General features: G+C 43.1%; 110 protein-coding genes, 1 tRNA gene and 5 pseudogenes (2 of these 116 cut by a window edge). 69 read left to right on the top strand and 47 right to left on the bottom strand.

What is annotated here, in order from left to right; genetic code table 11:
- The 6 genes from OCW38_RS08560 to OCW38_RS08535 form a co-directional block, all read left to right on the top strand.
- Positions 1-97 carry the 3' end of a permease gene (locus OCW38_RS08560; protein ID WP_016790587.1) on the top strand. 890 nt of this gene lie to the left of the window's left edge, so only the last 97 of its 987 coding nucleotides appear in the window; its start codon lies beyond the left edge, outside the window; the stop codon is at positions 95-97.
- 33 nt (positions 98-130) lie between these two features.
- On the top strand, positions 131-379 hold the full coding sequence (locus OCW38_RS08555; RefSeq protein ID WP_010441308.1) for a thioredoxin family protein: 249 nt from the start codon (positions 131-133) through the stop codon (positions 377-379).
- A gap of 84 nt (positions 380-463) precedes the next feature.
- Positions 464-979 carry a sigma-70 family RNA polymerase sigma factor gene (locus OCW38_RS08550; protein ID WP_016767281.1) on the top strand — a complete coding sequence of 172 codons (516 nt, stop codon included), beginning with the start codon at positions 464-466 and terminating at the stop codon, positions 977-979.
- Positions 980-1,329: 350 nt separating this feature from the next.
- Positions 1,330-1,668, top strand: coding sequence for a hypothetical protein (locus tag OCW38_RS08545; RefSeq protein WP_010441305.1), 339 nt, complete (start codon positions 1,330-1,332; stop codon positions 1,666-1,668).
- Positions 1,669-1,751: 83 nt separating this feature from the next.
- Positions 1,752-2,624: a patatin-like phospholipase family protein gene (locus OCW38_RS08540; protein ID WP_010441304.1), complete on the top strand. Its 873-nt coding sequence runs from the start codon at positions 1,752-1,754 to the stop codon at positions 2,622-2,624.
- 55 nt (positions 2,625-2,679) lie between these two features.
- Complete coding sequence (locus tag OCW38_RS08535; RefSeq protein WP_010441302.1) at positions 2,680-3,021, top strand: hypothetical protein; 342 nt, start codon at positions 2,680-2,682, stop codon at positions 3,019-3,021.
- A gap of 339 nt (positions 3,022-3,360) precedes the next feature.
- On the opposite strand, the gene OCW38_RS08530 is transcribed toward OCW38_RS08535, so the two are convergent.
- The 3 genes from OCW38_RS08530 to OCW38_RS08520 all read right to left on the bottom strand — a co-directional run bounded on the left by OCW38_RS08530 (position 3,361) and on the right by OCW38_RS08520 (position 6,432).
- Complete coding sequence (locus tag OCW38_RS08530) at positions 3,361-4,164, bottom strand: MetQ/NlpA family ABC transporter substrate-binding protein (RefSeq protein WP_016784540.1); 804 nt, start codon at positions 4,162-4,164, stop codon at positions 3,361-3,363.
- A gap of 331 nt (positions 4,165-4,495) precedes the next feature.
- Positions 4,496-5,611 (bottom strand): nickel/cobalt transporter, encoded by a 1,116-nt coding sequence (locus OCW38_RS08525; protein WP_016794037.1) that lies wholly within the window; start codon positions 5,609-5,611, stop codon positions 4,496-4,498.
- A gap of 98 nt (positions 5,612-5,709) precedes the next feature.
- Positions 5,710-6,432, bottom strand: coding sequence for a DUF1007 family protein (locus tag OCW38_RS08520; RefSeq protein WP_016788752.1), 723 nt, complete (start codon positions 6,430-6,432; stop codon positions 5,710-5,712).
- Positions 6,433-6,801: 369 nt separating this feature from the next.
- Between OCW38_RS08520 and OCW38_RS08515 the strand changes: the two genes are divergently transcribed.
- A complete protein-coding gene (locus tag OCW38_RS08515) occupies positions 6,802-7,233 on the top strand; it encodes a NifB/NifX family molybdenum-iron cluster-binding protein (RefSeq protein ID WP_010441294.1) in 432 nt (143 codons plus the stop codon).
- Positions 7,230-7,427, top strand: a complete 198-nt coding sequence (gene nqrM / locus OCW38_RS08510; protein ID WP_016767286.1) for a (Na+)-NQR maturation NqrM — start codon at positions 7,230-7,232, stop codon at positions 7,425-7,427. Before OCW38_RS08515 ends, nqrM begins: the two co-directional genes overlap by 4 nt.
- A gap of 145 nt (positions 7,428-7,572) precedes the next feature.
- Here the strand turns inward: nqrM and OCW38_RS08505 are convergent, their stop codons facing one another.
- On the bottom strand, positions 7,573-7,851 hold the full coding sequence (locus tag OCW38_RS08505; RefSeq protein WP_010441291.1) for a DUF134 domain-containing protein: 279 nt from the start codon (positions 7,849-7,851) through the stop codon (positions 7,573-7,575).
- A gap of 43 nt (positions 7,852-7,894) precedes the next feature.
- On the opposite strand from OCW38_RS08505, the gene OCW38_RS08500 reads away from it, so the two are divergent.
- On the top strand, positions 7,895-8,314 hold the full coding sequence (locus OCW38_RS08500) for a PaaI family thioesterase (RefSeq protein WP_010441290.1): 420 nt from the start codon (positions 7,895-7,897) through the stop codon (positions 8,312-8,314).
- Positions 8,315-8,332: 18 nt separating this feature from the next.
- Positions 8,333-8,597: pseudogene (locus tag OCW38_RS08495) on the top strand (ABC transporter substrate-binding protein); the annotation flags it as partial.
- Positions 8,598-8,640: 43 nt separating this feature from the next.
- On the opposite strand, the gene OCW38_RS08490 reads toward OCW38_RS08495, so the two are convergent.
- The 8 genes from OCW38_RS08490 to OCW38_RS08455 all read right to left on the bottom strand — a co-directional run bounded on the left by OCW38_RS08490 (position 8,641) and on the right by OCW38_RS08455 (position 16,431).
- On the bottom strand, positions 8,641-8,841 hold the full coding sequence (locus OCW38_RS08490) for a hypothetical protein (RefSeq protein ID WP_010441287.1): 201 nt from the start codon (positions 8,839-8,841) through the stop codon (positions 8,641-8,643).
- A gap of 502 nt (positions 8,842-9,343) precedes the next feature.
- Positions 9,344-11,047 carry an FAD-dependent oxidoreductase gene (locus OCW38_RS08485; protein ID WP_016784533.1) on the bottom strand — a complete coding sequence of 568 codons (1,704 nt, stop codon included), beginning with the start codon at positions 11,045-11,047 and terminating at the stop codon, positions 9,344-9,346.
- A gap of 425 nt (positions 11,048-11,472) precedes the next feature.
- Positions 11,473-12,375 carry a VirK/YbjX family protein gene (locus OCW38_RS08480; RefSeq protein ID WP_133126330.1) on the bottom strand — a complete coding sequence of 301 codons (903 nt, stop codon included), beginning with the start codon at positions 12,373-12,375 and terminating at the stop codon, positions 11,473-11,475.
- Between the two features lie 333 nt (positions 12,376-12,708).
- Positions 12,709-12,855 (bottom strand): hypothetical protein, encoded by a 147-nt coding sequence (locus OCW38_RS08475; protein WP_016767291.1) that lies wholly within the window; start codon positions 12,853-12,855, stop codon positions 12,709-12,711.
- A 40-nt stretch (positions 12,856-12,895) separates the two neighbouring features.
- Complete coding sequence (locus OCW38_RS08470) at positions 12,896-13,171, bottom strand: HU family DNA-binding protein (protein ID WP_010441280.1); 276 nt, start codon at positions 13,169-13,171, stop codon at positions 12,896-12,898.
- Between the two features lie 382 nt (positions 13,172-13,553).
- The gene (locus OCW38_RS08465) at positions 13,554-14,249 is read right to left on the bottom strand and encodes a VC0807 family protein (protein WP_016767293.1); all 696 of its coding nucleotides are present in this window, start codon (positions 14,247-14,249) and stop codon (positions 13,554-13,556) included.
- A 155-nt stretch (positions 14,250-14,404) separates the two neighbouring features.
- Complete coding sequence (locus OCW38_RS08460) at positions 14,405-15,649, bottom strand: NADH:flavin oxidoreductase/NADH oxidase family protein (RefSeq protein WP_010441270.1); 1,245 nt, start codon at positions 15,647-15,649, stop codon at positions 14,405-14,407.
- Between the two features lie 209 nt (positions 15,650-15,858).
- The gene (locus tag OCW38_RS08455; RefSeq protein ID WP_010441268.1) at positions 15,859-16,431 is read right to left on the bottom strand and encodes a YceI family protein; all 573 of its coding nucleotides are present in this window, start codon (positions 16,429-16,431) and stop codon (positions 15,859-15,861) included.
- A gap of 279 nt (positions 16,432-16,710) precedes the next feature.
- Here OCW38_RS08455 and OCW38_RS08450 point away from each other — a divergent pair, with 279 nt between their 5' ends.
- From OCW38_RS08450 to OCW38_RS08440, 3 genes and pseudogenes are all read left to right on the top strand, one after another.
- The gene (locus tag OCW38_RS08450) at positions 16,711-17,427 is read left to right on the top strand and encodes a DUF1826 domain-containing protein (RefSeq protein ID WP_102270559.1); all 717 of its coding nucleotides are present in this window, start codon (positions 16,711-16,713) and stop codon (positions 17,425-17,427) included.
- A 518-nt stretch (positions 17,428-17,945) separates the two neighbouring features.
- Positions 17,946-18,116: pseudogene (locus OCW38_RS08445) on the top strand (hypothetical protein); the annotation flags it as partial.
- A gap of 76 nt (positions 18,117-18,192) precedes the next feature.
- Positions 18,193-20,079, top strand: a complete 1,887-nt coding sequence (locus tag OCW38_RS08440) for a methyl-accepting chemotaxis protein (RefSeq protein ID WP_010441264.1) — start codon at positions 18,193-18,195, stop codon at positions 20,077-20,079.
- 104 nt (positions 20,080-20,183) lie between these two features.
- Here OCW38_RS08440 and OCW38_RS08435 read toward each other — a convergent pair whose 3' ends face one another.
- Entirely contained in the window at positions 20,184-20,585 is a 402-nt protein-coding gene (locus OCW38_RS08435; protein WP_010441262.1) for an ACT domain-containing protein, read from the bottom strand.
- Positions 20,586-20,716: 131 nt separating this feature from the next.
- Positions 20,717-21,610, bottom strand: coding sequence for a LysR family transcriptional regulator (locus OCW38_RS08430; protein ID WP_010441259.1), 894 nt, complete (start codon positions 21,608-21,610; stop codon positions 20,717-20,719).
- A 209-nt stretch (positions 21,611-21,819) separates the two neighbouring features.
- Here OCW38_RS08430 and OCW38_RS08425 point away from each other — a divergent pair, with 209 nt between their 5' ends.
- Both OCW38_RS08425 and OCW38_RS08420 read left to right on the top strand, forming a co-directional pair.
- On the top strand, positions 21,820-22,722 hold the full coding sequence (locus tag OCW38_RS08425; RefSeq protein WP_010441258.1) for a Vmh family MBL fold metallo-hydrolase: 903 nt from the start codon (positions 21,820-21,822) through the stop codon (positions 22,720-22,722).
- Positions 22,723-23,040: 318 nt separating this feature from the next.
- On the top strand, positions 23,041-23,256 hold the full coding sequence (locus OCW38_RS08420) for a hypothetical protein (protein WP_016784527.1): 216 nt from the start codon (positions 23,041-23,043) through the stop codon (positions 23,254-23,256).
- 133 nt (positions 23,257-23,389) lie between these two features.
- Here the strand turns inward: OCW38_RS08420 and OCW38_RS08415 are convergent, their stop codons facing one another.
- On the bottom strand, positions 23,390-24,520 hold the full coding sequence (locus tag OCW38_RS08415) for an ISAs1 family transposase (protein WP_261875708.1): 1,131 nt from the start codon (positions 24,518-24,520) through the stop codon (positions 23,390-23,392).
- Between the two features lie 408 nt (positions 24,521-24,928).
- Between OCW38_RS08415 and OCW38_RS08410 the strand changes: the two genes are divergently transcribed.
- Complete coding sequence (locus tag OCW38_RS08410; RefSeq protein WP_261893712.1) at positions 24,929-26,977, top strand: hybrid sensor histidine kinase/response regulator; 2,049 nt, start codon at positions 24,929-24,931, stop codon at positions 26,975-26,977.
- Positions 26,978-27,098: 121 nt separating this feature from the next.
- On the opposite strand, the gene cqsA is transcribed toward OCW38_RS08410, so the two are convergent.
- Both cqsA and OCW38_RS08400 read right to left on the bottom strand, forming a co-directional pair.
- Positions 27,099-28,280, bottom strand: coding sequence for an alpha-hydroxyketone-type quorum-sensing autoinducer synthase (gene cqsA, locus OCW38_RS08405; protein ID WP_016788746.1), 1,182 nt, complete (start codon positions 28,278-28,280; stop codon positions 27,099-27,101).
- A 208-nt stretch (positions 28,281-28,488) separates the two neighbouring features.
- Entirely contained in the window at positions 28,489-29,886 is a 1,398-nt protein-coding gene (locus OCW38_RS08400; RefSeq protein WP_016793554.1) for an aminotransferase-like domain-containing protein, read from the bottom strand.
- A 104-nt stretch (positions 29,887-29,990) separates the two neighbouring features.
- On the opposite strand from OCW38_RS08400, the gene OCW38_RS08395 reads away from it, so the two are divergent.
- Both OCW38_RS08395 and OCW38_RS08390 read left to right on the top strand, forming a co-directional pair.
- Positions 29,991-30,887 carry an EamA family transporter gene (locus OCW38_RS08395; protein ID WP_261893709.1) on the top strand — a complete coding sequence of 299 codons (897 nt, stop codon included), beginning with the start codon at positions 29,991-29,993 and terminating at the stop codon, positions 30,885-30,887.
- Positions 30,888-31,134: 247 nt separating this feature from the next.
- Positions 31,135-32,067, top strand: coding sequence for an aspartoacylase (locus OCW38_RS08390; RefSeq protein ID WP_102370783.1), 933 nt, complete (start codon positions 31,135-31,137; stop codon positions 32,065-32,067).
- Positions 32,068-32,195: 128 nt separating this feature from the next.
- Here the strand turns inward: OCW38_RS08390 and OCW38_RS08385 are convergent, their stop codons facing one another.
- The 4 genes from OCW38_RS08385 to OCW38_RS08370 form a co-directional block, all read right to left on the bottom strand.
- Positions 32,196-33,215, bottom strand: a complete 1,020-nt coding sequence (locus OCW38_RS08385; protein WP_010441249.1) for a CobW family GTP-binding protein — start codon at positions 33,213-33,215, stop codon at positions 32,196-32,198.
- The gene (locus OCW38_RS08380; RefSeq protein ID WP_102392902.1) at positions 33,205-33,765 is read right to left on the bottom strand and encodes an LbetaH domain-containing protein; all 561 of its coding nucleotides are present in this window, start codon (positions 33,763-33,765) and stop codon (positions 33,205-33,207) included. The genes OCW38_RS08385 and OCW38_RS08380 overlap by 11 nt, the downstream gene beginning before the upstream one ends.
- Positions 33,766-33,907: 142 nt before the next feature.
- The gene (locus OCW38_RS08375; RefSeq protein ID WP_261893703.1) at positions 33,908-35,278 is read right to left on the bottom strand and encodes a dihydroorotase; all 1,371 of its coding nucleotides are present in this window, start codon (positions 35,276-35,278) and stop codon (positions 33,908-33,910) included.
- A 60-nt stretch (positions 35,279-35,338) separates the two neighbouring features.
- Positions 35,339-35,836 (bottom strand): Fur family transcriptional regulator, encoded by a 498-nt coding sequence (locus OCW38_RS08370; protein ID WP_016786204.1) that lies wholly within the window; start codon positions 35,834-35,836, stop codon positions 35,339-35,341.
- 652 nt (positions 35,837-36,488) lie between these two features.
- Between OCW38_RS08370 and ihfA the strand changes: the two genes are divergently transcribed.
- Positions 36,489-36,785, top strand: coding sequence for an integration host factor subunit alpha (gene ihfA / locus OCW38_RS08365; RefSeq protein ID WP_004734853.1), 297 nt, complete (start codon positions 36,489-36,491; stop codon positions 36,783-36,785).
- Positions 36,786-37,045: 260 nt separating this feature from the next.
- On the opposite strand, the gene OCW38_RS08360 is transcribed toward ihfA, so the two are convergent.
- Positions 37,046-37,822: a RelA/SpoT domain-containing protein gene (locus OCW38_RS08360; protein WP_010441238.1), complete on the bottom strand. Its 777-nt coding sequence runs from the start codon at positions 37,820-37,822 to the stop codon at positions 37,046-37,048.
- Between the two features lie 324 nt (positions 37,823-38,146).
- Between OCW38_RS08360 and OCW38_RS08355 the strand changes: the two genes are divergently transcribed.
- Entirely contained in the window at positions 38,147-38,800 is a 654-nt protein-coding gene (locus tag OCW38_RS08355) for a thiopurine S-methyltransferase (RefSeq protein ID WP_010441236.1), read from the top strand.
- 130 nt (positions 38,801-38,930) lie between these two features.
- On the opposite strand, the gene purT is transcribed toward OCW38_RS08355, so the two are convergent.
- The 5 genes from purT to sbcB form a co-directional block, all read right to left on the bottom strand.
- Positions 38,931-40,106, bottom strand: coding sequence for a formate-dependent phosphoribosylglycinamide formyltransferase (gene purT / locus OCW38_RS08350; RefSeq protein ID WP_010441234.1), 1,176 nt, complete (start codon positions 40,104-40,106; stop codon positions 38,931-38,933).
- A gap of 166 nt (positions 40,107-40,272) precedes the next feature.
- Positions 40,273-41,160, bottom strand: a complete 888-nt coding sequence (cdd, locus tag OCW38_RS08345) for a cytidine deaminase (RefSeq protein WP_102461032.1) — start codon at positions 41,158-41,160, stop codon at positions 40,273-40,275.
- Between the two features lie 370 nt (positions 41,161-41,530).
- Positions 41,531-42,208: an LrgB family protein gene (locus OCW38_RS08340; protein ID WP_146531882.1), complete on the bottom strand. Its 678-nt coding sequence runs from the start codon at positions 42,206-42,208 to the stop codon at positions 41,531-41,533.
- 2 nt (positions 42,209-42,210) lie between these two features.
- On the bottom strand, positions 42,211-42,582 hold the full coding sequence (locus OCW38_RS08335) for a CidA/LrgA family protein (protein WP_010441228.1): 372 nt from the start codon (positions 42,580-42,582) through the stop codon (positions 42,211-42,213).
- A 25-nt stretch (positions 42,583-42,607) separates the two neighbouring features.
- Positions 42,608-44,032, bottom strand: coding sequence for an exodeoxyribonuclease I (gene sbcB / locus OCW38_RS08330; protein ID WP_010441226.1), 1,425 nt, complete (start codon positions 44,030-44,032; stop codon positions 42,608-42,610).
- A 969-nt stretch (positions 44,033-45,001) separates the two neighbouring features.
- Here sbcB and OCW38_RS08325 point away from each other — a divergent pair.
- The 4 genes from OCW38_RS08325 (at position 45,002) to OCW38_RS08310 (ending at position 49,219) form a co-directional block, all read left to right on the top strand.
- Positions 45,002-45,436 (top strand): DUF4402 domain-containing protein, encoded by a 435-nt coding sequence (locus tag OCW38_RS08325; RefSeq protein WP_010441224.1) that lies wholly within the window; start codon positions 45,002-45,004, stop codon positions 45,434-45,436.
- A gap of 53 nt (positions 45,437-45,489) precedes the next feature.
- Positions 45,490-45,927 carry a DUF4402 domain-containing protein gene (locus OCW38_RS08320; protein WP_261893696.1) on the top strand — a complete coding sequence of 146 codons (438 nt, stop codon included), beginning with the start codon at positions 45,490-45,492 and terminating at the stop codon, positions 45,925-45,927.
- Complete coding sequence (locus tag OCW38_RS08315) at positions 45,924-46,634, top strand: fimbrial biogenesis chaperone (protein WP_016792395.1); 711 nt, start codon at positions 45,924-45,926, stop codon at positions 46,632-46,634. Before OCW38_RS08320 ends, OCW38_RS08315 begins: the two co-directional genes overlap by 4 nt.
- Before the next feature lie 128 nt (positions 46,635-46,762).
- Positions 46,763-49,219 carry a carboxypeptidase-like regulatory domain-containing protein gene (locus tag OCW38_RS08310; RefSeq protein ID WP_261893693.1) on the top strand — a complete coding sequence of 819 codons (2,457 nt, stop codon included), beginning with the start codon at positions 46,763-46,765 and terminating at the stop codon, positions 49,217-49,219.
- A 15-nt stretch (positions 49,220-49,234) separates the two neighbouring features.
- Here the strand turns inward: OCW38_RS08310 and OCW38_RS08305 are convergent, their stop codons facing one another.
- A complete protein-coding gene (locus OCW38_RS08305) occupies positions 49,235-50,083 on the bottom strand; it encodes a sterol desaturase family protein (RefSeq protein WP_261893691.1) in 849 nt (282 codons plus the stop codon).
- A gap of 84 nt (positions 50,084-50,167) precedes the next feature.
- A complete protein-coding gene (locus tag OCW38_RS08300; protein ID WP_065099414.1) occupies positions 50,168-51,181 on the bottom strand; it encodes a DUF2804 domain-containing protein in 1,014 nt (337 codons plus the stop codon).
- A 169-nt stretch (positions 51,182-51,350) separates the two neighbouring features.
- Between OCW38_RS08300 and OCW38_RS08295 the strand changes: the two genes are divergently transcribed.
- Entirely contained in the window at positions 51,351-52,385 is a 1,035-nt protein-coding gene (locus tag OCW38_RS08295; RefSeq protein WP_016768022.1) for an AraC family transcriptional regulator, read from the top strand.
- Between the two features lie 4 nt (positions 52,386-52,389).
- Here OCW38_RS08295 and OCW38_RS08290 read toward each other — a convergent pair whose 3' ends face one another.
- Both OCW38_RS08290 and OCW38_RS08285 read right to left on the bottom strand, forming a co-directional pair.
- Positions 52,390-53,340 carry a chromosome partitioning protein ParA gene (locus OCW38_RS08290; RefSeq protein WP_261895657.1) on the bottom strand — a complete coding sequence of 317 codons (951 nt, stop codon included), beginning with the start codon at positions 53,338-53,340 and terminating at the stop codon, positions 52,390-52,392.
- Between the two features lie 39 nt (positions 53,341-53,379).
- Positions 53,380-54,714, bottom strand: coding sequence for a sphingomyelin phosphodiesterase (locus OCW38_RS08285; RefSeq protein WP_016768024.1), 1,335 nt, complete (start codon positions 54,712-54,714; stop codon positions 53,380-53,382).
- Between the two features lie 400 nt (positions 54,715-55,114).
- Here OCW38_RS08285 and OCW38_RS08280 point away from each other — a divergent pair, with 400 nt between their 5' ends.
- Complete coding sequence (locus OCW38_RS08280) at positions 55,115-55,636, top strand: DUF2058 domain-containing protein (RefSeq protein ID WP_010441213.1); 522 nt, start codon at positions 55,115-55,117, stop codon at positions 55,634-55,636.
- Positions 55,637-55,764: 128 nt separating this feature from the next.
- On the opposite strand, the gene OCW38_RS08275 is transcribed toward OCW38_RS08280, so the two are convergent.
- Positions 55,765-55,986, bottom strand: a complete 222-nt coding sequence (locus OCW38_RS08275; protein WP_010441212.1) for a hypothetical protein — start codon at positions 55,984-55,986, stop codon at positions 55,765-55,767.
- A gap of 307 nt (positions 55,987-56,293) precedes the next feature.
- The gene (locus OCW38_RS08270; protein WP_016799764.1) at positions 56,294-57,178 is read right to left on the bottom strand and encodes a LysR family transcriptional regulator; all 885 of its coding nucleotides are present in this window, start codon (positions 57,176-57,178) and stop codon (positions 56,294-56,296) included.
- A gap of 142 nt (positions 57,179-57,320) precedes the next feature.
- Between OCW38_RS08270 and OCW38_RS08265 the strand changes: the two genes are divergently transcribed.
- Together OCW38_RS08265 and OCW38_RS08260 are read left to right on the top strand one after the other, a co-directional pair.
- Complete coding sequence (locus OCW38_RS08265) at positions 57,321-58,331, top strand: aldo/keto reductase (protein ID WP_016799763.1); 1,011 nt, start codon at positions 57,321-57,323, stop codon at positions 58,329-58,331.
- A gap of 9 nt (positions 58,332-58,340) precedes the next feature.
- Positions 58,341-58,733 carry a GlcG/HbpS family heme-binding protein gene (locus tag OCW38_RS08260; RefSeq protein WP_016799762.1) on the top strand — a complete coding sequence of 131 codons (393 nt, stop codon included), beginning with the start codon at positions 58,341-58,343 and terminating at the stop codon, positions 58,731-58,733.
- A 110-nt stretch (positions 58,734-58,843) separates the two neighbouring features.
- Here the strand turns inward: OCW38_RS08260 and OCW38_RS08255 are convergent, their stop codons facing one another.
- Positions 58,844-60,217: an L-cystine transporter gene (locus OCW38_RS08255; RefSeq protein WP_010441208.1), complete on the bottom strand. Its 1,374-nt coding sequence runs from the start codon at positions 60,215-60,217 to the stop codon at positions 58,844-58,846.
- Positions 60,218-60,401: 184 nt separating this feature from the next.
- The gene (locus OCW38_RS08250; protein WP_261893684.1) at positions 60,402-61,097 is read right to left on the bottom strand and encodes an NAD-dependent epimerase/dehydratase family protein; all 696 of its coding nucleotides are present in this window, start codon (positions 61,095-61,097) and stop codon (positions 60,402-60,404) included.
- Between the two features lie 660 nt (positions 61,098-61,757).
- Here OCW38_RS08250 and OCW38_RS08245 point away from each other — a divergent pair.
- The 13 genes from OCW38_RS08245 to OCW38_RS08185 all read left to right on the top strand — a co-directional run bounded on the left by OCW38_RS08245 (position 61,758) and on the right by OCW38_RS08185 (position 74,341).
- On the top strand, positions 61,758-62,369 hold the full coding sequence (locus OCW38_RS08245; RefSeq protein WP_010441206.1) for a flavin reductase family protein: 612 nt from the start codon (positions 61,758-61,760) through the stop codon (positions 62,367-62,369).
- 71 nt (positions 62,370-62,440) lie between these two features.
- Complete coding sequence (cobT, locus tag OCW38_RS08240) at positions 62,441-63,469, top strand: nicotinate-nucleotide--dimethylbenzimidazole phosphoribosyltransferase (protein ID WP_016794025.1); 1,029 nt, start codon at positions 62,441-62,443, stop codon at positions 63,467-63,469.
- Positions 63,469-64,275, top strand: coding sequence for an adenosylcobinamide-GDP ribazoletransferase (locus tag OCW38_RS08235; protein WP_261893681.1), 807 nt, complete (start codon positions 63,469-63,471; stop codon positions 64,273-64,275). Before cobT ends, OCW38_RS08235 begins: the two co-directional genes overlap by 1 nt.
- Before the next feature lie 9 nt (positions 64,276-64,284).
- The gene (gene cobU / locus OCW38_RS08230; RefSeq protein ID WP_010441201.1) at positions 64,285-64,896 is read left to right on the top strand and encodes a bifunctional adenosylcobinamide kinase/adenosylcobinamide-phosphate guanylyltransferase; all 612 of its coding nucleotides are present in this window, start codon (positions 64,285-64,287) and stop codon (positions 64,894-64,896) included.
- A 9-nt stretch (positions 64,897-64,905) separates the two neighbouring features.
- On the top strand, positions 64,906-65,523 hold the full coding sequence (locus tag OCW38_RS08225) for a histidine phosphatase family protein (protein ID WP_016786189.1): 618 nt from the start codon (positions 64,906-64,908) through the stop codon (positions 65,521-65,523).
- 98 nt (positions 65,524-65,621) lie between these two features.
- Entirely contained in the window at positions 65,622-67,418 is a 1,797-nt protein-coding gene (locus OCW38_RS08220; protein WP_261893678.1) for a M3 family oligoendopeptidase, read from the top strand.
- A gap of 271 nt (positions 67,419-67,689) precedes the next feature.
- Complete coding sequence (locus OCW38_RS08215; protein WP_016768034.1) at positions 67,690-68,718, top strand: succinylglutamate desuccinylase; 1,029 nt, start codon at positions 67,690-67,692, stop codon at positions 68,716-68,718.
- Positions 68,719-68,851: 133 nt separating this feature from the next.
- Positions 68,852-69,847 (top strand): vitamin B12 ABC transporter permease BtuC, encoded by a 996-nt coding sequence (gene btuC / locus OCW38_RS08210; RefSeq protein WP_010441197.1) that lies wholly within the window; start codon positions 68,852-68,854, stop codon positions 69,845-69,847.
- A complete protein-coding gene (gene btuD / locus OCW38_RS08205; protein WP_261893675.1) occupies positions 69,834-70,592 on the top strand; it encodes a vitamin B12 ABC transporter ATP-binding protein BtuD in 759 nt (252 codons plus the stop codon). The genes btuC and btuD overlap by 14 nt, the downstream gene beginning before the upstream one ends.
- Before the next feature lie 55 nt (positions 70,593-70,647).
- On the top strand, positions 70,648-71,007 hold the full coding sequence (locus OCW38_RS08200) for a DUF6559 family protein (RefSeq protein ID WP_010441195.1): 360 nt from the start codon (positions 70,648-70,650) through the stop codon (positions 71,005-71,007).
- A gap of 394 nt (positions 71,008-71,401) precedes the next feature.
- Positions 71,402-72,856 carry a lytic polysaccharide monooxygenase gene (locus OCW38_RS08195; RefSeq protein WP_261893673.1) on the top strand — a complete coding sequence of 485 codons (1,455 nt, stop codon included), beginning with the start codon at positions 71,402-71,404 and terminating at the stop codon, positions 72,854-72,856.
- A gap of 196 nt (positions 72,857-73,052) precedes the next feature.
- Positions 73,053-73,604, top strand: coding sequence for an MAPEG family protein (locus OCW38_RS08190; RefSeq protein WP_010441193.1), 552 nt, complete (start codon positions 73,053-73,055; stop codon positions 73,602-73,604).
- Between the two features lie 248 nt (positions 73,605-73,852).
- A complete protein-coding gene (locus OCW38_RS08185) occupies positions 73,853-74,341 on the top strand; it encodes a GNAT family N-acetyltransferase (RefSeq protein ID WP_010441191.1) in 489 nt (162 codons plus the stop codon).
- A gap of 124 nt (positions 74,342-74,465) precedes the next feature.
- Here the strand turns inward: OCW38_RS08185 and OCW38_RS08180 are convergent, their stop codons facing one another.
- Positions 74,466-75,041, bottom strand: coding sequence for a nucleoside triphosphate pyrophosphohydrolase family protein (locus OCW38_RS08180; protein WP_010441189.1), 576 nt, complete (start codon positions 75,039-75,041; stop codon positions 74,466-74,468).
- 212 nt (positions 75,042-75,253) lie between these two features.
- Between OCW38_RS08180 and OCW38_RS08175 the strand changes: the two genes are divergently transcribed.
- Complete coding sequence (locus tag OCW38_RS08175) at positions 75,254-76,324, top strand: sensor domain-containing diguanylate cyclase (RefSeq protein ID WP_010441188.1); 1,071 nt, start codon at positions 75,254-75,256, stop codon at positions 76,322-76,324.
- 49 nt (positions 76,325-76,373) lie between these two features.
- Here the strand turns inward: OCW38_RS08175 and OCW38_RS08170 are convergent, their stop codons facing one another.
- Both OCW38_RS08170 and OCW38_RS08165 read right to left on the bottom strand, forming a co-directional pair.
- Positions 76,374-76,940, bottom strand: coding sequence for a DUF1415 domain-containing protein (locus OCW38_RS08170; protein WP_016784502.1), 567 nt, complete (start codon positions 76,938-76,940; stop codon positions 76,374-76,376).
- 85 nt (positions 76,941-77,025) lie between these two features.
- Entirely contained in the window at positions 77,026-78,225 is a 1,200-nt protein-coding gene (locus OCW38_RS08165) for an MFS transporter (RefSeq protein WP_102418519.1), read from the bottom strand.
- Positions 78,226-78,335: 110 nt separating this feature from the next.
- On the opposite strand from OCW38_RS08165, the gene OCW38_RS08160 reads away from it, so the two are divergent.
- On the top strand, positions 78,336-79,208 hold the full coding sequence (locus tag OCW38_RS08160) for a LysR family transcriptional regulator (protein ID WP_016794020.1): 873 nt from the start codon (positions 78,336-78,338) through the stop codon (positions 79,206-79,208).
- Between the two features lie 89 nt (positions 79,209-79,297).
- Here OCW38_RS08160 and OCW38_RS08155 read toward each other — a convergent pair whose 3' ends face one another.
- Positions 79,298-79,534: a glutaredoxin family protein gene (locus tag OCW38_RS08155; RefSeq protein WP_261893667.1), complete on the bottom strand. Its 237-nt coding sequence runs from the start codon at positions 79,532-79,534 to the stop codon at positions 79,298-79,300.
- A gap of 153 nt (positions 79,535-79,687) precedes the next feature.
- Here OCW38_RS08155 and OCW38_RS08150 point away from each other — a divergent pair, with 153 nt between their 5' ends.
- A complete protein-coding gene (locus OCW38_RS08150) occupies positions 79,688-80,185 on the top strand; it encodes a YgjP-like metallopeptidase domain-containing protein (RefSeq protein WP_016768041.1) in 498 nt (165 codons plus the stop codon).
- Positions 80,186-80,189: 4 nt separating this feature from the next.
- Entirely contained in the window at positions 80,190-81,473 is a 1,284-nt protein-coding gene (gene rlmF / locus OCW38_RS08145; RefSeq protein ID WP_261893665.1) for a 23S rRNA (adenine(1618)-N(6))-methyltransferase RlmF, read from the top strand.
- 121 nt (positions 81,474-81,594) lie between these two features.
- Here rlmF and pilW read toward each other — a convergent pair whose 3' ends face one another.
- Positions 81,595-82,362, bottom strand: a complete 768-nt coding sequence (pilW, locus tag OCW38_RS08140) for a type IV pilus biogenesis/stability protein PilW (RefSeq protein WP_016788725.1) — start codon at positions 82,360-82,362, stop codon at positions 81,595-81,597.
- 169 nt (positions 82,363-82,531) lie between these two features.
- Entirely contained in the window at positions 82,532-83,473 is a 942-nt protein-coding gene (gene metA / locus OCW38_RS08135) for a homoserine O-acetyltransferase MetA (protein WP_010441172.1), read from the bottom strand.
- 286 nt (positions 83,474-83,759) lie between these two features.
- Here metA and OCW38_RS08130 point away from each other — a divergent pair, with 286 nt between their 5' ends.
- Together OCW38_RS08130 and OCW38_RS08125 are read left to right on the top strand one after the other, a co-directional pair.
- On the top strand, positions 83,760-84,128 hold the full coding sequence (locus tag OCW38_RS08130) for an ATP-binding protein (protein WP_046208907.1): 369 nt from the start codon (positions 83,760-83,762) through the stop codon (positions 84,126-84,128).
- 84 nt (positions 84,129-84,212) lie between these two features.
- Entirely contained in the window at positions 84,213-84,635 is a 423-nt protein-coding gene (locus OCW38_RS08125; protein ID WP_010441170.1) for a DUF3859 domain-containing protein, read from the top strand.
- Between the two features lie 105 nt (positions 84,636-84,740).
- Here the strand turns inward: OCW38_RS08125 and OCW38_RS08120 are convergent, their stop codons facing one another.
- Positions 84,741-85,847 (bottom strand): M20/M25/M40 family metallo-hydrolase, encoded by a 1,107-nt coding sequence (locus OCW38_RS08120; RefSeq protein ID WP_261893661.1) that lies wholly within the window; start codon positions 85,845-85,847, stop codon positions 84,741-84,743.
- Between the two features lie 261 nt (positions 85,848-86,108).
- Here OCW38_RS08120 and OCW38_RS08115 point away from each other — a divergent pair.
- Positions 86,109-86,911, top strand: a pseudogene (locus OCW38_RS08115) (GGDEF domain-containing protein); the annotation flags it as partial.
- A gap of 199 nt (positions 86,912-87,110) precedes the next feature.
- On the opposite strand, the gene OCW38_RS08105 reads toward OCW38_RS08115, so the two are convergent.
- On the bottom strand, positions 87,111-87,296 hold the full coding sequence (locus OCW38_RS08105) for a hypothetical protein (RefSeq protein ID WP_010441167.1): 186 nt from the start codon (positions 87,294-87,296) through the stop codon (positions 87,111-87,113).
- 273 nt (positions 87,297-87,569) lie between these two features.
- On the opposite strand from OCW38_RS08105, the gene OCW38_RS08100 reads away from it, so the two are divergent.
- From OCW38_RS08100 to OCW38_RS08055, 10 genes are all read left to right on the top strand, one after another.
- Positions 87,570-88,238, top strand: coding sequence for a DUF2726 domain-containing protein (locus OCW38_RS08100; protein WP_010441166.1), 669 nt, complete (start codon positions 87,570-87,572; stop codon positions 88,236-88,238).
- A 265-nt stretch (positions 88,239-88,503) separates the two neighbouring features.
- Positions 88,504-88,580 (top strand) — tRNA-Val (locus tag OCW38_RS08095).
- Positions 88,581-88,753: 173 nt separating this feature from the next.
- Positions 88,754-89,995, top strand: a complete 1,242-nt coding sequence (locus OCW38_RS08090) for an integrase domain-containing protein (RefSeq protein WP_261893658.1) — start codon at positions 88,754-88,756, stop codon at positions 89,993-89,995.
- A gap of 175 nt (positions 89,996-90,170) precedes the next feature.
- Complete coding sequence (locus OCW38_RS08085; protein ID WP_102573182.1) at positions 90,171-90,362, top strand: helix-turn-helix transcriptional regulator; 192 nt, start codon at positions 90,171-90,173, stop codon at positions 90,360-90,362.
- A 243-nt stretch (positions 90,363-90,605) separates the two neighbouring features.
- Positions 90,606-90,923 carry a type II toxin-antitoxin system HigB family toxin gene (locus OCW38_RS08080; protein ID WP_261893655.1) on the top strand — a complete coding sequence of 106 codons (318 nt, stop codon included), beginning with the start codon at positions 90,606-90,608 and terminating at the stop codon, positions 90,921-90,923.
- A gap of 4 nt (positions 90,924-90,927) precedes the next feature.
- On the top strand, positions 90,928-91,350 hold the full coding sequence (locus OCW38_RS08075) for a helix-turn-helix domain-containing protein (RefSeq protein WP_017102429.1): 423 nt from the start codon (positions 90,928-90,930) through the stop codon (positions 91,348-91,350).
- Positions 91,351-91,466: 116 nt separating this feature from the next.
- Positions 91,467-92,873 carry an IS66 family transposase gene (gene tnpC / locus OCW38_RS08070; RefSeq protein ID WP_038224876.1) on the top strand — a complete coding sequence of 469 codons (1,407 nt, stop codon included), beginning with the start codon at positions 91,467-91,469 and terminating at the stop codon, positions 92,871-92,873.
- A 97-nt stretch (positions 92,874-92,970) separates the two neighbouring features.
- The gene (locus tag OCW38_RS08065; protein WP_017101642.1) at positions 92,971-93,177 is read left to right on the top strand and encodes an AlpA family transcriptional regulator; all 207 of its coding nucleotides are present in this window, start codon (positions 92,971-92,973) and stop codon (positions 93,175-93,177) included.
- Between the two features lie 182 nt (positions 93,178-93,359).
- Positions 93,360-94,241, top strand: a complete 882-nt coding sequence (locus tag OCW38_RS08060) for a radical SAM protein (RefSeq protein ID WP_261893649.1) — start codon at positions 93,360-93,362, stop codon at positions 94,239-94,241.
- A 29-nt stretch (positions 94,242-94,270) separates the two neighbouring features.
- Positions 94,271-95,044 (top strand): hypothetical protein, encoded by a 774-nt coding sequence (locus OCW38_RS08055; RefSeq protein ID WP_261893647.1) that lies wholly within the window; start codon positions 94,271-94,273, stop codon positions 95,042-95,044.
- Here the strand turns inward: OCW38_RS08055 and OCW38_RS08050 are convergent.
- Positions 94,965-98,027, bottom strand: a complete 3,063-nt coding sequence (locus tag OCW38_RS08050; RefSeq protein WP_261893645.1) for a glycosyltransferase family 2 protein — start codon at positions 98,025-98,027, stop codon at positions 94,965-94,967. The two genes, OCW38_RS08055 and OCW38_RS08050, sit on opposite strands and share 80 nt — an antisense overlap.
- Complete coding sequence (locus tag OCW38_RS08045) at positions 98,020-98,841, bottom strand: glycosyltransferase family 2 protein (RefSeq protein WP_102327573.1); 822 nt, start codon at positions 98,839-98,841, stop codon at positions 98,020-98,022. Before OCW38_RS08045 ends, OCW38_RS08050 begins: the two co-directional genes overlap by 8 nt.
- A gap of 135 nt (positions 98,842-98,976) precedes the next feature.
- Between OCW38_RS08045 and OCW38_RS08040 the strand changes: the two genes are divergently transcribed.
- Positions 98,977-100,017 carry an NAD-dependent epimerase/dehydratase family protein gene (locus OCW38_RS08040; RefSeq protein WP_102530613.1) on the top strand — a complete coding sequence of 347 codons (1,041 nt, stop codon included), beginning with the start codon at positions 98,977-98,979 and terminating at the stop codon, positions 100,015-100,017.
- Positions 100,018-100,072: 55 nt separating this feature from the next.
- Here the strand turns inward: OCW38_RS08040 and OCW38_RS08035 are convergent, their stop codons facing one another.
- Entirely contained in the window at positions 100,073-100,933 is an 861-nt protein-coding gene (locus OCW38_RS08035; RefSeq protein ID WP_017085795.1) for a helix-turn-helix transcriptional regulator, read from the bottom strand.
- Positions 100,934-101,080: 147 nt separating this feature from the next.
- Here OCW38_RS08035 and OCW38_RS08030 point away from each other — a divergent pair, with 147 nt between their 5' ends.
- The 8 genes and pseudogenes from OCW38_RS08030 to OCW38_RS07995 all read left to right on the top strand — a co-directional run.
- Positions 101,081-102,361, top strand: coding sequence for a hypothetical protein (locus OCW38_RS08030; RefSeq protein WP_017065576.1), 1,281 nt, complete (start codon positions 101,081-101,083; stop codon positions 102,359-102,361).
- Positions 102,348-102,911: a condensin complex protein MksE gene (locus OCW38_RS08025; RefSeq protein WP_016796435.1), complete on the top strand. Its 564-nt coding sequence runs from the start codon at positions 102,348-102,350 to the stop codon at positions 102,909-102,911. The genes OCW38_RS08030 and OCW38_RS08025 overlap by 14 nt, the downstream gene beginning before the upstream one ends.
- Positions 102,911-105,703: a coiled-coil domain-containing protein gene (locus OCW38_RS08020; RefSeq protein WP_261893639.1), complete on the top strand. Its 2,793-nt coding sequence runs from the start codon at positions 102,911-102,913 to the stop codon at positions 105,701-105,703. Before OCW38_RS08025 ends, OCW38_RS08020 begins: the two co-directional genes overlap by 1 nt.
- Positions 105,700-106,581 carry a DUF7281 domain-containing protein gene (locus tag OCW38_RS08015; RefSeq protein WP_261893637.1) on the top strand — a complete coding sequence of 294 codons (882 nt, stop codon included), beginning with the start codon at positions 105,700-105,702 and terminating at the stop codon, positions 106,579-106,581. The genes OCW38_RS08020 and OCW38_RS08015 overlap by 4 nt, the downstream gene beginning before the upstream one ends.
- A gap of 20 nt (positions 106,582-106,601) precedes the next feature.
- Positions 106,602-107,441 carry an HNH endonuclease gene (locus OCW38_RS08010; RefSeq protein WP_261893635.1) on the top strand — a complete coding sequence of 280 codons (840 nt, stop codon included), beginning with the start codon at positions 106,602-106,604 and terminating at the stop codon, positions 107,439-107,441.
- Positions 107,434-107,835: a (deoxy)nucleoside triphosphate pyrophosphohydrolase gene (locus tag OCW38_RS08005; RefSeq protein WP_261893633.1), complete on the top strand. Its 402-nt coding sequence runs from the start codon at positions 107,434-107,436 to the stop codon at positions 107,833-107,835. Before OCW38_RS08010 ends, OCW38_RS08005 begins: the two co-directional genes overlap by 8 nt.
- Positions 107,836-107,846: 11 nt before the next feature.
- Positions 107,847-109,760, top strand: coding sequence for a DUF2075 domain-containing protein (locus OCW38_RS08000; RefSeq protein ID WP_261893631.1), 1,914 nt, complete (start codon positions 107,847-107,849; stop codon positions 109,758-109,760).
- A 238-nt stretch (positions 109,761-109,998) separates the two neighbouring features.
- Positions 109,999-110,205 (top strand): annotated as a pseudogene (locus tag OCW38_RS07995) (DUF6361 family protein); the annotation flags it as partial.
- A gap of 148 nt (positions 110,206-110,353) precedes the next feature.
- On the opposite strand, the pseudogene OCW38_RS07990 reads toward OCW38_RS07995, so the two are convergent.
- A pseudogene (locus OCW38_RS07990) lies at positions 110,354-111,504 on the bottom strand (IS3 family transposase).
- Between OCW38_RS07990 and OCW38_RS07985 the strand changes: the two are divergent.
- Complete coding sequence (locus OCW38_RS07985; RefSeq protein WP_261895655.1) at positions 111,503-114,013, top strand: DEAD/DEAH box helicase family protein; 2,511 nt, start codon at positions 111,503-111,505, stop codon at positions 114,011-114,013. The pseudogene OCW38_RS07990 and the gene OCW38_RS07985 overlap by 2 nt on opposite strands.
- A gap of 48 nt (positions 114,014-114,061) precedes the next feature.
- A protein-coding gene (locus OCW38_RS07980) for an N-6 DNA methylase (RefSeq protein ID WP_261893628.1) crosses the window boundary here: on the top strand, positions 114,062-115,016 show its 5' end (the start). It continues 1,370 nt past the right edge of the window; only the first 955 of its 2,325 coding nucleotides appear in the window; its start codon is at positions 114,062-114,064; the stop codon falls past the right edge of the window.

The raw sequence follows: 115,016 nt of genomic DNA, 5'->3' as shown, positions 1-115,016 counted from the left end.
CAAACAAGTGATGCAATACCGATTGCTTGGTGTAATCGCGGGTTACTTGCTGGTGGCGATTTCCATCACCGGTTGGTTGTTTAATTTCTTCTATTAATCACAGCAGAGCAAATGCTCACAGGAGTCTGATATGAAAAGCATTCAAGTTTATGGTTCAGGTTGTAAGAACTGCGTCGTTACCGCAGAACGGTTTGCCGAGGTCGCACAAGAGTTAGGGCAGCAAATCAATATTGAAAAAGTCACCAGTTTGGAAGCCATTATGAAAGCTGGCATTATGAGCACACCGGGTATCGCGATTAATGGTGAGTTAAAACACACGGGGTCGGTGCCATCTGTTGATCTGGTTCGCGATTTACTCAAGGAAAATGTTGTAGCGTAAAAGTAAGGAAAGAGCGTCGCGCATACAGAGTTTTTTGAATGAGCATGCGCGACGGATTATCGAGGTTCAAGAATGAAATGTTTGATGAATGCGTGGAATCATGCGGAACCTAGCCTTTATGGTTGGCTACTAAAACAGACCCAAAATCCGCACGAAGCGGAAGACATCATGCAAGAAGTGTTTCTGAAGGCCATGGGAAATAGCGAGCGTTTCTGTACATTGCAGAACGGTAAATCATGGCTGTTTAAGATGACCAGAAACCACCTTGTTGATCAGCTGAGACGGAAAATATATTCGGTAGACATCGAAGAATTTGTGATGCCCACGGATATTTCCCCTGCGATGGTTCAGCTTCAACGCTGCCTTCCCCAGGTATTGGTCAAACTCACCGAGCAAGATCGTGATGTGATAGAACAATGTGACCTCAATGGTATGACACAAAAAGACTACGCAGAGAAACACCAGCTCAGCCTACCAGCCGTTAAGGCACGTTTACGTCGAGCCCGTATAGAACTCAAAACCATTTTGGTGAGTGAGTGTAAAGTGACTCAAGACCAATCGGGCGTTTGTTGCTTTAGGTCATTTCAAGCAGAGCCTTAAGTCTTTTCAAGTAGAGCGTTAAGTCCTTTCAAGCTGAACCTTAAATCCTTCTGGAAGTAATGTTTCCGCTTTAAACTAATTTATAGGCCATTACTTTAAGGAGCAATAAACGAAGGTTTAACAAGAAAACGTTCGGCTCTAAAGGCCCTTATAAAATTCATCGACTCAAGATTTCTTGTGTTCTTGGGGTAATTTGATAATGGATATCTGTTCCAGTTTTATTCTGAATATATTGGGCGACAAACAGGGAAAGGCCTTGTCGTTAGCAACCAAATCTCTACCACGTTCTGCGCCTGATAGTGATAGAATCCCCGCATTAGAATTATCGAGAATCTAGGTATTTATAAACAATGTTTATCCATCACGTTAATGGCATCGACTGGCTGGTGATTACAGCTTTTGAAGAACTGAAAACGATGTTTATCGAAGATGCTGGCCCAATCCCGGCTTACTTCTCTACCGCCAGTGAATTGAGCCTGATTGATCAAGCCAAGCGCAGCTATGGATTTTTGCCGACACTCCGCGGTGTAATCACCGATACCGGCACGTATCAAAGTAAAGATCTTGAAGAAGATTTGAACCCACAGCTTGCCTGTATCGTTGAAGGGCGTGGTCGGGTGTTTATCTATCACGGCGACTATGTGGCTTTTGTCGATGACGAGCAAACCTTTATCACTCGCATGGACTGAAAAGATTCACTCATTCGAGGCTAGCGAATCGGAAAATCAACGAGTGAACCAGTCTTGAATAAAAATATTAAAGGATTAGTACGATGGCAAAAACGATCTCATTGGTACTTGGCAGTGGTGGCGCAAGAGGCTTGGTTCACGTTGGCATCATCCGCTGGCTAATTGAGCACGGCTTTCAGATAAAATCCATCTCTGGCTGTTCAATTGGTGCACTTATCGGTGGTGTCTACGCGGCGGGTAAGTTGGATGAATTTGAAGAGTGGGTCACCAGTATCGACCAATCGGATATGGCTATGATGTTAGATTTTTCATGGCAATCAAGTGGTATCTTCAAAGGGGACAAGATCATCGACACACTGCGTAGGCTGATCGGCGAGATTTCAATTGAAGATCTGCCTATCCCTTATACCGCAGTTGCTGCCAACGTCGCTGATGAAAAAGAGGTTTGGTTGCAATCGGGTTCTTTGTTTGATGCTATTCGTGCTTCTATCTCTTTGCCATTGTTCTTCACGCCTCACGTCATCAATGGTGAAGTGCTGATCGATGGAGGAGTGCTCAATCCCGTACCGATTGCGCCTACCTTTAGTGATAAGACAGACTTTACTCTGGCTGTGAACTTAGGTGGTGAACCTGAGATGCTTCAACAGGAAGTGATACCGGTTTCTCTACCAACAAAACAGAGTAACCTACATGAGAAGGTTACTCTTTTTATCGATAATCTAGGTAGCAGTGTAAAAAGTAAAATGAGCTTCAATTTTGCTGCCTACGACATTGCCAACCAAGCGTTTGATGCGATGCAATCGACCATTGCTCGTCAAAAATTGGCCGCTTATCCCGCAGATATTACGCTTGAGATCCCACGTAATGCCTGTGGCACCTTAGAGTTTGATCGCTCACAAGAGATGATAGATAGAGGCTACCATTTGGCACAGGCTAATCTGGGTAACCGACTTTAATGGGCTGGTCGTTAATTTTTATGGTTAGGCAACAGGCTAACTAAGAGGGGGATTTATGCAAACTGAACTCCATGAGCTTATGGCAACAAAAGATGTCATCGTTCTCACAAGCTTAGAAGTACCAGCCGTATCTTGGCTGATCGATGGCTATCAAGAGAACGCTGATACCCAAATTATCGAGAACGCACATCAATTAGACACCGAAGCGATTGTGTCGCAATGTCGAAGCGGCCTTAGTGACGGTAAAAAGGTCATACTTACCGCGCAGTTTCGCAGCCAGCTACCTATTATCAATATCGCTTCACTGTGTAATGAGAAGCGCAAATTATTGATCAATATTGAGTTGTCCGGTTGGAATGAAGAAAAACGCCTTCCCCATTCTTATAGCAGTTTCTAGCTTGTAGCCGTTTTTAGTTAACTAGCAGTGTCTCTTTAATCAGAGCCGTTCAATACAACACTGATGCAAGTGGTTAAGCCAGTGAAGTAGGGTGTATTATCGTTTGATAGATAAAACTAAGGCCTCGCATGTGCGAGGCCTTTTTATTTCGGATCTTGCAATAAACCGATCTCTAACAAATTATTGGGAACGAACTAGGTTAGCAAGCCATAACGAGTTTAGGATTACGAATTAAAGTATTCAATAGCTTAGTTTCGTAATAACAGCCGATAAACTTAAGATCAGGACGTTGCTTAATTGCTTCACATACAACGCCAAATCTAAGGTTATTCTTTTAGCTTAATTTGCCGCTTCTATGGTGCCTTTGAAGGTGCTGTTCAAAAAGTCATTGATCTCTTGAGAGTGATAAATCGAAATGATCTTTTTATAGACTTCATTATTTTTGTCTTCTTCTCGCGCCGCAACAACCATCACAGCTAAAGGTGCGTCTTTCTTCTCTAAGTAGATACCTTGTTTCTTAGGATCTAACCCTGCAGACATCACGTAGTTCATAGTAATAGCTGCAGCATCTACATCGTCAAGAGAGCGGGGCAACTGTGCGGCATCAACTTCGACAAATCGAATATTCTTTGGATTGGAGACAATATCGGTTAGAGATGCATTGAATCCAACGTTTTCTCTCAGTGAAATAAGCCCTGCATCTTCTAATAGTAATAGTCCGCGTCCGCCATTGGTTGGATCGTTTGGAATCGCAATTCTTGCGTTGTCAGGAATAGAGTCAAGTGAAGTGTACTTGTTAGAGTAAACGCCCATACGCATCAAAATTGAACGTCCGATAGAAACCAACTTACTATCATGATTGTCGTTAAAGTTGTCGAGAAATGGCTGATGTTGGTAGCTATTAAGTTGGATACTTCCGTCATCCAATGCTGCGTTAGGGGTGATGTAGTCTGAGAATTCAACTAATTCGATGTTAATCCCTTGTTTCGCTGCTTCAATAGCGACGGCCTGTACAACTTGTGCGTGTGGACCTACTGTTGCACCAATCTTGATGACTGCCTCGTCTTTTTTTCCACATCCTGTCACACCTAATGTGAATGCCAATGCCAACAGGGATGCGATGATTTTTTTGTAGCTTTTCATGATAACTCCATTTAATTAACTAAAAGACATATGGGTGCCTAGACGTCTATATTATCTATTAATGCGATTGGGTCAATAGGTTTGTTAAAGGAGAAGTTAAATTGATGTTATTACTAGGTGGGGTATATAACTCCAAAATATTGGATCTGCTTTCGCAAGCGATTGTCTGATTACACTTAATCACAGTGACTAAAACTCGACGAGCTTTATCGTTAAGAGAAAAGATTTCTTTAACCGTTAGTGATAGATAAAAATAAGGCCTCACGTTTGCGAGGCCTTGTCGTATGAGGATTGTAGAATTCACTGGATATTAATTAAACGCTTCCACTAATTACATGGTGAAGACTGGCGACATGCCGCTGTCTTGTCCGTTCATTAATAGTAGTCCAATCACAATAAGTAATAGACCGCCAAATAGCTGCAAATAATGACCAGCGACTTTTAATGAGGCACTGCTATTCTTGTTACCTGCGGCTAAGTAGCGTTTCACCAAATGTTTGCCTGTTAGCGTCATCATTGCAATTAGTGAGGTTGTTAATGCCGTACCAACCGCCATTGCCAACGCACTAAGAACACCCATCCAATACAAGCCGACCATGTTAGCGAAAAGCAGAACCATAATAGCTCCAGTACACGGCCTTACCCCTATGGTGACAATGATTCCTGCATATTCACGGAGCGTTGAAGCTTTATTTATCGCGTCTGCATCGGCGACGTGCTGGTGGCCGCATCCGCAGTCGGCATGAGAGTGATCTGCGTGCGAGTGTTCTGCTGATTGTATTGTACGAATGGGGTTCAACATCGCGGAACCATCAGATACTGATGAGCGACGCGCCATTGGTGATTGGGTCGAGATCGGTGAACGAGCGGCTATAGGAGAAGGCATATCTGTTGCGAATGCGGTGATGGTCTTCACTTTCAACTTTGGTTTGCGCACCGTTGAGTAGATGTTTTTCAGAGCTTTCCAGCAGATCAATGTACCCACCACGGCCACTAAGGCAAAGCTCAATGAAACAAATAGGTTGGCTTTGTCGTTCACTACTCGCATTGAAGCATTAAAGCCCCACAACAAAACGCTGACTAATAAGACAGCGACCAGTGCTTGTAACAAAGCGGATACCACCGTAAGAATCAAGCTGGCTTTTGCTTTGGTTGGGTGAGTGGCTAAGTATGTTGAAACGATGACTTTGCCATGGCCAGGCCCCAAAGAGTGCAGCATTCCATAGATAAAGCTGAATCCAATCAGGTAACAGCCTGCTCCCCAAGGGTTTGACTTGGCTTGGTAGAGTAGGTCTGCAAGTTCTGAATTGACCTCTCTTTGCCATTGGATACTGGTGATAACGAGTGATGGCCACATCGACCATAGTTGATACGCGCCAACAGCAACAAATAATAATGCACCGATACCAATGAGGGCATGGTTGGCTTTGAATTGATTTTTCTTCATATAACAAGAACCTGAATTAGAGATTACTATTTTCGTTAATTTGGCAGGTTTAACTCGTTTGAGTTAAGACGTTTAATAGCTCAAACGAGTCGCTGCGGTTAGGAAGTGGGAAGCGCAGCACAATGAAGCTTGACCGATTGAGTAAACAGTTGGCCGAGCGTGTTATCTGGATCCGCATCGGTTGGCAAAGACATCGCATAGCTCATTTGTTCTGGAGTCGGGTTAGGCTCAACGAGTTCTAACTGACATTGTCTCGCGAGTTCTGGCGATAAGGTCACATCCCCCTTAGATAACCACGACATATCGACAAAGTAGCTAGGGTCAAAGATCAATACACGAAGTGTGTCTCTTGTCACCGGTTTTGGTTTGGCAAGCGGTAGGTCAAAAGTGAGCACCATTTTGGCTTTGTCACGTTCAAATTTGGCATGCTCTGCTACTTGATATTTGATTGGCTCTTCATTGTCATAGAAGTAGGTGAAGTAGTGCTCGTACATCATGTTTTCGATAACGGATGCTGCCAGGTTTTTGAACGTCTCTTCTTCTTTGTCTGGAGATACGTCTTCACCATCTAACATATACATCGACGTCATAGCATCAAACGACCATTCCATCGACAGGCCAGTTATTAGGCCATTCTCACCTTCGATGTGGGTCTTCATTTCAACCCAGGAGTGAGGGTGGGCATATAGGTTTGGAGCAAAAGATAGCAATGCAATGCCAAGAGGTAAGCATTTTAGAAAATGAAAACACATCGAAAAGCGGCTTACACAGCCCAAAGAGAGGCGATCGAATACATTGATTAGAGTAGAGAACAGTTTCATGAAGACAGACGGTTATTTGTTGTGATGTTATAATATAACAATTTAAGCATTTATTCACTTTGAAAGAGGATAAGAAGCACATTAAAAACAACACCTGTGACAACAATGGTTTATCTCAAAGGTAGAGCCATAGACCTTAGAGCGTTGGCGGGTAACGTCTTTCTCATAAACCTTTCTGTTTCTATGAATCTTTTCGTCTCAATAAACTTTTCTTTTCCAAGCTAGCTTGTAGCTCCGTCTACTCTATAGTTTTTGCTGAAAGTGCTATTTCTCTATTCTGTAAATCTAATTTTTCATACCATGGTTATTGGCATATGCCAATAATGAGGAATATACTGAATGCCTGATCACCAATAACAGGGAGTTACCATGTTATACGCAGTACCTTGTCTTAATCTCCATGTCGGCAATCATTTTGCTCGTTCACCACAGATAGCGATTGTGGATGACCAACGACAAATAAAGCAGGTTGTTTCTTTGGTTGAATCCGACTCATCTTGTAATAAAAAGAAGCAATGGATTTCAGTGATCCACTCTTACGGCGTGCAAGCAGTTGTTGTCCGTCACATAGGGAAAAGGATGCTGGCGCACTTGTTTAAGAACGATATTAAAGTGTTAGCCTCGACAGGAAAGGTTGAAATCGAAGCATTAGATTTTGATCACCTACAAGAAGTGACCGATCTAGATTACGGTCGAGAGCCTCGCAATCATGGGTGTGGTAAGAAAGAGCGTAGGAGAGACGGCGCAATTTTCATGTCACGACCCCACAAATTGGGGGCTATTCGAGGGTTCCGTAAATGACATTCCTACTAACATTATTAGGCTTTGTCGGAATCGTGGCGTTGATGGCGATCGGTGTGATTTTTTCACGCCAGCCAATCAAAGGCAGCTGCGGGGGGCTAGCGCAGATCGATATTGAGCGTGAATGCAATTGCAAAGAGGTGTGTGAGGAACATAGCCGTAAGCTGTATCAGATCTCAGAACCCTCAAGCTAGAGAGCTCAAACAAGCCGCCATATAGCTAAGTCAATAGATAAACAGATAAACAGATAAACAGCTAAATCAGATAGTTGGATCGCTCAGTGACGAGTTCGGTATCCAGCAGTGAGAGTGGGATCTAGAGTTAAGGCTAGGGTGTCAGTTAAGAGTTTTGAATGACTAACGCGTGGCCGTTGACGATGCATTTAGCAACCTTGGCTCGTGCACGTTTAATGATGTTACCGAACGTTTGGCGAGACACCTGCATCTGCTCGGCGGCTTCAAGCTGGCTTAGGCCTTCTTGATCAGCCAAGCGTAGCGCTTCCAACTCTTCTAATAGCAGCTCTTCTTGATGAAGCTCGTCCATAGGGACGCCATTAGGCTTAAAACAAGAGTAAGCCGCACGAGTACATAACTGTCGATGTTTTTTTGGTCGAGCCATATCAATCTCTAGAAATCTAAGGGTAAAAGGAATAAGGATAAGTATGAAAGTTTTCATTCCTCACAACCATCGCCGCTGCCAAGTATGCAGCCAAGGCTTCTTTTCAGATAGCCCGATTTGCTTTGAAGTTGCTAGCAATAACGAGAACTTAGCTAAGCATGAAGCCTTAGCCAAGATTGTACCAACAGATAAAGCTGAGGGCTATGATGGCATTATGCAGGGCGGCATTGTTACCGCGTTACACGATGCCACCATGTTGCACTGCTTGTTCCAAAATAATATCACCGCTATGACGGTCAGCTTGACGTCTCGTTTCCATCATCCAATTTTGATTGGCCAAGAGTTAGAGATCCGCGCTCAATGGGTAAAAAGTAAACGCAATATTTACTTTTTAGAGAGTCAGATTACTCAAGGTGGCAAGTTATGTTCATCGGCAAAAAGTCAGTTCATGTCGTCACTTTAATCATCGAACCTAAGTTCTAATGATCTTGTGAACGTAGAAGTAGGGGAAAAAGTCGCAACAACTTCTTCTTTGATGCTCACCGGCTTTGAAATCCGACACAAGAGTTATGTAGATATGCCAAGGTTGTTAGCGGCTTTAGAGGACGGCGAGGTTGAAGCCATCGTCGCTGATGATGTAGTGCTCAAATATATGATTGATCACGGCAGAACCAATGGGCGATTTGAAAATTCGTGAGTCGCGAAAGTGGCGTAAAATATTGGTCGACTATTTTGCGGATCAGTAATCGAAACCTGCTAAGTACTACAAAGCTTTCTAAGTTTTTATTTCTACAGTTCTGAGCCAGAAGCTTTGTTCTTTTTAAAGTATTTAAATGCAGTCCAGACGGCATAAGCCGCAACACCAACAATCAATGCTGAACGAATAAGGATAGGTGCATCATGTTCTAATTGACTAACATGCGGCACAATACTCGCAAACAATCGACTGGTAAAAAACAGCCCCATTACTAACATAACAATTTTATTCATGTGACCTGCCGTTCAATTAGATGCGTTATACAAAACAAAGGATGACTTAATCACACTCTCGCGAGGTTAAAACTTGTTCTGTTCGAAATTAAAGAATGCGCTTCTCAAACCCGCTCGTCAACGCGATATCAGCCAAAAACCAGTAAGCTAAAGTTTCGTTTTTGGAAGTGACACTTTTCATTAATGAAGAGATAGTTGGGGATTGAGTGTGCGAGAAACCGTTGAACTTATTACGATGAATTTCGAATTTTCCATTTATTATCATGATTTGGGCTTGCAAGGGTTAGAGATTGTCGATCAGCAAGCACTGCAATCTTTTATTGACTCCTACGAATAATAATAGAGCTTGGCACTTACTCAAATGCCAAGCTCTGTTTTCAATGTTTACTATAAACTACTCACATCTATTTATGGTCGACTTACTCTTAGCAATTAGCAATTAGCAATTAGCAATTAGCCGGTAAGTGTCCGCGAACCATTACCGGCGACTAAGTATTAGTCCTTAAGCTTTTGCATACATGAGTGTTCTATAACCACCGATTAAGTTACGTGCTTTAAAGCCGTTGTTGACGAGTTGGCGATAAGCTACGTTACCACGTAACCCTACTTGGCAGTAGATTACAATCTCTTTGTCTATTGGAAGCTCACTCATTCGATGACGCAGTTGGTCGACTGGAATGTTGATTGCTCCCTCAATAAAGCCACCATTTTCTAGTTCGCCAGGGTTACGAACATCGAGTAGGAGTTGGTTGTCGCTTAATGTTTCAATCTCATCGAAATGAATAGGTGTCGCGTCACCTTTAATAATATTGTTGGCAACAAATGCGGCTTGGTTAATCACGTCCTTAGCACTCCCGTAAGGTGGTGCATAGGTTAATTCTAGGTGTTGAAGTTGATCAACGGTCATACCTGCACGTTGAGCTACTGCCATAACATCAATGCGCTTATCAACGCCATCTTTACCGACGGCTTGCGCACCCAGTATTTTCCCTGTCTTAGGATCGAATAACATCTTGAACGAGACAACTTGTGCGCCGGGGTAGTAGCTCGCATGGCTTGCTGTATGGACGTATACTTTTTCGTAACTGATTCCTGATTGTTTTAGTTGCTTCTCATTTTTACCTGTTGAAGCGACTGCAAGGTCAAAAATCTTACAAATTGCGGTCCCCTGAGTGCCTTGATAAGCTTCTTGGCGCCCAAGCATGTTGTCTGCCGCCATTCGACCTTGACGGTTGGCAGGGCCTGCTAATGGGACGAGCGTTTGCTCTCCTGTTACAAAGTCTTTGTCTTCTATTGCATCGCCGACCGAGTAAATTGAAGGATCGCTCGTTTGCATAAATTCGTTAGTGTAAATACCACCAAAAGCGCCTAGTTGAAGGCCTGCTTCTTGCGCCAATTTCGTTTCTGGACGTACACCAATAGCCATGATCAAAATATCGGTTGTGAGAGTTTCACCGTTATTAAGTGTTAATTCTAATTCACCCTCTAGGTGTTGGTGCTTCTCGCTCTCGCCTGAATCAAAGCTTGCGATGTGTTCGTTAGGTATATATTTCACAGATTCAAGTGCGACGCCGAGTTTTAGGTCGATGCCTTTTTCACGAATCTCCGCATGGGCAAAGCCGGCCATTTCTCGGTCTACTGGTGTCATTACTTGATCGGCCATCTCAATCAATGAAGTTTTGATCCCAAGCTGATGAAACGCTTCCATCATTTCCAAGCCGATAAAGCCACCGCCAACAACTGTCGCGTGCTCAGGCTTATTCATTTGGATTGTCTCGATGATGCGGTCCATGTCTGGAATATTGCGTAGCGAATGGGTGAGGGGGTTATCGATTCCTGAGATGGGAGGAACGACGGCACTGGCTCCTGGGCTGAGTAATAAGAAGTCGTAACTCTCGCTGTAGTGGCTACCATCAACAAGATTTTTGACTGTAACGGTTTTATTGGTGCGATCAATTGAGGTAACTTCGTTCATCACTCGTGCGTCAACGTTGAAGCGAGCTAAGAAGCTTTCAGGTGTTTGTAACAGAAGTTTGCTTCTATCCTCGATATCGCCACCTATGTGGTATGGCAATCCACAGTTGGCAAAAGAGACGAATGGTCCTCGCTCAAACATTATGATTTCGGCTTCTTCACTAAGGCGACGAGCGCGTGCAGCAGCTGAAGCACCTCCAGCTACGCCTCCGATGATTACAATTTTAGTCATACGTTTACCTATTACTGTCTCTAAGTTTAACTATACAAATTGCCGAGCATAGAGCTTGTATCTTCCTAATGATCAGGACTGGCTAGTCGCCGGCGATTGAGTAGTTTTCGAAATACCTAGATACTATAAAGATGTAAATTAGCATTGTCTAATGTTTGCTTTGATTTATTAGCTCTTACTAATGTAAAAGACTGTAAACCCTATAACGGTGATTACTTTGGCGCGCTTTAAATTCGGATTATTTGAAGATGCATTGCCGACTAAGACGACTCTATTCTATTGAAAGACGCCTTAGTCGGTGAGGGGAGAGGTTTAGTTTGAAGCTGTCACCTCGGGTTTGAGCGTTTGGTCTAAGAGCAGTGATTAGACTAAAGCACGCTAATGAAGGTAATACGCGTTAGCTAGTTGAGTAGAGGTTAGCCAAATTAACTCGCATGAGCATAATTAACAGGACCATGGGTGTGCTGACTCATTACATTTTTCAGATCTTGCTCATATTGATCCAACCACGCGTAACGTTCACGATACAGTTTTCGTTTTTGGCGCTTAAGAGCCTCAAGATCTTTCCTGGTAGGTTGTAGTGGTAGAGCGTAGAAACATTTGTCGTGTTGTTGTCCGTCGTGTTCTTCCCATAAGCAATTGTACTTCAGGCTGATTGTTTTACCCTTCTTGCCGTATCGTAATGAGTTAGAAACATGCCCAGATTCGTTGACGGCGTAAATGTGGTCAATCTCCAAACTGGTGGCCAATAATCGAAGAGTTTCAACCATGAATGATTTCGGTCTCAAACCATAGAATGCTTTTGTGAACGAGCGGCTAAATCCGTTGTCGTTTGCTCCCCCTTGTATTCCGCCAATGTAGATATCATTATTAAATACGGTGAATGATATGGTGTACATTTTGTTGAAGATTGAGTCGGTTAGGGAAAGGGTCAGTTCACCTTCTTTTCTAGCATTTCTCTCAAAACTTAGGTTTAGAAAATAAGCTTTTTCATCAATTTTCAGCTCTAAAAGATTAAGTCTCTCGTTATATATTTGATGGCGAGTTGTTGAGGTGAACTTATCTTCAAACCAGTCATAATGCTTTGATAGTATGTCAATTTTTTCTTTCTTACTAAAATCGGTACATAAGTAAGGTGTGACAAATTTAGATAGGAAGTTCGGCTGTTTTTTAAATAAAAGCTTTCTCTCGATAGAGCTGAAATTGTCATTCATTTTTCTTGTGTCTGAGTAAAAAAATAATGCTCGAACTGCAAACTTCACTATCGCTTTGTATTTGCCTTTATTTTTATGGACATTAGCGTCAATTCCCATACGAACTACATTCATAATCACCTCAGTAAAGAAGCGTTGCCCGAACACGCTAGCGTTCCGAACTGCTTCTTTTATTCTCATAAACATTAATGCCGATGATGATAATGAAAAGTGAAAGTTGGGTACGTATGGGTATGTATGATAATGTAATCGAGTCTGTTACTTAGTGTTCAAATCGTGCGCGATTACTTGTTATCAATGACCGGGTTTAATTAAGTGAGAACTTTCAAGCTTATGACTGCACTATTACTAGTGGCTTGGGGGAGGGATTATTTAGGATTCAGCCTGGCTAGGTTTTTAAAAAAGAATGCCACTGCAGAGCTGCAGTGGCATTAGAAGGATAACAAACTATAACTCTAACAGTTTGGCCAATTCGCGCTCTTCGAGAAGCTCTTCAATACGTTGACGAGTCTTAGGCGTTTCGGCTTGTGTTTTGGTTGACTTGCCTGCTTTTTTACTGCGGCTAGCTTGAACTTTTACTTTAGTTATAGACATCGTAATCTTCCTTGGATTCTGCTTTGAGTTATTATTTACCCTAAGCGTTACATGACTCTTTTAGTGCTTTACCTGCTTTAAATGCAGGCGTTTTTGATGCTGAAATTTGAATCTCTTCGCCCGTTCGTGGGTTACGACCAGTACGAGCAGCACGAGAATTAACTTTGAAACTACCAAAACCTAGGATGGCAACATCATCACCCTTAGCCAATGTATTAGAAATACCTTCAACAAGTGCGTTTAACGCTGAACCTGCTTGTTCCTTCGAGATATCTGCTGAAGTGGCAATGTGATCAACTAACTGAGATTTGTTCATATTCTATATTCCTTATTGAGTACGAGTGGCGCTTATTTTTAAGGCCGAGCTTGTTCCATCTTAGCAATAAGGACTGAAATAGTGTTAACGTCTGGGTAGGGTTTTGTAAAGTAATCAACAAGATTGAGCGTTAACTCGCCTTTTATTATAACTGAATGTAATTCTTTAGCTATTGGTAATTTAAATACTGGTTTATAAACTGATATGAAAAAGGCGAGCATCTATCTTTTATTGGGTTAAGAGAGTCAATAATAAGCCAGCACTTTGTTTATAAATGAGTAGGGTTATTAGTTAATTGATTAATTAGTTAGTTAAACTAGGCGCAGAAATAAAAAAGCCCAGCGAGAGTGCTGAGCTTTGATTTTGAGCTTGCAATGCAGAACTATTTAGTAATAAAGATTTGTTCTGTTTCTAGTGACGTCATAGCGCGAACTTGACGCCAAATATAGTAGAAAATACCTAACATCATCAGCATGCTTGGGATTGCAATGGCTGGGTAGCTGTAAAGTGTCAGCTTGCCAAGCTCTTCATTAAAAGCGGCTGTGCCCGCTGGGCTTGTCACAATCCACGTCGCTAAGAAGTAGTTCATCGCAGAAGAGAAAGCGAAAGTACTCGCGAACATGTAATTTGACGTCATTAAACAGCGGTCGAACTTTGCTTGGTGGCCAAACTGTTTTAAACGTTCTTCAATGAGAGAGATGTTTAGCAGTGCTGGCGTGAAGATGACTTTTTGGATGAACGGATAGCGAGTAAAAGTAGAACCAAGAACCGCTAAACCAATTATGCCTGGGATTAACGCTTCTTTTAATGCTAACCAACGCGTGTCCAATTCGAAGAAACCAATGCCACCTGTTAATAACACACTCACAAAACCAAGTGCCGCAATGAAATTAAACTTCTTGTTGCGGATTAGTTCCATACCACCGTAAGCGATAGGGAAAGCCAGTGCCACAAGCAGTGCTAAACCTGTTCCTAGGTGCTCCTCTCCACTGAATTTCATCAAGATGAATGATGGAAGAAAGACGTTAAAAACGATTTCGAAAAGAGGGCTAGATTTTTTGTTTTCTGTGTTACTCATAATTTCTAAATACATTATGTTATGGATTTATTCTCAGGGATTGTTGTTTACCTCGCCCAAGATGTAAAGCCCTAAGGTATCATGCTGTGTAACGACATGTGACATTTAGCACGTCATTTACTGTTTAAGTCTTTGAATTTAAGGTAAGAAACTCGTTAGGCTCTGCGCTTCTTAAAGGCGTGCCAGCCAGCACTGAGAATCGTTTTTATGACTACACTAAGCGCACTTAACTGAGGATCTGCATTTTTTCCTGCGGCAATACGCCACATTTGATGCTCGTACCAAACCAGTCCAACCATCGCCATTTTATCTAGTGTTGGCTTGCCTGTCGTTGGCACAGTTAACGGCATGCCGTGGTTTGGATCTTTTATCAATCGATTGGGGAAGTCTGGGTCAACCGCCATGGTTCGTGCAATTCCAATAAAGTCAGTCGCAAAGGTTTGTAACGCGTCGTTCATTGCTGGTGCTGTTCGAAAGCCACCAGTGACCACCAAAGGTGTATCTACAAGCTTTCTCACCTTCATCATGTAATCCATAAAGTAGGCCTCGCGCTTCAATGTACTTGCCTTTAAAGGTGGGGTTTTATTTTTAGACCCCATCATCGAAGGGCTTTCATATGTGCCACCGGATATTTCAATTAAGTCGATACCGTCGCTACTGAGCGTTTGTACAACTTGCATCGACTCTTCTTCAGTGAAGCCACCTTTCATGAAATCAGCACTGTTGAGCTTAATCCCCACAGGAAAGTCATTACCTACTTCTTTACGGATCGCACGGTAGACTTCGAGCACGAATCTGAGTCGGTTCCCTAATGAACCACCCCATTTATCGTCGCGCTGATTGTGTCTTGAGGATAAGAATTGACTCACAAGGTAACCATGAGCACCATGAATTTGCACGCCAGTAAATCCTGCCTGTTTTGCCAATTTTGCGCTTAAGGCAAACTTATTAATTACTTCATGTATTTCTGAGTCTGTTAGTGCTCGTGGGGTGTTAAAGCCTTTCTCTAATCCGCGCTCTAAAGAGATAGCTGAAGGGGCGACAGGCTGGTCACAAAGGAATTTAGGGATCTGTTTACCAGGATGGTTTAGCTGCATCCATATCTGAGAGTCGTTTTGCTTTCCGGCACTAGCCCAATCACGAAAGATGGTGAGGTCACTTTGCTCGTCCAAGACGACGTTGCTAGGTTCACCAAGTGCATTTCTATCAACCATCACGTTACCTGTCATGGATAAACCGATGCCACCTTCAGCCCAACGCTGATAAAGGGTTGTTAAACCAGTCTTAGGGTTATGCTGTTTGTCGCCAAGTTGTTCACTCATCGCTGATTTGAAGAGTCGATTTTTGATGATTTGGCCGTTGGAAAGGGTGAACGGTTTGCTGAGGTTGATCGAATTCATACGCTATTGGTTACTTCTTTTAAATGATGGTTTTAGTATGTCTTATTTTGTCGACTGTTCCGAGTAATTCGACTCATGTTTGGTTTATATGTGTTCAGTTTTGAATTTTATAGACATTGAGAATAACTGAATGTTTCCCCTTCAAATGCCAATCACAAAAATAAGTGAGTGTGACTGACTGAAGGGGAGCTAAGGGGGGGGGTAAAAAACTATTTCTCGAAGATAAGATTGAAACTTAATGGGATCTTGTCTGAAAGGGCTAATCCGCCAACCGTCGCTGAAAGCTTGTTTAGGTTATCTGTCGATATTCCAAAATCAGCGCCGTTTACAATGATGGTAGAAGCAGAATTGACCATAACAAAACCGTCCGTCGGAATTACAACAACAGGGAAATCAATTTTCTTTGTCATACCATGTAAAGTGACTTCGGCTGAGATGGTCGTGTTTTGCGGATCGCTAGAAAGTATTGATGGGTCAATTTTCCCGGCTATCTTCACCTCAGGGAAAGTCATGGATTCAAAGTAGAGTTCATTGAGTCTTTGGTCACGAATCGCTATGCCAGTGCTTAGGCTCTTTAGGTCCAACATTATAGAAAACTGGCCATCTTTTGTGAGCCCTCCTGATGACGCTTTGATCGACGCGGGCTCAACAACAAACTGCTTTTTAATGGTTGCGAAGGTGATATTTGATAATTCTGAATCTAACGTGTAGCCGCTTTCCGCGAAAGATTGAGCGGAGATAACGGCATAAAAGAGACCGAGCGTAGAGATTAGTTTTTTCATAGTTGGGTCACCAAGTTGCTGAATTTACCAGTCTAACGTTATAAACCAGTTTGCTTTTTGCATATCTTTTTGAATAGAAAGATAAATAAAAGCTTAGACCAGCGTGCAACAAATTACCCTAGGTAAGTGAGTACATCGCCATATTATTGGAACCATGATCTGCTAGTTGTTCGTATATCATTTGTTATGTTATAACATATCTATAATTTCACTCTTACATTTAGATATTAATGATAAAAGTAAGAGTGAGGCGAAAAGAATGCGCAAGGAGATTACGTAATGAATGCCGTTTTAACGAAGCCTTTGGCAACCAATAGCAATCAGCCACCCAACATTAGTTCAGCCGTAAGTATCAAAGATCAAGCGAGTCACAATGCGGGTTCTAGTGCTTCTGAGCAGCCAACTGTATTAGCCGATATCTATCAAAGTAATATCAATATCGCGATTTGGCAGCGTAACTTTGATCAAGAACTAACGGGTGAAATCAGTGAATTTATCGCTTTGAATCCAAACTTCAGTAAATCTATTAACCTGTCACCAGAGAATGCTTATGAGAAGCTAGAGTTTGCGACAGATGGAACGGCTTCAAAGGCTCTGTTAGGTAATATGGTGGAGCTGGTGGATATGTTTTGTTGTTTGTTCGAGCTTGAAGAAGTAGGGCTACGTTTAGCGGTTTTGAATCAAGCGATGTGTCCACGCTTCCATTTTGACCAAGTGCCTTGTCGCCTAGTAACTACCTATCACGGCACTGCAACTCAATGGCTGCCGAACTATGCGGTAGATCGCTCAAAGCTAGGTCGTGGAAGTAACGGGCAACCTGATTCAGCTTCAGGGCTGTACAGTCACGAGTCTGATATTCAGGAACTCTCAAGTGGCGATGTTGCTCTGTTAAAGGGTGAGCGCTGGGGTGGAAACGAAAACGCTGGCCTTGTCCATCGGTCACCAGTCACTGCTCCAGACGAGACGCGGCTATTGTTGACTTTGGATTTTGGTTAGTCCCACTACATTCGCGAGACTATTTTTCAGTAAACGACTCATCTCTTGTTGTTCCCGGGTTCTAATACACTTAGGTATTGTCGATGGATCTGAGCAGGGAACGGTAATAGACCTTCTTGGATCGCACGCCCATTGTCGGTTAGATCAGTATTCAAAGAGCGATGGTTAATCCATGTTTCTTGAGTTCTGTGTTAAATGCCCTTGCTGCATCATTCGCAATTACATGGCTTAACCAACGAGTGGTTTGCTGTTTATTAAGCGCTTCATTTATTGGTTCGTTCTTCTGCTCTAGATTGAACACCGCCAATACGCTTTTACACAGGTTGAAACCTTAGTTAAGAAAGCCAATGACACTTTGGATGGTAACGATACAAATTAGCAGACGCTGGAATAAGCCAGTTTAAAGCTAGCAACGCATAGCCAAGCGTTATTGACGTTGTTTCCGTTGGGCAGTCAAGAGGGGGAGTAAAGCAAAAGAGAGTGTTTGGAACCAACCGGAGAAATTCAATCGACTACTTGGGCAAATGGATCAGGGTTTTCAGAAACTCTACCGAGGCAGTCAAAGTCGTGATGTATCGTTAGCGGAATCAGGGCTGGAAGCAGCGCAAGTCACTTGCAAAGGCTGTCATCGTTCACACATATCAATAATACAACCTGTCGTCGGTTTCATTATTTATTTTAAAGCGTAAAATATATTCAGCTTGCAACCGTTTTGGCAACCAATTTGTTCGCCACGTTTTTTTACTTCCACATTATAGGTTTCCTATGTTCAAGAAACTCTCGCTTAAGAATAAGTTAGCGATCTCAGCTAGCATGGCCATCATCCTGGGGGGGATTTTGGTCGAAGCTCTATCTTTTCGTGCTTCATTACAACGACTTGATGTTGAAGTTGCACAACGTTTAGAAGGCACGTCGGCATCTTACAATCAATATGTTTCGGATTGGATCTTATCTAAAGAGCGCGCGCTGACTTCTCTTTCGAAAGAATCAAAACAAGAAAGTTTGGTAACTCACCTTAAACAAGTTCGTGATTCCGCATCTTTTGATAATGTGTTCTTGGCCTTTCCGGATGGCTCACAAAAGAACGCGAACGGAGTGGTACTGCCACCGGGTAATGATGACCCTCGCCAATGGGGTTGGTACACAAACGCGGTAGCGAACCCAAGTAAAGTCTTCATGGACAATCCAACGGTGGCCGCTGCGACGGGCGCTAATGTTGTTTCACTAGGAACCGCAATGCAATTGCATGGTCAACAAGTGGTGTTAGGTGCAGATGTTGAGATTACCGACATTCTTAACAGCCTTGAAAAAGTGATTCTTCCTGGTGAAGGGTATATGTTTATCGCGACCAACAAGGGCACGGTCTACACTCACCCAGACACTAAGTTACTGAACAAAGATATTAGCTCGCTAGGATTGGACTTTTCGGATGTACAAAAAGCGCTAGCGAGTAGAAAAGATATAAGTATTGAGTTGAATGGCACTGATTACGTGCTTTATGCAAGCGCGATTGAGGGAACCAACCTGATTACGGTTAGCGTGGTGAACCATAATTCGTTGGTAGCGCCACTGTTTGATGCAGTGATGGGGCAAGTTTTGGTGACGTTACTGGTTGTTATTGTATGTACTGTGTTGTTTAACCTGTTGTGTACGATTCTATTCCGTCCACTTAACCATGTTTCGAAAGCCTTGGCACAAATTGCCAATGGTAGTGGTGATTTAACTCAGCGTATTCATGTTGAAAACCAAGACGAAGTCGGCGAGTTAGCCAATAACTTCAATACGTTTGTTGGTAGTTTACAGCAGTTGATTGGTCATATTCGTGGTCAATCAGAACAACTCAACAGCCAATCAGAGCAAAGTACTCAGCGTGCGAACCGTTCGGTGAACGAGCTCAATCACCAACAACAAGAAATCACGATGGTCGCGACAGCTGTGACAGAAATGGCTAGTGCAACGCAAGAGATTGCCTCACACGCAGAACAAACCGCAAAAGCAGCGCAAGACTCAGCGACGAGCACCAACAGTGGTCACGCTCTGGTAGTCGACACCAAAGGTTCGATCAATAACTTAGCTAATGAGGTGAACGAAGCGGGTAATGTAATCAGTGAACTGAACAAACATGCTCAAGAGATCTCGACGGTATTGGCAACGATCCAAGGCATTGCCGAACAAACCAACTTACTTGCTTTGAATGCTGCGATTGAAGCGGCTCGCGCTGGTGAACAAGGGCGTGGTTTTGCGGTAGTAGCTGATGAAGTGCGGGTGCTTTCGCAGCGTACTCATTCTTCGACTGAAGAGATTAAATCGACGATTGATATTCTGCAGAAAACTACAGGCCAAGCCGTTGAACTAATGGAGAGTAGTTCTAAGCTCGCATTGCATTCAGTAGAAGATGCCGATAGAGCTTCGCATGCCCTGGAAGAGATCAACACGGCTGTAGCTTTGATAAGCGATATGGCGACGCAAATTGCAACCGCAGCGGAAGAACAAACACACGTGACGGGTGAGATTACTCAAAACATAACGACCATCAAGGATGTGACTGACCACTTGGTTGTGGGTGCACAAGACAGTTTGGCTGAGTCTAACGAACTTAAGAACCAAGCTGCTGGCCTAAGTGACAAAGTAGCAACGTTTAAGCTTGCTTAATCGCTTTGTTCGCTGATGCCTGATCGGTGAACGAGTGGTTAGCAACGCGCCAAAGCGACGTATATTACGTCGCTTTTTTTGTATCTTAATTGTTTGCTCAAGCTTTATTCTGCTTCTGAAAACTCTCTAAGTGCGCTCATTGCCGCATCCGCTTTGTCTTTTTGAACGAAGATATGGTCGTGATAGTAACCCGCAATAACGTTGGCACTAATGCCATATGAACCAAGCTTGGTAGCAAAAGCAGCCGTTAAGCCAACTGCTTCAAGGCTAGAGTGTACGGATAAAGTAATAAGGCTAAACACGCCTTCAAAATTGAGTTGAGCTTGAGTCGCAGCGTCTTCAGTTAATACCAACGTTAAGCCTTCTTTTTCGCGAAAAGTTGAGATCGGGTTTAACTCAACATAGTCAGCTAACACTCCGTCAACAGTACAAAAAACATAGCTACCTTCAATGAGCTCTGGTGACATCGATTTCAGCAGAATATCTAAATCGGTAATGGCGGTCATAATCTCTTTCCTTATGGGTATAGATGAACTTTGATGTGCTTTGAATCATGTCACCACGATAGGATTTAGCTGGTTATAAGTAAAATTAATAATTCTAATTAGTCATCAGTTATATTAATAACGTAGGCAGCCTACCAGCTTTTAGATTGTTCCATTTCACTGGATAAGTGATCGATAAAAGCTCTTAACAATGGCGTTACTTGTTTACGTGTTCCATAAATAGCATGCACACCAAGTATTTTTGGTTTCCACTCTGGCAATAGCTGTACTAATTGGCCTTGACGCACTAAGGCCTCGACAGAAGGGAAGGGTAACATGCTGATTCCATTTCCCTTTAGTGTGGCCGACAGTAATACTTCAGATGTGTTGGCACTGATATTCCCTTTGATTGGTACTGATTCAGAACCGTTAGGACCATGGAACGTCCAAGCTGTTCGACCAAAGTAACTGAACGATAGACAATTGTGATGAGCTAAATCTTGTGCGTTTGCTGGTGTTCCCTTTTTTTGCAAATACTGCGGCGAGGCACATATCACGGAGCGACATTCACCTAGCTGTTTAGCGACAATATTGGGTGTCAGTTCGTTAGTGATTCGAATGGCCAAATCGATACGTGACTCAACGAGATTAACGGTTTGGTCGGTAGAAATAACATCGATAGAAACCTCTGGCCATTTGGTAATAAAGCGGTTGATTGCATCCATCAAGAAACTATCGACAATGGAGTAGCTCGCGGTGATTCGAAGTTGCCCTTTCAAGTCTTCTCGATTTTGGTTTCTGATTCCCGCTAATGATGCCTCAAGGGCCAGTAGCTCTCTGGCGACTTCTAGTGTCTCTTTTCCGGCGCTGGTTAAACTCAGTCTACGAGTCGTTCGATGAAGCAAGCGTGTGTCCATCCAGCTTTCCAGTTCTCCCAAATAGCGCGTAACCTTGGTCCGAGAAAGATCAAGGTGCTCTGCCGCTGCACTCAAACTGCCACGTTCGACTATGGTGACAAAGACATTCATTGCTTCAAGTTTATCCATTGTTGTTCCGCCTAAAGAATCTAATTGGTCTGATTACTTGTTTATAAACCAGTATCTCTGAAATCAATGTCTCTGAAAACTACGATATGTTCGAAAAGTGCAACAGTGAAAGTCAATATGATGTCTATTTAATCTAAATTCAATCAAATAAGATGTTCACATACTCAATGAGCTGACCGATATTCAGTTTTAAATTACGGAATAAAACTATGACAAAGTTATCTAAGATCCTTTTATCAAAAACCGCGCTGTTAAGAACGATGAGTCTAGGAACCATACTGGCGGCATCAAGTGCAGTGTCTGCGGCGGATTTAACGATCACTCACTATAATCCCGGTGAAAATGCGATATTTCCAGCAAGTTCAGTCTTAGTCTCAGGTGAAAAGGAAGTGATTCTGTTCGATGCTCAGTTTAGTGTCGCAGATGGAGAAAAGTTGGTTGAACAAATTAAAGCTACTGGTAAAGAGCTATCAATGATTTACATCAGCAGTGGCGATCCGGATTTTTACTTTGGTTTGGAACCGTTAGTTTCGGCATTTCCTCACGTAGATGTTGTCGCTAGCGAAGCGGTAGTTGCACACATTAAGCGCACTAAAGACGCGAAGTTGGCATATTGGGGCCCAATCTTGGATGACAGTGCGCCATCTAAAGTGATTGTTCCGACGGTATTGAACGACACAACACTCAGCCTAGAAGGCGAAACTATCGAAGTAAAAGAAATCAACACACACCAAGCTTACTTGTGGGTGCCATCAGAACAAACGGTGTTTGGTGGCGTGTCGGTATACAGTGGAGTGCATGTATGGATGGCTGATACTGCATCGAAAGAGATTCGTAGCCAGTGGTCACAATCTTTAGAACGCATGAAGGCACTTGAGCCTGAAGTTGTTATTCCAGGCCACTACTTAGGTGAAATGCCAACGGGCACTAACGGTGTTCAATTTACGGTGGATTATGTGGCAGACATTGAAAAGGCACTGGTAAGCACAAGTAATCCAACGTCTATTGATATCAGTGATCACATGAAGAAAGCATACCCACAATTTAAGGCAACAGAAGGCGACCTAGAACTGGGTGCCAAGGTGCTAAGTGGTGAGATGGAGTGGCACTAAGTTCTTTATCTCGGTTGTATCTCAGAAAAGCTTGAAGATTGTGTGCTAGATTTAAGTTGATACAAAACTGGAGATATCGATGATCTGGCTTTCAGTGAAGGTACTACAGATTGGACTTGTCTACGGATACAGGAAGTATCAAAAAACAAAAAGTGCTCCTATTTAGGAGCGCTTTTTTTTTGCACTGCGTTGGTTCAATAAAGGTATGCCGATAGTCAATCTCTTATTGAGGTGAGGCATGTGTATAACTCAGCGATAGCAATTGGCTAGCCATTTGATAGTCGCGTACCGTCAAAACGCATCAGTAACTTCTCTCACATGAGCTTGTTGTACCGTGAAGACAACTTCTATTATGGCGCTAATGGTCAATTCCAGATGCGTCGTAACAGCACTGCTCCTCTTGACTATAAAGCTTGTTTGAATAGTGATGAACCGTTGGGGATAAAAGGAGCTAGGGAGGGTCCAGCAAGGCTTGCCTATAACCCATATTTTGACGAAATGTTGGATTACGCCAAACCTATTACTGCTCTATAAAGTCGATATTCGAAGGACACTAAAATGTGTCAAAGATCGTACCTTGCCTTGTTGCAGTTGCTACTATTTGTTGTGGGCCCAGCAATAGTAGATTGGCAGGATACGGATTCACTCATAAAGTTGCAGGGCAAGATTACGAAGCCCCTTGTACTGCAAGGACTTGCGAAAGGTAGCTATTGCTACGGTTTGCTTTTTTCTGCTTTCTTTTGATCCCTGCTTTGAAGCTGGTTTCTTCCGTCAGCAGATTTAAAGCTATATGTCTTATAACTGCTAAATTCTCACCAGCTTGCTCTCGACGAATCCGACATTCATCTTCTTTAAAACCTACGTCTAATCGCCAGTGCATCTGATTTTCAATGCTCCAATGTGCTCGCGTGCTCTCGAGTAAAGCTTTAGCTGTCAGTTTTGCTGAGCTTATGTAGTGCTTGATTTGCATTGTTTCTGCTGGCTTATCACCTTCTTGACGAATTGAAACGACCATACCAATGGTGGAGAGTCCCGCCCAATCAAGCGCTATATCGCCTAAGAAATCTGTATTGTGAACAACCATACTCAAACGCGTTTCTGTACGACCATGTCCTTTCTCTTGAGTGACGTATTTATCACCTTCAAAACTATTAAGCATACTAGAATTAAAGACTTGGCTAATCGCTTGCTCCAATCGTTTTTGATTACCTTTTACCGCTAAGAGGTAATCTGCATCTTGGCCGACTATCTTTTCAGCTATATCCTTCTGGCATCCCATAGCATCAATCGTCACTAAGCAACCTCGTAAGGAAAGCATTTCAAGCAGTTCGGGGATCGCTTTGATTTCATTGCTTTTGTCTGCTGTTTTAACCTGCCCTAACACAACTTGATTTGCAGCACTAAACGCACTAACCATATGGATTGCACCACAACGCTTGTCTTTGTTGTATGTGCCTCTGAGAGTTTTGCCGTCGATAGCAATCACTTCACCCTCAGTCACCTCATGACAGTCTTTCATCCACGCAGTAAAACATCGTTGCAGTTGCTTGGCGGAAATAAGATTGATAACTCGGGCAATGGTATCGTGTACTGGTATGCCTTGTTTGAAATCACCATACTGTCTAAGCCATTCCAAGTTATCTTCACCAAAATCTTCAATATCCTCCCAACCTTCAGCACCAGCAATCACTGCTGCAATTGTTAAGAAGATAATGTCGGTTAGCGTGTGCTCTATTTTCCAAGCTTGGCGAGGGTCTCGAATAACTGAAATATGGTCCAAAAGGCTTAATCCGTTCATTAGGCTAAATATCTGCTGTTAAAAAACAGTATATGATCACACCTAAATCTGATCATCAAATCGATCTTGGATGTATTGAGATTATTGTGACTTCAGTATCTAATTAGTGAAAATATGACTACTAGTCATCCCTTATTCCATAAGGGTTTTTCATGATCTTGCCCTGCATAAAGTTGGTTGATATATTAGATAGGGAATATGGTATTGTATCGGCTAGAGGGTCTTATTGCTTTTATGAGAACTTACACTGACCACAAATCTACCCTTAAAAAGCAAAACACTGATATATATTTGATTGAAACCACACTGAGTGGAAGAGATATATAATATAATCCGCGCACAAATATAAAAACAAAATTGAATCATAAAATAATCAAACGTTAGGGCTTAGGAAGAAAAGTATTTTATATGAATGCGATTCGTAAAGTTTACCAGTACGCAGAACCAAACCTCACCTTGGTGGGTTGGATGGGCCTTATCGGCTTTCCGGCTTATTATGTTGTTTGGGAGTTTTTGTTCCCTCAGCCATATGAAAACCTGACCGTACGTTTGTTATGCTCGGTACTGTTCTTTGGGATCATTTATCGTAATCGAGTCCCGTTTGAATGGCGAAAATATCTTCCGGCTTATTATCAAGTTGCCATTACACTCTGCTTGCCGTGTTTCTTTTTCTTCATGTTGTTAATGAACAATTGGTCCAATGTTTGGGTAATGTCGTTCATGTCTGCCATCTTCCTGCATATCTTGCTGGTTCATGTAACAAAAGTGATGTTCGCACAGACTTTTGCTGGAATAGCCATCGCCACATTGGGCGCATGGGTCGCTCAAGGTTTCTATCTCGAACTCTCAATGGATTGGACGCACATGCCTATCTTTTTGTTCATCTATTTGTTCGGTAACTTATTCTACTTCCGAAACCAGGTAGAGCACGAAGCCAAGGTGTCGTTGGCGAAGTCTTTTGGTGCGGGTATTGCGCATGAAATGCGAAACCCTTTAAGTGGTTTATTGACGTCTATAGATGTAATGCAATCGATATTACCGAATCCAAAAGCTGGTCATCACAAAGGACAATATGAGCTGAGCGATCAAGAAGTAAGGCAGCTTCGCGAGGTGGGTGACGAGGCAATGGAGATCATTCATTCTGGCAACGAAACCATTGATCTGTTACTGACTTCCATCGATGAAAACCGTGTCTCTCGTTCTACCTTCAAGAAGCATTCAGCTAAAACGGTCGTCGAGGATGCGATAGAGAGTTTCAACTACAAGCGTGCATTAGACAGACAAGCAATATCTTTGGATGTGAAGGGTGAGTTTAGTTTCTTAGGCAGCGACACGTTACTGAAGTATGTGATGTATAACTTGTTCAAGAACGCGTTCCATCATCGTAGTCCTGAAGATTTTCATATTCATGTCACTATGCAAAGCGATGAGATGGTCAACCAAATCGTGGTGACAGATAACGGTTCAGGTATTCCAAGTGATGAGATTCGCCGTATCTTTCAAGATTTTTATACAACGGGTAAATCGGGTAACTATGGATTGGGCTTACCCTTCTGCCAAAAGGTAATGAGCTCGTTTGGTGGCGAAATTAAGTGTCAGTCTGAAGTCGATGAATGGACCCAGTTTACGATGATTTTCCCGGCGTTGACTTCAAATACAGTGAAAGATATTAAGAGTGAACTGGCTAAGTTAAAAAATGTGTTGTTTGTGAGTGAGCAAAATATATTGGTCACGAAAGCTAAGGAATTAGCTGGCACGATGGGGTTTGAGCTGACGATTCTAGACATAGCATCAACGCTCAATAAAAAAGAGTATCAATTTGAGTTCGATTTGATTTTTGTCGATATGGAGAGTTTAGATTTAAGAGCCAGTTGTCTTGATAAAATTGAGTCGTTGCTTTCATTCACAGAGTCTCGAATCGTCTACTTGTTTGAGAATCACCCAATTAAACGGGTTCGTAATGTCTCTTTTGAACCTGTATGGGTTGAAACGCAAGTTTGGCTTTTGAATACGCAGCCGACAATGGACCGCTTGTTGTTTGATTCGAACTATGTGATACCAGCTGCGTCTGCGGCGCCGTTAGATACCGCGAACAAACGCACCATTATGGTGGTCGATGACAATGAATCTTTACGCCGCTTTACTGCGATGCTTTTGGAAAAACAGGGCTTTGATGTGATCCAGAAAGAGGATGGCCAGCAGGCACTAGATGCGTTGGATACCGACGATATCGATTTGATCCTGATGGATATTGAAATGCCAATTATGGATGGTGTTGAAGCTTCTCGCCGTATTAGAAATGCTAACAAAGCGTACTCATCGGTGCCTATTATTGCACATACTGGAGACAGTTCTCCCGTCACCTTAGAGAAGATGGATTCTTCCGGTATGTCTGATTTCATTGTTAAGCCAGCAGACAAGAACCGATTGTTTGACAAAATCGCGCTGTGGATTTAGCTTTTAATCGTTCAAAACAGATAAGACGACAAGAAAGAGCTCAGCGATATGCTGGGCTCTTTTTGTATTGGACATGATAGCTTCCATTCCGTCCTGCCGTTTTATTGATTAGCGTGGCTGTTTATACGAACTCTAAATCAGGGTGATTAAAAGCCTCTTGGCATGCTGTGAGAACATGGTCGATGTCCCGCGGCGTCATGTCTGCGTTAATCGAAAAGCGGATGATGTTTTTGTTTCTTCCTGTTGCTGGCCGACAAAATACCGCACCAAACACGTCACGCTCTTCTAAGAAGTCACGTACACGCTCAGTGTTGCTTTCACTGCCACATTCTAATGCCACAATCTGAGATTCACTGCGAATGTTAAAACCGATTCGCTTTAGCCCTGTAGTCAGTGCTTTAGCGCGTTTGAACAAGGTGTCTCGCTTATCATCAGAGGCTTTAATAACCTCTAAAGTCTTTTCTAAGCGGATAACTTCTTGTGGTAGTACGGTCGAGCTAAAAATAGCAGGGTAAGCGACAAAGGGTAATGTCTCCGATAATCGCTTAGGGCCGAGTATAGCGCCAGCGCGATAGGCAAAGGTTTTGGCCAAGCTGACGGTAATGAAATCCACTTTGTTAGTCAGCCCTAATGCCTGAACCAAACCAGCACCATTTGAACCATGAGTGCCTAGTGAATGGGATTCATCGACGACCAAGGCACAGTCAAACTCTTGCGCCATTTCGTAGATGTCGCGGAGTGGGGCTACCGTACCTATGGTGCTGTAAACCGAGTCGACTACAATCACACCCGAACCATAACGCTGAATCTGTTTACGAAGGTGATTCATGTTGTTGTGCATAAATGGGTGGCCAGTTGCACCAGCGGCACGAATACCCTCCCATAGGGACATGTGTGCAAAAAAATCGATATACACAGGCATATTAGGAGGGCAGATCGTTTGCAATAAGCCAATGTTAGCCGCCCAACCTGATTGAGAGAGCAAGCAGCTTTCCATTCCCATAAAGTTAGCCAGATCGGTTTCAAATGCAGGTTTCGACTGTTCATCTTGTAAGAAGATGGCAGACATCACCACATTGTCATCGTGTTGTGAAATTGCGTCCCGATGTGCTTTCTGGATTTGTTCATTGTGCGACAAAGATAGGTAATCGTTGCTTTGCATTACCACTGCGTCATGGCTGGGGTGACTCCCCAATACCAAATGTTTTTGGCTTTCGTTTTGTGTAATGAGATCTTGAATATAGAAGTTCAAGCGTTCTTCAATAAAGGAAGGTAGTGGTTTGTTTTTAGATTTATCACTCATAATAAGTTCTCTTCGAATACAAAAAAACGCCAGCGCTGACGGGAGGTATATTGAAGAAAATAAATGAGCTGTCATTAGTCAAGTTGCATAATTTGGCGCACCCTTGCAAACTCGACATTTAAGGGTTTTAAGGCGTGTGTTTCTCCTTACTGTTCGGAATTCTAACTTGGTTTTTTATGCAGAATAATCACTATTTTTCCGTTAAAAGTCATACGGACTTGGCATTTGAACATTGGTGGATAAGTTGAATCAAATCATCCAATTGCTGCTTTGTTTGCCCTTCAATGGAGTAACCCATATTGATCCGTAGGCAGTTGCTATACAGATCTAGAGTGCTGAATAGTTGCCCAAGTCGGATATCTATCTGTTGCTGAACGATACCTTCTGAAAAAGTGTGTTGATCAAGGCTTGGGATTTGTAACCACAACACCATTCCACCTTGAGGATTACTTATTTTCACGCCTTTAGGAAGGTGTTGGGTTAAATAGCTCAGGTATTGCTGCCTTAATAAAAGGAGCTGAGTACGTCTTCTTCTAACATGTTTCGCGTATTGGCCTGATTCAATAAAGTCAGCAACAGCAAGTTGCGTGGGCAGAGCAACACCATAACTCGCTGCAGAGAACTGAGCCTTGTATTCCTCGATGTATCTGCCGGGTAGACACCACCCTAACCGATAGCTTGGCGAAAGGCTCTTAGACACTGAACCACACCATAATACATAACCACCTTTGTCATAATATTTTGCAGGTAGCGGGGTATGCGAGGAATAGGAAAGCTCTAGATAGACATCATCTTCAATGATCGGGGTTTGATATTGGTTAGCTAACTCAGCGAGTTTTTGTTTTTGGTTTGCTGACATATTGATCCCTTGAGGATTCATATGTGACGTACAGAATATCGCAGCATCAACCTGTTTGTTTTTAAGATGGGTTTCCAGTTGTTGTAGGTCGACACCGTCATCTAAAGACGGGATCTCTATGATCTTGCGCGACATTCTTCCCAATAATTCTAGTATCCCATTGAAGCAAGGCGAGCTTATCGCAATAGTGTCGCCTTGTTTGGTACACGATTCCAGAGCCGCTTTAATGGCCGACATACAACCAGCGGTTACCACCATATCCTCGGACGCAAAGTGTAGGTCGAGTTTGGCGAAGTGGGTAGAAAGCGCCTGTCGTAACATCGGCTCACCCTGTGTATCAGGATAATGATTGAGCCTACCACCCATCCGTTTGATTGAGCGACGAAAGCTGCGCTCCAACTCAATGGTTGTTTGCTCATCGTTGGTGGTACTGGATACACCCAAAGGGCCATTAGTGGTGTTATGTGTCGAAGAGGTTTGCTTAACGATGGACACCTTGCTTTCAAACTGTGCCCATTCAGGGGTTGAATGAGAAGGTTTATGTGGTGAAACAAAATACCCAGCTTGAGGTCGTGAGTGGATCCAACCTTGAGATTCAAGCTCTTGGTAACAGCTCACCACCGTCGACATACTGATCGCTTGTTGTTTCGCCAACTGACGAAGCGAAGGCATACGCCCACCTTCGGGTCTTTTCCCTGCTTCAATCTCATCAATAAACTGATTAGCAAGCTTTCTGTAGATACTCATCGGCACGACCTATCACTAACTGTACTGGTTTTTATTGTAAAAATTGTATCTGTACTGGTTTTATTGTTCAAGGGATACTCTTCCAAAATAAAAGAGGGGTGAGTATGAAAAGAAATGATTTGTTGTTAGCTGTGTTTGTCATGGCAATTTGGGGGTTCAACTTCTCAATGATCAAAATGGGTGTTACGAATGTCCACCCCCTATTAGCAACGGCGGCCCGCTTCGCTTTGGCAGTGATTCCGGTGATCTTTTTCGTGGCGAGACCTAATGTCGCTTGGCGCTATCTAGTGAGTTACGGCTTTGTGTTCGGTGTTGGCATCTGGGGCATGGCTTCGTGGTCTATTACAGCGGGCTTGTCTTCGGGGCTGTCATCAGTGTTGCTTTCAACTAATGTATTAATTGGTATGGCGGTGGGTGTATGGGTTTTCAAAGAGAGTGCGTCAGTACGTAAGCTAATGGGGGCTGTGTTAGCGATGTGCGCACTAGCGGTATTGGTATCTGCTGCTACGGGTAATGTGACCCTGAATGGTGTTATCTTGATTATGATTGCGGCGTGCAGTTGGATTTTAATGGGTGTAATTGTAAAGGCATCGAAAACGACTCAAGCTTTTGCGTTTAACGTGTGGGGCATGTTGTTTGCGCCCATTCCATTGGTGTTGTTTGCTGTGATGTTGCATGGTGAGCAGATTATTTGGCAGGGAATAGAGTTGTGGGATTGGAGCACCACCGTCGCGGTTGTTTTCCAAGCGTACCCAACCACCTTGTTTGGTTATTGGGTCTGGAACAAGATGTTGATTCAGTATCCACTTAGTACGACAGCGCCGTTAACCTTACTTGTGCCAATCTTTGCGCTAATCAGTGGCTACTTTATGTATGACGAAGTGTTATCTGTGGCTCAAGTTGTTGCGTCTGCGCTGTTTCTTGTGGGGATTGGCTTGATAGTAAGACCAGAAAAAACCAATAGCTCTACGGTGACAGATAAACTCGCGAAACAGTCGTAAACGATAAAGCCTTGATGTAACACGTATTAAGCTCGGTGCAGCGTTGTAAATCAAATAGAACGCTGCAAACCAAGTTACAACGTTGAGTTTAAAATTTAAGGCCTCGTAAATACGAGGTCTTATTCATCTCCATTTATCAATTCTGCTTTGGGGTGTCAGCCGAGAACCATCTGTTTTGGAATGTTTGTTCTGGAATAACTACAGAAAATATTTCGGAGTTGTCTGGAGAATTGTACCAGTAGTTGTTATGTTATATCGTATCATTTTAGCGTGTGGTTTTATCACTCAATATTTGGACATCAATTACATGGATAACATTAACCAACTCTTATTGGTTGCCGGAACTCACGGTAACGAACTTTCAGGTATCTACCTGAATAAGCTGATTAAAGATCGTTTGTATTCGGCGGATCGTTCGACGTTTTCTACTACTTCTGTCATCGCTAATCCAAAGGCAGTAGAGCAGAATGTGCGATATATTGAAACGGATCTAAATCGTCTATTTTCAAGTGTAAATGAAGACCTTTCTTCAGATTCCGCTGAGCATGCGGTCGCGCAACGGTTTGTTGATCAACATGTGGGAAGTGAGCAACAGTTAATTGTTGATCTACACAATACAACCAGCAATATGGGCGCGACATTGATTTTGCTATCGAATGATTCTTTCTATCAAAAAATGGGTTCATACGTGAAGCAGCGTATGCCTGATGCCAACATTTTGTTTGAAGATAGGAAACCGTGGGATGAACAGCCATACCTTTGCACAGCAGGGAAGTATGGCGTGATGATCGAAGTAGGGGCTCAAGCACATGGTTCGCTCAGGTTCGAAACGCTTACACTGATGAAGCAGATGTTGACTGCTGTATTGGATTACGTAGAGAAGCAAAACCTTAAACAGATTAAAGAATTGAAAGATTACAGTGCGTTTTTCTATGTTGAAGAGGTGAATGTACCACTTGATAAAGATGGTATGAGAATCGCTACGGTGCACCCAAAAATATGTGGCCGAGACTTCGAGGTAGTCAAGCAAGGTGAACCGTTGTTAGCGACATTCTTTGGCTATGATGTTTCTTGGGAGCGTGAGCAAGACATATACCCACACTTCATTAACGAGAGCGCTTACGCTAAAGCGAACGTTGCAATGGCATTGGCAGATAAACGGTTAGTTTCGGTCAGTTAGTGCGTTGATAAGTTAATCGATTAAATCGTTAATCTAATAACCAGTTAACTGTTAGCAAAACTCATGAGTGCCGCGATTCGCTACACTCATGAGTACTTTGGATTATCAGTGTTTTGCTGCGCGCTTAATCAGTTAACCAAGCACGTGAGTAATTGGCTTTCTAAGTCATTGTCTATGTTATGTCCGATCACTTCAATTCTGGTTTCAAGACAATCATCCAGCTCCGACTCCGTCAAACCATCTTCTGTTAAGTTGTAACCGAAGATACCACTTTGTGTAATGAACACCGCTTTCATTCGTTCCGCTTTCAAGCCCACTAAAAAATTTCGTAAGCGCTGGTGGTCGAACTGTTTTTCGGGTGAAAATCGCCAACCCACACTTTCAAATCCTTCACCTTGGTTAGTTGCTCTTATCATGCCACTTTTTGGCATCGGCAACTCAGAGGCGAGCGGCTTATCGTTTTGGTGATGGTGATGATGATGATGATGATGTTCATCTGCTTGATGACGATAAAAGCTGGTGTTTCCATCAAATTCAGCTTGAGGAATATTGCCGTGGTGAGCGAAAACTAGTTTTGTCTCGGGGTGACAAAATTGAGCGACGTACTCCGCCAGTTTTTCAGCGTCACCATTTTGGTAGAGATCGACTTTGTTCCCTACGATGGTATCAGCAATGGCGATTTGTTGATTGAAGGTATCGTGATCAGAGTAGCGGGTATCTGAAAGTTTACGTGCATCGACCAAAGTAATGTTCTTCTGTAGCGATAACACTTGTCGGTAATGCTCTGAAGATAAGACCTGCAACACTTCTTTAGGGTGACCAAGCCCCGTTGGCTCAATCAATAAGCGATCCGGTTTCGCTTCTGACAATAACTGATTAAGTGCTATCTGCATAGGCAAGCCAGCCGCGCAACACATACAACCACCGGGCACTTCTCGAATGAAAATTTGTTGTTGTTTGCTTTGGTTGCCTTGAAACAAGCTACCATCGACGCCAATTTCCCCAAACTCATTCACCAAGACCGCCCAGCGCTCATTTGTTGGTTTGTGTTTCATTAAGTTGAGGATTGCCGAGGTTTTACCTACGCCAAGGAACCCGGTAATGATGTTGGTTGGAACCCCTAATACAGGTGAATGATCAGAGCTCATTAGCCATTCTCCTATAACCTTGAACCAAAGTATGGTTGGCAGAAACCACTGATTCTGAAAATGCTGAATATTCAGGTGGCACCTTTGAGATGTTATTCAAATCAAACCCTGAGCCAATATTGGTCATCGGTGGTACATGGAAGTTTTCAGGCAAATCATGCCCGTCTACCACGCAGTTATGGCGAATCACACAGCCTTTGCCTATAAAGGCATTAAACACTACCGAGTTAAAGCCAATAAATACGTCATCACTGACTTCACAAGGACCGTGAATGATAGAACGATGAGCGATCGATGATCGTTCTCCAATCGTTACCGCCGCACCAGCTTTAGAGTGAATAACCACACCATCTTGAATGTTGGTATCGCACTTAATTACTATGGGCTCCATGTCATCTTGTTCATTAACTTCATCAGCTCGGATCACGGCGTAAGGGCCAATGAACACATTATCTTCGATGATCACCTTGCCACAGATGATGGCGGTTGGGTCAATGAAGGCCGTCTCCGACACCTCTGGCATATGACCGCTAGGGTTTCTTCTTAACATATTGAATTCTTTTGTTGAGTGCTTAATTTATTGATTGTTTGCGTACTAATTGCTTGCGTACTAACTGTTTTAGATGCTAATTGCTTTATATATGAATTATTTCCGTATAACGACTTTGAATAGATAGATAAGTCCGGTTGAACTAGCGTTCGAATGACAGTCTCATTGCTGGCATTTCGTTATCGCTTTGCCCTTGAGGAACATGTGTATTTTTGTTCTTACACGCATCTGGATTGGTATAAACCATGCTCCCATTCACCCAGGTATGTTTTATTTGAGCGGAGAATTCGTGTCCTGCGAATGGTGACCATCCGCATTGATACAAACTGTTTTCGTTGCTGACCAAAGTTGGAGCTTGAGGATCAACCAAGACTAGGTCGGCATAATAGCCTTCGCGAATAAAGCCGCGTTTTTGTATCGCATAACGAATAGACGGGTTATGTGCGGTTTTCTCGACAACTTGAGCGACGGTCATTGTTCCCAATCGCACATGGTCAAACAGGCTCAGCAGGGCGTGTTGTACCAAAGGTAAGCCAGCAGGTGCGTGCTCATAAGGAGCTTGTTTTTCACCCCATGTATGTGGAGCGTGATCAGTGGCGATGATGTCGATTTGGCCGGTGCTTAATGCCGCTAACAGCGCGTCGCGATCACTTGGGTATTTAATGGCGGGATTACATTTGATTTGGTTTCCTAGGACGGCATAGTCATTGTTCGTAAACCAAAGGTGGTGCACACAGGCCTCTGCGGTAATACGTTTACCTTGAATTGCACCTTCACTAAACAGAGCCAGTTCTTTGGCTGTGGTGATGTGTAATACATGCAGTTGGCTATTGTGTTTCTTTGCCAGTTCTATGGCATAAGACGAGGAGGCGTAACACGCTTTGTCGTCTCGAAGAATAGGGTGGTCTTGGATGGTGAAATCGGTTTTTTTTTGTCGTAATTGTTCTTGGTTTTGAGCGATGATTGGCCCGCTCTCACAATGGGTGACGATGAGCACCGGAGAATCTCGGAATATATCATCCAGAGCTTGAGGATCTTCAACGAGCAGGTCGCCTGTTGAAGCGCCCATAAACACCTTCACGCCACAATGTCGTGCAGGGTCGAGTTGCTTGATTTGTTCTAGGTTGTCTTCAGTCGCACCAAGATAAAACGAGTAATTCGCAAGTGAGTTTTGTGATGCGATTTCAAACTTTCTTTCTAAGGCTTCGATGGTTGTGGTGGCCGGATTTACGTTCGGCATCTCCATATAGCTCGTAATACCGCCAGCAACCGCAGCGCGTGATTCTGTGGCGATGGAGCCTTTATGAGTAAGCCCTGGCTCGCGAAAGTGAACTTGGTCATCAATCATGCCTGGTATCAGGTAACAACCTTGAGCATCAATGACTTCATCGTTTGGTTTTGGGGGAATGTTCTTGGCGATCCGTTCAATTCGTTTGCCGACGATTAATAAGTCCGTCTTGGTGGTGATGCCTTCATTAACCACTCGGGCATTTTTGATGAGCATTGCAGACATAACGTTTCAATTTCTCCTTATAGTTCGGTCTATGCAGTAGATACGTATGAGAGATAAGGGTTACCTTTTATTGGTATTGGTATTGGTATTGGTATTGGGTTCCTCTGTATCTGCACATTCATCGCACACGCAATTGATCTCTAATTGAGGCGTGACCACGGTAAAACCTTCCTGTTTTGCGTGGGATTGAAGATCTTGAATAATCGTAGGGTTGATTGTCTGCTCACTGATCTTGTCGCACTTAGAGCAAATCAAAAATTGAGGGATACCATGTTCATGTTCACAAAGAATATGGTCACAAAGTATGTACTTATTCGATACTTGTAGTTTGTGCGCTAAATGTTGCTGTTCAAGAAAATCCAATACTCTATAAACCGACATTGCTTGAACATGCTGGTCAAAGTGTACTTTACAATAATCGACGAGCTCATACGCAGACAGCGCTTTGTCTGCATGAACCAGCGCCCGCAATATCAATAGTCTCTTTGCCGTAAATTGTTGGCCATTGGTTTTACAGCTTTGTTTTACGTGCTCAATGATCGCTTCAATGTCTCTCATTCAATCTACATAATTAGTGATGGTATTGATATGTTATAACATATCAAGCTGAGGTGTGAAACGTACTTTTTACTTTGTTGTTACCTAGAATCAAGACTTAGAGGTGTTTGAGAGAAGTTCTGAATGGGGTAGGTAATGTGTGCGGTAGCATGGCTCAATGCCTGGCATGAGCTGAAAGCATAGCTTAAAAAGTCGCAGTTCTGCGATGCATACCAATAGCGACTATTGACCCAATCGAATTAAATTCTGAAATGATACAAATCTCATATTTAATATCGGTTGTTAAGTAACCTCTGTTGAGTTCGATATCAAATCAAGTGGCTGATTTTATTGGGTATAGGAGAAAAGTCTCAGAAATTAACATTTAGAAAACTAAAGTTTTAAATTCTTATAATTGTCTTATTGTTAGTTTATAACTCTATTTCATGGCGGGTAAGTAGATGTTTTTTAGCTATATATGTGAGTTTTTAAGAGAGTTATCTTTCTGATTTGAAAGAATAATTCAATAGTTGAGATAAAAAAGTTGGCGAAAATCAGAAGCTTGGCATACACTTTCCTTGTAAATGACCTTATCTCATTGATTGAATAGGGTAAATGCTTTGGCGCTACTGGCGATAGTAGCAATGTTTAACATAGCTTTGAGGAAAGTTTTATGGCACTCACGAAGGCCGATTTGGCTGAGAACCTGTTTGAAACACTCGGATACAGCAAGCGGGATGCCAAGGAAACGGTTGAAGTGTTTTTCGAAGAAGTTCGTAAAGCACTCGAAAATGGCGAACAGGTAAAACTGTCTGGTTTTGGTAACTTTGATCTTCGCGAGAAAAACGAACGACCAGGTCGTAACCCAAAAACTGGTGAAGACATTCCAATTTCTGCTCGACGTGTTGTTACTTTTAGACCGGGACAAAAACTAAAGGCCCGAGTCGAGAATATTAAAATCGAGAAGTAGCCAAGCAATAGACCACGCACAGCGTGGTCTTTTTGTATGTGACGTCTAATTTTAAACTGCGTTAAAACTATTCCCTTTATTCTTATCTCTATCTCGTCTAGCTTTCTAGACTTTCTCGAGCTATAAGCCGATAGATTCACTTTGAGCTTTTCGGCTAGCTACGCTGCCTAACTGATCTCCAAAATGTAATATAGCCAAAAAGAAAGGGCTGCAAATTAATGCAGCCCTTTAAGTTGATATTCGGTGGCGTTCTAAACGGTTTACGCGGCTTTAATATGAGTCGTAATATACGGCTGCCATGCTTGCTGGTAAAGCTCTAGAGATTGGCGTCTAAGGCTATTAATTTGCGCCGCCTCGATATCGTTGATTGGACGTTTTTCTGCAATGGCATGACGCTCAATACCTTGAATGATTTCATACAGTTCGTGTTCAGGACCGCTTTTCACATCTGCAATTGCTTTAAGGTGAAGTTGAACTTCAGCAATGATGTTGGTCTTTGGCAGACGAACCAATAGGTTAAGGTCACGGTAGCCAGAATCAGCAGGAGATTTGAATTTGTTTTTCAATTTGACAACATCTGCTTCACGGCTTAGCGCTTCGTAGACTTCAACCAAGCTCTCTACATCGTTTGCGATGATAGTGGCACGAGCTAAGTCGGTAATTCTTGTGACGTCGCCATCCAGTTCCAATTCGATTTTCTCTTCCGCACGAGCTTGAGATTTAACGCCAGAAAATAGCGCCTCAGAATTCGTTAGTAGGGCAGTACTTTTACAAATAGTTTCTAGCTCGGCTTGGCCTTGGTGTGCTTTGCTGTACAGAATGTCGAAGTCGGTGTAGGGCTGAGTCGGACGCGAGTCGAATGCTTTGATACCGTATAGGCCGCTTAGGCTGTGACGGAATACGTTTGACGATACTTGATTTTGCGCAGGTGTGCGCGTTTGATCGGTTGAACTTGTTGAAACAGGTGCTGCTGCGAATGCAGGCGCTCGGCTCAATACTAAAAGCATTAGGGCCGTCGTACGGAGAAATACACTCATTCAAACTCCAAAATACAAGGTTACAAAAACGGGTAGTCAAAAGGGGTAACCAGTAACGCATAAGAGTAAAAATAGCTTAACTAAACTCACTACATATTAAATGGGGCTAGCTAAGGCAGAAACCAACTCTAACGTTTAATATTGCTTTAAAATGTGAACATATAGACAAATAATTCAAGCATTTGTTCCTCGGTTTTAAGAATTTTGAACTCAGCCAGTGTTTAACTTTTAGTGAGACCAACGATGAACTTTAAACCAAGGTAAGGTTGCTCTTACCTCTCTATACTGTACCCTTGCATTATGACTGTTTAACATGAACGAAAGATGAATAATCCTGAATTTTGGCACAATAAATGGGCAGCCAACCAAATAGGCTTCCACCTTGAAGATGTAAACCCACTTCTGATTGAATTTTGGGAAAAGACGGAACCTAGCTACGAGAAGAGTGTGTTCGTGCCTCTATGTGGTAAGAGTGAAGATCTGATTTGGTTAGCGACGAAGCATGAAGATGTTCAAGGTGTCGAATTAAGCCAGATTGCGGTTCGCGCATTTTTTGCAGAGCATCTTTACACGCCGACTGTGACTCAAATTAGTGGTCAGCATGAGCTTTATCAATTCGATGAACTTAATATTTATACGGGTGATTATTTCTCAGCACCGATTCAGCCTGTAGACATTATCTATGATCGTGCCTCTTTGGTAGCTTTACCTGCTGACATGCGTGTGCAGTATGTAGAGTGCTTGAAGCAACGGTTAAAGCCGGGCGGCAAGATCTTACTTGTGACATTAGATTACGCTCAGAACGAGATGGCAGGACCTCCGTTTAGCGTACCTAAGTTAGAGATCGAACAGTTGTTCTCAGGTTATAAGATCACACTGTTGAATCAAGATATCGCAGACGATGAACATCCTAAGATTGCCAAGAAAGGCTTATCTCGATTTAGTGAAGAAGTGTATTTGATTGAGTCTGAATCTTAAACTCAACTAGCTCTCAAGTGAAAAAACTATTTCAATATAAAAAATGATACCAACAAAAAGACGGGCTTAGTAGCCCGTCTTTTTTATTGTTCAGATTTGAAGTTGTGATTGTTGAGAATTAAATAGCTGTCTAGTAAATCACTTTTACTTTTGAAGCACTCTCAATAGCATCTTCAATCGCTGTTTCAGTGCTCTTACGACGAGTCAACGCCACACCTAGACGACGGCGACCATCGATGTCAGGCTTACCAAACAAACGAACTTGCGTTTGTGGTGCGTCTAGCGCCTCTGTAAGACCTTCGAAACGAATGTTGTTTGAAGTGCCTTGGCCTAAGATAACGGCAGATGCACACGGACCATATTGAGTAATTGACTTAATCGGCATGCCAGTAAATGCGCGAACGTGTAGCGCGAATTCAGAGGAATCTTGAGACATTAAAGTCACTAAGCCAGTATCGTGTGGGCGAGGGGATACTTCGTTGAAGATAACATGGTCGCCTTTAACGAACAGTTCCACACCAAAGATACCGTGACCGCCCAGTGCGTTAACGACTTGCTCTGCAGTGTATTGCGCCGCTTTTAGTGCGTTGTCTGACATTAATTGCGGTTGCCATGATTCACGGTAATCACCGTCTTCTTGGCGGTGACCGATAGGCGCGCAGAAATGAACACCATCAACAGCACGAACAGTCAGCAGCGTGATTTCGTAATCAAAATCGATAAAGCCTTCAACGATCACACGACCAGCGCCAGTGCGACCACCTTCTTGTGCGTAATCCCAAGACTTTTGAATATCGTCTTGTGTTTTAATAACGCTTTGGCCTTTGCCTGATGAACTCATAACAGGCTTAACCACACAAGGCATACCTACGAATTCTACCGCTGCTGAGAAATCTTCAAATGTGTCCGCGAAGCGATATGGAGATGTGCTCAGTTTTAACTCTTCAGCCGCTAGACGACGGATACCTTCTCGGTTCATCGTCAACTTAGTCGCGTTCGCTGTGGGAACGACATTTAGGCCTTGCGCTTCCATCTCTACCAGCTTGCTGGTGGCAATAGCTTCGATTTCTGGAACCACATAATCTGGTTTTTCTAGTTCAATGACAGCTTGCAGTGCATCGCTGTCCAACATGTCTAATACATGGCTACGATGTGCAACTTGCATAGCCGGTGCATCAGCGTAACGGTCACATGCAATAACTTCCAAACCTAAACGTTGGCACTCGATAGCAACTTCTTTACCCAGTTCACCTGAACCTAATAGAAGTACACGAGTAGCATTTTCACGAGTAGCGGTACCAAACATAGAAATTCCTTCCGATCTTTTGAACGATTGATTTAAACGGGGTGATCATACTTATTTAAAGGATAAAAGCAAACGTTTGCGCGGGTTGTCGCATGAATTTGAAGTATAAAAAAAGCAGCTCTATAAAATAGGGCTGCTTATGTAAAATATTGTTAACCAGATGTACTTAGATTGCTAAGTAAGTAACTGGAATGTCAGGGTTAATCGCCTCTAACGTAGACTGAGTATCGGCTAGGTGACTGATGCTACCATCGGCAATTTCAACTAAGGCAGCGTTTTCGATCTGCTCGAAATCGAAGCCAGCCAGTTTAAGTTGAACAAGCGCGACTTGTAATGGCGGTAGACTAGGGTTGAATGCCGCGTTTTCTGCGTATGCACCTGTAAAGATTTCACCTGTTGTCAGTTGTAGCGAGACGCCACTTAGGTTCTTTGTGTAGGGAGCATGGCTACGGTTTAATGCTGTTAGTGCGCTTACCACAACAGGGCTCGTTTCTTCTGATGTGTACTGGTGATCCAGCTTAGTCATTAGGCCAGTTGTGATGCCCAAATCAGCAGGGCCGAAAGAGTCAGGTAGGTATTCTTGCAGTGACATTTCATCACGCTGTGGTAATTGAACTTTAAGTTCTTTTGCCGTTGTCAGTTCGTTCATGAATTGGCGACAGTGACCACAAGGGCTGAAGTTGATCGTGATATCAGAAAGGCCTTCTTCACCCTTCATCCAAGCGTGGCTGATGGCTGATTGTTCAGCATGAACTGTTTGACCAAGTTGTGCACCTGCAATTTCCAAGTTTGCACCGAAGTACAGGCGACCAGATAGGCCACGCACGATGGCACCAACATAGAAGTCAGAAAGTGGCGCATAAGAGTATGCTGCTGCGATTGGCAGTAAAGCTAGGCGAACTTCTTTATCAGAAAGGCCGCTTGCATCCAGTAAGCTTTGAAACTGCTCTTTAGAGATAGTGGCGTCAAAGTTGTCTGCTAATACGATGTCACTCAAAAGCGCTTTTATTGATGTTGGAGCACTTTCCAGCGCCAGGGTAATACGACTGTTCATGTTGAATCCTTAATTGACCTTAGGCTTTAATTTTATGCAATACTCAGGATTTTTCTGTGATAGTGATCACCATTGCGCTTTTGTTGTTACATTGGCTTGCATAATTAGAGTGAGGTCACAGATGAAATCGATTGCAAGGACAAAAACTACCCTTGATCTCTCATTTGTTGTCTGAAATCGGGGTATGTTTAGCTAAAAATTGCTGAACAAATGAGAATAAAAAGCCCAAACAGACACTGAAATGCTCAGAGTTTCGCTTGGGCTTATTGGATGTTTTTAAAGCTTAAGTCCCAATCTATGAATCTATTAGCTTGAGCTGTAGCCATTAACTGAAGTTGTAGATCATTAACGTTAGCTTTTAGTTACTAGCTTAAGCATAGACCCAAACCACGATAGAAAATATGGTCGGTGCAATAATCGAGGTAATGACGCCACAAAGTACTAAAGCTAGTGAACTGAATGCAGCATCTTGTGGATTCTTTTCAGCGCAAGTTGCCGTTCCCAACGCATGCGATACTGTGCCCATGGTTAAACCTCGTGCGATAGGGCTCTTGATACCGATCAAATTGTAGATAGGGTAAGCAAAGATTGCCCCGAACAAACCGACAATCAATACCAGAATTGCTGCAATTGCAGCTTCGCCGCCTAAATGGCTTGAGACCTCCATTGCGATCGGTGTGGTGACCGACTTACCCAACAAACTCGCGATCAAACTTAAATCCGCTTTAAAAGCCACGGCGATCAATGCGGTAGTGGTCATCGACATTACACTGCCTAGCGTGCAAGCAAATGTGATGATACGCCAGTTGGATCTGATTTGAGGTAACTGTTCATATAGAGGAAAAGCCAGCGCCACTACCGCAGGTTGGAGCATATAGGTAATCCAAGTATTGTCTGCGTAATAGGTTTCAAAAGGTACTTTGAAAAACAACAGAATTGGAATGATGATACCAATACTGATGAGTAGAGGATTACAAAATGGCGAATTAACTTTTTGGCTTACCCAACGAGCAAACAAGAAAACCACAATGGTCAGTAGAATCCACATGATTATTTACCTCTCGAAAGCAAGCGGTCTAAGAACCATGATAAGGAAACTAACACGATTAAGGTTCCGCCAACGGCGCTTGCCATAATTGGTAAAGCATTGGCGATAAGCATGTCAAAATGATCCATGAGCCCGACACTAATAGGGACAAACAATAAGATCATCAAACGGATAATCAAGCTTGCACCAGGCTGAACCCAATGCTCAGGGACAATACCAATCACCATAGCGGTAAACAGAATCAACATGCCAAAAATACTGCCAGGAATTGAGGTGTCTAATAAATGCTGTAACGCGTTACCTGCTGTGAGTGCACCTATGATTAAGGTGAAGGAGATTAAGCAGTACACGAGTTTGATCAATCTTTCTTTCAAAGTGTCACATCTCTTGATAATGGAATTAGCTCGCTAGCTTTTCTACGTATTGATAAACCGCTTTCAAGATAGCCATTTTCTTCTCGTCACTTTCATGCTCGTGTGCGAGGTTTTCTAGGTTCAGCATGTACTCTTCTAAGCGACTTTCGTAAAACTCTCGACAGTGGTTAGCCCATTTCAGTTGTTCCGCTTCGTCTAACGTCCACGGGAAATGACGAGCACGGTAACGGAACAACAAAGGTTTAATACGTTCGTCACCAAAAGTGATGTCTAAAGCAGCCAAGTTATTTGGGTCAGTTTGACGAATGATGTCCATTGCGGTTTTGTCGCCTGGCGAGAAGAAGCCGTCATACAGATGAGTGTCTACGTCATCACTTTTCTCGTATTCGCGTTCTTGTGAATACAAACCGATCAGTTTTTCGCGGATCTCTGGGTGTTCGCGTAATAGCGCTAAGTTCTTTAAGCACTGTTGGCGATCGATACCTATCGTTTCCGCATTTTCAGCCGTCAGAGTTTTGGCGGGTGCGAGAATAGGGCACTTGTTCAGTTGAACCAATTTGATGGGTACGGGTAACTCGTCTTCACCAAGTTCACTGCGTTTAGTGTAGAGCCTTTCACGGAGGGCGTCAGAATCAAGCTCCAGCAGCGGGCTAGGATCTTTGGCTAAGTCGACTACGATAACCGCATTTTGGTTGGTTGGGTGCCAAGCCATCGGCACAATCCAACTCGTGTAATTACAATCACGACCAAACATGCCTGAAACGTGCATTAAAGGCGTCATGTTTACAATGTCAACTAACTCATTCAATTTGCGTTTGTGACGCATGCTGTAAAGGTAATCAAACATTTTAGGCTGTGCAGCCTTCAACTTCTTTGCTAATTCAATGGTAGCAATAACATCGGCCATCGCATCGTGCGCGTTTTCGTGTTCAATGCCATTTGCCACTGACAAATGTTCCAGTTTGAAGCTTGGGTAACCTTCTTCATTCTCTGGCCAAACAATACCTTCAGGGCGAAGTGCATGTACCGCGCGCATCACGTCGAGTAGATCCCAACGAGAGTTGCCGTTCTGCCAGCTCCATGCATATGGATCGATGAAATTACGGTAACAGGTATAGCGTGTTACTTCGTCGTCGAATCGAATGCTGTTGTAGCCAAGGCTAGTTGTGTTCGGCTTAGCAAGCTCTGCGTGGATCTTCGCGATAAATTCAGGTTCAGGTAAGCCTTGAGACATCGCTTTTTGAGGTGTAATGCGAGTAATGAGTGCAGCTTCCGGCGCTGGTAAGTAATCAGCAGGAGGTTGGCAATAGATGACCAATGGCTCTCCGATAACGTTGAAATCTTGGTCGGTACGAACACCGGCGAACTGACTCGGGCGATCTTTCGCTGGGCTGACGCCCCACGTTTCGTAATCGAAAAAGAAATAGGTTGGCTGATTATCTGAACTCATTGAATTTCCTGAACAGTAAGCGAAGACCGTCTACTGTGGCTGAAGGTTAGTTTTGTTCAGTATCTGACAGGATGCGGTACGCGTGCAACCCAGATCACAAATAAATTACAGTAAAACGGTGCATTCGTATTCGATCACGTCGCTGTACTGAGTTTTGAGTTCAATTTTGGTCATTTATTAACACGTAAATCCGCTCGCTGTTGACCTGATGCTAGCTACTTATCTATTACGAACAGTGTGCTTAAGTTGAAAACCAAGCATTAGGAATCTGGAGAAAGTGTTGAAAGTAGGGGAACCCAATTTGCTTTGGATCTTGCTTACAGCGAACAAAACTTATAATTAATGCTGCTATTGCGTTAATCCGCAGCTCAAGCTTGTGATATTGGCAGGAAATGGCACCAACAAACAATGATCTTAGGTCAACTAGAAAGTAGGCATTGACGTCTATTAGTTTGTCTCTTTGAATGACTCCATCTGGATACTCAAATTTATAACCAATATTTTCACTGCCAGTCTTTTATATAACGATATATTTCAATTTTATTACAAGTATAGGTTTAATGTGCAATTGTTTCATTGTTGAGACTTTATTGCAGAACGGTGATCTATAAAATCAATTAGGACAGTCAATTAGTTTTATTAGTATTAATTAATTTTTTGTTACTGAAAATTCCTAGTGATTTATAAGGTATCAAATTAACTTTTATAAAATTAATAGTCTGTAGAGGTTAGGGAGTTAAATGTAAAACGAGTTTTATATATGATTAACACAAATACTCTAATATCAGTAATTTCACTAATGTTATTTATATCAATTTGCGTGATATTATTCTCACTGTTCCTCATTTGTTTATAAATAAGTGTCAATGTTTACGCTTTCTAAATAGGATTAGATGTTACTTAATTGTTAACTTTATTAATGGTTAAGTGACTCTGAAAATAAGTCAATTTTATATAAAGGATTAAAAAATGAACAAAGTTTTTAAGGTTGTTGCTGTATCTGCACTTTCTATCTCTTCTGCGAACGTTTTCGCGGTAAGTGACACTTTTGATGCAACACTCGAAGTAAAACAAGCAATTACAATGATAAAAACAAGTGATCTTGATTTTGGTGTCATCACTTCAGATAACACAACGGATGTTGTTATTGCTCAAGCAGATGCAGGGGCGGCAGCGTTTACTCTTTCTGGAGAGTCTGGTGATGCAGTGACCGTTAGTATTTCTGATACAAACTTGGCTAACGGTGCAAATACAATCGCAGCTGAATTTGACTTTAATAATGCAATCACTCTAACCGGTGGTTCTGCGGATCTTAAAATTGGCGGTACAGCTCGTACTTCAAGTGCGACATTAGTTGCTGGTACTTATACTGCAAACGTTGCAGTTGATGTAACTTACCAGTAATTATATAAAACAAGTCTAATACTTACGGCTGTTACTTATCAGCCGTTTTTACTATGAACTTTTTTTTAAAATACGTTGCCTGTATTGGCCTAATTATTTATTCAAGTCCATTTCATGCTTTAGAAATTATTCCTGAAAATATGGAAGTGAAATTTCCGGGTATGTATATCTTTGGATCAGGACAAAATGCAGATGCAAATCCAGCCAATGGTCAGGTCTATGTGGTGCGTTTTTACGCTGAAGGAGAACCAGGCAAGAAAATTGTGGTATCTCTCCCGTCTAAACAATACCTCAATCACTCACGTAAATCTAAACGTCTCCGTATTCGAAAGTTTTATTTTGGTTGTGGTTTATCAAAACGAGGTAGAGCAAAAATCCAAAGTAACGGAAGAAGCAAATTACTGTGTATTGGTGCAAAAGTGAAAATTGGCGCTAATCATCCTGCTGGCATTTACACCAGTACTATCCCTTTTGAGGTTAATTATAAATGAAGTTGTTCATCTCATGTGTCCTCGGCTTACTCTTCTGTGCTCAAGCTCATGCCCAACTCCTTATCGCGCCAACTCGTTTTGTTTTAGATGCTGATACATCTGTGACGGAAAAAATCGTGGTTGAAAACAATTCTGATCAACCCATTCGTCTTGAGATTAAACCGATCTATCGTCCAATTAAGGCCACTGGCTTGGTACGAACCGATGCAAACGTGACGGAGTCTGAAAATATCGCCAATTGGATCAAGGTGTCACCACCTATTATTCGAGAGCTAAAACCTAATCAAAGACGTACAGTTCGTCTGCGTATGAACGCGCTTCCTGATGATATGCCTGACGGCGAGTACCGTGCTTACTTGTGGTTTTCTCCTATCGCAAAGGCGAAAGAGTTATCTGAATTGGATTTGTCGGCTAAGGGCCAATCCAATAATGGGTCAGCATTCCAGCTTAACTTTCACATAAACAGCTACGTGCCTGTTTATGTGCAGAAAGGTAAGCAGGTACAAGACGTAAAGTTTACTTGTGAAAACCAGAGCCTTACCATTCGCAACGATGGTAACTTTCAGTTCAATGCTAAGTTGAATGTCGATGATCACAGCGAAAAATTGGTGTTGCTGCGTAATGCTGAGCTATCGAAATCTTTCCCTATAGGATCCAAGGTGTCTTTGCTTCAAGACGATCAGTCGCTGCACGAATGCATTTTGTAATGTTTGCATTCTTGGTGCCGCGTATGCTGTTAACGTCTGTGTTTGTGACATTTGTGTTTTTGGCATTTGTGCGGTTGATATCGTTCCAACCAGATCCTGTGTCGTAATAGCGAATCGTGTAAAACAGAATGTTCAAACACATGGTCTGGCAAGTTCTCTTGTCGCTCTCTTTATTCTTGTCTTTGTTACCTTTCGGTGCACAGTCATCACCTAGTGATGATGCAAGCGAACTTTACCCCGCGTACATTGAAGTTCGAGTCGGGAGAGTGGGTGACAGTTTTTATCGCGTAATGATGGATGACTACGAAGAGCCGTTTATCTCGATCTCCAATGCGGCCTTTTATTTGTTAGAAATGAATGGCCAGTGTGATGAAAGCGGGTACTGTGAAATCTACTTACCGCAAGATGTAGGAAGAGAATCACCGCCGTATATCGTGGATACCCAACAAGCCATCTGTTATCGAGATGACAATAATATCCAGACGATCAAATACGAAGTGATTGACTCGAAAACCTATATACATTGGTACAGTTTACAAGCCTGTATCCCTGCTAAAGTCCGTTGGGACATTGATGATTATCGCCTTACTGTTACTCCTGAATTCAGTTCACTGACTGAGCTCGAAGCTGTCATCTCTAAGATAAAGAGCGAGTCTCGACAAAAAGCAGAAGCCTTAAAACAGGTTGGTAATATCCCTGCTATTGAACCACTGGCTAGTGTGGGGTTAGCGGCTCGATTTGCTACCTCTGTTTATCAGGACAGTGAGACAGGCACCGACGTTTACGCTATCTCTGACACTCTATTAACGACTGAACATTCCTTGTCGCGGTTATCAATCGATACTCGCGAAGATAACCCTGTCGTTTATTACAATATCGCGGTAGAAGCGCATGACGGCGAAGGGTCATTAGAAGTAGGGCATGTGCTGTTAGATGGCAGTGTTTTTACCGTTAATCAAACCCTAGAAGATGGTATTTACTACACCAATAGAAAGCGTCAGTTGGAGTTTGGTAACCTGCAATTAGAGCGTACGACTGAACCGAATATCAGTATCGATGTACTGGTAAACGGAATTTATCAAAACACCTATCGCTCTGATGAATTTGGACGTTTTGTTGTCGAAGAAGACAATATTTCCCCTGGCGACACTATTAAGTTCCGCTATTACTTGTCCAAAGGTGTGTGGAGAGAAGAAGAGATTACGGTCGCGGGTTTAGAAGATGCATTCTTGCCTAGTAATGAGTGGGGCGTTGAAGTGGTTGGTAACGAAGGGGCCGACCGAGCGGGTGCAGTGTCACTGGAATATGGTTTGGCTGATTACTTCACGGTGGGCAGTGCTTTTATTAGGCAAGATGGAAAAGATCTTATCGGCTTGCAGGGGCGATACTTACCAACACATTGGTTTGCGGCCCATATTGGTTGGCTGCCGGACTTTAATCGTTTTCCAATGGAGTTTGATGTTTTGCTGGGCAGCGACCAGTCTGCCTCTATTGAACTCAATAAAACTGACGAGTTGGACTTGGAGTCGATGGAATACGATGTGTTCAAATATAATCTGTCTCTTGCCAACATTACGGCATTTCTAACAGTGAGAAACGACGAAGATGAATTGAGTGTTGAGCCGAAACTGAATTCCAAGGTCTCGCGCAATCTGTTTCTGTCATATTCAGGTGATTATCGCTACACCAAGGCTTCTCATCAAGATGACTATTTACACACCATTGGTTTGGCCAAAAGTGGTTTTTCAGACACGTCGTGGAATGTGTCAGGAACGGTCAATGGGTCTGGTCACCATGAACGCACGGAACTCTCTCTAAGGAATGCCTGCAAAGAATGTGTATTGGTTCCGCTTAATGTTTTCCAAGAACTCACCACTAACGTATCAGCCCGGTATCAAAAGCAGGATATCTCGTTTACGGCTTCGGTAGAAGCACGTGTGAATCCTTATTTCGTGTTCAAGTTAGAAGGAAATGAAGACAGATACGGCGTAGAAATGACCACTGAATTTGGCGCGAAAACCTATTTTGATGAGAACATCGGAGAGTTTGTTGAGTGGAATAAGTACAATCATTCAAAGCTAACTGGGATTGTTTACGATCACCACAAACAGCCCATACAAGGGGTAAGCCTACAAATCTTGGATCAACGAGCAGTCAGTGACGCAAAAGGCCGATTTGAATTCACCAGCGTCCCAGCCAGAGATAGTCTACCTATCTACGTAGATGAGGGAGCGCTTGACTTGAACCTAACGCCAATACAAAACCCTGTATTTGTGAATACCAAACAGGTAGGCCTGACTCATGCACACATTGAAATGGTGGTGTCATTTGGTGTCGATGGCACAGTAGAAGGCGACATAGAAAACAATGCTTATCTGCACTTTAAACACATTCAGAAAGGCACTGAGTATTCGAGCGAAATTGAGAGTGATGGCTTTTACATGGTAGAGGGGCTCATCGCGGGCAAATACATTGTGACTTTAGAAATGGGAGACAAGCGATACGTGCAAGGCGCCGACTTGAACGGAGATTTCTGGGTAAGTGACCTCACATTCAACCTAATTGATTTTCATAAGGTGTACTAAATCCGATCGCTTTGATTAATCTGAAGGAGGTGAGAGTATCAATTGGATTTTTTGTTTCATGGTCAACTTTCGGCTCCTCAAATCTTTGAATATAACCTTGCATTCTTGAAAGGTAACCACTATCGGGTTAAAACTGTTTACTGATTTAGTGACGCCGTAACGTACAGTTTCAACTTCAGGTTCGAACGTACTAAACAACTTATCCCAAATGATCAAAACGCCAGCGTAGTTCTTATCGATGTATTGCGGGTTTTTGCCGTGATGTACTCGATGATGCGAAGGGGTGTTAAAGATGTATTCAAGTGGCCCCAAGCTTCGTATCCATTGTGTATGGACGAAGAACTGCAAACCTAAATTCAGAAGCACCACAAAGATCACCCATCTAGGGTCGAAACCTATGATGACGAGCGGTACCCAAAATAGCCACATGCCTGCGAATGGGTACATCAAACTCTGACGAAAAGCTGTGCTAAAGTTCATTTTTTCTGAACTGTGGTGTGCGACGTGCGCGGCCCACATCCAGCGAATACGATGACTTGATCTATGGAACCAGTAATAGAAAAAATCTTGTAACACCATCAATACAACAAAACTCAGCACGCCCATCTCAATGTCCATTAAGCGCCAGCCGAATAGCCAAAGATACAGCTGAACCACGAATAAACCAGTTAATAAGTCGGAGAGTTGATGCATGCCTGCTAACACGAAATTACACATCACTTCTGGCAGTTTGTATTGAGAATTGCTCGGTAATCGGCCTTGTTTCTGACCAATGAAATATTCGGCCAACATACAGATTACGAACAAGGGCGCCAATACTAACAGCAGCCATTCTGGGTGATTGATCAATGAGTCGATGTCCATTCGCTAATCCTTGTGGCGCGATAGTTGTGTAATGTCTGACTGAGTTGATGAATTGGTTTAGCGTATTATTTTTTAGGTAGAGGCTTACCAGCGAGCAAAGTGATCTTCCGTTAGGCCAAGAACGCCATCGAGTTGATGAGTTATGCCGTCGTTGTCTTGAATTGAGCCAGAAAAGTGACCAATGAACTGACGAAAGTTACTCTTTAACAGCCATAAATTGAGCTTTTCGCTGCGGTTATTTAAGGGCGTAAAGATCAGGTTTATACGTCCATCTTGTGATGTTATCTGCCAAGGAAAGTTTGTATCTTGGCGACTAAACGTAAACTGTACCGGGTTAAGTAAGTGTCTGGTTCCATTTACCCACAATACGTTTTCGCAGCCTCCAGTTTCATTGACGCCCGCTGCGAGGTTCAGGCCAATATCAGTGCCATTGGATTGAGTGTTGATGCTTGCCCAGCGCCAACTGGTTTCACGCCTCATGTAGCCTGCTGAAAAGTCATACCCAGCAAGAGCTTGCGTGAGGTTTAATGATGTGCCCTTGATTTGGATGTCGCCGATTATTCGCACAGCATTGTGCTTTTGGGTGTAAGTCCAACCTGAATAACCCGTTGGGCTGCACATCGCCATAGGTAAGCTGTCGATTTTAGGGTCTAAAGTGACATCGGCCTTGATGAGTTTGGTATTCAAGCGAACTCGCCATTGTTTGCCTTTGATATCGAAAGCAATGCTTTGGCCGGCAATGCTTGTCTTTCCTTCAAATGGTGAAGGCGTTACTTGTTTATCAAACCCCAGCGGTCGTAACCATGAACACTCTTCTAGTTTGTTACTCTCGATATCGTACAGGTAACAAAATGCCGAGCCTAAGTAGCGAATATCTGCGATAGCAACACCAATAATGTGTGTGTCGGTGACGATACTGACAAACTGGAATTGCTTGTAGTGGAAGTGCTTCTGCCAAGGAGCTGCTTTTGAATCCATCGAGTTTCGGTAGTCAAAGTTCTCGATGTTCAGGTGCTTTGGGATGCCATCGAAATGCCCAATGAACGGCTGACCATTAGAATCAATCAAACTGTGTGGGGCTGGATTTGTTTTTATCATTGCGATGATTCACATTATTTTAACAATTAAAGCCATTGTGCGATGAGTAGCGTAGAATTGGGAGGTCATATTCGGACAAGAGCACGTTACCAATCACGATTTTGTCAGCAGTGTTGTTGAAGCTGAGTAGTCATGCTTATGGGAATGGGTTAGATATAAGGAGAGACGATTGGAGATTATCGCGGAGTATAAGCCAACCGGACATCGACATCAGTTAGGCACATTAGATATCGCGCTACTGTTGAATACCTTAGAGCAACGAGTTATCGATATTGAAAAGCTACTCATGGATGTGGGTTTGGAAGCCATGGATTGGCGAGACCCGAATGGAAAGCTGACTTACGCTGATAAACTTGCGTTGTTTAGCGCGGCTAATCAGAGTTTTCCTCACGATGGTCTAGGTCTTTGGTTGGGAGAGCATGCAAGTCTAAGTCACTTTGGTGTGTTGGGTTATGCGCTATCAACCAGTCAAAATGTCGGGGAGGCCATCAAGTCGGGTTTCAAGTATTTGCGCCTGAATGGGCCTATCTTCTCGGTTAAATTGTTTCTAGATTCCGAGCAAGCTGTGATTCAGATCGAGAACACCTTGGAAGTGGGTGATCTCCTTCCTTTCTGTAGTGAGTACTTCTTAAGTTCAATCGTCTCTTTGTTCAAAGAACTGACTGGTCATGAGTTGGATATTCATACTTTGGCTTTGCCTTACGCTCGTCCCAATTACACCAAGCTTTATGACAACCGCTTCCAGTGCCCGGTGATTTTTGAGCAAAACTATTGTGAACTGCGTTTTGATGTCTCGGTTTTATCACAAACCTTATTGACTCATGATGCTGCGACACTGAAGCGCTATCTCGCGTCTTGCCAGTCGATAGTGGAAACGCTGGACTCTGAGCATCTGCTGACTAACCAGATCAAAACGATTTTTTATCAAACTGCAGGCAGTTTCCCGAATATTGAACAACTCGCTGACGAATTTGGGTGTAGCTCTCGCACGCTCAGGCGAGAGCTAGTGACCCATGATTCCAGTTATCAAATATTGCTTACCGAAGTTCGAGTGGAACTCGCTAAAGAACTATTGCTCGGTACAACCATGAGCATTGATGACATCGGTGAAAGGCTCGGTTATAGCGACCCTGCAAACTTCAGAAGGGCGTTTAAAGGTTGGCTCAATAAAACACCTGCGCAGTTTCGTGACGGTTTAAGTTAAAGCGTTACTTGCTAAAAAATTGCTCCCTGAAATCGGATACTTGCTGCTGATAGTAACTGTCCCAATCTTGTTGAGTCCAAGTGGCATAACTTGAGGAACGCTGAGAGTCTAAGGTCGCTTTGAGCTGATCCAGTTGCTCGTGGTAAGTCATCACTGTTTGTTGCTGTTTCGCGACTTGGTGTTCTCTTGCGGTAATGTTGCTGGCTTGCATTTCATCTAAGTAGGTCTCTTGAAGGTCGGCTTTGAGTGAAACTATTTCAGCAGGGCTATAGCTGCTGGGTATCAAAGAGACTGCCAGTTCATATTTTTGAAGCGCTGTCTCGGCGTTTAATGTGCCCGTATTGTTTTGCCATTCACTAAGTAAATCTTGATAGTTGGCCAAAAACTGGCTCGCTTCGTTTTCTTTAAGGCTGTTTGCGTCGAGCGTAAAATCTAGATGCGCAAACTGGTCTGCGAATAGCTGGTGGGCCAACTCTCCCCATACTTGCTGTGCAGATTGTTTGAATAGGGCAACACGCTCTTCAAGAGTTTCTATGGATTCTAGTGGGATAGTGCTTTGGGTTAATTGCCAGTCGACTGATAGCTGCGGATAGTCGCTCAGTAACTCAAACCATATACTCGGCAACTCTGATTTCATTCGTGCGAGTTGCTCAGTGCAGTCATCGCGTTGTTTGCAAAGCGCCCAGAACCCATCGAGTTCATCGAATAGAGCTTTACCTTCAAGTTCGCTTAAGTTTTCAACATGCGTTTCTCCGCCCGATGATTCTGCTTCGGCTTGTTTGTTCTGCGATGCTGTATTTTCCGAACTGGCGATTGCAGTTGGTGTGGAATTATCGTCAACAGTTGTCGTAGGAACACGCGGCTTAGCTTCTGTGTGTTGAGCAGAAGATAGCGGCGTTTCGTTCGTTTTTGATGACCACGAATAGCCAATAATGCTCGCCGTTAAGACGAGCATTATGATTAATATAACTCGATGCATTATGGGTTCACCGAGTTACTTGATGACAGCGCTAACAGGGAAGTGGTCTGAAAGGTTGTAGTGCTTCCATAACTCACTGCTTGTTGAACGAGGAACATCAACGCGGTTATTGTTGTGAGTTTTTTGTGCGTACTCCGAACTCACCACTACGTAATCCAAGTATTCGACGTTTTCCCCGCCAGACATAGGTTCGCCCGCAAAGTTGTTGATGCGTGGGTCAAAGGTAGACGCGGTGTAACCTGAATATTGTGGTTCATCAGCCTGCAGGTTAGCGAACATTTGTTGGTAGTCGCCTGGGAACTTCAGCTTGTTCACGTTGAAGTCACCGCTGTACACCACAGTTTCTGATGCAGGGATATTCAGAGACTGCGCCAGTGCACGCATCTGCTTGAATTGACGTTGTCGGTAGTCGCGAGCGGTGTCCGTATCGAATGATGCCGTGTGGGTGCCGAATACATGGTAAGCCTGACCATTCTTGATGACCTCAGCGTAATTCACGCCCTTATCAGCGAAACAATCTGTGCCTGTACAATCAGGGAACACGTATTGCGCTTCGTTGACAATAGGGTAGCGGCTGACAATGACCACGCCACCGTCATAGATGTTAATCCCATCTTTATCGAGCATTTTGGTTTGGTACGGGTACTCTTTTGCAAGTTCACGCAAGAATTCATCTCTGCCGTTAGCAAACACCTCTTGTAGCGCCAATACGTCGTAGCCTTTTACATATTGAGGGAGAAGATCGTAGCGGTCACCAATATGCGAAGCGATGGCAGGCAGCGCCCAGATGTTATAGGTCATGACTTTGAGTGTCTTGGCATCCGGCTCTGGTTGCTCATCTACTTTGGGTGGGGTGATGGTGTAATAAATATCATCGTAGCGCGCCGTAGAATCGGCTTTAAGTGCAAGCTCTGCATTGACCCCGAATGCATCGGTTGTGCTGCGATGAATATTACGATCGTCATGCAGCGTTAGGTTGACGTCTGCGGCACTTAAACCATGTTGCAGTGTCGAGTTGTACCAATGACCTTTCATGGTTTGGTTGAGCGTGACACTTTCTCCCACAGCGTTCGATACTACAGTGTCAAACTCGTAGGTCTTCCCAGATTTCACACCAGTCCAGCGATTGAAACTGATCAGCTTCTTCGTCTCCCAAGGGCCAATCTGTTCAACATGCTGTTGCCACTCATCACCGAATTGAAGCTGGTCGGTACCTGTGTGATTGGTTTGAATCGTCATTGCTTGGCTAGTGTTATTGGTCAGGTACACATCGGTATCTGCAATAGCCGAGGTTGAAATGAATGAAGCAGATGCAAGTATTGCACTAAGGCAAGCCCATTGAGTTTTCATTTTTACGTTATCCTTACTGATTGGTTCAAAGAATAACGTAGTAAAGAGTTGTGACATTGGAGTTATAACTCTATGGGAATTACCCAAATATTAGATATATGCCATGGTTTTATAAATTATATTACTCATTGAAAATTAACATATTGCTTTGCCTGAATGATAAGTGATACGCGCGCACGCTAAAAAATAAAGGAAGGATTGGGTATGAGGGTAAGTCACTAGTGGGTGTTTTTGTGGAAATCATAGGTCGGTAAATAACCAGAAATGGATGCTGTGAATCACGATAAGGAATAACGCTAACCGCCTTGCTCTACCAGCAAAAATTTTGCCATTGTTCAGTAAACAGATTCCTCAAAAACAGGTATGATAGTGTCGTTTTTAATCCTGAACTGGGAAAGTCATGGCAAAGTTAACACTCCAAGAGCAAATGCTTAAAGCTGGCTTGGTAAATGAGAAAAAATTAAAGAAGGCGAAAAAAGGCTCTAAAAAGTCTCGCGTTCAGTCTCGTGAAGCAAAAGCGGCAGCAGAAGAAACTAAACTGGCGCAGCAAGCGAAAGACAAAGAGCTAAACCAACAGTTGAAAGAACAGCAGTTGAGCAAAGAAATTAAAGCTCAAGTGAAGCAACTGATTGAGATGAACAAGATCGAACAGAAGAACGGTGAGATCAAATACAACTTCACCGACGGTACGCTAGTTAAATACCTTTACGTAGAAGAGCTGACTCAAAAGCAACTAAGTAAAGGTATTCTAAGTATTGCTCGTCAAGGCGAGAGCTATGTTGTTATTCCAACAGCAGTAGCGAACAAGATTGCTATGCGCGACGAAGAATCTATCGTTGATACGCAGGCAGGCAGCACAGATGAAGTAGACGAAGACGACCCGTACAAAGACTTTGTGATCCCAGATGATCTAATGTGGTAATCCGTTTTACCTAGCTCCATTCTAATGGCTAGCTAAGTTTACAGGATCTAAGAATGCAGCGAACAATCACTCGATTGTCGCTGCATTTTTTTTGGCGCGAAATGACTTAAGCAAATGTGGACTAACACTTAATGCTCTGACATGCCGTAAACAAGGCTATCATTGGTACTTGCATGATCGATGAAATCGGTGTTAGCACGTTGCTCGTGTTGGTCATAGCCATCGAAGTAACAGTCGCCAATTTCATTGCGCGGGCAAACATGAATGTGGTCTTTAATGACCAGTTCGGTAGAACAGCATGGGCAGTGCTTTACATGTCCAGTGAGTACCGTAGATCGATTTGGTTTCATACATCCTCCTGATAGGCACTGTAATATGATTGCCTATTTGCACCCTAAGTTACGCAAATTAGTGTGTCGTTATGATTTCATTTTTAAGTCAATAAAAAACGATTCGTAGAGTGAATGTTTAGATATTAATGTAAATGTAAGAGCAAGAAAAAATAAAAGAACTAGGACGAGTAGGCTTGAAAGTAGATCGGCCATATAGTCGACTTTCACTGGTATAACATTCAGCCGAAGAGGTTGAAGTAGAGCTCGCTACGACGAATATGTTGGCCAGATGAAACCAACAAGCCCTAGTGAGCTGTGCATCATTTTATCGACTTAAGCTTTCAAAGTAATTCTGAACAAATTTAACGAACACTTGGTGTTTCTTTGCCGGATAAATAACTTGCGGATAGAACAGGTAAATACTATTGCCTTGTGGCAGACATTCATTAGGCAGCACGCGCTCTAACTCTCCAAGCTCAACCTCTTTCGCAACGTAGTAACTCGCGATACGAATAATACCGCTTCCTACCATGGCTTGTTGCTTAAGCAAGTGATTGTCATTACTTGAAAGCCAGCCGGACACATCAATGTTTGCTGATTTTAAAGGCCACTCGGTTTGATGGAGCGTTGCTAAGCATTGATGATCACTTAAGTCACTCACATTGGTTGGACGACCAAATTGATCAAGATAACCGGGCGTTGCGACTAAATCATGCTGATAGCTAATCAAATGTTTCGCCACCATGTTGTCTGGTGGGGTATTGGTGGCGCGAAACGCGATATCGATATCATCTTGGTTGAGATTAAAGTTGGTGTAGCTGCTATTTATCTCAAAACGGATCTCTGGATATTGCTGCCTAAACTGTTGGCAGATATCGAATAGATATACCTCAGTAAACATCTTTGGCGCGGTGAGACGCAATAGACCTTTTACGATGTCATGCTGCTCTGAAACACTACGCTCGAGCTGCAACACTTGAGAACGAATCGTTAAACCTTGTTGTAACGCGCGTTCGCCTTCTTGAGTTAAACGAACACTGCGCGTGGTTCTGACCAAAAGAGGGCACTGTAAATCATTCTCTAAACGTTTGATCTGCTCAGAAAGGTAGCTCTTAGAGATACCGAGCTTTTCTGCTGCTTTGGTAAAGTTAAGTTGCTGAGCAAGTTCCACAAATAGGATCAGTCGTTCTATTCTCTTGTGCTCGTTCATGTGCGTATGTCTTCAAAATTGGTCAGCTCTATTGTTCGTTATATCAAACAATCATTTCGTAACTAGCATATTCTGTTTTCTAAAAAGAACAATATGATAAAGGCATATTTATTGGCATCAAATCTTCAAAGCGAGATCAGATATGACGAACAGCATTGAATCTACAAACAAAACGAATGATAAAAAGAGCATTCCGTTATCAAACTATCTACCGAATGTCGGGCAGGTTGCCTACGGCTGCATGGGATTAGGTGGTGGCTGGAATAATAATCCAGTAACGGCGGCTGATGCAGCGCAAACACGCAGCGTAATCGACACAGCATTAGAGTCAGGAATCAATCTGTTCGACCATGCAGACATTTATACCTTCAGTAAAGCAGAGCAAGCTTTTGGTCAAGCACTGCAACAAGCCCCTGAATTACGTGATCAGATGTTCATTCAATCTAAATGTGGTATTCGTTTTGAAGGCGAGGGCAATGTTGGCCGTTATGATTTCTCGGCAGATTGGGTAAGCCAATCGGTAGACGGTATTCTCAACCGATTGAATACAGAAAAGCTCGAAGTGTTGCTTTTGCATCGCCCTGATCCGCTCATGGAACTCGATGAGTTGGCAAGAATGCTTGAGAACCTGAAAGCTCAGGGAAAGGTCGATTTCTTCGGTGTCTCTAACATGAACAGCCACCAAATTCAGTACCTGCAATCTGCGCTTGGGCAACCCATTGTCGCAAACCAAATTGAGATGAGTTTAGCTAAATTGGATTGGTTGAATGATGGTGTGATGATCAACTCGCAAGGTCACCATCAATCTGATTTTGCTGCAGGTACACTTGAGCATTGCCAAATGAAGGGGATTCAATTACAAGCGTGGGGCTGCTTGGCGCAAGGTCGATTTTCTGAGCAAGGTTTGTATTCAGAACATGACAACGTGAAAAAGACCGCGCATTACGTAGCTCAGTTAGCGAACCAATATGGCGTAGAAAGTGAAGCGATTGTGTTGGCATTTTTGCTTCGTCATCCCTCAAGTATTCAGCCTGTTATTGGCACGACTAATTTAGAGCGAATCAAAGCTTCGGCAGTAGCGACTCAGATAAATCTGTCTCGTGAAGAGTGGTACAACGTATACGTGTATTCGCGTGGTCAAGCACTGCCTTAAGGAATGAGTATGTTGAATCAAAAGCTCGTAAAGCAACTTGTGTCTAGCGCTCTCAACATTGCAGAGCATAATCAACAAGCAATCGCGGTGAGCGTGTGTGATACGCATGGTGAGTTACTGGCGTTTATTCGCACGGATAATGTGAGTGTACAAGCCGGATTGTTAGCACAGAACAAAGCTTACACGTCTGCAAGAGACAGGCAGCCAAGCGGTAATTTAGGCGCTTGGGCGAGAGAAACTGGTAAAGACTTAAGTTACTGGACCGACCCAAAGATCACTGGCTTTAAAGGTGGTGTTCCCATTGAGATAAAGGGGCAGGTGATTGGCGCTATTGGTATCAGTGGATTGAGTGAAGATGACGATGAAGCACTGGCTGAGAAAGTGATTCAGTTGTTGCTTTAAGTTCTGCCGTTTACAAAGTGACTCTGATAAAAGACAGATAATAAAAAACCGATGCGTGGGCATCGGTTTTTTGTTTAACGAGACTCAAGTTAATGAATCAATCGAACCTATTAAGCGTTCGCTTGTTCCAGATCTTGTTGCTTGTCCTTCTTACCTAATAGGCGGCTGGTGATTGTACCGGCTGTCATTGCACCAGATACGTTAAGCGCTGTACGTGCCATATCGATAAGTGGCTCGATAGAGATAAGCAGTGCCGCGATAGTTACAGGAAGGCCCATCGCTGGTAGTACGATAAGCGCCGCGAACGTTGCACCGCCACCCACACCCGCGATACCGAATGAGCTCACCGTAATAATCGCAATCAGAGACAGAATGAAGTTGATGTCCATTGGGTCGATTCCGACTGTTGGCGCAACCATTACTGCTAGCATTGCAGGGTAAATACCCGCACAACCATTCTGTCCAATCGTCGCGCCGAACGTTGCAGACAGGTTAGCAATCGCTGGTGGCACATTTAGCTTAGTGATTTGAGCATCAACGTTCAGTGGAATCGTTGCAGCAGAACTACGTGATGTGAAAGCGAACGTTAGTACTGGCCAGATTTTTTGGAAGTACTCCTTCGGGTTTACGCCAACAAAAGAAACCAACACACCGTGGACAACAAACATCAGGATGATTGCGACGTAAGAAGCAACGATGAAGCCCAGTAAGCTTAGGATGTCAGAAGCGCTTGATGTTGCTACAACTTTCGCCATTAACGCAGCGATGCCGTATGGCGTGAGTGCCATAATCATCTTAACTAAGCGCATAACGATAGATTGCGCAGCGTCAACGAAAGTACGGATCGGTGATTCTAGCTCTTCTTTCTCAGCCATTACTTTACGAGCAGCAATACCTGTTAGAACGCCGAAGATAACAACCGCAATGATAGACGTAGAGCGAGCGCCCGTTAGATCTGCAAACGGGTTAGTCGGAATGAAACTAACCAGCATTTGTGGAATAGTTAGGTCTGAAACACTTCCCATGCGGCTTTCTAGTGTTGCAATACGAGCTGTCTCACGAGCACCTTCTGTTAAGCCTTCAGCCGAAAGGCCGAATGCTTGAGCGACCGCAATACCCACAATCGCAGAAATCGCTGTTGTTGCTAACAATACAGAGATCGTGATACCAGATATCTTGCCTAGCGAACCGCCTTTTTCAAGTTTCACGACTGCCGCAATCATTGAAACCAATACCAATGGCATGATCACCATTTTCAGTAGGCCAACGTAACCGCGACCAACAATGTTTACCCAGTCTAAAGTTTCTTTGATTACCGGATTACCTTCGCCAAATAGAAGCTGAAGGCCAAGACCAAAAGCACTACCGAAGACTAAACCGAATAGAACTAAACGCGATAACGTGTTTTCTTTTCTTTGCTGTCCGTAGAGAAAAAAGAGGATACCCGTGAATACCGCTAATGCAGCGATAGCTGAAAATGACATTTGCTTTCCTTATGAATAGCTCTAAATCAATTAGGCACCTGGATGTATAGGTGCAAGTACTGCCGCTAAAATAACGTTCTGTTATAAAACGTAAAATAAGGAAAAGTAATTTAATAGAACAATTAGTAATATCCACCTAATAAGATGAGTGGATATTCAACATTGTGGTGAATAGGTGAGCTTTTTAGCGATATTTTGCCAATAAATTGAGCATGTTACTTGACGAGTAAATTTCTACATTTTGGAAGTTATTTTCGAATAATCTGAACAACATGGCTTGAGCAACATCTTTCGATTGAATAGGGCGCAGGTTTTTGAACTTACAAAACATAAAGGGAGAGAGGAGAGGGAAAACACGTTGCAGAAGCTTTTCGTCAGCTCTGGGTTCATCTCTTTCACCAACAAGTGGCCCTGGACGAGCAATAAATAGTTGTTTAAAACCAATTCGTTTTAAGTTCTGTTCCATTTGCCCTTTGCAACGAAGGTAGTGTGAATAGGAATCAATTGAAGCGCCGTAGCTGGAGACTACTGCGACTCTTTGAACGCCGAGAAATTTCATCGATTGAGCAACCTGGCTGACTAATTCAACATCTACTTTACGTAGCGCTTCTTTTGACCCGGCCTTTTTCTTGGTGGTGCCTAAACAGATAACGCCAAGTGTTGGAGTTGTTTTTGCGTCGTCCCAGCTCGTTATCTGCAAGTCACTGTGAATAAGAGTACGGAGTTTTTGGGAACTGAACTGCGAATCTAATGCTCTTCGGGATAAGGCATAGATTTTTTCGACCGCGGGCTCGTCGATAAGTAACGTCATGACATGATGTCCAATTAGCCCAGTTGCTCCAGCCACTACGACCGATGTTTTGTCTCCAGAAATACTCATAGCTATCCTTAACGCTTTGCAAGTGCTTGTTTAATATAAACAGTGTTTGAATTTTAAGCGAACAAAACTTACACAAAACAATGATGGCGGCAAAGTAATCCAGTGATGGTGAAGAGTGACAGGTGTTGGTCACTGGATGTTTGGAAATAAAGCACCAAACAGCGAAAAGCCCGCTGGGCAACGGGCTTTTCACTTTCTAGGTGAAGGCTAGTGGGAGTTTCTTCACCTTTTTACTGTTTTTCTTCTTTGATTTAATTGGTTTTTTTTTGCTTTGGTTTACGAACATTACACCTCCTAAATCTTTATCTCTTTCTTTGTGTCTGTTGTTTAGCAGTCGATTTTTGTTTCTTAGTGAGGGCAATCACTTTTGATACTTGTTACCTTATTGCTTAACTTACTTTGTTGTTAACTTACCAACGGAGAGAGGTTAATAAGTTACTTTATTTAAAGCATAATCGGTGCCAAAACGTAAGTTATTGATTTTTCTTTTAAGTGGTTGCTTAGTGTTACTTTTATGTCTTTTTGATTCTCAATTTGAGAAATAATGAGGTGTATTTGTTCAAATAAAGAACACTCTCTGCATTTTCTGCCAGATAGCCATAGATACGACTCTTTTTAACACGTAAACTGATTTGAATTTCACATAGACAAGGACGTGCTATGAACCTCAAGCTTGATACTCTTGCTCCCACTCAGATTTATCACCTGATGACACAAACCGTTGTTCCTCGCCCTATTGCGTGGGCATTGACGGAATCTTCAGAACAAGAGTTCAACTTAGCGCCTTTCTCTTATTTCACTCCAGTATCGAGCAACCCGCCTTTATTAATGCTGTCCGTTGGTAAGAAGCCAAGTGGTGAGATTAAGGATACGACTCGCAATTCGCTCGAAACAGGTAAGCTTGTCATTCATATAGCATCAGCAAGCTCTGCAGAAGCAATAACAGCAACAGCGGCCACACTTGATCATGGTGAATCAGAAGTGACTGCGAATAATATCGAGTTGGTTGAATTTGATGGCTTTTCTTTACCGAGAGTAAAAGAGTGCGCGGTCGCTTTTGGCTGCACCTTGTACGAAGTAAAAGAAGTTGGAGAGGTGCCACAAAGCCTTATCTTTGCTCAAGTTGAGGCCGTGTATATATCGGAGGATGTCATCGACAAAGACAGTGAGCGTCTTAAGATCGATGCGTTAGCACTGGATCCTTTATCTCGATTGGGCGGGGGTGAATACGCCACGCTTTCCAATGTGTTCTCTGTCGCTCGCCCTAAATAGTTTGCCCATTTAGCTCAAGCAGAATAAGCGCTCTCAAACTCGTTTTCTTAAATTTAAGTACTCCTCAATTTATGTTAGATACCAAACACTCGCACTACATCCAACATCGCATTGACCAAAAAACCAAGCCACTCGGTGCGCTTGGCCTACTAGAAAAGGTTGCACATCAACTGGCATTGATTCAGAGCCAAGGCAAAGAAGCTGCGGTTGAACACATCGAATTGAACAAGCCAAGTATCATCATATTTGCTGGCGACCATGGCATTGCTGACGAAGGCGTGAGTATTGCCCCAAGTGCTGTCACACAACAGATGGTGTTGAATTTCTTAAACGGCGGCGCAGCGATTAATTGCTTTTGCGCGGTGAACAACATCGATATTACGGTGGTGGATACTGGGATTTTGTTACCAGTCGAATCCGATAGCGACATGTTAATTTCACAGCGCTTGGGTACGGGAACCAATAACTTTGCCAACGAAGCGGCAATGAGTTTAGAAACGATGGAACGTGGGATTGAACTGGGCGCAGACCTTGCTTCTAGAACCATTTCGAATGGCACTAATATCATCATGTTTGGTGAAATGGGCATTGGCAATACCAGCAGTGCGTCAGCGATTTTGAGTGCATTAGCTAATCGCCCCACGCAGGAGTGCGTTGGTTTAGGTACAGGGATTAGCTGTGAACAACTGGAACACAAGAAAGTGGTTGTGAAACAAGGTGTTGCTCGTTGCAAAGGTTTAGATCCTAAAGAAGTACTTGCTCAAGTAGGCGGCTTTGAGATAGTTCAAATGGTCGGTGCTTTCCTTGGCGCGTACCAAAACAAAACCCCTGTGTTGGTCGATGGCTTTATCGTATCAGTCGCTGCGTATGTCGCGACCCTAATTGACCCGAATTGTCGTGATTACATGATCTTTGCGCATCGCTCTGAAGAATCGGGGCACAAAATTTTGTTAGAGCTGCTAGACGCTGAGCCACTGCTCGATCTTGGATTGAGATTGGGCGAGGGCACAGGCGCTGCACTGGCTATGCCAATTATTCGTGCGGCAGCTGAGTTCTATAACAACATGGCGAGCTTCGAAAGTGCTGGAGTCACGGTTTAATGAGTGATGCACCAGAAAGATCATTAAAAGATCGAGCTACTTATCAGTGGGAGCTTTTTACATTGGCGATGGGCTTCTTTTCTCGTTTGCCAATGCCGAAGAATACTCCCTATTCATCAGAGCGAATGAACCGTTCTGGACGCTACTTTTCAACGGTTGGTTTGTTACTTGGTGTTCTGTGTGGCGGTGTATTCTTGTTACTCGATACGGTACTGCCGAGTGCAGTGGCCATCTTTTTGATGATGAGTTTTAGCTTGATGCTCACTGGCGCTTTCCATGAGGACGGCTTGACCGACATGGCGGATGGCATTGGTGGTGGCATGACGCTTGAACGCCGATTAACCATAATGAAAGACAGTCGCATTGGTACTTATGGTGCCTCGGCCTTAATCATGGCGTTGCTTGGCAAATGGTTGTTATTGAGTGAACTGGTGAACATGGCAGCCTTATTTATGGTTATCGTGACCAGTTATACCTTTAGCCGTGCGATTGCTGCATCGCTGATTTACGACATGCCTTATGTTAGCGATTTGGATACCAGTAAAAGCAAGCCATTGGCCAACAAGCAAACTAAGGGCGAGCTCGTTTTTCTCTTGCTTGTAGGCGTATTACCTAGCCTGTGGTTTGGTCTTGAATTCGCTTTGATTTTATCTGTCGTTGCCTATCTGTTCAGAACAGGTTTCAAAAAGTGGTTGATGGCTCGAATTGGTGGCTTCACTGGAGATTGCTTGGGTGCAGCTCAACAGTTGATGGAGTTACTGATTTACCTTGTGTTCACTGCTGCTTTTTACAATGGTTTTCTTTAATGGCTTCTTATGACAAACACGAATCAAGCTAGTCAAATTAATCAAGCAAGTCAGAGAAGCAGCCTCCTGGTATTGGGGGGAGCTCGTTCTGGCAAGTCGAGTTTTGCAGAGCAACAAGCATTATGTGCGTTGGAAGCATGTTCAAATGGACGCCTACATTATATTGCGACAGCCACTTATTTAGACGATGAAATGCGAGAACGAATCGCGCACCATCAACAACGTCGTGATGAACTGTGGGCTGAGCATGAAGTACCCGTTGAGCTAGCCGAAAAACTGCAGTCTTTTGACCAAGATGATGTGGTGTTGATTGATTGCCTAACATTGTGGTTGAACAACGTCATATTTGAATTGGGTGATGACGCAACTAATGAACAGGTTGAAGCTGTGGTTGAAGTATTGGTCAAAAGCGTAGAGCAAAGCCCGGCGCAAATTATCATGGTTTCAAACGAAGTGGGGCTTGGTGTCGTGCCGTTGGGCAAAGTGTCGCGTTTATTTGTGGACAACGCAGGGCGCATGAATCAATCACTGGCTCGTGTTGTTGAGCGAGTTACATTGATTGCAGCAGGGTTGCCGTTGAACTTAAAACCGTCAATCCACTCTATACATTCCGAAGGTTAGGTCGAGTTCATGGAAAACGGAGCCATCAAAAATATCTATTTGCTCAGACACGGCAAGGTCGAAGGCAAAGCCGCGCTCAATGGTTTCTCTGACGTGTTGGTTCAGACTGAAATACAACAACGTATTTGTGAGTCGCTGATTGAGCAAAACCTCTTTCTGGATTGCGTTGTCACTTCGCCATTGAGACGATGCAGCGACTTAGCCAACTTATATGCGAAACGTATGGCTTTGCCTCTGTCGATTGAGCCTGAATTTCAGGAAATGAACTTTGGTGAAGTCGATGGTGTTGCGTTCGATGAGCTTGATGATAAATGGGCAAAGTTAGAAACTTTCTGGCAAGATCCCGCAAACCATCAGCTGTCTGGCGCTGAAAGTTTACAGAACTTCCATGACAGGGTTACCCAAGGTTGGTCGCAACTTCTGACCAATGAAAGTGACAATCTATTACTCGTTACCCATGGTGGTGTGATCCGAATGATCTTGGCACATTGTCTCGATATTGATTGGAAAAACCCGAGTTTGTATTCGAAGCTATCGATTGAGAATGCCTCGATAACCCATATTCAAATCACTCAGTTTGCACAGAGCTTTGTCAGCGTAAAGTCGATAGGGCTACCAGTTCTCTAAGTGTTCAGAAACATAGTTTAATAATTAACAATTTATTAAAAATATTAGAAGTATAAAGCGATGCTTACAATCGCTATTTACGTGAAAGGAATTTTGTCATGACAACACCTAGTTGGGATCTAAGCATCGCTTATCGCGATCTGGATGATGCGAAGATAGAACAAGATATTGAACTCATTCAGCAGTGTATTGAACTTTTGTATGTGCATGTTGAAAAGCGCCACATCATTCTAGCGATGCAAAACGCGATTCAAACTTCAGAAGCGGCAGGTACGTTACTTAGCACCATCAACACGTTTGCTAACTGTCACGCATCGGTAGACGCAACACATACTGAAGCGAAAGCATTGCTTGGTCGTGTCGCGAAACTGAACTCTGAGATGTCTCAAGCGTTCAGCCCTTATGAAGATACGTTAATTCATGCTGAGCCGGAATTTATCAATGCCGTTTTAGAGCATGATAGTGCTGATGTAGCAGGGCAAGGGTTTGCGATTGAAAGCTCTCGTAAACTTGCAAGTAGTAGACTGAGTGTAGCTGAAGAGCAGTTGCTAGCCGCAATGAAAGTCGATGGCCGCGATGCATGGGGGCGTTTATACGATAACCTGACGGGTTCTTTAAAACTGTCACTAAAGCTGGACGGTGAAGACGAAGCTCTAGGTTTTTCACAAGCCGCGAGTTTGTTGTATGGCAGCGAATTCGACAAACAAGAACCGGCATGGCGCGCGGTTCAAGGTGCAATGAAAACGCATCAAGAGTCGTTTGCTTCGATTCTAAATGCATTGGCAGGTTGGCGACTGACTGAAAACAAAAAGCGATCGAAAATAAGCGACGTGCATTTCCTTGATCCAAGCCTACACGGTAGCCGCATTGTGCCAGAAACGCTAAATACTATGATGTCGGTTGCAAAAGCCAATCGCGCAGTAGGCCAGAAAGCGGGTCTATTGATGGCAAGAGTTCACGGCTTGGATGAAATGAAGCCTTGGAACCATTTAGCGGCTATGCCACCACTCGGTGACAGCGAATCTAAAGTTTATCCATTTGATGAAGCGATCGAAGTGATTAAAACCGCCTTCGCTGAAGTCAATCCAGAGATGTCTGATTTTGTCACATTAATGGTTGAGAACGGTTGGATTGATGCCGCGCCTGCTGCGAACAAACGCCTAGGTGCGTACTGTACTAAGTTTGCAGCCACTCGCACGCCATTAGTTTTCATGACTTGGAATAGTAGTCGCTCAGATCTAATGACATTAGCTCATGAATTGGGCCACGCTTTCCACAACTGGGTGATGAAAGACATGCCACTGTGTCAAACTCGCTACCCAATGACGCTAGCAGAAACCGCTTCGATCTTTGCTGAGAATATTGTTCGTGACCACTTGTTGAAGCAAGCACAAACACGAAATGAAAAATTGGAAATGCTGTGGGAAGAGCTTTCTTCTTCTTTGGCATTAATGGTGAACATTCCCGTTCGTTTCGAATTTGAAAAAGCGTTTTACGAGCAGCGTGAAAAAGGCGAACTGACAGCTAAACAGCTGTGTGACTTAATGGAAACGACTTGGAAAGATTGGTACGGCGATGCAATGACAGAAGCCGACCCTTACTTCTGGGCGAGTAAGCTGCACTTCAGCATCTCTCAAGTGAGCTTCTACAACTACCCATACCTGTTCGGTTACTTATTCAGTAAAGGCGTTTACGCACAACGTGATTCTAAGGGCGAACAATTCTACGGTGATTATGTCTCATTGCTTCGTGATACTGGCAGCATGATGGCAGAAGAAGTGGTACAAAAACACCTTGGAATGGATCTGACTGAAGCCGATTTTTGGCAACAAAGCATCGATATGGTCAAAGTTCAAATTGATGAATTTGAAAGATTACTGAATCAGAAAGATTAATTGATCTCAATCTGTTCATCGTGGGTAAGAGCTGTGTTAGCTTACGTGGCTCTTATCTTGCTGAAATGACTAAATTTAAAATGGTCATCTAGAACAGAATTAAAAAATCATTATTTGGAACAGACGTCGGTTTGTTGATAAGCAAGAAATCTAAAATATATGGGCAGTATTTGTGAGTGATAACGGAGTTTCTGTTGATAAGTGCGATCCTAGCAACACAATTTCTATGAACAATTTATTAACATACGGCCGTGCAATTAAGGAGTAGCGCATGACGAAGACCCTCTTTCGCCAATCATTTCTTTTTGACAGCCTAGATCTTGAGCAAGAAGTGTTTGCAGAACAGACCGTGCTAAGCAACGGTGTTCAAATTAAGCTTCATCAACGTGGTGTGTTGGAAGTGATTCCCGCGGAATATAATTCTGAAACTAAGAACATCATCTTTTCAACAGGTGTTCATGGCGACGAAACTTCTCCAATGGAGCTTATCGATAAGCTCATTGAGGATATAGAAACAGGCTTTCAGGAAGTGAACGCGAGATGCTTGTTTATCATCGCTCACCCTGAAGCAACCAACGCGCATACTCGTTTTCTTGACGTGAACATGAATCGTCTGTTTGATGAAAAGCAGCACGAGAGCAATCGAGAAGTGGATATTGCGAAGAACTTAAAGTTCTTAGTGACTGAGTTTTATAAACAAACGGAACCTGCCACTCGCTGGCATCTAGATCTGCATTGTGCGATCCGCTTGTCTAAGCATTATTCGTTCGCGGTGAGCCCTAAGGTTCGACACGAAGTTCGCAATAAAGAGCTGTTTGATTTCATTAATAGTGCGCACGTTGAAGCGGTGTTGTTGTCGAACGCACCAACCAGTACATTTAGCTGGTACAGTGCCGAAAACTTCGCTGCTCAAGCGTTAACAATGGAGCTAGGGCAGGTCGCGCGAATTGGTGAGAACCAGCTTGATAAGCTCACTGCTTTTGACTTGGCGATGCGTAACCTGATTGCTGAAATAGAACCCGAGCATTTACCAAAGAAAACCATTACCTATCGTGTAAGCCGAACGATTGTTCGTTTGCACGATGACTTTGATTTCATGTTCTCTGATGACGTTGAGAATTTTACCGCGTTTAAGCACGGTGAAGTGTTCGGTCATGATGGTGATAAACCATTGATGGCGAAGAATGAAAACGAAGCCGTGGTATTCCCAAATCGCAACGTGGCTATTGGTCAACGAGCGGCCTTAATGGTGTGCGAAGTTGAAACACGATTCGACCACGGTCAGCTTGTGTACGATTAATATCCAGTCGGATTTAATCGACTAAAACAACTACTCAACTGGTTGAAATATCAAGGTTCACATTACGGTGTGAGCCTTGAGTTTATTTGGGTATACAGGTAAGGTTACGCGAACATTTTCAAAGTAGCTTGATATGGATTTCCAACAACTTCTTCACCAAAAACAGCACAAATGGACGCGAGCCATTTATTTGATGGCAGCATTGCTTGTCGCGCTGAGTGCAATTTACCTAATGGTTGGCGATCTCTTCATTTCCCCTCTGGGCACCTTGTCCACGTTAGAACAAAAACTACTGATTGATTTACGCTTACCTCGACTATTGGCTGCTATTGCTATCGGGGCTGGATTAGCCGTTTCAGGCGCAAGTTTGCAAGTCTTACTCGGTAACGTATTAGCCGAACCCGGCGTGCTTGGTATTTCCGGTGGCGCGAGCTTGGCCATGGTGATAGTGCTGTTCTTCTTACCGTTTGCTCCAACTCCAGAACTGTTCATGATTGCTGCCGTTTTAGGCTCGCTCTGTTTCACCGTGATTCTGGTGAGCATGGTCAAAACGATGCGACTGACCACGGCCAAATTATTGCTGGTGGGTGTGGCGTTAGGCATTCTTTCAGGCGCGATGGTGACATGGGCATTCTATTTTAGTGATGACCTAAGCCTTCGCTTGCTGATGTATTGGTTAATGGGCAGTTTGGGTGGTGTGACTTGGTATCAACACTCGCTTACCTTAGTGATGATTCCCGTGATTATTTGGTTGTGTCTGCAAGGTAGCAAGCTCGATAAGCTGATGATTGGCGAGACTCATGCTGCGCAATTGGGTGTTAACGTTCCGAGATTACGCTGGCGCTTGATCTTCGCTGTCTCTATTTTAGTCGGCTGCGCAGTAGCTTTAGGTGGCGTGATCAGTTTTGTTGGTTTGGTTGTGCCACACTTGTTGCGCTTAGCGATTGGTACTGATAATAAATACCTGCTTCCTTTGTCCGCGGTTGCTGGTGCGGCACTGCTGGTGTTTGCTGATATTTGTGCGCGTACATTACTCGATTCTGCAGAATTACCTTTGGGTGTGATGACCACAAGTATCGGTGCGCCTATCTTCATTTGGATGTTAATTAAAAATCATGATTCAAATTAAGAGCCTGAGCGTCGGCGCTCGTTTATTACCACTCTCATTTGAGCTCAAACAAGGGCAGGTGACTCACGTTATCGGCCCCAATGGCAGTGGCAAAAGTACCTTACTTGAGGCCATCTCGGGTATTGGTGATGGTTATAAAGGCGATATCAAGCTCGATGAGCAAGACTTATCAGAATTGTCGCTGCAAGACTTGTCACTCAATCGTGCTTACTTGTGTCAAAGCGCGAGACCGGCTTTCAACTTAGAAGTGTTCCAATACCTTGCGTTGTCTCTGCCAAGCTCTTCACAAGGATTTGATACTGAAATTAACGCTGCTTTGGAAGAAATCAGCCAGATGCTCGACATTGCAGACAAGCTTCATCGCTCTATTCAGACACTGTCTGGTGGTGAATGGCAACGCGTTCGCTTGGCGGGCATGTGTCTGCAAATCTGGCCGACGCTTAATCCTTACGCAAAGCTGCTGATCCTCGATGAACCCGCAGCTCCGTTGGATATTGCTCAAGAAGGCTTGTTATACAAGCTGATCGACCGAGTGGCAGACAAGGGCATAGCGGTGATCATGGCAAACCACGACCTGAACCGGGCCCTAAGACACGCAGACCAAGTGTTGCTGCTCGACAAAGGCGTACTTCAAGCGTCTGGCGCAGCTGATCAAGTGCTTACCCCTGAGCAGCTAGAGTCGGTGTTCAATACGCAAGTCAAAAGCATCTCTGTAGATTATCAAACCTATCTGCTATTTGGTTAGAGAGGGCGTTTGCTAAAGGTCATTGGGTTAAAGACGAGTGAGTAAAGGATCAAATATGTTTAGATACATCCAAAGACGACGAATCAAAAAGGTCATTAAGCTACTGTCTGTAAGGTTGGTAAAGAGCTATGGAAGCCGTGACTTCTTCTCTATTGGACAAGTTGAAACGAGTTCTCGCGAGTTGAGTAAGCGTCAACAACAAATCGCATTGGCTTTGTTTGCTGATTCACAAGATTTAGATGTTGAATTAGTTCCCACTATCCAGCTGTTACGTAATGATGTGTCTAATGACTTCTTCGGTGGCGAGAATTACACCGCGCGTGATGTGCTCAATCTCTTGGGTGGAGGCGGCTGGAAGGGCGGTCGTATGGACGATGACATGTCACATCGCTTTGGTATGAACAGCCGCTACTAACTCTCTTCTTATTACTGAACTAGTGTACAACTCGTGCAGTGTACTTAGTGTCTATCTCCAAAGCTCCTTAATCATTAAGTCGCTTTTTTATGCATCTCGGATGGTTTTTCCTCTATCAACACGGAATACTGAAATTTCATAATTCGAAGCAACATCATCTATCTACAACGCTTTTGTTTGAGTTGTGTGACTCTGATTCCTATCAGTATAAAACCCGCTGTCATTGATATAATTGACGTATATATTTTTCGTTGTTCTTTAAGTCAGAAACTATAAACCCTCGAATTACAGTGCTGGTTGGTTAGTAACCAATTAGTTTTGTGTTTAGGGTAAAATAATAGAGAGTGGGAAAGTGACAACAATAAATAATAATATTCTAAAAATAGCAGTGGGTATGGCTATACTATCGAGTGTGCCGTCAGTGGCAAACGCTCATGGCTGGTCTGAATTTCCAAGCGCACGTCAGAACACGTGTTACGAGCAAGGCGGGGTTTGGTCAGGTACACCACCCAATGCTGCATGTGCTCAAGCAAAAGATATTTCGGGTTCATACCCGTTCGTTCAACGTAACGAGTACGCGAAAAATATCCAAGATTTCAACAACATCAATGCTGTAAAAGCGGCGATTCCTGACGGCACTTTATGTTACGCCAATGATTCGCAAAAACGCGGCATGGGTGCACCTCATACAGGCTGGACTCGCACTGAGCTTAATACTGGTACATTTGAATATGTATTCAATGCGACTGCGCCACACAATCCGTCATTTTGGGAGTTCTACCTAACGAAACCAAACGCAGATCTAAGCAAAGGCCTAGCGTGGGGTGACTTAGATCTTATCCAAGAAGTGGGGAATGTTCCTGTAAGCGGTGGCAAATATCGTATCAACGTAACGATTCCTTCGGACCGCTCTGGCGACGCAATCTTGTATGTGCGCTGGCAACGTGATGATTCGGCGGGCGAAGGTTTCTACAACTGTTCAGACATCACTATCGCGGGTGGCACAACCCCTCCGCCAGAGCCGGGTCCTGAACCTGATCTGGTACGTGGCGACCTATTCATTTCAGAAATTTTTGGTACCCCACAAGTTGGCGACACCGTTAAGTACGACATCATCAACAAGTATGGTGAAGTAGCGCGTAGCTTCGACATCGCTATCGACGCTTCAAACGTTAACGATTGGGCTCGCTTGTTGGCTTCAGAAATTAACGGCTGGCATGAAGAGTTTAAAGATGGTGCGATTTTCATTGGTGATTGGCATGCTGAAATGCAGCACTACATGTACTTTCAAAACGATCCTTCACGTAACTTCTTCAACTCAAAAGATAGCCGTGCGTCAGGGAAACTAACATTGATTGATGGTGGTGACGGTGGTGTTGAGCCATTGAAAGGCGACATCTACGAGCTAGTGAAGAGTGATAATGTAGTGAATGCTGGCGACAAAGTTGTGATTGCAACAAGCGAAGCGGCAAATCTAATTCAGACACAAGGCTCTTCAGTAAGCATTCAAAATAACGGCACGGCTTCTATCGTAGTTGATACCACTGGCATCACTGCAAACGAAACTCTATCGTTTATGGCTAGCTCGATTGAAAGCGAGAGTGTTGAAACCTTCACTTTTGAAGTAATTGCTGATGACGGTGGCGTAACACCAGACCCAGATCCAACGCCGGATCCAGATCCGACTCCTGACCCAGGCACATGGGATTCATCAGCGACTTACCTAGGCGGTGAAGTAGTGACTTACTCGAACCAGTCATGGAAAGCGCAGTGGTGGGTTCAGGGTGGTACAAACCCTCAAGCAACATACGAAAGCGACAAATGGGGCGTTTGGCGTCCAGCTAACTAGTCTTAGCTATCGTTAGTTAATTAGCTTTAAAGTAATAATCAAGACACCACACTTTTTTACGAGTGTGGTGTCTTTTTTTATTGGAAAGGCTTAATAAACGAAATAGGTTTGATTTCTGTTGGTTTTATCCTTCCATATAGTAAAAGAGCGTCACAAACATCAACTGGTCGATAAGTAATAATTGTAAATCTGTTCAATGGGTGGCGAGGGTTTTATGGAACTAACCAGTAAGCAAGTTGGAGTCTTTAAAGGAATGGCGTTGGCTATGTTAACCGCCATTGTTGCAATCTGGGCAGCCATCGTTTTAGACCCCTTTAATTACGCCCAAGCCAGTATGCTAGAAGATAGGGTGACAGTTTTAGGGCTTTCTCTGATACTGCCGACCTTGATGTTAATCGTCTCTATTGGGTGCTTAGCCAAGTATCGGTTCTTCAGCCCAGAAGATATCGATGGCAGTGGGTTAACGTCTGGAACAAAGCGAGCCATCATTTTGCAAAGCATGCTTCAAAATACCTTAGAGCAAGTAGTTATTGCAGTCGGTGTGTATACGGCGTGGTGTTTGTTGATGCCCTCCGCTTGGTTATCGGCGGGACTCGTGTGTTCAGTGTTGTTTTTTATGGGGCGAATCTTCTTTTTCAAAGGCTACAGTCATGGAGCACCGGCAAGGGCTTTTGGTTTTGCATTAACCTTCTATTCAACGGTCGTGCTGTGCTTAGTATTGGTGGTCACTCAAGTCGCATCCCTTTAAAATCAGTGGCTTGCTTTATTATCCTTCCTAAATTGCGTAAGGTTTAGTTCTTTATTCGTAGAACAAAATGGTAAAATTCGAATCGATTGAACTTCATTCTTTTCAGAACACCAGTATCTCAACTCTATATCAGATTTAATCAAAACAATCTTTCCTAACCTATTGTTAAATATTTACTATTTGATAATGTGTCTAGGTGCACATTAAGGATGTGTTTCATATTTAGCGAGACAATAGTAGGAGTTGCGATGAGTATTATCGTGAGACGGTCTGAGCCGTCAGATGCAAAGGGAATCAAAGAAGTTTACGAATGCACTAATGCTTATACCGGTACGTTGCAACTCCCAAACCCATCTCTGGAAAGCTGGCAGAAGCGAATCTCCAATATGCCTGATAATGTCTACTCTTACGTCGCATTACTGGAAGGCGAGATTGTTGGAAATTTGGGCATGGAAGTATGTGTAAATCCGAGAAGGCGACATGTCGCTTCATTTGGCATGGGTGTTAAAGACTATGTGTTAGGCAGAGGCGTTGGTAGTCAACTGCTCGCAACAGCAATCGATCTGTGTGATAACTGGATTAACATCAAGCGAATGGAATTAACGGTCTATACCGACAATGAGAGAGCGATTAATCTCTACAAGAAATTCGGCTTTGTTATTGAAGGGGAATCGGCAGGGTTTGCCTTTAGAAACGGCGAATATGTAGCGGTTTATCATATGGCGCGACTGGTATAACATTCGGCTACAACTCAAACAGCTAAAATTAACTGACAGATAATAAAACGCCACGTTATTTAAACGTGGCGTTTGTTGTTTAGCTAACCAAAAAGTGAATAATTTATAAATCTAAAAGATTCGCTTAAGCCGTTAGTGGTTCAAGATTTGCCGGTCGGTAGTGTACTGATTTAAGTACTTTACCTTGGCGAATCGTCTTACCTTCAGATATAAAATCTTCTGCACATTTAGCGATGATGTATTCGCCTTTTTGAACCGCCATCAGTTTGATGTTTTGTTCAGCATAGAAAGCTTCTGTTTCTGCGTATTCTGTTTCGTTACGACATACTTTGCTCATGTTGCTTGAATGTACTTCGTCCCAGCAAGGTAAAAAGTCGATCGAACGGTTATTACAAACATTCAATAGCAAGTCGATCAAATAGCTGATCGCTAGGTTATCTTCAACCTTAGCTTGACCAAGGTGAACTAAACGCCCCATCAAAACATAAACGCTGTCTACGATAGCGTCAGCTTGCTCAATTTTAGAGTCAGCTTCAGCTAGTTCTGTTAGTTCTTCTATCGCTAGAGATGTATGTAGCGTATCGCCTTTTTCGTCCATTGTTTCAGGATCAGCAACCGGCAGATCAAAAGTGCTGCGGAACTCTTCAATATCGCGGTAAAGGTGATCGTAGATTTCTTGGTTTAGTTGAGAAAGGTTCATTTTCCTATCCATTTTGTTTCGTTAATGAATTATTTTACCAAAGCTAGGAATAGGGTGCTAACGCAAAGTAGAAGAAGTCGACCTATATTCGTTTGACCAATGAGGTATTTTGCATAAAAACCAATTGATTATTATGTTTTTTTACCTTTTACTCTCCTTTATATACCAAATGTTAATGTTGTCATTAAATTCGACAGCAATGAGATCCAGTTATGTATAAAGCTAGTGAAAGCGAAATTGTTATACGACGCTTATATCAAATTACTAATGAGTACCGAAAAGGTTTTGATACCCAGATCGCTCAGCTGCTTATGATGGGACTCGAACGCTTTGATCTAGATATTGGTATTCTGTCAAAAGTAGAAGGCAATCACTACCGAGTTGAACACTGCATTGCCCCTGACGGCGTGGAACTGCAAAGTGGTGATACTTTTGATTATCGGTCGACCTACTGCGAAATTACGTGTAAATCTATCGGCCCTATCGGTATAGAACATTGTGGTAAACATGATAAGTATGCGACTCATCCTGCTTATCAGTCTTTTGGATTAGAATCCTATATAGGCATTCCTATTTTCGTTAACGAAGAGCTTTACGGCACCCTAAACTTTTCAAGTCCTAGACCTTACTACAGAGAATTCAAAGAGTTCGATATAGACGTAATGAGATTAATGGCTTCATGGATAGAAGTGGAGCTAGTGAGAAGGAAACAGGAACGCAAACTGCAAGAGTTGAACGAAAAGCTAGAATACCAAGCTTTTTATGATCCCCTGACTCGTTTACCCAATAGACGTTGCTTATTCCGGACTCTTAATATTGAAGTAGAAAAACTGAAAGGCTCTACTGGAAGTGGAACGCTTGCGGTAGTGGACATCGATTTATTTAAGCAAGTCAATGATACTTATGGCCACCAAATGGGTGATAACGTGTTGAAAAAAGTCGCTGATATACTGCGCAATAACGTTAAAGCTGGGGAGTTCGCCGCTCGCTTTGGAGGCGAAGAGTTTGTTATTTGGTATCCTCATGCTACCCCTGCTCATGTGGAAGATAAGATCAGGATTTTGCTTGAGAAGGTGAAGGCGATTACGCTCGATAGAAAGCCGGTCACCATCTCCGTAGGTGCGTGTCATTTTGAAATGAGTGCGGGCGAGAGCAAATCTGAAAGAATGTCGGCATTGGATTCTTTGATCAAAGTGGCTGACGATTGTTTGTACATGGCAAAAGAAAATGGACGAGATCAGTTTGTTGCTCGTCCATTTTATCAAGAGCGCTTAGGTTCGTAAGTTAAAGTTTGGCGATTTATTACGGTATACTGCCTTTAAGCCTTAGAGATTAATTGAACAGATATGGGAACAGCTTACGACGTTCTTCCTGCGTTAAAGATTCAACTCTCGCGATGTTGGTATCAGGGATCGCTTCAGGGTTAGGGTAGTGCTTCAGCACTTTTTCCATGCTTGCTTCGCGAATTAAGTGGTAAACCGGATAAGGAGAACGATTCGTTAGGTTCTCATCGTCTTCTGGGTCTGCGCCACCAAAACAGTAGTCTGGATGGAAGGTGGCCACTTGATAAGTACCTTCCCAATCTTCTTGTTTGATCAGGGCTTCAATCCAATCAATGAACATGTTGTAGTCGAAAAAATCTTGTAGCATGTTAGGAACAACCACCAAAGTCGTCTCTAACTCGGCAACCGGTGTGTTATCTAACTCAACAAAATGCGTCATGATGTCTTCTAGTAACACTTCTTCGGTTTCTGCTTCGCTCACAAAGATCTTTATTTGCTTATTCCGTTGTGGCTTAGCTGCGAATGGACACAGGTTTAGGCCAATAACGACATCGTCTAACCACTGTTTTACTTGGTCGTGGATGGTTTGAAGATCAGTGCTTTGAGTGTTCGACATAACAGGTTCCGAAATGAAATTTTGCGTAGGATATCAGAACGGACGTTAATCAAAAGCAATAATTGAGTTACAAACTCAGTCATACCTATGCTTGTGCGAGTTTGGAAGCCGATACTTGTAACTGTTTCAACTGATAGACCCATGCAAAAATCGCAACATAGAAGATAGAGCCGCCCGCAATTACGCCATTCCAACCGAATAGTTGCCAACAATACAAGAGTAAGAAACCACCCAGGCTCCCGCCTATGTAATAGTGGACTAAGTAAAGTGCGGTTGCTGTGGCCTTAGCGCTCGGCGCTTTTTGACTTACCCAAGAGTAGGCAAGGGTATGGGCGAAGAACGCGCCGCCGCTAATCAATAACAAACCAGCTAACATGAATGGGACTTTATCGACCGCAGAAATGAGCATTCCGATTAAGCTAATGCACACGCCCATCAAGATACCGTTTAGCGGATCAAAGCGAAACGTCCATCTGTTGGAGAGCTTAGAACTGACCGTTCCGGCCAAGTAACATAGGAATATCAGCGATGCTAAACCCACAGGTACTGAGTGAGGATCAGAGACCAACCTAAAGCCCATAACCGAATACAGGTTAACGAACAGGGCGAAGTTAGCGCCACCAATCAACATCGCGAGCCTTAAAGTACGGTTTTTTAAATGCATAACTACCGAGCGGTTATGGTGAAAGAACAGCCCTTTCTGCGGTTTGAAGTTTTGTTGGTCAGGCAGGCTATACGCAATATAGAGTGCACCAAGCAAAGAGCCGACAACGAAAAACAAAACCGTTGAGTGCCAGTCAAAATAATCCGTAATCAAGCCTCCCAATACACGTCCGAAAATCCCCCCCAGTGAGTTCGCTGCAATATAACCACCAATTGCCACCGCAAATGCCTTAGGAGATAGCTCTTCAACCATATAAGCAACAGCTACTCCAGCAAACGCAGCGACAGCAATGCCCATAAACGCCCTTGCAATTACAAGTTGCAACAGAGTTGTTGTGAATACCATGGTTAGCCCAATTAGAGGAATCGCAAATAGACTGAACAAGATGATAGGTTTTCGGCCAAAGGTTTCAGAAGCGATTGCCCAAGGCACCAAGCTGATGGAAAGTCCAAGTGTTGTCGCGGCAAACAGCCAGTTGATCTGAGTTTCCGATACTTGGAAGTGCTCCGCCATGTGCGGCAAGATTGGCTGGAAGAGGTAAAGGTTACAGAAAATGATAAACGAGCCAATTGCCAATGATTGGGTGATGCGTTTGTATTGAGGACTGCCTTTATCAAACATTTACGTTGAGCCTGCGCGAGTTAGTAAGCTATTTGTGAACAAGTTATCAGCACAAGCGTGATTAAAGAAATATATTAAAAATATCACCTCTATATATTTAATATATCGCCATGCTTGAATCAAAACCACTTCGTCATTTCTTAGCTGTTGCGCAGTTTGGTAACTTCACTCAAGCCGCCAAAGCGCTGCATATCGCACAGCCTGCATTGAGTATCTCCATTAAAAAACTAGAACAGACACTCGAGTTAATTCTGTTTCGTCGCGGAGATAAATCCGTCACCTTAACGGAAGAGGGAAAGGTGTTGTTTGAACATGCGAAGCGGATATCCCAGCAGTTCGGTGATGCTCAACTTGCGATGAATGAGCTAAAGGGACTAGAAAAAGGCGAGGTTCGATTAGGCGCTCCGAGTATGATGGGGAGCTACTTTTTCCCGCAAGTCGTGATGGCATTTAAGAGCCAATACCCAAATCTAAAGTTGACGTTGATTGATGCTGGCACCGCATCGATTCGTGAAATGCTGTTAAACGGCGAACTCGATATTGGTGTAATTAATCATGAGAACGTCCCTGATGATTTGGAAACGGATCATCTGTTAAGTTCTGAGATGGTCGCCGTTGTCGGTAAGGAGCATCCGCTAGCACAACAGCTTTCGATGACCTTTGAAGAGTTCTTTGCTCAAGAGCTAATCATGTTCAAATCAGGCTATTTCCATCGTGACTTTATTGATGCGACCTGCAAGAAATACAACCTCGATATGACTATCGCGTTCGAGACCAACTTGCTTCCTATGATTCTTTCTATCGTTAAACAAGAGTTTGCGATCACCGCACTTTTGAGCTTAGTGACGGAATACGAGAAAGATGTGGTAGGTGTGCCATTTAAAGACCCTGTAAAACTGAATCTGTCTTTGGCCTGGAGAAAGGAAGGGTATTTGTCGAAAGCCGACAGAACCTTTATTGATTTCGTTAAGCGGTATGTGTGATTTAGTAAGATTTAAATAAACAAAGCCCGAACATCCTCGATTGGATATTCGGGCTTTGTTGTATAGATGTATGACTGGCTCAAAACACGTTAGGTGTTCTTTGAGTTATACATCTTATCGAAGTTTTTCTGATTCCAGCCGACCATCACTTGGTTACCGATTTTCAGCACAGGGATAGAGCGAGCACCCATTGCCTGTAACTCTTTACGACCACGCTGCATTTTTGCATTCGTTAGACGATATTCAATTTTCTTGGAGTCCAAATAGCGTTGCGCATCTTTACAGTGCGGGCATTTGTCTGCGACGTACAATACAACACGTTTCATTTTTACAATCTCTTTTTGAGTCTAGCTCTTGGTGAATCTCACTAAAGTGTAACGAATCCTAGGTGATTAGAAAAGTGTGATCAGTTACACTATGCGGCTCAATTTTCAAGACCACAACGTATTGTCGTGGTGTAACTTGTACGGTCTTTCAGCATGCATCCTTCTTTACGCTATATTCAAGGCTATCCTAAGCACATTATTGATCCTGTGACTCAACTTGTTGAGTCGGGTAAATTGGTGACGTGGTTTGAAGCTCGCTACCCAAAGAATCATGGAATAAAAAGCGAGAAAGCCCTGTTTGACTATGCGATTGAGATAAAAAATCGCTATATGAAAAAAACACCGCCGATTAGCAAAGTGGTTTACGACGGTAAGATCCACCTAATCAATAATGCACTAGGTCTTCACACTTACGTTGCTAAGAATCACGGTGGAAAGATCAAATCGAAGAACGAGATTCGTATCGCCAGTGTTTTTAAAAATGCACCAGAACCTTTGCTGAGAATGCTTGTGGTACACGAACTGGCGCATATCAAAGAGAAAGAGCACGACAAAGCCTTTTACCAACTATGCTGTCACATGGAACCGGAATATCATCAACTTGAGTTGGATGCCCGTTTATTCATGATGTATTTAGATTTAAAGAAGTAGCCCAATGAGCCAATCACAAAATAGAACTACGCTAAGCCTGTCGAAAAACAGCACTTCATCAGTAAAAACAAAAGACAATCAAAATAAAGAAGATAGCGACAAGCGTATTTCTACAAAGAACACATCTGATAAAAGTCGCAAGAACAGCGTATCTAAAGGCGCTGGTAATAACAAAGCAAAGCGACCTTTTGCTAAAGATAACAAAGGGAAGCAGGGTGCGAATAAAGGTTCATTGAATAAGGGTTCTTTCAATAAAACGGCTTTTAACAAAAACGCAGCGCAGAAAAGACGTTCCGTTGAAAAACCTCAAGGCGGATTGCACCCAAGAAATCAACATACAGGCCGATACGATTTTGACCTGTTGGTCGCAGCACTGCCTGAATTGAAAGAACACCTGATTAAGAATCCAGTAGGGGAAGATACGGTTAACTTTTCTGATCCTCTGGCGGTCAAGCTTTTGAACAAAGCCTTACTTGCCCATCACTACGGTGTGAAGCATTGGGATATTCCTGCGGGTTACTTGTGCCCGCCAATTCCTGGCCGTGCTGATTACATCCACAGAGTGGCAGATCTCCTGAATAGCGATGGCCAAGGTGAACCTTATAACCATGCTTCTGTTAAAGCGTTGGATATTGGTGTTGGCGCGAACTGTATTTACCCAATCATTGGCGCGACAGAGTATAAGTGGCGCTGTACGGGGACGGATGTAGATCCTGTCTCAGTAAAAACAGCAAACTTCATTGCGGAGAGTAATGCGAACCTAAAAGGTAAGATCCGTACTCGCTTACAAGCTGACTCTGAATCTATCTTTAAAGGTGTAATTAAGGATAATGAGCGTTACGATGTAACTATCTGTAATCCTCCTTTCCATGGTTCACAAGAAGAAGCCGATCAAGGGTCGCAGCGTAAGTTAGATAATTTAGCGGCGAACCGTGCAAAGAAAGCAGGGCAATCATTCAAGCCTGAAGCGAGAAAAGCGCCTACTAAGCAAGATAAGCCAACATTGAACTTCGGTGGACAAAAAACGGAATTATGGTGTCCAGGTGGTGAAGCCGCATTTATCTTGAAAATGGCCAAAGAGAGTCAACTTTTTTCGACTCAGGTATTGTGGTTTACAACGCTAATTTCTAAGAAAGACAATGTAGATATGATCCGTTCAGAACTTGGCAAGCTCAGAGCAAAACAAGTGAAGGTGGTTGAAATGTCACAAGGCCAAAAAGTCAGTCGCTTCGTTGCTTGGACATTTATGGACGACGAACAGCGTCAACAATGGATCGAATTGAAATAACCAATCCAGAATTGAGGTAACCAGTTCAAAACCGACCTCTAAAACTTACAACGGGCTTGCTGATATTTTCAGCAAGCCCGTTTTCGATCTAATTATTCAATCATCTAAAACCTAAGCCGTTTTAAACAGAAAGCAGCTCGTCTAATTCATTTTGATACTTCTGCTGTAATGCGCTGTTACCGGCTTTCATTTCTAGTTCGATTAAGATTTGAAGTGAGGGTACTTGATAACCATAACGCTGGTGGAATTTAAACAGACGCAGCCGAGCATCGTTATAATCCTTAGTACTGACTTCTATCTTAGAGAGCTGAAGAATTGATTTTACGCGGTTTGGATCGTGGTCTATGGCTCGGGTGAAATAGTGCTTTGCTTGCTCTGTATTGCCGGCTTTAAAAGCACAAAACGCGGCATTTTCATAACTTGCAGATACCAAGTAATAGTAGGGTTGATCAATGGCACGATTGAAGAACTTGTCTGCTTGTTCAAATTTACCTTGCTTGCACAAAAACGTACCATAGTTGTTCAACACATTACCGTTTTTGGAGTCTAGTCTCAGAGCTTTTCGGTAAGTCATTCTCGCTGCGTCCACTTCACCAACTTTTTCATAATAATGTGCCATCGAAAGTCGTGCGCGGTAATAGCTTGGAGCATGCTTGACTGCGAGTTCTAGGTTTTCACGCGCTCTCACCATATTGCCTTGTCCCATGTAGCCCAAGCCCAATTCGATTCGAGATTCCGACATAGCGATAGGATCACTTTCAATCTTTGGTGGACCTTCAGTGACAGAGACGCAACCGACTAATGAAAGCGAGGCGAGGAGTACCATACTTGATAATGAAAGGGGGCGGGATAACGAAAAGGGTTTAGGTAATAATGGCTTGGCAGGCATGTGAAGCTCCTTATGAACACCAACCCATCATATGAAATCAAACCCATTGAAGTGGTAAATCTATTATGGAATGCGACCCACACACCATAAAAAAACCGCGCCCAATTCGGTGTTTTATCAACAACCTAATGAACGCGGCTTTATATGTTTGTGAATCGGAAGAAAAAACTTAATCGTCTTTGGTAAAGTTGTCTTCGCTGAAGTGATCCAAATCGTAAGGCGTTTGTTGGTAAACGCAGTAGTTCAACCAGTTTGAGAATAATAAGTGACCATGACTACGCCAACTTGCGACGGGCTTATTGTCTGGATTGTTGTTCGGATAGTAGTTGATTGGAATCACAGGCTCCATCCCTTCGCCTAAGTCGCGGATGTACTCATTGTGAAGCGTATGAGCATCATACTCAGGGTGACCCGTTACGAAGACATTTCGTTTGTCTTTGGTTGCGGCTAAATATACGCCTGCAACATCTGAAGTCGCGAGAACATCGAGATCAGTATGCTCTGCTAAGTATTCCTGAGAGAAATCAGCATAGCGAGAGTGCGGAGCTAAGAATGTATCGTCGAAGCCACGTAATATAGGATGGAATGGATTGTGTATCTCGTGGTTATAAACACCAGACAGCTTCTCTTTACGAGTGCGCTTTGGCAGATCATATAAGAGCTTTAAGCCTGCTTGAGCGGCCCAACATACATACAAAGTAGAAGTGACATGTTTGTTTGCCCATTCCATGATTGTTTTTAGATGGTCCCAATAGATAACATCTTCAAATTGAACCAAACCAAGTGGTGCTCCAGTGATGATCAGTCCATCAAAGTTGCGGTTTTTTACCATCTCAAATTGACGATAAAAGTTATCAAGGTGTTCAGTTGGCGTGTTTTTACTTGGTCGGTCATCAATGCGCAACAGTTCTACATCGACTTGCAATGGGCTGTTTGACAGTAGGCGTAAGAATTGAGTTTCAGTTTCAATCTTCTTCGGCATTAGGTTGAGGATCAAGACTCGAAGTGGACGAATTTCCTGTGTCGATGCTCTTGATAACGGCATAATAAAGATGTTTTCTTCACGAAGAACATCGGATGCTGGCAATTGGTCTGGAATGCGAATAGGCACAGCTTTCTCCCTAAGCTAGATATGTAGACGTCTATACTTCTAAATCTATAGTAGTTTGATACGCTTGTCGACATGCAAAGTGGATAGATGTAAATATTTTGTGTTTTATACCAGTTGAGATACCGAGTTTCTTGGAGAACTGAAGTCTGGTCTTTCAAACGTAAACTTGGCGTTATAGCTCAGTGCGTCGGTTTGAAAACTGGCAGATTGCCAAATGTCAGTTATCAAAGCAACTCGTTGGCATTTAAGATAAACTCACGCTTTTAAACAGACCATAAAGTATCTGATGAAGTTAATACTCATTCGAGGGTTGCCCGGTTCTGGCAAGTCAACAAAAGCAAAAACCTACGATGCACTCCACGTCGAAGCCGATATGTATTACGTGAATGAGAAAGGTGAGTACCGTTTTGACCCTAAGCAGTTACAGCAGGCACATAAGTGGTGTCAGAACACTGTAGAAAATGGCTTGAAACAAGGGCTAGATGTGGTTGTTTCGAATACCTTTGTTAAGCATTGGGAAATGAAGGCCTACCGCCAACTTGCACTCAAATATAAAGCAGAATTGTTTATCGAAGTGTGCCGAGAGCAATATGGCAGTATTCACGATATTGAACCTTCAGTGATTAAACGTATGGCGAAAGACTGGCAAGAATAGCCGTGTTCGGGGTTTAATGTCTGTACTCATAGTGAATGACAAACAACATCAATTATATAGAACAACATCAAGGTAACGATTGAAATGGCAAAGCGCTCTGTCATGGTCGACATGACTTCTTATGGTATCTATTCCACTTGGGATTCCAAATCAAAAGATCTTCCAAAAATCCAAGAGTTCACCACCATTGTCGACGCTGAAATCGATGTCGAATTTGGTTATATTCTGAATATCAAAAAAGCCAAAGGTGAGAAGATCCGTTACTGCATTTATCACCCCAATATCACTACAGACAAAGGTGAAGTGCTCGAACCGTTCGATGGCGAAGAGTATGTCGGTAACAATGATTGGGATTTCTACTTAGGTGACACTATCTGGGCGCCTGTCTCGAACAAGCTGGGCAAATGGCGCATGACGGTTGAGCTAAAAGGCAACATCATCGCCGACAAGACATTCGACCTAGTAGCAAAAGACGAAAGCCAGTTTTGGAAGCGTAGAGGTTTTTAGGCTAGAACTTCTGGCTAAATTCAGATACAAAAAAGCCGAGTCACATGTGAACTCGGCTTTTTGATATTGGCTAAATGGCTTTCACCACCTCGCTAACAAGTAAGATTATTGTGTTACGTAAGCCACTACAAACTCAGTGATTGCGACCATGTCTTTCACTGCAATGTATTCTTCAGTGGTGTGAACTTTCGCCATACCAGTAGAAAGGTTAACCGTTGTTAGGCCTTTCGCGTTGAAGTTGTTTGCATCGCTACCACCACCAGTGCGTTTGGTGTTTGCGGTTACGCCAAGCTTCTCAAACGCTGATTTGATAGAAAGAATATGCGGGTGATCGTCTGCAATAACGAATGCATCGTAAGCTCGAGTAGAGTCGATTTCTACTTCAGCGCCGAACTGCTTCGCACTCTCTTGGAATGTAGAGATCATGTGCTCAACTTGAGCTGTTAGCTTTTCGCCGCTTAGAGAACGAGCTTCAGCCACGACTTTAAGCTCTGGCATTACGATGTTAGTCGCTTGACCGCCTTCAACAATACCAACATTTGCTGTTGTTTCTTCATCGATACGAAGCAGGTTCATCTTAGTGATTGCGTCTGCAGCCACTTGAATTGCGCTGATGCCTTCTTCTGGCGCTAAACCAGCGTGAGCAGGGCGACCTTTGATCTTCGCAACAATTTTTTGCTGTCCAGGCGCTGCGTTTACGATGGTACCAATCGGGCCGCCTGTATCAAGCACGATAGCGTGCTCAGATTTGATGTAAGACATATCGAAGTTCAAAGAGCCGAATAGACCGCCCTCTTCGAATACAGTAAATGCAATCTCAATAGTTTTGTGTTCTTTGCCTTCCGCTTTAATTACGCGAACCGCTTCCATGATAGCTGCGATACCAGACTTATCGTCGCCACCCAGAATAGTGTTGCCTTTTGAACGGATGATGCCGTCTTCTATGATTGGCTCAATGCCGATACCTGGCGTTACTGTATCCATGTGGCAGCTGAATACAGTGCTGCCTGAAAGAGTGCCATCTAAACGTGCATAAATATTGAAACCGTTCGACACTTCTTCTGGAACAGCCAGTTTATGTACGTCAAAGCCTAATTCGCCTAGCTGCTCAGCCAGCGCTTCAGCAATGGCTTTTTCGTTACGTGATTCACTATCGATTTTCACAAGATCGCAGAAATGGTTGACAAGGCGTTGTTCATTAATTTGGGTCATTGTTAATTCTCATTATGCTTCCGCTTGTTCTAAAAAATCCGCGGAGGTAGGAACAGGAAAATCACTATAACGCCAATGAGGTAGATGATTGCCTGAGTTAAATCAAGAAAGTCGCCTGATTATTCTAATTAGTGAGAAATACACGTCGTCATTCTGCTAAATAGCGATATTTTAATCTGCATGGCGATCGGTATAATAAGTTTCTAATATAAGTAAACAGCAGTGATATGATCACTCAATTTGTAACGGTCTTAATACATGATATTGAGTGATCTTGAACGAGTATTTGCATTTTTTGAAGTGGTTGGGAGCAGAAGTTGGAAAGTGCTAAGCTTAAAAACACTGGCTGAATATTACGAATCCCAGGGTGACCTTGATACTGCCCCGAAATACTACAAACAATATTATCATGGCAACAAAGCGCTGCTGTTTGATAAAAGGCAGAGCGACATTTTCTTATTAGAACAAGATTATGCAACCGCGACACTCGCCAAAGAAAATGAGCTACTCAATACTGAAAAAGACCTCAACGAATTATTACTTCAAAAGGAACAACTTAGAAACAGAATCGTGATCGCATTAATTATAATGGTCAGCATTAGTGCTATATTGCTGGCGATTAGGCTTCGCAGTATTCTAAGCAAAAATAAGGCTCTTATCACTTAATCGACAACGTGTGAGTTAATGGGGTTATACAACCGACGTTATCTAGAGCAATTATTGACTCAGCCAATGCCATTTGATACTTCGCAGTTTGGAATCTGTATAGTCATTCTAGATCTCGACCACTTTAAGCGTGTTAATGACACCTTTGGACATGATGTTGGTGATGAGGTATTAGTGGAAGTTGGAAGGAGTGTAAAGTAACACTTATACCCAAATGACGTAGTGGCTCGCTGGGGGTGGAAGAATTTGTTCTGTTGTTGTCTGGTTCCATTGATAGGCACTCCGGCTCTCTAAACCTTACTACATCGATAGGGGCATCGATTGGTATTTCTCAAAACCAACTCAACCAAGATACTTACAAAAAGTACCTTAAAGCCGCGGATGATGCATTATATTAAGCGAAAGAGTCGGGTAGGAATCAAGTCATCATCGCTGAAAGTTAATTACTGATTAGAAAACATAAAGCCATTCTGATCTTCGTGAGACAAGAATGGCTTTTGGAATACTTTCAGAACGCTAATATCAAAGTTTGAGTTAAATATGGGTTTTACTTAGCGATATCTTGAATTTGTCTATATCAGTCTTGTTCAATTCGGCTTATTTGGCGATACCTTGCAGCATTTCGACCAGCTCACCTTCTGTAGTCGGTTCTTTAGACAGTTCAATGACTGCTGAAGAACCGCCTTTTAACATATAAGCTTGCGTTCCGCAGTGATCATAGTGGAACCATTTACCACTTACACACACGTCGGTATAACATCTTGGGTCTTGTTTAAGTTCCATATCAATTTCCTTATTAACATTTGCCTAACGTTTTTCAGGCTAATTGATCACAAACTGGCACTAATTGATCTATATCAATTTTGAGGCTAAATAATAACCGAATACTCAAATAAGAGAGCTGTGTCGGTTATCTAAAATCTCAAATCAAGCAGTTAGCGAACAACTCTAAGAGAAAGGTCGTGATTCGAGTTAACAACTGATTCTCTTTTTCTTGCCACATGATGCTTTTCTACTTACGCTACAATCACTTTAATCTCCCTACTTGCGTGGAACATGACTAATATTTTTATCGTTGTAGTGGTGCTTGTCGTCTTCTTTTACTTCATTCAGAAGTACGTATTTAAACATGACGACACAAAAGACCACGCTTATCAAAAAAAAGGGGCATTGCTCAACGTACAGCAAGCCACTTTTTATACGGCCTTGATCTCAGCAGTGGGTAATCATGGCGTGGTGTTTGCAAAAGTGAACATGGCGAACGTGCTTGCTCCTGCAAAAAGCAATACTAAGAAAAACTGGTTTATTGCCAATAACAAGATATCTCGTAGCTATTTTGATTTTGTAGTGTGCGACCCAAGAACATTAGAGCCACGTGTCATCATTGAACTCGATAATGGGAAAGAGTTGAACAAAGGCAAAGTTGACCGAGAAAAGCTGCTCATTCACGTTTGCAAGTCAGCAGGCCTGCCGTTGATCGGTGCATCGGTGAAACACAGTTATCAAGTGAGTCGCTTAAAGAGATTGTTGGCGGCACATATCGATCTTATCGAACCATCAAAGGAAGTTCGCTTCTGTAAAAAGTGTGGTAGCCCGATGATCATAAAATTGGCTAGCCAAGGCGACTATAAAGGACGACGCTTTTTTACTTGTAGTCGCCAGCCTAACTGTACTTATACTGAGAACTACAACGTGGTGTTCGATAGCGAAGAAGAGTCAAACTAATATCTCAAGCTAAAAGTTCCGTTGGAGGTTTAAAAGACACAAAGCATGTCTATGTAGCTAGCCAGTAAAGTTGACTTGAAATGTGATCTATCTCAACCCATTGATCTGCTTTGTGTTTAAAATTTATTCTGATTGTTGTTTTTAAAAGCAAACGAACAGTTTTGTGCAAATTTATCCTTGCACGCTACCCATTCACTCGTTATTATCCATCTCGTTCTGAAGCGTTAGCCACTTAGTAAAGCGGTTAGTTAAGTTTCACAGCATTGCCCGCTTAGCTCAGTTGGTTAGAGTACTTGCATGACATGCAAGGTGTCACTGGTTCGAGTCCAGTAGCGGGCACCACATTATACGAAAGAGCCCACCTAGTGTGGGCTTTTTTGTGCCTGTAATTCCTTGTCTTATCAGACTCTTAGCCATTTCTTGGTCCCAAGAGATCCCATGATGTGTTGTAAAATCCACCGTTTAAAGTAACACTGTTAGTAACACTACAAGAAATACGGATTGGTGATGTTACTATGGCTAGGAAAACAACCCCATTAACAGCGACTCAGATCTTACAAGCAAAACCAAAAGAAAAGGAATATAGCCTGCTCGATGGTGATGGTCTTGCATTGAGAATAAAGCCCAATGGTTCCAAATTGTGGCTCTTTAACTATTACCGTCCAATTACTCGTAAACGAGCAAACCTCAGTATTGGTAAATACCCATCTGTATCGCTTGCTAAAGCTCGAACCAAAGCTATTGAAGCTAGAGAACTACTTGCTGATGGTATCGACCCTAAAGAGCACCGTGACACTACTCTTAGAGAAAAACAGTTAGAATTGGCGAATACGTTACAGTCGGTATTTGATGACTGGATTGAAGTGAAGAAAACAAGCGTCAAAGAGCAAACGGCTAAGAAGCTAAAGCAACGGATTGAGAAATACCTCTTGCCCGATCTTGGTAAGTTTCCCCTTGGTGACATTACGGCACCACAAGCGATCAAAACAATTAAACCTATTGCGAACCAAGGTAAATTAGAAACAGTAGGGCGCTTGTGTCGCAACCTCAATGAGATAATGACCTTTGCAGTAAACACAGGTGTGATTGAGCACAACAAGCTCGCAGGTATTGGTAAAGCTTTTGAAACTGCCAAGGTAACCAACCAAGCGTCGTTAGCACCCGATGAACTTCCAGAGCTCCTCAAGACAATCAACTACGCATCCATTAAACCCATCACTCGCTGCTTGCTAGAATGGCAACTTCACACCATGACAAGGCCCTCTGAAACGGCTGGAGCACGTTGGGATGAAATTGACAGAGAAAAGAGGCTTTGGGTCATTCCTGCTGAACGAATGAAAAAAGGAAGAATGCACACCATTCCTTTAACAAAACAAACTTTAGACCTATTAGAGACGATTGATTTCATCACGGGGGATAGTGAATTTCTTTTCCCAGCAGACAAAAGTAACAACAATCACATCAACAAAGAGACAGCAAATAAAGCATTGGTACGAATGGGTATGAAGGGCAGGCAAACGTCTCACGGTTTGCGCGCATTGGCCAGTACGACCCTAAATGAACAGAACTTTGACTCAGACATTATCGAAGCTGCACTTTCTCATGTGGATAGAGATAAGGTAAGAAGCGCATACAATCGCACAGATTACCTTGAACGTCGTAAAGTTCTCATGGTGTGGTGGAGTGATCACATTGAAGAAGCTGCAAAGGGAAGCTTGTCGATGAGTGGTAAAAAGAGTCTTAAGGTTGTGGGTTAGTAGGATGTATGTAATTTGATCTCAGCAAATCCATGTTACGGCGTCACAAAGGGCCTTTACTGAATTTAAAGGCTGGGCATAGGCATAGGGTACGGCTTTTCTATGGTGCATATAACCTAAATAATTTCAGACATATGTCATTTAAGTGAAATCCACTCACTTGTAAGGTGTCAATATGTCAAACGTAACCGCTCGCTTAATTCGTCTCAATGAAGTACTAGTAATGACTGGCTTATCAAGGTCGGGAATGTATCGCTCTATAGACAAACAGCAGTTTCCATCACAGGTGCCTATTGGTGACAGAGCTGTCGCTTGGGTCGAAAGTGAGGTTCAAGACTGGATTCTTGATAGGATAGTTAGTCGTTGATTCGTGATGTGATGGAGAGTGAATAACTCTCCATTTTGGATCTGAATGTCGATTTAAATAATTAACTTATTTTAAATCAATCGGTTAAGATTGTTACTTTCTTTAATTTATATTCTTAACCACCGATTTGACCACCATTGATTATCCAGCTACCCATTTTTCTTATTTCTTGATGTTCACATATTGTGAACTAAACTTGGTTTAGGTATAGTGTTCACATATAGTGAACAAACTGGATAGTACATGCACGTTATAAGTAAGCAACCTTTTGAAAATGCGAAAAAACTCTATCCAAACGATTCCGATGCACTAGATGCAACGTACAAGGTGTTAAAAGAGAGTAAAGCAAAAAGCCCAGATGAGCTACGAAAGGTCTTTCCGTCACTAGACAATTTTAAATACGTTGATAAGTGGTGGGTGATTGATATTGGCGGTAACAACTTAAGGCTTATTGCATTTATCGAATTTGTAGGAGGTCGATGCTTCATTAAGAACATTGTCAGCCATGCCGAGTACGACCGTATTACAAAGCAATACCGTGAAAAGAAACTGAGGAGGTAACACTATGTTAGATATCGCTGTGTTAGACAAAGCCGCTAATCAACTGAACCAAGTTATGCCTTGGGTGAGTGGTATCTCTTCGCCTGAGCAATATCAAGAGCTGATTGCCACGATGGAAGTACTTATCGAAGATTATGATGCTCATCAGCCAGTGATTGACTTGATGTTTCCGGTGATTGAAAGGTATGAAGAAGAAGCGGAGCAGTTTAGTGAATTTAATCAAGCTATTGATAAGCTTGAGCCTGGCATCGCCATGCTAAGAGTTATCATCGATCAGCATCAATTGACATTAAGTGACTTCAAAGAAGAGATTGGTGCAAAATCGACGGTATCAATGATCTTGAGTGGGAAGCGCGCTCTAACGCTCAACCACATTAAGGCACTATCGGCGCGCTTTGGTGTGCCAGCGTCATTGTTTATCGGTTAGTGGTAGTTTGGACGTAACTATTCACCCGCGAGGCCTTGACACTAAAGTTATGTGACCGGGTTAACTTGATCCCACATTCAACTTGAGTGATCTTTTTTCGGTGGCAACCTGGAGGTATGAATAAGAAAACATTACCACCTCCGCCAGATTTCGATTCGCCTGAAGAAGCGAAAGATATCATCCATTTTTTATGGAATAAGTTGGCTGAACTTGAAGACCGACTAAATCAAAATAGTCGAAACTCTTCTGTGCCATCATCACAGCAGCCTTTGCATAATAAAGCTAAGAATACTTCACCTAATCGGAAGAAATCAGGAAAAAAGCAAGGAGCTCAACCAGGTCATAAAGGCCATCGCCGACTGCTTCACCCCGTTGAAGACAGTGCCTCGGTTGAGCAATACTTACCAAACAAGACATGCCATTGCGGTGGCTGTGTTGTTCCAAATCGACATCCCTACAAACGACATCAAATCTTCGATTTGCCTGATATTTCGTACACACTTATTGAGCATCAAGTCTTTAAAGGCGAGTGCTCATGGTGTGGTGATAAGCATCAAGCGGAGCTTCCAGAGTATGTGCCTGATGTTCAAATGGGGCCAAATCTACATAGCTTTATCGGAATCCAAGCAACCCAGCACCACCAAAGCATAGGTAAAATACAATCTATGTTGAAAGACGTCTTCCAACTTAACTTCTCAACTGGTGCAATATCAGCGGCACAAGGGCGAGTCACGGAATACTTAGCCGATACGCATGCTCAAATCCATGAAACAGTCAAAGCATCTAAACTGATTATGGCTGATGAGACTTCGCATCAGCGCAATAAGGATAAAAGCTGGATGTGGGCCGCACTAAGCAATGATGTCGCCTTTTTCCAAATTAACAGCGGAAGAAGCCAACATGCAGCCAAACGACTACTTGGTGAAGCGGTTTTACACCTTTTAGTGACGGACCAATATTCTGCCTACAAATATATCGACGAATCTAAGCGGCAATTATGCTGGGCTCACATATTAAGGAACGTCATTGCAATCGAGGAGAGCGTTTGTCCTGAAAACCAAAAAATCGGAGAAAAACTCGCTTTAATCGCTCATAGCGTATTCAGGTGTCACCACCGGTATATCGAAGGAAAAGTTACCGAAAGCCAGTATTACCGCCGACTCCGGCGGTTACGAAAGAGTTGGCTTCATTGGCTCAAATTGGGCAGTTATCAATGCTCAAAACGATATCGAGGTAGATGTCGAAACCTCATCGCTGATGACACTATGGTCTGGCGTTTTATGGATGACTCCGAGTGCCCGTTAACAAACAACGCTGCAGAGCGAGTCCTGCGTAATTATATATTGATGAGAAAGTGCTGTTACGTGACTCGCTCATATCGAGGAGATCTGTTCCGTGAGCGAATGTTCTCACTGATAGAAACCGCCAAGCTTCAGAAAATCTCAGCTTATAAGTGGCTACGTAAAATCGTCGAGCACCATATGCTTAAAGAGGACTATCAGACGCCAGTATTCTTAGCATAAACCGACGTCAATAGCTCGCGGGTGAATAGTTACCTTGAAGGTGGCATGGAACACCACAAGGTACAAAACGGTATTTTTCTACGTGCCAGGTAATCACATGGGAACCAATAACATAGGAGGACGTCCCATGAGATTTCTAAAGCTAAAAGAAGTGATGGAAAAGACCGCTCTAAGCCGCTCAGCGATTTACCGTAAAATGAATGATGATGAGTTTCCGAAGTCGATTAACTTGGGAGAGCGAGCGGTTGCTTGGGTAGAAAAGGAAGTGGATGAGTGGATGGCGGACATAATTGGAGGACGATAATTGAATAGAATCCGTTACCTATTTTTATCTACTATGGAGAATATATTTATCTAGTTGTATATCACACTTGTTTACATTGACTCATCGAGTACTCGTAATATGCAAAGGTGCTGTATATCATCCGAGTAATCTTATTCTTAGGCTAATAACAAGGTCTGGATCTTTTTTGACAAGGAGATGCTGTGACAAAGAGTCGTAACGAAGAACCATTTAAGTACTCATATGAATATCCAAAGAAATGGTTTCATATTGTCAGGTTTGGATTTAAGCTAAAAGCTTTTTGGCGATGGTTCCGCGTGCAGAAGCCAGTCACTAGATTGATGGGTTACCAATACCAGGTTGCTGATGACTTGATTGAAATAGATATCACCTACCAGTGTAACTTGAAGTGCAATAACTGTAATCGCTCTTCAGCCCAAGCCCCATCGAAAACACATATTGGACTCGATGAAATAACCAAGTTTGTTGATGATACTCTGAGCCATAATAAGCACTGGCGAAAAATACGTGTGTTAGGTGGAGAGCCAACGCTACATCCTCAGTTCAGCGAGATCCTTTCGGAGTTGTATCGCCTAAAGCTAGCTCATCCTGCTCTGACTATTCAGCTTGTGACTAACGGCTATGGTCGTCGCGTCAATAAAGTGATATCAATGCTTCCAGAATGGTTGTGTATTGAAAACTCAGCGAAAACGGATTCTGTTCAACCAGACTTTGGCCCATTTAACTTAGCTCCTGTTGATAGTTGGTACCACAAGTTTAGTGATTTCTCGAACGGCTGTGATATCGCAAAGACTTGCGGTTTAGGTCTTACGCCTCAGGGTTATTACCCTTGTGCGGTTGCTGGTGGTATTGACCGAGTATTAAACATAATAGGTGGGCGGCAGCGTTTACCATTCAGTGATGATGAAATGCGTGATCTAATGAGGCGTAATTGTGGCTTATGTGGACGATTTCGAGATGGGCATTATGTTCCACCAAAACTACGTCCTAGAATATTTGAGCAGCGCACTTCAGCAACATGGAAGAAGATTTATCAAGAGTGGGAAAGCAACAAAAAGCGTTAGTTCTGGCTTGATTGCAAAAGGTATAGAAAGTGGATGAATGGCATATTGTTGGCAATGGTCTAGGGGACTTAGTCATCAAAAAACATGAGAAAGTTATCCGATTTAATCAACCATTGACCACTGCTTCAAGCGCTGATTTGGTGGTGACTAATAGTAAGTTGGCAGGCATCACGGCAGGCGTTCTTGTTCAAGGCGAAGTACCGAGCAAATTGTTTTGTGAAAAGCTAGAAGTATATGGGAAGGAATTGGAGGACCTATTGGGATGTAAACCTTCAATTGGTCTGCTCACTCTCAAAACAATGCTTGAACTTGGTGTCACAATAAATGTTAGTAGGATGAATTTGCTGCCTTCACTAGAGAGACCCCTAGATTATAATAAACGGAAAGCGCTGCCAGCGGCATATCATAACTGGCTGGGAGAGCGTCGTCTCGCCTCTGGTTGGATGGATAAATTAAATTGGCCTGGCTATGAAGTGAAGCTAGCGCGTCATGACAAAGTAGATGACGTAACAATCACTCGACATTGCTCCAAGCTTCAGTCGTTGCGAAGTTTACCAAAAGAAGAAGCGACTCAATTACTGAAAGGGCTATCCCAGGTTAAGCCTATGGCATGGTTGGAGCACATTGATTCTTCGATCTTAAAGACCTTAGAATCACTATTTTTTGTTTTAAGGGGGAGGTGTATCATCTCCCCAAACTGGTGGCTCTACGACAACGAATTGTCTAGTGAGGTAAACCGTCTTCAAAAAAATCTGGCTTTGGCTCAACAAGCTCTACTTCTCTCCGAGAAAGTGAAGGCATAGACATAATTTCTTGAACCATTTGGTTATTGTGCTCTTTTTCATCTCGGCCTAGCTTTTTACGCATGTGCCAATAGGTGTAGCCTGTGTCTAGGTAAATAGGAGCTTTTGCGAGTTCCGCCATAGGTAACATGGTTAAATAATCTGTAGCCGAATCGAACCACTCAGAGCTGTCTTTGTGTTTGTAATATTTCTCGGGGACTTGTTCAAACAACGCTTTGGTGAATCCCCTTATGTGGCTCCATACATTTGCACCGGCAGCAAGTCGAGGATTGCGGTAATCAGGCTGGTATAAATGCAGTGGTTTATTAGGACGAAACATAGGCATCTGAACTAAGTCCGCACCCTGTTTTCTGGCTGCATACAAAGCATCAACAACGCTGGGTTGCATTAAGCAGTCATCTTGGTCTAACACTACAACCAAAGAGTTAGGATCTTGGCAGATCTCTTTTATTGCCAATATGAAGTTTGGCATTCTCCCAGTGTTAGAACTGCGCCTTACCAGTGTGGTTTTAGCCTGAAGCTCATCCAACAACATTGGATAACACCAGTTATGAGCGGAGCCACTTGCGTCGTCAATCACGATAATACCAAAGCTTTGATTTGTCTGGTTACGCAATGAGTCTAGGCAACGTTTTAGTAGAGCGTGGCCGGTATACCTACCTTTTAATAAAAAAACGATTGCTTCATGCCTTTGTTCATATTGCCAATGATTGCCGGGTACCCAATCAAATTCCTCATGCTGCTTCGTCGGTTCGATTCCCTGAGAGATCAAGTCCCTTGCCAATGAAAGTTCAGGAAGGTGTTTGTGTTCATTTCGAGGATGGACGTAGTAACTTTGTGGATCCCCACCACGTACAGCGCGAAGCCCTTTACATTTCATTGCTTGTTGTAGTGCACGATGCCAGGTTAAAGTGAATCTGCCTCTGTCCAAGGGATTCTCAATTGGCAGTTGAAGGCGAATCCTACCGAGATCCAAGAGTCCGAACCGGACCTCAGGAGCAAATTCACCCGGAGCTCCTTTATAAGGATTAAAATTAGAGCTGCTTTTGGGAATATTAAAGCCAACAGCAAGTACATCCTCAGGCTCACAAGCGTAAATCATGTCGGCGATATAATCATGGTGCCAATTGCGGCGACCAATAAGCACGTCTAAATCGCACTGCAGTACATATCGAGTCGTAACTTGGTCAAATCCCCAGATCTGAGGGAACAAGGGAGCATTTTGACAGGTATGTGTTTCTCCGCACTTAGACTGTGCAAACCATTTTTCATACGTTGTATTTATGGTTGTTGCGCTTGAAGGGGAAACTAGCACGGAGTCAATTAGTCCATTGTCTCTCAGCCTCTCGGCTTGTTCAATAACGGAGGCTAGGTTTGGATTCGAATACTGGCGTAAAAATTGCCCCTCATGAGGATCAATCAGAAGAACTGTTTGTGCGAAATCAATTGGGTAGCGAAGCTGCGTAACGATATGCAGTACTTGGTCACTAAGTACTTTAGCATCTTGCGCACAGGCTTTGATCATTAGAGTTACAGATTCACTCTTACACGAGACCGTCGGTGTTAGGTTACGGCAAGGTTCGACGCATTGTGGATGAAGCTCAGTGATTAACTTGCGGTAGAACTGCTCGAATCCAGGAAGGCTCATCAACGCATCATCTTGTCTTCGCCAGCTTAGCCTACGTACGACTTCTTCGTCAGTATTCTCCAATATTCCAATAGAATAAAGGCGGGCACACATATCCCGAAAGCGTGAGGACGTGAGAGGCTGTAGGTCCTTTCCGACATCAATGTATTCCAGGTCTCCTTGTGGAGTGACAATTAAGTTATCCCGCTTGATGTTGAGAGTGCAAACTCCAGCGTGATAGAGTTTTTTGAGGTAATCTACAATGGATTTTTCGGAAAGCTTCTCATTAGTTAATGCATTATTTTGGAAGGAGGTGCTGTACTGCCAAAGACCATCACACTTTCTCCAAGTTACCGTAGAAATAGGAAGGTCTTTTTCGGCGAGTAAGGTTCGCAGGCTTCGGACTTCGGTATCTGAAATAGCCCAAGGGTAGAACTCCTTAACCACTTGATTATGCTGTAGCCAAACCGCCCCCTCCATACCAACACCTAACAGATGGCGATTGGTAGACAATAGAGTGCTCCATGTTCTTGCAACATAGGCAAGCCTATTTCTCTGATCTTGCCAAATTTCGTTAGACTTATTTGTCTTTGTATCTTCTCCATCAAGAGAGTAGATGGCATAAATAGGATAAGAACAAACGGCTACCTTGGAAGGATTTAGCATTAATAGTTTAGTGACCAACCAGTGGTCTTCTGCGCTTCTGATGTTTGGGTACCTGATACCTAGATTATTCTTCAGTAATAGGTTGCATGAAGGAAGCTCTCGTTGTTGCTTGGCAGAAGCAAAATTATCGATAAATCCCGCTAAACTTAGATGATTACAGAGCTCGTTTGGATTTGCGATATTGTCATTTTGGAGAATCACCCCTCCTTTTCTCAGCTTGTTGCTTCCCAGAGCCGCTACTTTATCTGTATCGCGAACAGCCTTCCAAAGCCCATGCAGGCTATCTTTAGCAAACAGTTCATCGTCAGCGTCTAATCTCGCAACCCATTGTATACATGGCTGTGTATCTGCCCAGTCTAAGAGAAGGTTGCGTGCCCTAGCTGGCGAACCGCACTCTGCTTGCAAGAGGGTAACAGCTGGGTGGTGAAGTAAAGCACTTGCTTCCGATGCCCAACTTATGTCAGAGCTATCATCCAGTACAACGATGCGTGCAATCTGCTTTTGAGTAAGAGACTGTTTAAGTGCGCTGTCAAGAGCGCGGATGAGGCCTTGCGGTTGGTTTTTGTGGGTAATCGCGACTACCACTTCAGCAGTGTCAAATTCTGATGCCGAAGTGTGCGCAACTCGTAAGTTTCGGTCGCACAAGATCTTAGTGTATTTAATAGGAGCGCGTGGATGAAAGTTAGCCATTGAAACTCTCCAGAAGTTTTATTTCGTCTAATATATCGTTCTTGGAAAGTGCAAATAGCGCAGCGGCGCGTTCGAAATAGATATCTATTTCACTTTGTGACATTTTCTCTCCGTGAAGTTTTAGAAACTGCGCGCACCCGCGCAGTTTCTGTTTTGAGCCAGGGGCAGAAAGGGCATCGGGTGTTTGATTGCAAATCCAATCTACGGTCGCCATATTGGTATAGCGAATGGTGACTAATCCGGACTCCAAAATTCGAATTGCAAAATCTTTATCATTTCCACTAGTTAAGCCGTCAGTGAAACCACCAACTTTGGTAGCAAGTTCGGTCTTAATAAAGGTATTTGAGCCTTGCCATCCTGGGTTACCAACTAGAAAGTCTTTAACCTCAAGATCTATGGGAATATTGGTAGCGACTGTTTTGTGATCAATCTTCACATTGATACCAGACAGAACGATATCTGCTTTTCCGTCATCGCTGCTAAGCAGGCAAGAAGATAGATGCTCAGGCTGCCAAACATCATCATCATCGATGATAGCGATATAGCTATTTGGAAAGTTATAAGAGATATAGTTGATACCGGTATTCCAACTGCCAGCGGCGCCGGATGCACGTGAATTGACTAATACACGCAGCGGAATACTTTTGAGTTCAGAACGCAGGTTCTCTACTTCATTCCGATCTAGTGAGCGTGTATCTGATACGAGCACAACGGCTTTAGGTTGGCATGTTTGATTGATGACTGAAGGAAGCGCATGCTCAGAAAGTAGTGAAAGCCTGGGCGTTGTAGCGATCAGCACAATGACATTATTCATTATTGAGACTTTGATTGATGATTGATTTGATTATAATAAGCAAATTGATGAGTATGTGATGTAACTGACTGACATTTATGAGCATTTGATCAACATTTGCATTATCTATGCGTTTTTTTCAATTACAGGAAGGCTATGAAAACACTTGTAACGGGTGCCGCCGGTTTTATCGGTAGCCATATTTGTCGCAGGCTTTGTGCTGATGGATACGATGTGGTCGGCATTGATAACCTCAATGACTATTACGATGTTGGCCTTAAAAAAGCGAGGTTGGAATGGATTGGAGATGTAGGGTTCGAATTTCACTGCATGAGTGTCGAAAACTCAGATGAATTAACTCGTTTATTTGATGAAGAGCAATTTGAGTGCGTGATTCACTTAGCTGGGCAGGCTGGCGTACGTTACTCTTCGGAAGATCCTATGGTCTATGGACAGAGCAACTTAATGGGTTTTCTTTCAGTCCTAGAGGCTTGTCGAGGTTTTAAAATTAAACACCTGGTGTATGCGTCATCGAGCTCAGTGTATGGATTGAACGATAAAATTCCATTTTCAGCGAATGACAATGTGGATCACCCAGTTTCTCTTTATGCTGCAACTAAAAAGGCAAATGAGTTAATGGCTCATAGCTACTCTCAAATGTATGGGTTACCAACGACAGGACTGCGTTTTTTCAGCGTTTACGGTCCCTGGAGTCGACCTGATATGGCGTTCTATAAGTTTACAGAGGCAATGATTGAAAAAAGGCCGATCGATGTTTTCAATAACGGGGAACTTTATCGGGACTTTACTTACATCGATGACGTTGTAGAAGCAGTAGTTCGAGTCACAAAGAATATTCCCAAGAAAAACCAAGAATGGTTAAAAGCTCACGAGACTATTGCGCAAAGCTCGGCGCCATATCAGATTTTTAATGTTGGTAGCGGGGCTCCAGTTAAACTCACAAAAATGATTGATTTGTTGGAATGTCAACTGGGAGTATCTGCGATAAGGCAATTGAAGCCAATGCAGGTAGGGGAAGTGAATACAACATACTCTGATGTAAAAGAGATTTTTGATGAGATTGGGTTTAGGCCACAAGTACCATTCCACGAAGGCGTTACAGCTTTCGTGGAATGGTACAGTGATTATCGGGGAATTTCTCAGCAACAAATCAAGAGTGCAGATGAGTCGATTTAGTTTTATGCTGGACTACAAAGGTGCGTTGTATGCTTTTTAAAGTATTCACGCGCACCTAAAAAACCAAATACGGCCTCAGCTCCTCAAAATTCCCTAAGATGATCTGTTGTCCTTTGGGGTTCGAATTCAACACATTAATATCGATGTTATAAGCATCCAGAACATAGCGAACCAGTGCCGCGTTCGTCGGTATTGCTAGGGTGCCTTTTTCCATACCGTAGTCGTGTGCAATCACTTTGGCCTGGGCTTCGGTCAATCTTGAGTCGGGGATTAACTTGATAGAGAGATGAGTGTTCCAAAGCTCATCTTGTTCTTTCCCTTTTATTTTTTTTGTCTCAAGAGTTGGAACACCTCGAATTCTGCTCAGCACGAAATCTCGATAGCCTTCTGAGTGCTCGCAATAAGCTCGAACATGCCAGCGTAGTGGTGTACAAACGAGCGTATGTGGAGAGATGATTCGTTCTACTTCTTCACCATTCTTCAATGATGTGTAGCTTAAATCGACACGTTTCTTCTCTCTGATTGCTTGGACTAATGGTCGTAAAATTTCGGGTGTAATGTTGCGTGTCACTGGGCGAACCATCGTCGTATTTTCAAAGCCCATATCAAGCTCATTGAAAGTCACAGTCATATCTTCACTTCGAGATAGGATGTGTAAGTATTCATCAGCATGACCGCTCGTTAGCTTTGGAATAAAGCTATCACTGGGCTTGTAGCCTTTTAACTGCTTATCGTAGACAAGGTTGCCTGGCGCTACATCGGTTAGATAGGTGTTGATGTCTTTCGAAGCTTGCTGTCTGCCAATACCAAAGCTCTGAATCAAATGGTTGGTAGTTAGTCGCCCTTCCCATAATGTAATGATTTCTATCATTCGGTAGCGGAACAGCAGATCCCAGCGTATTGGCCATTTGCTCATAGTTTGATTCCTGTCTAGTTATGCGACGTGTATATGTAATCAGCATTTACCTGTAGCTAATGAAGTCATATTATTGCGGGGGCATCATAGAGTCAACGCATAGCAAGGTATATTGGAGTTTGAACTTAACACATAAGGTAATCACAGATGGTTGCACCTAAAAGTCTCGCCTTTCAGCTACACCAACATTGGGAGGTGGTTGAGCAGCTAACTCGGCTTTCGCGCGAGTTTCCGGCATTTGAACTCAGACTGCTTGAGCAGGTGATCAATCAGTACAAAAATAAAAACGCGGATAGCAATACAGTTCTTACTAGCCTTATCAATGCAGACATACTGCAGCCTATTAATCGAAGTAGCGACTATCAGCTAAATACGCTAGTTGTGGACTTTGTCAGAGGCTTAACTCAAGAGCATGAATTAGGTCTATCAGCTGTGCTTAAAGCGCGAGTGGATGCGGTCAAAAATGCCACCAGCCAAGTGATAGAAGGGCTCGATGTAGCGGACAATGATTTGCTTCGCACAGGCGCGAACAGGCTGTCGGAACTGGTTAGAAAGATTACCCAGCAATTAACTCAAGACAAACAAGCCATTTTTGAGATAGCAGAGCAGGCGAAGTCCGCGGACACCAGTGTCCCAATTGAACGTCGTTACCGTGAAGTGCTAGAAGTATACGATCAATACGTTGAACCCATGAACGAAATGATGGATAGCGGTCTTGGAGGTAGTTTCTACCCCTTATTAGAGAAGGCGGAAGAAGCACTCGATACTGCCGTTGACATGCTTTCCATACGTGGATCTTTGTATCAACAAAGGCTGGCAATGCGCCAAATAGCTTATCAAGTTAAAGATCTTCGATACCAGGGGCGAGTGATTGCTCAGCAATGTGCCGATACCTTATTGCCATTGAGAGAGGAAGCTAGGCAACATAACCAGTTATCAGCGCTGATCAGCAAGCAGCTAAGCCAAGTTCGTAAAAAGGGTTTAGCGCGAGGACTGAACACTGAAGGTTTGCCTATGTGGAAAAGTAGTCGCGTGACTAAAATTCAGTTGGGTAACGAGGTGCGTGAGCTGATGGCAGAATTTTTGAACTTTGAACCTAGCTCTATGCCATTCCCAGAAGAAGAGGAAGCGCCAACCAGTTCAATGATCAACTGGGTTGATGAAGAGCTTCTGAGGGAGCAGCTTGCTGACTCACTACCGTTGGCGAATCTAATGAGTTGGCTCAGAGAAAACTATCAACATCTACCAGATGCCGAGCTGTTGCGACTCTATCACGAGCTTGTCCGTGACCCTCAATGGCAAAGCACATTAGGGACGAAATCTAGTACTACAGCGTTGAACACAGTAGCCGTAACCTACCACCCTCATGAAATAAAGACGTTGACTGGCTCAACAAATGCAAAGGATGTTGATAATGCAAACGAGTAAAATCGATTTAAATGAGCTGGCTCATCTGACTGAGTTATTTAGCCTTTTCAACTCAGGGCGACATCTTAACCGCTCGACGGATGCAGCTCTATGGCATGAGCTAGAACAACAAGCAGAACAATACCAACACCTATTTGCTAACTTAGGTTTTGAATTGCGCATTGATGCTCGCGGTTTTGCTTGGTTCCATGATGAAGAGGGAAACCAGAACATTAATAAACAATCACGCCAGTTAGCACTATTGCTGATGGTGATATTTGACCATCAAGCTGATAGCGGCCGCTCCCTTGGTCAGTTTTACCAATGGACGATTGATAATGCCTTTCTAGATGAGGTCTACGAAAAGAATCAAGAGCTTTTGGATGCAGAAGAGATCGACCAAAATGCAATAGCGAAGATACTCGACAACGCAGTGCGAAAAGGCTTTGTCGCTCAAGAGAATAATCATTGGCGTATGCTGCCTTCGGTATATCGCTACCTAGACCATTTTGAAGCTATCACTGAACAAACATCCGAAAGTGATGTGGCAGCGTATGAGGAAGATGAATAATGTTAAGTTACGGTTTTCAACGTTTAGCTTTAATTGGCAGTGCTGGGTACCAGCGAGCAGAACTTCCTCTTGATGACTCTGTGTCACTAATTGCGCCAAATAACCATGGCAAAACTAGCTTAATCAATGCCCTCCAATTTCTGCTCATCATAGATCAAAGAAGAATGGATTTCGGCTCTCACACATTAGAGAAGGCACGTCGTTTTTACTTTCCGAACAACAGCGCTTATATCTTGCTCGAAGTCACCCTACCGCAAACTGGCACTGTCGTGTTTGGGTGTGTGGGTAAAGGGGTAGGTCATGACTATGAGTACTTCGCTTATAAAGGTGAATTGAACTTAGATGATTTTCGCTTGAATGATGGCAACATCGTCACCCAACCAAAGTTGGTCAATCACTTAGCGACAAAGAAACATCGAGTCTATAAGTACAATGATAAAGAGTTTCGACACTCGATTTATGGGGGGACAAAAACTAAGAAAAACAGCGAGATCGATTTTACGGTATTCAAATTGGAACACGTAAGCGACGCTCGTTCGTTTCAGCAGGTACTCACCAAGACGCTAAGACTCGACAAGCTCAATTCCAGTGATGTGAAAGACTACTTGTTGAAGATATTTAGTCGAGAATTACCCAATTCCAGCATTGACTTTAAACAAGAGTGGGAGAAAGCATTTCAAGACATCAATCTAGAACGCGAGCAGTACCTAGCAGCCGTTAATAATCTGGAAACGATTCAAGAGCTCGAACAAAAGTTTGAGCGTACTTTGTCGCTACGAGGAAAGATCGCCGCATGTCAGCCTAAGGTGAATGAACTGCTGCAGGATTGGCATGGTCATGTTCAAACGCTGACTGATAATCTAGCAACGCAAAAAACTAAGCTTGAGCAAACACAACGTGAGTTTCGAAGCCAAGATATCGCCCATGCAGGAGAGCGTACTGAATTAACCAATAAACTGGAAGAATTAAACCGTACCGAGAAGCAGCAACAAGAGCTGGAACAGCGGTTTACCTTGATCCCGAATCAATTGTTTTTAGAGATTCAATTGAAAACTGCGGAGCAAGAATATGATGCACAGGCGGCTCTGTGTATTCAATCACAGCGGTCCTCTTCTGCCGTGATTGGCAAACAGTTGAAAGAGAAAGAAGATCAGCTGCAGAGCTTGCAGTCTCAACATCAAACGTTGGGTGATAATTTATACCTTCACCTTTCTAAAGTGCTTAATGTAGATGAGTTAGAAAAGCTGAACAAAGTACTTAGCCAGCGAGTAATGCAACTGCCACCTTCGCAGTATTCGTTTGACATCAATCAGCTTCGACACATGCTCAATTGTGAATCTTCTGAGCAACTCTCGCTTTCAGGTTTAAAACTGTCTATTGAGGAGCTTATTCCACAGCATGTTCAAAAAACAGGGCAGGAGCTGGTAGAGGAAATAGGCGATGTTAATAAACAAATAACGGAACTAAAACAACTGCTTGAAGTAAGTAAAGAAAGTGAAGCCGCGGAGAGGAAAAAGAACGAATTAAATCTAGCAGTAAAACAGTGTGAACAGGACTTGAGGGACTACGAGCAGCTGCAACAATTAACAAACGGTCAGGAACAAAGAAACGAGCAAAGACAGACATTTGATAACCAGTTAGTAGCGATCAATACAGCTCTTGAGAATGCAGACAAGAAGCACAATGAATTGGCACAGCAAATTGGTGCTATTGCGGACAAATTAAGTCACCTGTCTTCGGACGATAGCAGCGTCGAAAAGCTAAAAAGACAGAGAATTGATGATCAAGCGCTGTTTAGCATGCTTTCAGAGCAACCTCATACCCCTTGGATAGTAATGGATGATTGGTCTCTTGAGTATCTGCCTGTTCGTTTCGAACAGTACATCGATGATTGCAAAGATCTCGATAAACTGTCCAAAGAGTTGCGCCAAGTAAAAAACGAGTTAGCTCAGAAGGGGCTTACAAAGTTCCAGATGGCGCAAACTCAAGATGACGAGTTAAAAGGCATAATTAAATTCAGTCATTGTTTAGATGATGAGAAGAAAGCACTAGAAAGACGCGCCCGCTCGGCAGTGGTAAACGTCACAGCGAGTCTAAGAGAGCTGCGCAGTGGACTCTATGCACTGCAAAGTAAGATGAAGGAGTTTAACCGCTTAATCAGTCACAGGCAGTTATCGGATCTCAAAACTTTCAAAATCGAACCAGTTGAAGAAAGTCAGCTTGTTGATGCAATGAATGTACTGATACAGCAAGCAGAGCAAACTGAAAGTGGTCAGAGTTTCGAACTGTTTGACCAAGCTAGTATTCTTGATGATGCGGAGCTAGAAAGAGCGAAGAGTCTGTTGATTGAAGAAGGTAATGCTCGCCAAGGCCTGAGGGTCGCAGACTTGTTTAGACTTGAGTTTGTCGTTGCCAAGCAAGGACAACAACAAGAGTCATTTGAAGATATTGATAGTGCGGCTTCCAACGGAACAGTGTTGATGGCCAAGCTTGTGACTGGTCTGGCGATGTTGCATCTAATGCAAGATAAACGTCATCAAATGAAAGCGATATGCTATTTGGATGAAGCATTAGCTCTGGACACTAAGAACCAAGCTAACTTGATAGAGATTGCCGAACAATTTGGCTTTGCCTTGATTTTTGCTTCACCAGCACCATTAACCACGGCGCGTTATTGTGTGCCAATCCACCAAGCAAATGGCAAGAACCACATTAGCCGTAATAGCTGGCAGATTTTCGAACAAATTGAGAGCCAATCACTGCCGCAGTCACAAGTGAAGCCATCATTATGAGTCAGGCATTGGCTAAAGCACTAACGCGGCTAATCGAGGTGTACCCTGATTCCATTGCCGGAAGTACACTGACGACATCTCAGAAGAAACAGCTTGATGAGTTCAGCCGCAAAACTCAGAGTGTACAAGCTACTCCTAAAGGGCGTGGTGTGGTCTACCGCATTCTAGATATGGATGTCGTTAAAGTCACACTGGAGCAGTTGGCACCAAATCAAAACGTGTCTTCATCAGCCCCGCAAAGAGCTGTAAACATAGCATCTACACGGAGCAGCAAACAAGGGCGTGCAAGTCACGATGTAAGTTACATGCTGGCCAAAACGGTTGCTAACCCTTTATGGAGGGTATCAGAAGTGCTAACTGAGCACTTAAAAATCGCGACAGAAGAATTCGGTGTTTTTTCGCTTGAAGTAGGTGGAGAGCGAAACAGAAATCTTCACACTCACCATTCTATTTGGCTGGTGGAAAACCAAGCATTGTTTGACCGCTTAGATTGGTTACCCAATAACGAACCCACGACTGTTATATGGTACAGAGGGCAGCTACACAACAAACTGATTGAATGGTTATCGGCGCCTGATAGGGCACAGAGGGTCTGTTTTTTTTCGGACTATGATGGCGTAGGGTTAAATAACTATCGTCGCTTAAGCTCAAAACTAGAAGAAAGAGCAGAGTTTTGGTTGATGCCTAATTGGAAAGAGTTATTGGTGCGTTATGGGCAAAACCAGCTTTGGAATGATACTGCTCGAGAATTTGATTCATTTGAGCAAAATAGTCAGAGACTTTTGGAGTACTCCCCTTCGTTACGAGAACTTGTGATGGAAATGAAGAAACATGGTTTAGCTCTTGAGCAAGAGGCTGTTTGGCTTAGAAATGAATAAGAAAGGATAAAAATTGGAACATGTATAATCTTTCATTGCCTCAAATAGGCACCAAACTAAACAATACCGATCTATGTGAAGCATTTGGCTGTAGCCCCCAAGGTGGCATGCGTCGAGCGCACAAGACTAATACGCTGGTTATTGTCTCTAATCACATAAAGTCAATCTATGATGACCGATGGTTCGGTGATGTCCTTCATTATACGGGAATGGGAAGCAAGGGTGACCAAAGCCTGACATTCCAACAAAACAAAACTCTAGCGGAATCTGATACTAACGGAGTATCGGTGCACCTTTTTGAAGTATTTAAAGATCAGGAATACACGTATGTTGGTGAAGTTAAACTCAATAGTACTCCTTACTCTGAAACTCAACCAGATGAGAAAGGGGAGCCAAGAAAGGTATATGTCTTCCCGGTAAAATTGGCTTCTGGTGAACGTCATGTTCAAAAACAAGACAGAGAGAGCGTAGAAAGCGTCCGAGTTCGTAAAGCAAGAAAGCTAACAGTTGAAGAGCTACAAGCTTTAGCAGCAAAAGGTCGAAAAACAGCAACACCCTATCAACAGAAATCGACAAGCTATGAGAGAAATATTTGGGTAGCTGAATTTGCTAAGCGATTGGCTAAAGGTCAATGTCAGCTTTGTTTGAAACCAGCTCCGTTTAACAATGCTAAAGGTGACCCTTACCTTGAGACGCATCATATCGTCTGGTTGTCCAAAGATGGCGATGACACGCCAGACAATACAGTGGCGTTATGCCCTAATTGCCATAAGAAGATGCACATCGTTGATGACACAAACGATGTAAAGGCTTTGAAGTCTCGTTGTAAGCAATTAATAAAAGAGCATGAAAATGAGTAAGAAACATATCGAAGTGGTCGCTGGCGTACTGATGAACGGTGGTCAGTTTTTGGCGGTCCAAAGAGGGCCGTCTCAGCTTGATTATATCAGCCAGAAATGGGAGTTTCCTGGCGGAAAGGTAGAAGCAGGTGAAACTCTAACAGCCGCTATTACTAGGGAGTTAGAGGAAGAGTTAAGAATAACCGTGACCAAACCTCAGGTTTTATTAACTATCGATCATAGTTACCCTGATTTTGATATAACCATGCATTGCTTCGTTATTGAAATTCCTACTCGTGACATTGAGCTTTCCGAACACATTGACTCTCTCTGGCTCTCTAAAGATCAGCTTTTAGAGGTGGATTGGGCTGCAGCTGACCTTCCTGTTGTCGAAAAACTTCAAACAACCTTCTAAGGAATAAGTAAATGGATTTAAAGGCGGGTTGGGATGGAACCTGGCAAGAGTTTCTGCAAGTTGATAAGACAGTTTTTATCAATGAACTTATTTCTTTTCACACAAGTCTCGACTGGACCCAAGAGCTAGAACCAGCTCAACGTTTTGCATGGGAAACCGAATATGACTTAATGAAATCGATGCTTGGTCATGTCGTCAGGGAGTCTAACGTTAACCCTGAAACTTGCTGGGTCGCCTTTGAGCAAGAGCTGATAGGTGAGGGTGGAAAGAGAGCAGCCGACGTCAACTTGGTTCTACCTACAGGAGACTTGTTTGTCGTTGAGTTCAAACATAAAACAGAAGCCTCAGAGCATGAGATCCTCCGTGCGAATTCAGATTTGCAAACCATGCTTCGTTACCACAATGAATCGATAGGTTTGGTAGGGCATGGATTCTTAGTATTAACAAAGCCAGGTGCAAAGGGGTTCAAACATTCAGACGTTGTTTGTGAGATAGCAGACAAAGGTGATGCTCCTTTATTGACGGATCAATTGGTCACATCGCTGAGTCAGACAAGCAGTTATGATGTCCTTCGTTGGTCTAAGGGCGAGTTTTATCGCCAGCCAAGCATACTGCACGGAACTGCACAGGTATTTTTTGATGCCAAAATTCCCACATTAAAAACGTCGGCAAGTGAAAACATCGAGGAAGCAAGAGATGCTCTTCTAACGCTCTATCAGCAAGCTAAGGCCAAGCTAAAACGTTACGTTGTAGTCGTTCATGGACGTCCTGGAGCGGGGAAAACACTCTTGGGGATTAGCACTGTGGCTTCAGTAGCTCGCAATGACAGTGTTAAACAGAGCGAGCCTATCTTTCTATCTGGTAATGCCCCGTTAGTGCAAGTACTTCAACACACGTTAGATTTTTACGGTAAGCGAAAAGGCAATGATGTACTAGGTCGGACTATCGACGGACGGGTCATGATCGAAGACCTACATATTTTCAAAAAGCACATCAAGAGTTCATTTGGATTGCGTCAAGAAACCTTTGTTGTGTTTGATGAGGCGCAGAGAGCTTGGGAGAAGGCAAGCCCTAGAGATTCAAAGTCACCCTCGGAACTAATGCTATTTTGCAATTGGCTATCTCAACAACCTTTTGGTGTATTGGTTCTTCTGGTTGGTGATGGGCAGGCTATTCATCGTAATGAAATGCAGTTAGATCAAATGCTAGCGGATCTCGATGTTGCCGTTAGTGCGCAAGATCGAAGAGTGACGCCAGTAATGCCTTCATTACATGCCGATAAGATGAAGCTTATAAGTCCAATCAAGAAGGACGTCTTTAATCTAAAGACACCGATTCGCCAGTCATATACCGAAGACTTAGATAAATGGATTGAAGCAGTTCTCTCTAATAACCCAGAGCGTGCACGTGAAGTTTGTTTAACCATTCAAGCTCACTATCCACTGTGTGTCACACAAAGCAAAGATTCGGCCGAAAGTTACGCATCTGAGTTACAAAACACTTTGCATGAGGGAAATTGTAAACCTGACGCTTTTAGAAGTGGCTGGTTGATGTCGAGCCGTGGTGGCAAGTTCATCGATGAAGTACAAAAAGTCAAATTTAAGGCAGGAAAGAACATTGGTCCGTGGTACGTAGAGCCTCCAAGTTCTAAGAACTCATGTTGTCGATTTGAGGCTGCGTGTACTGAGTTTAGTTGCCAGGGTTTAGAGTTGTCTTTGGCGTTGTTTAATTGGGGGAATGACTTGCTATATCGAGATGGTCTACTCGTTCTGTCCGAGGACAATCGTCATCGTCGCCAATATGACCATTACACAGAAGGGAGTTATCGAGTACTACTTAGTCGAGGTCGTAGTGGGCTAGTGATTAAGTGCGATGATGGTGAAACTTTCGAATACTTAAAAAACTGTGGAATGCACATGATCTAATTTACATCATTCAAATGCTATTTAGAATAACTACATAGCCTAGGATGACTGGGGGCGAAATCTCGTTTTGAGCGAAAGAAATTATTTTTTAAAAGATATGTTTCATGATGCTGAACAGCTTTTAATTGGATTATTCATATTATTATTCAATGGTTTGCTTAGTTTGTAGTCTGAATGTCATTGCCATTCTTAATGACCAAGCTGGGTTTTGACTTTTTAAGACGAGAGTGGGGTAAGAGTGAGCCGACAAAAAAGTCTAATTGGTTGGATAGATTTTTCATCTACAGAACGAGAACGCGTATCTCAAGTACTCTCAATGTTACAAGAGAAAGGTACACTTGATGAGTTGGGTATAGGACAAATCAGGGATGCTTTTGCCGATCAGCTTTTTCCGGGTTTTTCTACTATCCAAACCCGCGCTAAGTACTTTGTCACTATCCCCTATATATTTCATGACTACCGTAAGTTAGAGCCTAATGAGCGTCCTCTTCTGGCTGAATACATTAGCCAGCAAGAAGATAAATTAGCTATATGTTTAGTTGAAAACCATCAGCACGATATGCTGATCTGCTCCAGTCAGACTGGACACTTAACTAAGCGACATTTTGTTTTTCATAGTTCATTGGGCTTAGGTACCCAAGAGCACTGTGCCTTCTCGTTCGATTATAATCAACCTCAATGTACTCGAAGATCGTTTGACGCATCTGCTCTCTCGTCATGATCGGTTCATATTGGATTGCTTCTACTTTCATAGAATGAAAGAAGCTCTCAACACAAGCATTATCCCAGCAATTTCCTTTCCTACTCATACTTTACCTTAGATTATAATTACTTATGAGGTCTCGATAGTCTTTCGAACAGTACTGACTACCTCGATCGCTATGAGTAATAACCTGCTCAGGGAAACCTCGGCGAAATAAAGCCATTGATAAGGCATCGCAGACCAGTGAGGCCGTCATTCTCGTATTCATTGACCAACCAATGACTTGTCTTGAATAGAGGTCAATAATGACAGCTAAGTACAGCCAGCCTTCGCTTGTGGCAACATAGGTGATATCTCCTGCCCATTTTTGATTTGGAGCCGTTGCGTTAAAATCTTGAGCGAGCAAGTTCGGAGCAACGGGCATTTTATGTTTACTGTCTGTTGTACACTTAAACTTGCGTGCAGCTTTCGCTACTAAATCCTGACGTTTCATACTGGCGGCAATGGTCTTAACATTATGGTTATCACCGCTCTCTGCCAGTTCTTTCTGAATACGTCTTGAGCCATCTCGTTCTTTGCTAACGTCAAAGGCTTCTTTTACTTTGATATCAAGCTTTTGGCGCTCTGTCTCACGTTGAATCGCCTTGTGGCGATTCTCAACCCAATAATAAAACCCACTTCGAGAAACTCTGAACACCTTAGCCATACGGGAAATACTGAAACTCAGCAGGTGTTCGAGCATAAATTCATAGCAATTTACTTTAGATTTTTCGCGAAGTAGGTGGCGGCCTTTTTTACGATTTCTAGCTCTTCTGCTTGCTCTGCCAACTGCCTCTTTAGCTTAGCGACTTCAACGGCCAATTCTTGTTCTCGTTGGCTAATATTAGAATTCTTCTTTGTGGCTTTTCGCCAACCGTAGATCTGAGATTCATGTAATGAGAGCTGTCTTGCGGCTGCAGCGACTCCCACTTTCTCCGCCAGCTTCAGGGTTTCTGCTTTAAATTCAGGAGAATGGATAATACGTTTCTTCTTGCTTGTCATGGTTCACCTCATTAGTGATTGTACTCACTTAACTCAGTGTCCAAAACTGCTGGTGCGGATCAAAGATAACTGGTTGCGCATCTTCTACAGCTTTGTGTATGTCGAAACCAAAGAAGTCGTCGACGTTAATGGCAAAGCTCAAAGCAAGGAAACACAAATTTTCCCACGTTATCATCAGTTAGCTGCGGTAAATAAGATGATTGACGATGCGCGTAAGAACGGTGCTGGGATGCAATATCTTTGTGAACACAGTGCGGGGTCGGGTAAAACCTCGACCATTGCTTGGACTGCTCATGACTTGATTCGTCTTCGAAGTCCCGAAGGAAAAGGAGTATTTAAATCAGTAATCATTGTTACTGATCGAACAGCTCTTGACGCTTCACTTGCAGAGGCTGTTGTTCAACTCGATCATCAATACGGTGTAATAGAAACAATTGACCGAAATAACAGCAATGATTCTAAATCAAAACAGTTAGCGGCAGCACTACTTAACGGTACACCGATTATTGTAGTGACAATTCAAACCTTTCCGTACGCCCTTGAAACTATTCTTACTAATAAATCTTTAGCACAAAGTAATTTTGCGGTGATTATTGATGAGGCGCACACCTCCCAAACAGGTTCTACTGCCAAAGGGTTAAGAGCAGCGTTAACACTCAACCTCAGCGCCCAAGAGCTTGAGAAAATGACTATCGAAGAGATTCTGACCAAAGTACAGGATGCTCGTGCCATGCCCAAAAATGTCTCTCATTTCGCTTTTACAGCCACACCTAAGCACAGTACTAAAATGCTCTTTGGTCGCCCTAATGACTCAAGTCAACCGGTCTCAGATGAGAATAAACCAGAGTCGTTCCATCTATACACACAGCGTCAGGCAATCGATGAAGGGTTTATTCTCGATGTGCTAGAGAACTACACTCATTACGACACGGCTTATAAAATTGGTGAAAATAATCTTGATGAAAAGCGCGTTGATAGTAAACAAGCGCGACGGGCATTAGCGCGTTGGATGTCTTTGCATCCGACCACGGTTAGTCAAAAAGTTGAGTTTATTATTGAACACTTCAAAGCCAATGTTGCACACCTCTTGGAAGGGGACGCAAAAGCGATGTTGGTAACATCGGGCCGTGCACAAGCAGTGAAGTATAAATTGGCTTTCGATAAGTATATTCAAACACACGGCATTGATGGTATTCAGGCTTTGGTTGCTTTTTCAGGTAAGGTTCCTGGTAAAGACTTAGGTGATGATACTTTAGAAGCACCTTTAGGTATTGATTTCGAAAAAGAGTACACCGAATACAATTTAAACCCAGATACTCGCGGGACGGATCTACGTCACGAGTTTGAGAGAACTGTATACAGAGTAATGCTAGTAGCGAATAAATTCCAAACAGGCTTTAACCAGCCAAAGTTGGTTGCTATGTATCTGGACAAGAAAATCTCAGATGTGGAAGCTGTACAAACGCTATCTCGCCTCAATCGCACCCATCCAGGTAAAGACACAACTTACGTAATTGATTTCGCTAATGAGCCCAAAACTATTCTTGATGCCTTTAAAAAGTATGACAAAGGTGCGCAGCTCAATGAAGTTCAAGACATCAACGTCATCTATGACATGAAAGAATTGCTCGATGAGCATGGCATATACAACAACCAAGACTTAGAACATTTCAAACAGGTTCGTGGTAAAGCGATTCTTGGTCAAACACCAGATAAAAAATCACAGACACATAAAAAATTACTGGCAGCAACTCAACGACCAACCGATGTCTTCAACGTCAAGTTGAGAGAGTTGATTGATGCTGCTAATCATTGGGATCGACAATACGATAAAGCGCACAAAGCGGGAGATGAAAAAACGGCGAACTACGCTGAATCGCAGCGCAGTAATTTTACAAAGCAACGTGAAGCCTTAATGAGGTTTAAGTCTGATTTATCGAGACTTGTAAAACACTATAGCTATATGGCTCAGCTTATTGAATTTGGTGACCCTGAATTCGAGAATTTTGCCGCGTTTGCCCATTTGTTATCTCGACGTCTAAAAGGTGTTACTCCTGAAAATATAGACCTGAGCGCTCTAGTGTTAGAAAAATTCAAGATAAAACCGTCCAAAGATGAAACCCCTGGAGGTGTTGCTACGCCATTGGAGCCAATTAAACCTAACCCAACGGATCCTAACGATAGGGAGAAAGCTTTCCTAATTGACCTCATCCGTCGTCTTAACGAATTATTTGGCGATGTGGGAGACGAACCTGGACGTAGAAATTTCGCAAACGGTACAATAGCTCGAGTCTTGCAAGATCCAATAGTTGTTGAGCAAATTGAGAAGCATGAGAAGTCAATTGCGCTGAAGGGAGATTTACCTCAAGCAGTGAAACGTGCTGTGATCCAAGCTCTTATGAAAGAAGGTGATATAGCCAGAACACTTCTGAAAGACCAACAAGTGATGGCTAGTTATGTCGAATTGATTTTTGACATGATAAAAAAAAATAAAAACACTCATGTATAAATAGTGTTTTAGTTACAGGCTTTTTACGTCCAAAAAATGAGATTTTAAATGGCATATGATGACGACCTAAGGTTGGCGAAAGCCCAGTCAAAAGAAATATGGAAGATACTTGATTATGTTCGAGGAGCATCTCCTATATCAAACTATCGTTCATTAGCGTATTCAATCTTCTTCATACGTTATCTCCAATCGAATACTGGCAAGCATTTTGAGGCACCGAGGTTCGATTCTTTTAATGTCATTGCTCGTTACTCTCATGAATTGGTTGATCATGCTATTCGTTTAGGGTTAATTCATCGTGATGTATCTAATTTCCTTTGTGATTACTTAGAAAACACATTACGTTCTTTCGACAACATTAATGAGTCTTTTGTTCGTCATGCTATCAAAGGCGGGCTATTAAATAGATGCTCTTCCATAGCGTCACTTTCTCTAGCTGAACTAGATTCACTCTTTGCTGAGAATGAAGGGAAATCAGGAAGTGAGTTTTACACTCCCAATGATGTTAACCACTTGGTCACTGCGCTCGGATTGCGTTATCAACCAAAGTCAGTGTGCGACCCATTTGCAGGGGCTGGAAACACAGCGTTTTCTTTTTTCAATGTAAGTAAAGAAAGAGTTTATATTGATACTCAAGAAGTCGATAAGGACGCTTATTTTCAACTAATAATCAGCCGAGTAATCAGGGGGATAGAAGGTAGAGATTTTTTTGGAGACTCCTTATCGCAGCCTTCCTATCAGGAAAATGAATACGATCTAATTGTTTCTTTTCCACCTTTTGGAATGAAAATCCCTAAATCATCTCGAGAAAATATCTACTATTTAATGCGTAATGAGTGGCTAAACGTAGCCAGAATTTTGCCAGAAAGTAGAAGTGATTGGTTTATAACGCTATCGATGCTATCTGCTCTCACTGAGAGAGGTAAGCTGTTAGTCGGAATGTCTCTAGGTGCCTTAACGAGAACAGGCTCTGAAGCCAAAGTTCGCGAGTATTTAGTGTCTC

This window comes from Vibrio cyclitrophicus, assembly GCF_024347435.1.
GTDB classification, from domain to species: Bacteria; Pseudomonadota; Gammaproteobacteria; order Enterobacterales; family Vibrionaceae; genus Vibrio; species Vibrio cyclitrophicus.
Note: the sequence above shows the minus strand (reverse complement) of the source record. Positions and strands in the feature narration are given on the sequence as shown.

Excerpts from the sequence above, each read along its gene's own strand:
- OCW38_RS08555 (WP_010441308.1), top strand. The coding sequence starts at position 131 with ATGAAAAGCATTCAAGTTTATGGTTCAGGTTGTAAGAACTGCGTCGTT.
- OCW38_RS08550 (WP_016767281.1), top strand. The coding sequence starts at position 464 with ATGAATGCGTGGAATCATGCGGAACCTAGCCTTTATGGTTGGCTACTA.
- OCW38_RS08545 (WP_010441305.1), top strand. The coding sequence starts at position 1,330 with ATGTTTATCCATCACGTTAATGGCATCGACTGGCTGGTGATTACAGCT.
- OCW38_RS08540 (WP_010441304.1), top strand. The coding sequence starts at position 1,752 with ATGGCAAAAACGATCTCATTGGTACTTGGCAGTGGTGGCGCAAGAGGC.
- OCW38_RS08535 (WP_010441302.1), top strand. The coding sequence starts at position 2,680 with ATGCAAACTGAACTCCATGAGCTTATGGCAACAAAAGATGTCATCGTT.
- OCW38_RS08530 (WP_016784540.1), bottom strand. The coding sequence starts at position 4,164 with ATGAAAAGCTACAAAAAAATCATCGCATCCCTGTTGGCATTGGCATTC.
- OCW38_RS08525 (WP_016794037.1), bottom strand. The coding sequence starts at position 5,611 with ATGAAGAAAAATCAATTCAAAGCCAACCATGCCCTCATTGGTATCGGT.
- OCW38_RS08520 (WP_016788752.1), bottom strand. The coding sequence starts at position 6,432 with ATGAAACTGTTCTCTACTCTAATCAATGTATTCGATCGCCTCTCTTTG.
- OCW38_RS08515 (WP_010441294.1), top strand. The coding sequence starts at position 6,802 with ATGTTATACGCAGTACCTTGTCTTAATCTCCATGTCGGCAATCATTTT.
- nqrM (WP_016767286.1), top strand. The coding sequence starts at position 7,230 with ATGACATTCCTACTAACATTATTAGGCTTTGTCGGAATCGTGGCGTTG.
- OCW38_RS08505 (WP_010441291.1), bottom strand. The coding sequence starts at position 7,851 with ATGGCTCGACCAAAAAAACATCGACAGTTATGTACTCGTGCGGCTTAC.
- OCW38_RS08500 (WP_010441290.1), top strand. The coding sequence starts at position 7,895 with ATGAAAGTTTTCATTCCTCACAACCATCGCCGCTGCCAAGTATGCAGC.
- OCW38_RS08490 (WP_010441287.1), bottom strand. The coding sequence starts at position 8,841 with ATGAATAAAATTGTTATGTTAGTAATGGGGCTGTTTTTTACCAGTCGA.
- OCW38_RS08485 (WP_016784533.1), bottom strand. The coding sequence starts at position 11,047 with ATGACTAAAATTGTAATCATCGGAGGCGTAGCTGGAGGTGCTTCAGCT.
- OCW38_RS08480 (WP_133126330.1), bottom strand. The coding sequence starts at position 12,375 with ATGAATGTAGTTCGTATGGGAATTGACGCTAATGTCCATAAAAATAAA.
- OCW38_RS08475 (WP_016767291.1), bottom strand. The coding sequence starts at position 12,855 with ATGTCTATAACTAAAGTAAAAGTTCAAGCTAGCCGCAGTAAAAAAGCA.
- OCW38_RS08470 (WP_010441280.1), bottom strand. The coding sequence starts at position 13,171 with ATGAACAAATCTCAGTTAGTTGATCACATTGCCACTTCAGCAGATATC.
- OCW38_RS08465 (WP_016767293.1), bottom strand. The coding sequence starts at position 14,249 with ATGAGTAACACAGAAAACAAAAAATCTAGCCCTCTTTTCGAAATCGTT.
- OCW38_RS08460 (WP_010441270.1), bottom strand. The coding sequence starts at position 15,649 with ATGAATTCGATCAACCTCAGCAAACCGTTCACCCTTTCCAACGGCCAA.
- OCW38_RS08455 (WP_010441268.1), bottom strand. The coding sequence starts at position 16,431 with ATGAAAAAACTAATCTCTACGCTCGGTCTCTTTTATGCCGTTATCTCC.
- OCW38_RS08450 (WP_102270559.1), top strand. The coding sequence starts at position 16,711 with ATGAATGCCGTTTTAACGAAGCCTTTGGCAACCAATAGCAATCAGCCA.
- OCW38_RS08440 (WP_010441264.1), top strand. The coding sequence starts at position 18,193 with ATGTTCAAGAAACTCTCGCTTAAGAATAAGTTAGCGATCTCAGCTAGC.
- OCW38_RS08435 (WP_010441262.1), bottom strand. The coding sequence starts at position 20,585 with ATGACCGCCATTACCGATTTAGATATTCTGCTGAAATCGATGTCACCA.
- OCW38_RS08430 (WP_010441259.1), bottom strand. The coding sequence starts at position 21,610 with ATGGATAAACTTGAAGCAATGAATGTCTTTGTCACCATAGTCGAACGT.
- OCW38_RS08425 (WP_010441258.1), top strand. The coding sequence starts at position 21,820 with ATGACAAAGTTATCTAAGATCCTTTTATCAAAAACCGCGCTGTTAAGA.
- OCW38_RS08420 (WP_016784527.1), top strand. The coding sequence starts at position 23,041 with ATGAGCTTGTTGTACCGTGAAGACAACTTCTATTATGGCGCTAATGGT.
- OCW38_RS08415 (WP_261875708.1), bottom strand. The coding sequence starts at position 24,520 with ATGAACGGATTAAGCCTTTTGGACCATATTTCAGTTATTCGAGACCCT.
- OCW38_RS08410 (WP_261893712.1), top strand. The coding sequence starts at position 24,929 with ATGAATGCGATTCGTAAAGTTTACCAGTACGCAGAACCAAACCTCACC.
- cqsA (WP_016788746.1), bottom strand. The coding sequence starts at position 28,280 with ATGAGTGATAAATCTAAAAACAAACCACTACCTTCCTTTATTGAAGAA.
- OCW38_RS08400 (WP_016793554.1), bottom strand. The coding sequence starts at position 29,886 with ATGAGTATCTACAGAAAGCTTGCTAATCAGTTTATTGATGAGATTGAA.
- OCW38_RS08395 (WP_261893709.1), top strand. The coding sequence starts at position 29,991 with ATGAAAAGAAATGATTTGTTGTTAGCTGTGTTTGTCATGGCAATTTGG.
- OCW38_RS08390 (WP_102370783.1), top strand. The coding sequence starts at position 31,135 with ATGTTATATCGTATCATTTTAGCGTGTGGTTTTATCACTCAATATTTG.
- OCW38_RS08385 (WP_010441249.1), bottom strand. The coding sequence starts at position 33,215 with ATGAGCTCTGATCATTCACCTGTATTAGGGGTTCCAACCAACATCATT.
- OCW38_RS08380 (WP_102392902.1), bottom strand. The coding sequence starts at position 33,765 with ATGTTAAGAAGAAACCCTAGCGGTCATATGCCAGAGGTGTCGGAGACG.
- OCW38_RS08375 (WP_261893703.1), bottom strand. The coding sequence starts at position 35,278 with ATGTCTGCAATGCTCATCAAAAATGCCCGAGTGGTTAATGAAGGCATC.
- OCW38_RS08370 (WP_016786204.1), bottom strand. The coding sequence starts at position 35,836 with ATGAGAGACATTGAAGCGATCATTGAGCACGTAAAACAAAGCTGTAAA.
- ihfA (WP_004734853.1), top strand. The coding sequence starts at position 36,489 with ATGGCACTCACGAAGGCCGATTTGGCTGAGAACCTGTTTGAAACACTC.
- OCW38_RS08360 (WP_010441238.1), bottom strand. The coding sequence starts at position 37,822 with ATGAGTGTATTTCTCCGTACGACGGCCCTAATGCTTTTAGTATTGAGC.
- OCW38_RS08355 (WP_010441236.1), top strand. The coding sequence starts at position 38,147 with ATGAATAATCCTGAATTTTGGCACAATAAATGGGCAGCCAACCAAATA.
- purT (WP_010441234.1), bottom strand. The coding sequence starts at position 40,106 with ATGTTTGGTACCGCTACTCGTGAAAATGCTACTCGTGTACTTCTATTA.
- cdd (WP_102461032.1), bottom strand. The coding sequence starts at position 41,160 with ATGAACAGTCGTATTACCCTGGCGCTGGAAAGTGCTCCAACATCAATA.
- OCW38_RS08340 (WP_146531882.1), bottom strand. The coding sequence starts at position 42,208 with ATGTGGATTCTACTGACCATTGTGGTTTTCTTGTTTGCTCGTTGGGTA.
- sbcB (WP_010441226.1), bottom strand. The coding sequence starts at position 44,032 with ATGAGTTCAGATAATCAGCCAACCTATTTCTTTTTCGATTACGAAACG.
- OCW38_RS08325 (WP_010441224.1), top strand. The coding sequence starts at position 45,002 with ATGAACAAAGTTTTTAAGGTTGTTGCTGTATCTGCACTTTCTATCTCT.
- OCW38_RS08320 (WP_261893696.1), top strand. The coding sequence starts at position 45,490 with ATGAACTTTTTTTTAAAATACGTTGCCTGTATTGGCCTAATTATTTAT.
- OCW38_RS08315 (WP_016792395.1), top strand. The coding sequence starts at position 45,924 with ATGAAGTTGTTCATCTCATGTGTCCTCGGCTTACTCTTCTGTGCTCAA.
- OCW38_RS08310 (WP_261893693.1), top strand. The coding sequence starts at position 46,763 with ATGTTCAAACACATGGTCTGGCAAGTTCTCTTGTCGCTCTCTTTATTC.
- OCW38_RS08305 (WP_261893691.1), bottom strand. The coding sequence starts at position 50,083 with ATGGACATCGACTCATTGATCAATCACCCAGAATGGCTGCTGTTAGTA.
- OCW38_RS08300 (WP_065099414.1), bottom strand. The coding sequence starts at position 51,181 with ATGATAAAAACAAATCCAGCCCCACACAGTTTGATTGATTCTAATGGT.
- OCW38_RS08290 (WP_261895657.1), bottom strand. The coding sequence starts at position 53,340 with ATGCTCGTCTTAACGGCGAGCATTATTGGCTATTCGTGGTCATCAAAA.
- OCW38_RS08285 (WP_016768024.1), bottom strand. The coding sequence starts at position 54,714 with ATGAAAACTCAATGGGCTTGCCTTAGTGCAATACTTGCATCTGCTTCA.
- OCW38_RS08280 (WP_010441213.1), top strand. The coding sequence starts at position 55,115 with ATGGCAAAGTTAACACTCCAAGAGCAAATGCTTAAAGCTGGCTTGGTA.
- OCW38_RS08275 (WP_010441212.1), bottom strand. The coding sequence starts at position 55,986 with ATGAAACCAAATCGATCTACGGTACTCACTGGACATGTAAAGCACTGC.
- OCW38_RS08270 (WP_016799764.1), bottom strand. The coding sequence starts at position 57,178 with ATGAACGAGCACAAGAGAATAGAACGACTGATCCTATTTGTGGAACTT.
- OCW38_RS08265 (WP_016799763.1), top strand. The coding sequence starts at position 57,321 with ATGACGAACAGCATTGAATCTACAAACAAAACGAATGATAAAAAGAGC.
- OCW38_RS08260 (WP_016799762.1), top strand. The coding sequence starts at position 58,341 with ATGTTGAATCAAAAGCTCGTAAAGCAACTTGTGTCTAGCGCTCTCAAC.
- OCW38_RS08255 (WP_010441208.1), bottom strand. The coding sequence starts at position 60,217 with ATGTCATTTTCAGCTATCGCTGCATTAGCGGTATTCACGGGTATCCTC.
- OCW38_RS08250 (WP_261893684.1), bottom strand. The coding sequence starts at position 61,097 with ATGAGTATTTCTGGAGACAAAACATCGGTCGTAGTGGCTGGAGCAACT.
- OCW38_RS08245 (WP_010441206.1), top strand. The coding sequence starts at position 61,758 with ATGAACCTCAAGCTTGATACTCTTGCTCCCACTCAGATTTATCACCTG.
- cobT (WP_016794025.1), top strand. The coding sequence starts at position 62,441 with ATGTTAGATACCAAACACTCGCACTACATCCAACATCGCATTGACCAA.
- OCW38_RS08235 (WP_261893681.1), top strand. The coding sequence starts at position 63,469 with ATGAGTGATGCACCAGAAAGATCATTAAAAGATCGAGCTACTTATCAG.
- cobU (WP_010441201.1), top strand. The coding sequence starts at position 64,285 with ATGACAAACACGAATCAAGCTAGTCAAATTAATCAAGCAAGTCAGAGA.
- OCW38_RS08225 (WP_016786189.1), top strand. The coding sequence starts at position 64,906 with ATGGAAAACGGAGCCATCAAAAATATCTATTTGCTCAGACACGGCAAG.
- OCW38_RS08220 (WP_261893678.1), top strand. The coding sequence starts at position 65,622 with ATGACAACACCTAGTTGGGATCTAAGCATCGCTTATCGCGATCTGGAT.
- OCW38_RS08215 (WP_016768034.1), top strand. The coding sequence starts at position 67,690 with ATGACGAAGACCCTCTTTCGCCAATCATTTCTTTTTGACAGCCTAGAT.
- btuC (WP_010441197.1), top strand. The coding sequence starts at position 68,852 with ATGGATTTCCAACAACTTCTTCACCAAAAACAGCACAAATGGACGCGA.
- btuD (WP_261893675.1), top strand. The coding sequence starts at position 69,834 with ATGATTCAAATTAAGAGCCTGAGCGTCGGCGCTCGTTTATTACCACTC.
- OCW38_RS08200 (WP_010441195.1), top strand. The coding sequence starts at position 70,648 with ATGTTTAGATACATCCAAAGACGACGAATCAAAAAGGTCATTAAGCTA.
- OCW38_RS08195 (WP_261893673.1), top strand. The coding sequence starts at position 71,402 with ATGGCTATACTATCGAGTGTGCCGTCAGTGGCAAACGCTCATGGCTGG.
- OCW38_RS08190 (WP_010441193.1), top strand. The coding sequence starts at position 73,053 with ATGGGTGGCGAGGGTTTTATGGAACTAACCAGTAAGCAAGTTGGAGTC.
- OCW38_RS08185 (WP_010441191.1), top strand. The coding sequence starts at position 73,853 with ATGAGTATTATCGTGAGACGGTCTGAGCCGTCAGATGCAAAGGGAATC.
- OCW38_RS08180 (WP_010441189.1), bottom strand. The coding sequence starts at position 75,041 with ATGAACCTTTCTCAACTAAACCAAGAAATCTACGATCACCTTTACCGC.
- OCW38_RS08175 (WP_010441188.1), top strand. The coding sequence starts at position 75,254 with ATGTATAAAGCTAGTGAAAGCGAAATTGTTATACGACGCTTATATCAA.
- OCW38_RS08170 (WP_016784502.1), bottom strand. The coding sequence starts at position 76,940 with ATGTCGAACACTCAAAGCACTGATCTTCAAACCATCCACGACCAAGTA.
- OCW38_RS08165 (WP_102418519.1), bottom strand. The coding sequence starts at position 78,225 with ATGTTTGATAAAGGCAGTCCTCAATACAAACGCATCACCCAATCATTG.
- OCW38_RS08160 (WP_016794020.1), top strand. The coding sequence starts at position 78,336 with ATGCTTGAATCAAAACCACTTCGTCATTTCTTAGCTGTTGCGCAGTTT.
- OCW38_RS08155 (WP_261893667.1), bottom strand. The coding sequence starts at position 79,534 with ATGAAACGTGTTGTATTGTACGTCGCAGACAAATGCCCGCACTGTAAA.
- OCW38_RS08150 (WP_016768041.1), top strand. The coding sequence starts at position 79,688 with ATGCATCCTTCTTTACGCTATATTCAAGGCTATCCTAAGCACATTATT.
- rlmF (WP_261893665.1), top strand. The coding sequence starts at position 80,190 with ATGAGCCAATCACAAAATAGAACTACGCTAAGCCTGTCGAAAAACAGC.
- pilW (WP_016788725.1), bottom strand. The coding sequence starts at position 82,362 with ATGCCTGCCAAGCCATTATTACCTAAACCCTTTTCGTTATCCCGCCCC.
- OCW38_RS08130 (WP_046208907.1), top strand. The coding sequence starts at position 83,760 with ATGAAGTTAATACTCATTCGAGGGTTGCCCGGTTCTGGCAAGTCAACA.
- OCW38_RS08125 (WP_010441170.1), top strand. The coding sequence starts at position 84,213 with ATGGCAAAGCGCTCTGTCATGGTCGACATGACTTCTTATGGTATCTAT.
- OCW38_RS08120 (WP_261893661.1), bottom strand. The coding sequence starts at position 85,847 with ATGACCCAAATTAATGAACAACGCCTTGTCAACCATTTCTGCGATCTT.
- OCW38_RS08105 (WP_010441167.1), bottom strand. The coding sequence starts at position 87,296 with ATGGAACTTAAACAAGACCCAAGATGTTATACCGACGTGTGTGTAAGT.
- OCW38_RS08100 (WP_010441166.1), top strand. The coding sequence starts at position 87,570 with ATGACTAATATTTTTATCGTTGTAGTGGTGCTTGTCGTCTTCTTTTAC.
- OCW38_RS08090 (WP_261893658.1), top strand. The coding sequence starts at position 88,754 with ATGGCTAGGAAAACAACCCCATTAACAGCGACTCAGATCTTACAAGCA.
- OCW38_RS08085 (WP_102573182.1), top strand. The coding sequence starts at position 90,171 with ATGTCAAACGTAACCGCTCGCTTAATTCGTCTCAATGAAGTACTAGTA.
- OCW38_RS08080 (WP_261893655.1), top strand. The coding sequence starts at position 90,606 with ATGCACGTTATAAGTAAGCAACCTTTTGAAAATGCGAAAAAACTCTAT.
- OCW38_RS08075 (WP_017102429.1), top strand. The coding sequence starts at position 90,928 with ATGTTAGATATCGCTGTGTTAGACAAAGCCGCTAATCAACTGAACCAA.
- tnpC (WP_038224876.1), top strand. The coding sequence starts at position 91,467 with ATGAATAAGAAAACATTACCACCTCCGCCAGATTTCGATTCGCCTGAA.
- OCW38_RS08065 (WP_017101642.1), top strand. The coding sequence starts at position 92,971 with ATGGGAACCAATAACATAGGAGGACGTCCCATGAGATTTCTAAAGCTA.
- OCW38_RS08050 (WP_261893645.1), bottom strand. The coding sequence starts at position 98,027 with ATGGCTAACTTTCATCCACGCGCTCCTATTAAATACACTAAGATCTTG.
- OCW38_RS08045 (WP_102327573.1), bottom strand. The coding sequence starts at position 98,841 with ATGAATAATGTCATTGTGCTGATCGCTACAACGCCCAGGCTTTCACTA.
- OCW38_RS08040 (WP_102530613.1), top strand. The coding sequence starts at position 98,977 with ATGAAAACACTTGTAACGGGTGCCGCCGGTTTTATCGGTAGCCATATT.
- OCW38_RS08035 (WP_017085795.1), bottom strand. The coding sequence starts at position 100,933 with ATGAGCAAATGGCCAATACGCTGGGATCTGCTGTTCCGCTACCGAATG.
- OCW38_RS08030 (WP_017065576.1), top strand. The coding sequence starts at position 101,081 with ATGGTTGCACCTAAAAGTCTCGCCTTTCAGCTACACCAACATTGGGAG.
- OCW38_RS08025 (WP_016796435.1), top strand. The coding sequence starts at position 102,348 with ATGCAAACGAGTAAAATCGATTTAAATGAGCTGGCTCATCTGACTGAG.
- OCW38_RS08020 (WP_261893639.1), top strand. The coding sequence starts at position 102,911 with ATGTTAAGTTACGGTTTTCAACGTTTAGCTTTAATTGGCAGTGCTGGG.
- OCW38_RS08015 (WP_261893637.1), top strand. The coding sequence starts at position 105,700 with ATGAGTCAGGCATTGGCTAAAGCACTAACGCGGCTAATCGAGGTGTAC.
- OCW38_RS08010 (WP_261893635.1), top strand. The coding sequence starts at position 106,602 with ATGTATAATCTTTCATTGCCTCAAATAGGCACCAAACTAAACAATACC.
- OCW38_RS08005 (WP_261893633.1), top strand. The coding sequence starts at position 107,434 with ATGAGTAAGAAACATATCGAAGTGGTCGCTGGCGTACTGATGAACGGT.
- OCW38_RS08000 (WP_261893631.1), top strand. The coding sequence starts at position 107,847 with ATGGATTTAAAGGCGGGTTGGGATGGAACCTGGCAAGAGTTTCTGCAA.
- OCW38_RS07985 (WP_261895655.1), top strand. The coding sequence starts at position 111,503 with ATGGTTCACCTCATTAGTGATTGTACTCACTTAACTCAGTGTCCAAAA.